Origin of the sequence: Pseudoalteromonas sp. NFXS39 (assembly GCF_040148775.1) — a bacterium.
GTDB classification, from domain to species: domain Bacteria; phylum Pseudomonadota; class Gammaproteobacteria; order Enterobacterales; family Alteromonadaceae; genus Pseudoalteromonas; species Pseudoalteromonas apostichopi.
The window spans coordinates 288358-370138 of the sequence record NZ_JAGDEC010000005.1 but is presented as its reverse complement, the minus strand read 5'-3'; the positions used below and the strand labels follow the sequence as shown (position 1 = coordinate 370138).

Here is an 81781-nt window from a genome sequence, read left to right as displayed (position 1 = left end):
CCACTTAAATGAAAAGTTGATTTACCTAAATCAATACCTATAACTTTAACAACTGACATAATGGTTTCCTCCAATAATAGCCAACTCTGTTAGTTTAGCTAATGGGTGGGGCGTACCATCTAATTAATGAGTTAAACCAAACCGGAAAGGCAGTTCATGGCACAATGCCAACTCTCACTTTTAAATGAAAAATACTCAAAATAGTGTTAGAAAATTTACCGCGCCTATTTGTTACAGCTAACAAAACCAATAAAAAAGAGTAAAGCTTTCACTTTACTCTTTTTCATATATATCAATAATCTTGTTAGCTCGTAGCTCGTAGCTCGTAGCTCGTAGCTCGTAGCTCGTAGCTCGTAGCTCGTAGCTCGTAGCTCGTAGCTCGTAGCTCGTAGCTCGTAACTTACTTCAACCTAATCGATGTTGCTTCAATATCAATCAAACCTTGCTTAAACAAACCGCCTATGGCTTTTTTGTAGTTTGCTTTACTGGTCGAAAACGTCTTTTTAATTGCTTCAGGGTCTGACTTATCACCTAGGTGAAGTACGCCGCCTTCGGCTTTTAATTTATCTAAGATTTTTTCGCCTAAGTCGTTTACTTTACCCATACCTGGTTTTTCAAGTAGTACGTCGATTTTGCCGTCTTCACGTACTTTCTGAATGAAGCCTTTTAAGCGCTGGCCTACAAATAGCTTTTTAAATACCGTGTTGTAGTAAACCACACCAATGTGGGCTTCGTTTACGAGTACTTTGTAGCCTAGGTCTGTTTTACCGGCAACGATTAAGTCAACTTCTTCCATTACAGAGTAAGTTGGTTCATCTTTTGATAAAAACTTATTAAAGTTGCTCGATGCACAAATACGTTGGCTGGCGTTATCTAGGTATAAACGAACAAGATACGAAAAGCCGTCTTTCATTTTTGGCTTTTGTTCGTTGTATGGTGCTAGTACGTCTTTTTCGAGGCCCCAATCCATAAACGCACCGGTGCTATTAATCGCTTTAACACGTAGTAGGGCAAATTCGCCTACCTCAGCCAATGGTTTTTTTGTGGTGCCTGTTGGGTGACCTGCGTGATCTAAGTAAATGAATACTTGCACGCTGTCGCCAGCTTCTAGTTCGTAGTCAATTTCTTTGCTTGGTAAGAATACTTCGCCTAAATCACGGCCATCTAAATAAGCACCTTCGTTAGATATTTCGTTAACGAAAAGGGTTTGTGTGGTTCCTAAAATACTCATTGTTATTCCTGTTCTGGCTTTTTCTTACGGCGCATTGGAGCAAAACCATCTACATCAATTGGTGCTTGAATAGGGGCTTTTGGCTTCTTAGGGGCTGCTTTGCGTTTTGGTTTAGCAGGTTTAGCAGCCACTTTTTTCTCTGCTTTTTTCCAAACTGTGTTTGGTTTTTTCTCACGCAGACCTTTAAATTTACCAACAAGGCCGTCAACGGTGAAAAAGCTTAATTCATCATTTAAAAATGCTTTAATTGCTTTGTAGCTTGGCCAATCTTTCGGGCCCACTAACGAAATAGCTGTACCTTTAAAGCCTGCGCGACCTGTACGACCAATGCGGTGCACATATTCTTCAGCATGTTTTGGTAGGTCAAAGTTAATAACGTGGGTCACGCTTAATAAATCAAGACCACGTGATGCAACATCGGTAGTGATCAATATTTTGAAGTTTTCACGGCTAAAGGCATCCATGATTTCAAGGCGTTTAGCCTGAGTTAAGTCACCTGCGAGTGCTTGTGCTTTAAAGCCTTTATCGTTCAACAACTGACTTAAGCGTTGTGTGTCAGCTCGTGTTGCGGTGAAAATAATACACTGACCAACATTGTCTTGTTTTACAAAGTGCTCAAGTAGAGCTTCTTTGTGATCTAAGTGATCAGCTAAATAAAGTTGCTGAGTAATATCACTATGTTGCTCATTTGAGGCACTTAACAGAATTTGTTTTGGTGAACGTAATAAGTTACGTGACAGGGCATCAACTTGTGCATGGTCAAGGGTTGCTGAGAACAATAACGTTTGGCGCAAGCGGTGATCAGCAAGGTCGTTGATCATTTTAACTTGCTCGGTAAAGCCTAAATCTAAAATACGGTCGGCTTCATCAAAAATTAAAAGCTCTAAGCCTGAAAGCTGTAATGAGCGTTGACTTAAATGGTCAGCTAAACGCCCCGGAGTTGCCACTACAAAATGAGGGTCTTTACGAAGTGCTTTAATTTGGTCATTAAAGTTTTCACCACCGAGTACTTTTACAGCACTAATATTTGTGCCAGCAATTAATAATCTTAATTGGCTGTATACTTGGGTTGCTAATTCGCGGGTAGGCGCAACGATTAAAACGCGAGGGTCGCGTTTACTGAGAGCTTTTTGCTTCATTACGCGCTGTACAGCAGGTAATAAAAACGCCAGCGTTTTGCCCGATCCTGTTTTTGACTGTGCAAAAATATCATGGCCTGCGATAGCTGTAGGTACCGCGTGAGCTTGAATGTCGGTGGGCTGGGTGATGCCTTGATGCGCAAGTTGTTTTTCGAGGCGTGTATCAATCCCAAGTTCAGTAAAGTGCAATGCGTAATCTCCGATGAGCAAAATTTGTAAATCCTGTTCATTATAACGCACTTGCCTTACTAGGAGACAGTAAAAACACAGCTATTTCGCATCAGTTTTTGCAATTATCGCTAATTCGCGTAAAATACGCGCCCTCAATGCGCCGGATTTGCGATTCGGTTAACGCCCCACATGGGCATTTAAAGCAAAAGGTAAAACCATGACTGCTGTTCATAAAGACAATGTAACTAGCGAGCACTTTGTTGTTTGCGCACTATACAAATTTGTAGCCCTTCCTGATTTTGAAGCGATTCGCCAACCATTACTTAAAGTGATGGAAGACAATGAAGTACGCGGTACTTTGTTACTTGCGGCTGAAGGTATCAACGGTACTGTTTCTGCTAAGCGTGAAGGTATCGATAACCTACTTGCATGGTTAGATTCACAACCAAACCTAGATAACATTGTGACAAAAGAGTCATACGATGACGAATGCCCGTTCTACCGTACTAAGGTAAAACTGAAAAAAGAAATCGTAACTATGGGTGTAGAAGGTATCGACCCACGTGAAGTAGTGGGTACATACGTAAAACCAGCAGACTGGAATGCGTTAATTTCAGACCCTGAAGTGATTCTTATCGATACGCGTAACGATTACGAAATCGAGATCGGTACTTTCCAAAATGCGGTTGATCCAAACACCAAAACGTTCCGCGAATTCCCAGCTTGGGCGAAAGAAAACCTAGACCCAGAAAAGCACAAGAAAGTGGCGATGTTCTGTACCGGTGGTATTCGCTGCGAAAAATCAACTGCATACATGAAAGAGCAAGGCTTTGACGAAGTATTCCACCTGGAGGGCGGTATTCTTAAGTACTTAGAAGAAGTACCAAAAGAAGAAACTATGTGGGAAGGTGAGTGTTTTGTATTTGATAACCGTGTTGCGGTAAATCACGATTTACAAAAAGGTTCTTACGACCAATGTCATGCGTGTCGTATGCCTATCACTGAAGAAGAAAAGCAAAAGCCTGAATACATGGAAGGTGTTTCGTGTCATCACTGTCACGACAGCCTTACAGAAGAGCAACGTGCACGTTTTGCTGAGCGTCAAAAGCAAATCGAATTAGCACAAGCTCGCGGTGAAGGCCATATCGGTAACGAAGCACAAGAAGTTCTTCGTAAGCGGAAAGAAGCTAAAAAAGCGCAAAAAGAAGCACAGCGCCAACAGTAATTGTTAGCTTTTTGAATTTATAAAACCTCAGCATTGTCTGGGGTTTTTTTATGCCCGTATATTAGCCACATACAGTTTCTTACACATCTTAAACAGTCTCTAACTTATATCAGGAATAGAATCTTACTTAAGCTTTAAACTGATGGGATGAGAAAACAATGAAGAAATTACTATTAGGTTTACTATTTTTAGGAGGTTGTGCCTCGCAAGGTGTTGATAGAGCAGACCAAAATGTAATGATCAAACGCTTTTACGCAAAAGTCATGTCAGTGCAACCTGTTAAATTGTCATCCAACGTTAAAACAGGGATTGCCGCAGGTTCTACTATAGGCATTGTTGATCAGTTAGATGGTAACCACGAAGATATGATTGCAGGCGCTATTGCTGGGGCGCTTGTTGGCGGCATAGTGACTGCGATATCAGAAGGTAGTAATGATGCCTTTGAATATTCTTTAAGATCAGAGCAAGAAGGGAATTTTACGCTTATTCAAAAGGAACAAGTAAATAGTGCATCTGGATGTGTTGAGGTAACCATTGCCAGTGAAGCACATGTAAAAGAAACAGATTCATTACATTGCCATTTCTAATTAATAAACACGCGAGAGCGCGTCGTCTATTTCACCTTGGCTAATTGTTTATTAAACGAAGTCAGCTTTTTATTGATCACAAAGCTGTTACACTTCGTAACAATTAAAACGATTCTTATTTAGGTGAAATTTTGACAATTGGCAAATTACATACATGGACTTTAATTGCCTGTATTAGTTGTGTTTCTGTCGCTGAGGCGGCTAATGTAGTTGTAGAATCAGTGTCTGTTGAAAAGTCTAAACAACAGATAAAAGCCGTGGGTAATGCTGAAGCTATTCATTCTGTAACACTTTACCCAGCTGTTGGGGATAGAGTTACTGCTGTTTACTTCAAGCCCGGCGATAAGGTTGCCAAAGGTGACTTACTATTAGAGCTTGATTCGCGCAGACAAAAAGCTGCGCTGATGGAAGCTGAAATTACTTTAAAAGATGCTGAGCGCACCATGAAAAGGCTTGAGGAAAGCCATTCCCGTGGTGCGGTACCGCAAAGTGATTTAGATGATGCCAAAACACTTTACGAACTAGCTAAAGTGAAGTTAATGCAAGCAAAAACAGAGCGTGAAGACCGTGAAGTTCGCGCTCCATTTAGCGGTGTTATGGGCTTAACTGACGTTGAAGTGGGCGACAGGATCACAACCCAAACAGCCATCGCTACCATCGATGATATTTCAGCGCTTTATATTAATTTTAATGCCCCAGAGGCAGCTGTGTCTGTGCTTAAACAAAAATCAGCAGTCGAAGTGGTGCCTTGGTTAGGCGATGAAACTTACACGGCTAAAGTGGCAGAGCTTGATTCACGTATCAATGCACAAACCCGCACACTCAGAACAAAAGCTAAGCTTGATAATAATGATCAACATTTTATGCCGGGTATGAGCTTCCGTGTACATATAAATATTCTAGGTGAAGAGCTTGCCGTAGTACCAGAAGCAGCGATGATGTGGGGAGCTGCAGGCCCTTATGTTTGGAAGAGTGTTGATAATAAAGCAACCCGCGTTGATGTAAAAATTGAGCAGCGTTTAGCTGGGCGTTTATTAGTCTCCGGAGGCTTAAAAGAAGGCGACTTACTGGTAACTGAAGGGGTTCAACGCCTTAGACCTAATCAAGAGCTTAATTTCATTAATGAAGTGCAGCTAGCCAAGGAGTAATGATGAAACAGCAACCTATGATGGAAGACTTACCATCAATGGCGATACGTCGCCCTGTTTTAATTGTGGTACTTAACTTACTCATTATTATCGCTGGTATTGCTGCAATAGCGGGAGTTGAAGTACGAGAGCTTCCTGATGTTGATAGACCTCGTATTACTGTATCAGCTTCTTTTCCTGGGGGCTCACCAGAAACTGTAGATACCGAAGTAACCAGTAAGCTCGAAGGGGCGGTTGCTAGGGTCAGTGGTGTTAAGTCAATTCGTGCGCAAAGTGAAGAAAACAATGCCCGTATTGTGGTTGAGTTTCGCCCCGGTGTTAATCTAGATGATGCTGCAAACGAAACACGCGAATCGGTAGCCCGTGTGCAGCGAGAGTTACCCGAAGAAGTTGAACGGGTATCAATTATTAAAGCCGATAATGATGCAGAAGCGGTTGTCTCTTTAACAGTATCAAGCGATAGTTTGTCCCTTGAGGCGTTGACTGAGCGCGTTGATGTTGATTTAGCTCCGCAGTTTTTAACCATTCCTGGGGTTGCCGATGTTCGCTTAAATGGTGACCGTGAACGGGTACTTCGAGTGCGCATAGACCCGCTTAAGCTGAGCAGCTTTAACCTTACGGTGCCAGATATTGCTAATGTACTTCGTCAAGCTCCCTTTGATGTGCCTGCGGGTAGTTTAAAATCAAGCGATCAACAAGTCATTGTTCGTGCTGATGCAACGTCAGTGTCTGCAGAGCAAGTGGCAGACATCATTGTCCGTGATGATACTCGTATTGGTGATGTCGCTGCTGTTTACTTTGGTCCTGCAGATCCGCGCTCATTTGTTAGGCTCAATGGCACACCTGTTATTGGCATGGAAATTATTCGTCAGGCGCAATCTAATACCATTGAAATTTCTGATGAAGTGCTCACTTTAATTGAGCGTATGCGTGAACGTTTTCCTGAAATGGAGTTTACTTTAACCTCTGACGATGCGCAGTTTATTAGAAGCTCAGTTGATGAGGTAATTAACTCACTATTACTGACAGTACTATTAGTAGTGATAACACTTTGGGTGTTTATTGGCTCTTGGCGGGCAACACTTGTTCCTGCATTTGCGATACCTGTTGCGTTAATTGGCTCTTTAGCACTGATTTGGGCCCTTGGTTTCTCAATTAATATACTTACCTTACTTGCATTAGTATTAGCAACAGGCCTAATTGTTGATGATGCAATTGTGGTCAGTGAAAACATACAGCGTCAACGTGGTTTAGGTCTAGGTCGACGTGCTGCTGCCGTGGTTGGTACTCGCGAGGTGTTCTTTGCTGTTGTGGCGACAACCGCTGTATTAGCTGCGGTGTTTGTGCCTATTGCCTTTTTACCTTCAACAGCAGGGCGGTTATTTAGAGAGTTTGGTGGTGTGCTAGCTGGCGCGGTGATCATCTCAAGTTTTGTTGCTTTATCCTTGGTACCTGCACTAACTTCAAAACTGAAATTAAAGCAGGGCGGTTTTCATCCTTTTGCTAAAATTGGCCATGTTTTAGCCGCCGTATATAAGCGCACAATACACGGAGTTCTTCAACATGCATGGCTAACCTTTTTTGCGTGTTTGTTGGTTGCAGCAGGCTCTGGGGCACTGTATTTCAATTTAGATAACGAACTATTACCAACAGAAGATCGCGGCAAAATTCGTATTTTTGCACGAGGTCCTGATGGCGTTGGCTTGAACTTTATGGACAGGCAAGCCGTGCAAATGGAAGATATCTTACTGCCGTATGTAGAAAGTGGTGATATTGAGTCTATTTATACTGTGGTTGGGCAATGGGATCCAAATATTGTATTTATCACTGTGCCATTAAAACATTGGGACGAACGTCACTTTAGCCAGCAAGAAATCATCAATAAGATTCGTGGTCCTTTAGGAAATATTCCAGGTGCGGCTGGTTACCCAGGTGGTTCAAATAGTTTGAATTTACGCGGTCAAGGTGGTGGTATTGAGCTTGCGTTATTAGGGCAAGACTATCTTGAGATATTTAAAGCAGCACAAGACTTTTCTGCTGAGATTGAAAAGGCAGTGCCAGAAGTGGCGCCTGTGCGTATTTCATATCAGCCGTCACAACCACAATTACGGGTCAATATTGATAGACGTCGTGCCGAAGAGCTTGGCGTATCGCTTAGTGATATATCAGTAACGCTACGAGCTGCAATTAATGGTGATGATATTGCTGATTTAAACATTGGTGATCAATCAATCCCAATCATGTTGCAAGCTCAAAACCAAACTATCACTAATCCAAGCGATTTAGCTAATTTGTATGTTGGCGGCCGTAATGGTCAGTTAGTGCCACTTAGTAGCGTTGCGACTATCACAGAAGAAGGTGTGGCTGCAGAGCTAGAGCGCCATGCACAGCGTCGTGCTATTGAGCTAAGTATGGAAATGCCAGAGGGTGTTACAATTGCTGAGCTGGTAACAAAAATCCGTGATATTTCAGAGCAATCTCTACCTGCTGGTATTAGTTTGGCGTTTAAAGGTGAAGCATTAACCTTCGAAGAAACTGCCAATGAAGTACTGATGACCTATGTATTGGCGTTTTTAATTGTACTGTTGGTACTTGCGGCGCAGTTTGAAAGTATTAATAGTGCAATAGTGGTGATGATTACAGTGCCATTTGGTATTACGTCAGCCATTTTAGCCTTGTATCTAACAGGTACCTCACTAAATATATACTCGCAAATAGGATTAGTGATGTTGATTGGCTTGATTGCCAAAAATGCAATATTGCTGGTGGAGTTTGCTGATCAGTTACGTGACCAAGGCCGAACGGTAAGAGTCGCTGTTGAAGAGGCCGCATTAGTTCGCCTTCGCCCAATTGCAATGACACTGGTTTCAACCTTACTGGGTGCATTACCACTGATTCTATCTACTGGCGCTGGAGCAGAGGCTCGTAACGCGATTGGATGGGTGGTGTTTGGCGGTTTAGCACTTGCGGTGTTATTTACCCTTTATTTAACACCGGTTATTTATCTTGGTCTAGCGCGCTTCACAAAACCAAGAGGTGATGAGTCGAAACTTCTTGCTGAAGAGTTAGAAAAGGCTTAATCCTAACAAATTGGCTATTTTTCTTTGAAAAAATAGCCAATTACCCTCACAATTAAATCAAATGTTTAAAACTAGGTACGCGTATGCAAGCCGAACACGTTGATATTGCCCAATTTCTCTCCGATCATGCTCCTTTTGATGATCTACCTGATGAGGCTGTAAATAAACTCGCATCACAAGTCGAAATAGCCTATTTTCGGGCCGGCACAGAAATATTAAATTATGGTGATGATATTGCAGACTTATTTGTTATACGCACTGGTGCCGTTGAAATGTATCGGCGTGATGGTGATTTATATAACCGTTTAACTATCGGTGGAATTTTTGGTTCAATGGGTCTTCTTATGAACCGTAAAGTGCGTTTTCCGGCAAAGGCACTTGAAGATACCTTAGTTTATTGCATCAATGTGAAGTTGTTTAACCAATACTGTGATGAATACGAAGTATTTGCCGACTTTTTTGAAGCCGATGGTAATGTGCGCCTTCATCAGGCAATTGTTGAACAAGCGGATAGCAACGACTTAACAACAGCAAAAGTGAAGTCACTACTGCACCGTGATGCAGTGACTGTCGCAAAAAGTGCCTCTGTGCAATTGGTTGCACAATTGATGACACAAGAGTCGGTATCTTCAGTTTTAGTGACTGATGCGGATAAACCAATTAGTGATGATCCCGATGATGATGACGGTCAGGTGGTAGGAATCATTACTGACCGAGACTTACGTACCAGTGTGATTGCTGAAGGTTTGAGTTACGAGGCGCCAGCAGAGCAAATTATGCAAACAGACTTAGTTCTGCTTGATAGTAATGCGTACGTGTTTGAAGCCGTGCTTGCTATGCTCAGAGATAACATTCACCACCTGCCAGTCGTTGTGAAGAAAAAACCCATTGGTGTTATTTCGTTATCGGATATTTTACGTTACGAATCGCAAAGTAGCTTATTGTTGGTGCGAGGTATATTAGCTCAGCAATCGATTGAAGATTTAGCTTACTATGCAAGACAACTACCTAATGTGTTTGTGCGCATGGTAAATGAAGATGCTAACTCACATATGATAGGCACAGCTATGGCTGTGATAGGACGCACATTTAAACAGCGTTTGCTTGATTTAGCCGAAGAAAAATTTGGCCCGCCACCAGTTCCTTATTGTTTTATCGCTTTAGGCTCAATGGCTCGTGATGAACAATTAATTGTCACCGACCAAGATAATGCCATTATCCTTGATAATAGTTTTAATGAAGAATTACACGACGATTATTTTCAAAAGTTAGCTGATTTTGTCTGTGATGGTTTAGCCGAGTGTGGTTATAAATACTGTGAAGGTGAAATTATGGCGTCTTTTAAAAAGTGGCGTTTAACGCGGGAGCAGTGGAAAGAACAATTTGCCGGTTGGATGGCAGAACCAAAACCACAGGCATTATTACATAGTTCCATCTTTTTTGATTTAGATGGCGTTTACGGTAAAAACAAGTGGGCTGATGAGCTTAAGCGATTCATTGCAACAGAAGGGCGCAAGAATAAACGTTTCTTGGCTAATCTTGCTGCCAATGCACGTAACAGAACACCGCCTTTAGGTTTCTTTAAAGACTTTGTGTTAGAGCACAATGGTCAGCATAAGCGGTCAATGAATTTAAAACGCCGCGGAACTGCGCCTTTATCAGATGTTATTCGTGTACATGCTCTGGCAGTAGGTAGCCGCAAACAAAATTCATTCGAGCGTTTGGAAGATATTATCGAAGCTAAATTACTGCCCGAGGGCAAGGCACAGGATCTACGTGATGCCCTTGAATATATTGCCATGATCAGAATTAGGCACCAAGCATGGCAAATTGAAAAGCTTGATGAAGAACCTGATAACGATCTTGAGCCTCATTTGCTTTCTCCTTTTGAGCAACGAAATCTAAAAGAGGCATTTGCGATTCTAGATAAAGCGCAGAGTTTCCTTAAATTCAGATACTCTGCTAACTCAGGGATTAAGTAATGGCAAAACAAGGGGCAAAACTTGATTGGCCGACTCGGTATCAGCAGTTATTAGCTGCTAGTAAACAGCCGTTAATTCAAGAGTTTTATGAATCTGCCATTTGTGACCTAAAGATACCAATCTGTGACGTTCCCTTAGTGGCGCTTGATTTTGAGACAACAGGTCTAAATTTTCAAAATGACGATATAGTCAGTGTCGGCTTAATCCCATTTAATACTAAGCGTATCTTTTGTAAAGATAGCCAGCATTGGATTGTTCAGCCAAGGCGTAAGCTTGCTGAAGAGTCGATTGTTATTCATGGCATAACCCATTCAGAAGTAAGCGATGCGCCAGATTTCTCAACAATTATGGAACCATTGCTAACAGCATTGAAGGGCAAAGTGATTGTGGTGCATTTTGCACCCATTGAAAGGCATTTTTTATATCAAGCGTTGCAAGCTCGATTAGGTGAAGGCCTTGAGTTTGCCGTTATAGACACGCTAGATCTGGAAACTCGTGCTCTGCGAGCAAAGCAGGGGTTACTAGGTCGATTATTCAACTCTAAGCTTGATTCTGTGCGATTAGCTGATTCTCGTATTCGTTATTCGCTGCCCGCGTATCAAAACCACAATGCGCTGAATGATGCCACTGCTACCGCAGAGCTATTACAAGCGCAAATCGCATATCATTACCGCCAAGATACGCCGCTAAGCGAATTTCTTATATAACAACCGTTGCACCGACTATATATCGGGTAATTTAAATTAATTGACCAAAGCTTATAAATAAAAAACGCCGCAAATGCGGCGTTTTTATTATTTAGAGCTGAGTGGTTAGTTTCTCGGTTCTGTTCTTAAACCAAGGATTAAACTCACACACATAAGTAGCAATACAAATGTGAAAGGTAAGCCAGTTGATACGGCTCCAGCTTGTAATGCTTCGATAGCTTGTGTACCACCAATCCAAACAAGTGCCGCTGCAATAGCACCCTCAATTGATGCCCAGAAAATACGCTGTGGTACAGGGGCATCAACTTTACCACCTGCAGTGATTGAGTCGATTACTAATGAACCTGAGTCTGATGAAGTGATAAAGAACACAAGTACCAGCACAATAGCAATGAACGAAAGCACTTGCGACATTGGCAGAGCTTCAAACATTTGGAACATAGCCAGTGGTACATCAGTTAAACCTTTTTCACCTAGCACACCTACTTTATCAACCACTTGTTCAATAGCAATACCACCATAAATTGACATCCAGAAGATGGTGACAATAGTTGGGACTAGTAGTACAGCAATTAAGAACTCACGAATTGTACGGCCTTCAGATACGCGCGCAATGAACATACCTACAAACGGTGACCATGAAATCCACCAAGCCCAATAGAATACTGTCCAGCCGTGCATCCATGTCTCATCTTCACGACCATGTGGATTACTAAGTGGAATGATATTTTCAACATAACCCATTACTGTGTTAGGAAGGTTGCCAAAAGCTGCGGCAAAGCCAACGATTGCAACAAATACTAGTAACACTAGAGCGATAAGCATGTTTACGTTGCTAAGCAGTTTTACACCACCATCAATACCACGAACAACAGAGATCACAGCCAGTAGAGTTACACCAACAATAACGCCAATTTGTAAACCAATTCCGCTATCAGTGCCAAATACATGGTTAATACCTGCGGCCGCTTGTTGTGCGCCTAATCCAAGTGAGGTAGCAAGGCCAAACAGGGTAGCAAGCACTGCTAGAATATCGATTAAATGCCCAGGCCAGCCCCATGCTTTGTCGCCTAAAATAGGGTAAAAAATAGAGCGAATAGATAAAGGTAGCCCTTTGTTGTAGCAAAAGAATGCCAACGAAAGAGAAACAACAGCGTAAATTGCCCAAGGATGCAGACCCCAATGGAACATAGTTGCGCCCATTGCCAATTTAGCGGCTTCTGGTGTGTTTGCTTCAACGCCTAGTGGTGTTTCGTACCAGCCTGTAAAGTACGCGACTGGTTCTGCCACGCCCCAAAACATTAATCCAATACCCATACCTGCAGCAAATAGCATTGCTAACCAAGAAATACGAGAGTGAGTTGGGCGTGCTTCTTTACCACCAAGGCGGATATTACCGTATGGTGAAACAATTAATGCTAAGCAAAACAATACGAATAAGTTTGCTGACCACATAAAAAAGCCATCAAAATTATTAATAATGTCGTTTTTAATACCATTCAGGGTAGTTTTTGCTGTTTCAGCATCTGAAACTAATGTTGCCACTAAGAATAGGGCAATTAAACCAGCGCTGATGCCAAATACAGGGTTATGCACATCAAAACCCCATTTTTGTACATTGTCCTGACCGACGGTATAGTCGGTATTGTCGATACTGTACTTATCATGATGTTCGCTCATGAATACCTCTTGTTGTAGTTATATCTAGCAGAAAGCTAAACGGCCGGATGGCACAAGTTCAACTAATCCTCTTTTTACGTAGGAAATTAAAAAATAGTTTGTAGACGAACTAAATTTGTACCAAAGTCTAATCTTTAGTGTAGGAGCTCGAAAAAAAATGTAAATGGTTTTGTCCCTAAACAGCCGAATAAATGCAGTTTTTTTCTTTTTTTGTTGGAATTGTGAACAAATTGCTGCAGGTGAGGAATAATTTGATGACAGTATTATTTCAAAGCAAATTATTTTAGTTGAGATGAAAGTGCTGCAAACATAGTGTTTGCAGCACAAATTTACTACTTCTTGTACGCGTCGTTATGAACACCCGCAGCTCGACCCGAAGGATCAGCATTATTTTGGAATGATGCATCCCATGCAAGCGCTTCAGGAGTTGAACAAGCAACTGATTTGCCATGCGGAACACATTTCGCAGCTGCATCACCTGGGAAGTGCTCTTCAAAAATACTACGATAGAAATACGCCTCTTTAGAATCTGGGGTATTAATCGGGTATTTGTATTTTGCATTAGCTAGGTCTTGATCACTAACTTGATCGTTTACATACTCTTTTAAAGTATCAATCCAGTTATAACCAACACCATCAGAGAATTGTTCTTTTTGGCGCCAAAGCACTTCGTCTGGTAAATAGCCGTCAAACGCTTCACGAATGATGTGTTTTTCAATTTTACCGTCTTTACACATTTTCGCTTCTGGGTTGATGCGCATTGCTACATCAACAAACTCTTTATCTAAGAATGGAACACGCGCTTCAACGCCCCATGCTGCCATCGATTTATTAGCACGTAAACAATCAAACATGTTTAGTTTTGATACCTTACGATTAAGCTCTTCATGGAACTCTTGCGCGTTTGGTGCTTTGTGGAAGTAAAGGTAACCCCCAAAAAGCTCATCGGCACCTTCACCAGACAACACCATTTTAATACCCATAGCTTTAATTTGGCGCGCCATTAAATACATTGGTGTTGAGGCACGAATGGTTGTTACATCATACGTTTCGATGTGATAAATCACTTCACGTAGTGCATCAATACCTTCTTGAATTGTAAAGTGAATAGGGTGGTGAATCGTACCAATCATATCAGCTACTTTTTGTGCAGCTGCTAAATCAGGCGAACCTTCAAGACCCACAGAGAATGAATGTAGTTTTGGCCACCAAGCATCAGACTCGTCATTGTCTTCGATACGTTTTGCAGCAAAACGTTGCGTAATAGCCGAGATAACAGATGAATCTAAACCACCTGATAATAGAACGCCATATGGCACGTCACACATTAATTGACGTTTAACAGCAGCCTCTAAACCTTCTTTTACATCGCTTGTTTTTGCTTCGTTGTCTTTTACAGCATCATAGCTTTGCCAATCACGACTGTAGTATTTACGAAGTTGCCCATCTTTGCTCCATAAGAAATGACCCGGAGGGAATTCTTCAATATGTTTACAAATTGGCGAAAGTGCTTTCAGTTCTGAAGCAACATAAAAGTTACCATGTTCATCATGACCTGTATAAAGTGGAATAATACCGATATGGTCACGACCAATTAAGTAGGCATCTTGCTCTTCATCGTATAAGCAAAAGGCAAAAATACCATTTAAATCGTCTAAAAACTCAGGGCCTTTTTGCTTATATAAAGCCAAAATAACTTCACAGTCTGACTGAGTTTGAAAAGTAAAATCAGTTTCTAAGCTTGCGGCTAATTCTTTGTGGTTATAAATTTCACCATTAACAGCAAGAATATTTGTACGCTCTGGGTTGTACAATGGTTGTGCACCACTCGAAACGCCAACAATAGCAAGACGTTCATGCACTAAAATAGCTTTATCAGATGAATATACGCCAGACCAATCAGGTCCGCGGTGCCTTAATAGTTTTGACATCTCAATTGCTTGGCTTCGCAATTGAGTGGGATCAGATTTAATATCTAATACCCCAAATATTGAACACATAGTGACTCCTCATTCCAATTATGTGCGCAGTTAACAGAATTTATATAACTGCGAATGTTTGTTTTAACAGAAATAATTACCTAAGTCACACAGGTTTTTTAATTAATTGAGAATAAAATATGCACCTAGGATTATGTCTTTGCACCACTATGGGGTAAGTGGTTAAAGGCTGAGCAGTTTAAATGCTTGATTTGCACAAATCGGGTGATATAGGGCCTAATATAAAGGCTCTTATTACTAAATGACCTGCACAGCTTTGGTGCAAAAAAATGTGTGGTTTTTTACCTTTTTAAATGTATAGACAAGTCGTAAAGATAGCGCGAGCAAAGGTTAGCTTTGCTCGCTAATTTTAACTTAAATAAATTATGAGTTATTTATTAATATAGTTAAGGGCTATCGCAAGTTGATTTAAGTGTGCAGTTAGCTTTTCTTGTGCTTCATGCGCTTCTTTGAGTGTCACAAACTTAAAGTGTAAGAAATCGCCTGGTTTTAATTGTGCAAAGTGACGAAGATCTGCTTCGATCACTGTACCAAGTAATGGGTAACCCCCCGTTGTTTGCGCATCATTTAAAAGCACTATGGGTTCACCGTTTGGTGGTAACTGGATACACCCAGGAGCAACAGCCATAGATGGTAGTGAAATATCATGGCTGATATCACACTCATCACTTAATAGTCTTGTGCCCATGCGGTTGCTGTTAGGAGACACATGCCATGAATGATTAATAAAGTTTACTATGGTGTTTTTAGGTAGCAACGCGGCGTGTGGTGCAGCATGAATACGTATTTGCGTACTTTTAGGTGGAAGCATGGCGCCTAAACCAATTTTGGTCTTGTACTTAGGTGTAATTTTAAAGGTATCACCAGTTTGCAGTGCGTGACCGGTTAAACCACCAAAACCAGCTGAAATATCAGTTGAGTAAGAATCTAAAATAGGCTCTGGTAAATGCCACTCGCCGCCAATCGCAAGGTAACTTCTAAAACCATGGCGTGCTGCATTGAGCTTTAATACATCACCTTTTTTGATATAAAAACTCCATCCTGGTTCCACGGCATTGCCGTTCACTGTGGCTTTCATATCAGTGCCATGCAGTGCAATGTAATAATCATTATCAAATTGTATTTCAGCAAGACCTAAGGTGATTTCGATTACTGGATTATTATCATCATTGCCGACTAAACGGTTCGTTATTATTTGCGCATAAGGGTCGATACAACCAGATTGACCAATTCCTAAGTGACGAGATCCTGTGCGACCTTGATCTTGTATAGACATTTGCATGCCAGGTTTGATGATAGTGATCATTTTAACACCTCCTGAATAACAAACTCTAAAGTATCGCCGGGCTCAATAGCACATGGTGAAGCAGCATTAATATCAAATAATTTAAAATCTGTATGGCCGATAATCTGCCAGCCACCGGGGGAAGTTTCAGGGTAAATACCCGTTTGCTCACCGCCGATAGCAACAGAACCTTTTGGTACAGAAAGCCGTGGTTCAGCATGACGAGGTGTAAAAAGCTTTGGATTTAAACCATCTAAATAAGCAAAGCCGGGTTTAAAGCCTAAAAACAGAACATGGTATTTGGCATTGCTGTGCATTTGAGCAACTTCGTCGACAGAGAGGTTATGATGCTTAGCAACATGCGCGATATCAGGCCCATATTCACCGCCGTAGCGCGTAGCTAACTTATGATGACGCGAATTAAAGTCACTGGATTTAAGTTCGTGCCATTGCTCAAGTAATCTTGGTAGCCAGCCTGCAAGTTGAGTTGGTTCTTTTAAATATAGGGTTAAATTATTATTGGCAGGAACTACATCAACAAAATCATCACTATTTTTACAGTACTGAGCTAATGCCCATATTTTCTTTTGTGTATTAAGTGTGTCGCTTCCTGTCACGTAGGCATCAAAAAAAATGCTGTGTGTAGTGAGCGCCATAATCTTAGGTGTGCTATTGGTCGTCGTCATTACTCATTAATCTTATTATTATCCCTTAATGCTTCTTAGCATATAGGCTGGATGTTGATGATGTAAATGTGTCTTTGGTGTTAATTAGAAAAACTCATGACAATCAAGTGGCTATAATTACTTATAGCCACTTGAAAAGTGCAATAGCAATTACTGTGCGTTATTTAATAACCAATTAGATAATAAACGTACACCGTAACCAGTTCCGCCTTCAGCTAGTTCATCTTTAGCTTTAGAGTTTAGCGCGTTGCCAGCAATATCAATGTGAACCCAGCGAGTTTCACCAGCAAAGTGTTGTAAGAAACTTGCAGCTGTAGTCGCACCAGGGCCATGTGAGCCGATATTTTTTAGGTCGGCAATGTCTGATTTTAAGGCATCTTTGTAACCTAGTGGTAAACGCCATAGGTTTTCGTTTACTTGTTTACCAGCCACTGTTAACTGCTCAACAAGTGTATCGTCATCAGAGAATACCGCAGCATATTCATTACCCACAGCACGAATTTTAGAGCCTGTTAGGGTTGCAACATCTACCATAATGCTCGGCTTAAACTTGTCGCGGGCATACCACATTGCGTCACTTAGAACTAAGCGGCCTTCAGCATCCGTATTGACAATCTCAACGCTTAAACCTTCAGCAGTTCTAACTACATCACCCGGCGCTACAGAAAACTGTGACACCATATTTGCAGCCATGCCCATCACAGCAACTACGTTAGTGTCGGCTTTAGCAAGTGCCATTGCTTTTACAGTACCTAGTACTGCTGCTGCGCCTGCCATGTCTGACTTCATGCGGGCAATGGATGCACCTGTTTTAATACTATAACCACCCGAATCAAAGGTAATACCTTTACCTATTAATGCGATAGGCGTGTTTTTATTACCTTGATAATGAGCAACAACTAAACGTGAACCTTCTTCACTACCACGACCAACCGCTTCAAGTGCGCCCATGCCAAGCTTTTTGATTTGCTTAGGTTCTAAAACAGTGATTTTAACTCCTAACTTTTTAAGCTCTTTTGCAGCTTTTGCAAAATCAGCAGGAGTCATTTCTGTTGCAACTTCAGACGTTAAATCGCGCGCTAAAAAAACACCTTGCTCAATACTTTGCAGTAATTTGTGAGTTTTGACTGCTTGGTCTAAATTTTCAACATCAACCGTGTAGTTAACAACATGGCTGTCTTGTTCTTTTTTATATTGCTCAAAACGATGGTCACGTAAATTCGCACCATGAGCAAATTCAGCAGCGTATTTAGCATTGATTGCGCTGTCTTTTAACTCAGAAAAATCTAGGCTTACAGTTGCTTGTTTAGCAGACTGTAATTTAGCGTGAACATTACCACCCAGTTTTGCCATTTTTGCTGCATCCAGCTTCGGCTGCTCTCCTAAGCCAACAAGTAAGATGCGTTGGTGTTCGCTACCATTTGGCGCGATTACTTCTAATGTTTTGCCATAGCCAGCTTTAAAGTCACTAAACTCAATAACTTTGTTTAAGTGAGTTTGGGTTTCTGGTTTTAAATAATTAAAGTTAGCAACTTGGCTATCTGTATCTAAAAATAAAACTAAGGTGTTGTCGTTCGGTTTAATTGATTTTGCAAAAGTGAACTCTGCGGCATTCACTTGCGTAGCAAGTGTTAATCCTAATGCAATAGCAGATAAGCTGTGTGCAATTTTCATTTTTTAATATCCCAATGTTAAAAAGCTGTGTTTTACCGTAAATAAGGTTAAGAGTTAAATTGTTAGCGGTGAATCGCTGTTTGCATGCGTTTAAGTTGAAATTATTAATACCTATGCTCGGTCTCTATTAAATACAGGCTTTTACGAGGAAATTAGTATGACAATTAAGTCGATGTTACTGACACTATTCACTTGCAGTGCCATTTTCACCATCAGCCCAATTAAAGCTGAAACAATGCCAGATAATGCAACAGGGCATATCGAAACTATAGTGCTTGGCTCGGGTTGCTTTTGGGGAGCAGAAAAACGTTATGAAGCACTGGATGGCGTGTTAGATGCGGTATCTGGTTATGCTGATGGGCATGGATTTAAAGCAACCTACAAAAATATTACTCGTAGTTCTCGTCGTTTTGATGAAAACAATTACGCAGAAGTAGTTAAAGTGACATACAACAGTAACGAGTTAACAACACAATCACTTTTAAAACACTATTTTGAAAACCATGATCCTACTCAGCTAAATCGCCAAGGTAATGATATTGGTACTCAATATCGCTCAACAATTTTGACTAGTAATAATGAGCAACTCGAGATTGCCAATAAACTTAAAGATGAATATCAAGAGAAACTAACAGCAGCAGGGTTTGGCAAGATTGTAACTGTGATAAAACCGCTTGATGCGTTTTATGCTGCTGAGGATTATCACCAAGATTATTTAAAGAAAAATCCTAATGGTTATTGCCCAGATCACTCAACAGGCGTTGTTTTTACACCAGTAGAAAAACAGCAGGTTGATAACACAGCCTTATTGGCAGGTAAGCAAATTGTAGTGATAGATGCTAAAGGTTATTGCCCATACTGTGAAAAATTTAAAAAAGACGTCGCCAATGAATACATGGGGTCAATCCCTATGACCTTTCGCCATGCTGATGAACTTGATGGCTTATCGATTAAAACGCCAACATGGGCAACACCCACGTTATTATTTATAGAAAATGGTGAAGAGGTTTATGGTCGCCAAGGGTATGTTAGTAAAGGTGAGTTTTACAAAGCGTTAGGCGCATTTAAGCTGGGTGACAGTGAAGCTTTTAGAGTGGCTTTTCATGCGACTACAGACAGCCCTTTTTGTAAACAATACGATATCTTTAAAAATACACCTGATGGAATTTTCATTGATAAGTTAAGTGGTGCGCCGCTTTTTGACACCCGAGACAGATTCAATTCTGGCACCGGTTGGCTTTCATTTACTCATCCTGTAAAAGATAGTGTGACAATGCATGAAGATAATAGTTACGGCATGCAGCGAATTGAGCTTAAGTCAAAAAGCTCCGGCATTCACTTAGGTCATTTGTTCCCTGGTGAAGGGCCAAGAGGTAAAGATAGATACTGCATAAATGCTACAGTGCTTGATTTTGTGCCAAGAGATAAATCTTAAAAGGTAATTGATATAAGAAAACCAGCCGACATGGCTGGTTTTCTTTTAGCCTGATGACTTTTTACCACAATTTTAATTCCTGTTTAGCGAGATTTAAGTTAAACGACACCAGCTCGTTATTATTTAGCTGCACAGCCTCATAGAAATCGGCAATGGCTGCCGTATCATTTTTCGCCATTAGTCTGGCAATACCTCTATTACTTAATGCATAAGACGTCAGTTCATTACGCTTATAGTGTGGAGCATTGACCTTTTTAAGCATCGCGATTGCTTGAGAGCAATCTTGATCAGCTTTATCAAACTGCTTCAGTTTCACACTCGCAACGCAACGATTAAATGGCACGATATAGTTGTTAGCTTCGTTCATTGTCTCTAAAGAATTATTAGCAAAGTTACCTTGCATAATTGCTTTTGAGCTTGCGTTATCGTCAACAACCATGAGTTTAAAGTCGTTGTTGTTGGCAAATACAAAATTTGAACAAACAAATAATATTAACCACAGGCAGGGTTTAAGATTTAATTTAAACATTGTTTTCTCCTTGTTAGTGTAAGCAATATGCTTACTCTATTAAGTTAGAAACACTGTATAAAACTGACAAACGAGATAATCGCACCCGTTAGGTGAAGAAAAGTATTCTATAAAGCAGATATTTAAGACGAAAAAAAGCCCGGTCAGAACACACAAGAACCGGGCTTTCGACAACAATTTGGTTGGGGTAACTTTTACAGCGCTAGGTTTTGTTTTGCGCGGCTTAAGTTATGGTTAACAAGTTCGTTTTTAGAAATTTGCACTGCTTCATAAAAGTCAGAAAGTGCAGCAGTATCGTTTTCAGACATGATGCGTGCAACACCACGGTTACTAAGTGCAAACGATGTTAATTCGCGGCGTTTGTAACCTGGTACTTTACTTGTGCTTAGAAGAGAAATTGCTTGAGTACACAGGCTTTCCGCTTCTGAAAAATTCTTTTCTTTAACGCTTAATGCACAGCGGTTGAAGGCAGTTTCGTATTGGCTAGTTGCATTGTCGTTAGTTTGAGCTTGCTCAATAACCATCAGTTTATAATCAGCTTGATCGGCTACTGCCATCGCTGAGCAAGTTAATAAAGAGCTAAGTGCAATAGTGGTTACAAGTGTTTTTAACATGATAGTTTTCCTCTGAATAAGTTGGTGTTTCTTGCCAACGAGTGAACTTTAAAATATTCCTATAAGCTAAACAAACGATTAAATTAAAACTGATAGATGAAGAAATTTAATCTATAGAGTAATTACTCAGTATTTGAGGTGTGGCGGGGTAGTAGAGGGGGGAATTTGAATATTAAAAAACCAATTAAGCTATTAAACTTACACACTAATGTCATTGCTTTATTTCAGAGAGTGCCCCTAGCAAGTAGATTTGTAGGTATACGGCAGATATCTAGAAGAATGGCTATTACTTTAGAGCTATTTTCAAAACTAAAATATCTGCCGTATCATGTTGTTCTTTTAATAAAATGGTATTCCCGTTTAGTGCTGTTATTTGGCTACAAAACACTACGCAAAACTGTTGAAAATCATTACTTAGATTTTGAACACCTTGTTTATAATCATAAAAATTCATAGTAGGTGTCTGATTTTGTGTGTATTGATAGAAAAAACCATTTTCTTGTGGATAGACACTTAAAATAAAATGCTTATTATTTAAAAGGTTAGTGTGTCCATTGCTGATAACTCGGCCATTGTGAAAGCTCAGTAATTCGTCTTTATCATTTAAAAAGACTTCTTTATAGGTCAATTGTGTGTTCAATGACACTATCTGATTAGTAGTTAAATTAAACCTAACTATCTCGTCATTGTGAGTGTTCTTATCAACAAACAAAATGGCATCTGACTTTTTATACCACGCTATTGGTTCACCAATGATTTCATTTAACCATCTGACTGAGAATTGGTTCTGTTCAAACTCAATAATAAACGGTTTGTTATTTATACTGCTTGCTATGCGGGTACCCGAGATGTCCCAGATAGGCTTTGATAAAGCAAATTCTTGCTTAGTGTTCTCAAACAGTAATGTTTCTTTTTCATTCTCTATATTTTTTAAAAAAAGTTGAGGTAGTCCATGTTTCATTGACATGTAGGCAATGTGTTTTTCATCCGGTGAAAGTGCAGCTCCTTTATCAATAGTGTTAGAGTTTATAATTTTGGTAGGAGTAGGCAGTAAATCTAAACTACTAATTAAGATATCTTGATCAGACTTAGCTTCAATAAAATAAAGCTTGTCTTTAACTATTTGGGGATAAACCAAAAAGTTATAGCTTTTAAAATTCAGAGTAGTTAGTTCTCCGCTTAATTTAAGTTGCTTTAACTCACTGCCATTGCTTAGCAGCAAAGAATCACCATCTTCAAACCAATCCATAAAATGCCAGTTATGATCGATTTTACCGACTGATGTAAGTTCGCTACTCGCTAAGTTTAAAAGCTTTACTTCAGATATTGCATTTTCATTAAACCCAACTAATGCTAATTGTTTTTGATCTGGTGATAAAGCGAGTTTATAAGGTTTAAAGTCATCACTTGGCTGGAGTAGTTTTTCATAATTGCCAGTTATCAAGTTATGGCGATACAAGCTTACATTTCGGCTGTGCTCGGAGCTATTTCGATTAGCCAAATAATAAAGGTTTTGCTGGTCATCTATAAAAAACAAACTGTTCCAAGTAATATCGCTACGCGAGAAAAGCTTTTCTTCATTTACTACTTTAGCCTGATCATTCAGTAGTAAGCGGTTAAATGAGATACCTTCTTCCCCTTTAAATGAATAAACCAGTGCATTTGTGTTTTTATTCCATGCAAGATAGGTAAATGCTTTTAAGGTTGTATTTAGTTGCCAATGTGAATTTAATTTTAGGTCTTTGATTAAAAGCTTTCGCTTGTTTGGTTTATTGGTAGCTTGAATATAAGCGACAAACCGCCCATCAGGGCTAACTTGCATGAAGCGTTCTTTTTCATTACTTGCCGTAACTGGCTCAAGGTTCTCTAGAGAAATGTCATTACTTGAGCTAAAGAAACTAAAAAACAATATAAAGATAAATAGAACAGGGACAAGTAACAGTGTTTGCTTTAAATATTTTTTGTGTAGTAGTTCTTTAGATGAGGTGATTGCTTTCTTATCAGGAAAATGTATTTGAGCGTCAAGGCTGTAGCCTCGTTTTGGGTGTGTTTTGATAATGCTTTTGTTGTCATCAGACAATGCTTGCCTTAAAAGTGCGATATTTCTTCGAACTGAGTTTGGACTGTAAATTGCCTGTGGCCAGACAATTTCAAAAAGCATTTCGGCCGATAGAACTTGTCGCGGTCTTTGAGCAAAAACCAGCAGAAGAGCCATCACTTTAGGTTCTATAACTTGGACTTTACCTTCACTTACTACCTCGCCAGTTTCAACATCAATCAGAAAGTCATTAATACAAAATTGATTTGGCAATTCACTTACACTCAAAGCTAATCTTATCCTGTTGTTATTATTGGTTATTTTAAGCTTAATGCTTTCTTAATGTTTTCTTAATTGGTGCTTCATCGCTTTTTACGATTCATAACAGTAAAAAATTATCAAAAGGCCCAGTGCCATCTTAATCAATAAATAGTAAAAGGAATATAAAGTGAAGCAATATTTAATTACGCTTATAATTTTTATCTCTTGCATTAGTCAACAAGCACAGGCAACAAAAGAAATAGACTATAACAATTTGGCTAATCAATTCATCACTGTTTTGAACAGCAAAGATTTAAATAAGGTTGAAGGATTTGTAGTAAAGAACTTTTCGCCAGACTCTCTTGCGCGTTGGGATGGTACAGGCAAAGATCGATATGTTGGGTATTCTATCAACACCGCACTTTTCCATGGCGAGTTGAATGTTATTTCAACAGAGCTTGAAACCTCAAATAATCGTATACGACATATCAGTAAAGTGTATTCAAAAAATACCGAAATGCAGCACGAGGTGGTTATTCTTTTTAATAATGAGCCATTACAAGCAATTACGGGTTGGTATATCGAGGCTGACCCTCAAAACCCAGACTCTAAAGGTTCATTTACTGAGTCTCAATTAGTTAAAGAGGTTAAAGAATATACTGAGAGGCTTGCTAAGAATGGTGCTTTCTCTGGCACAATACTACTTGCCAAACATAATAATGTTTTATTTAACGCTGCATATGGCCTCGCTTCACATCGCTATGATGTAAAAAATAACTTAGATACTAAGTTTCAGATTGGCTCAATGAATAAGATGTTTACGAGTGTTGCTATATTGCAATTGGTTGAAGCTGGCAAACTATCTCTTGATGATTCGTTAACTAAATTTATTGATAAAAGCCTTTTAGGCAAGGGCGACTTTGAAAAAATTAAGATCCGACATTTATTAAGTCATACATCGGGTATTGGCAATATGTCTGGGTATGGCGAAATAGAAAATAAAGTGCGTTCACTCAAAGATATTCAACATTTATACACGTCTATTAACACAACATTTGAACCTGGAACACAATGGCGATATAGCAATACAGGTGTGACATTACTTGGTCAGATTATTGAGAATGTTACTGGCGAAAGTTATTTTGATTTCATTAACAAAAATATTTATCAAAAAGCCAACATGCAACAAAGCGGAAGTTTTGATCTAGACGTACCGGTCAAGAACACTGCTCGGAATTATTGGTTCTCAGTAGAAACGGGTCAAGTAACTGAAAACTTAATGTTTCAATCAGTGAAAGGGGGGCCAGCAGGTGGTGGATACTCAACGGTAGGCGATTTACATAAGTTCGCCTTGGCTATGCAAAATGGAGGGTTACTCAGTCTTGAGCTTTCTAAAGTTGCCCTTACAGCAAAGCCTGAACTTAATGCGCCAAACTGGGGCTATGGGTTTTCAGTCAGAAACTCAGAAGGAAATACGATTGTTGGGCATAATGGTTCGCATTTAGGTATGACTGCCAGGCTAAATATGTATATGGACAAGGGGTATATTTTAGTTGTGTTAGGCAATTATCAATCTTCTGCATGGCCTGTTGTGGCAAAAGTAGATCAACTAATAAAGCGTTTGTAAAAATTCATTAAAATTAGGGGCGTATTAAAGCCCCTAATAAACAACATGCAAATCTATTATTGTTAAATTTAATAACAATGTAATGGTTTTACGTTGTGGCAGTGTTTGTGTCAGTAGGCTATTCCTTGTTTAAAATGCGCTCTAATTTTATATGTAGCAATCGGTTAGTAACTTTGTTAAAACTAAACTTCTTAAATAACTGGTGTTAACATCATAAAGGGATACTGGTGCAAGCATATAAAATCAGCACGGATAAAACTGACCTCGATATTGATGTAATTTACAGGTTTATTTCAAAAAGCTACTGGGCGTCAGGAATACCAAAGCCTCAACGTATCTGACTTAAACCTTACAAATATTACTAAATATATTATGAAAAAATTATCTAAAGCTCTTTTACTGCCAACATTCATATCTGGAGTGCTTTCATTTAAGACGTTTGCTAACGCCCAGTCAGCTGACGTCGAAGTAATTAATCTCGCGGATGATTTTTATACTTTATATCAGTCAACCCAGACTTTGACACAAGAAAGAAGAGCAGAGCAGTTCTCTCAACATTTCGCTTCTCAATTTGCACCTTTTTATAGTGATAAAAGCTTTTTGAAAGCTATTGCGGGTTTTAGTGCAATAGAAGAGGTTTATCACTCAAAAAATAAGCGTTTATCTAAAGATTTAAATAGCAGTATGGAATCATTCATTGCTACTTTCCCCAATTTCAAATCTGAAACACCCATTTACATACTTCACTCGCTTGGAAGGTTCAATGGTGCAACTCGTGATTTGAATGGTAAGTCTTACTTAATGTTTGGTGTCGATCTTATGGCCAAATATCATAATTGGAAAAATGATACGCCATTTTTTCATCACGAACTATTTCATGTTTATCATGAAAAATTATTTCAATGTGAGGATGAGCTATGGTGCTCTATTTGGACTGAGGGATTAGCAACTTACGTTTCACATAAATTAACTCCGTCAGCCAGTGATGATGAATTGATGCTAAACATACCTGACAATCTGATTGAAAAGATTCAATCAAGAGAGCTGTATTCTCTCGTTGACCTTAAGAAAAAGTTTTATTCAATAAAGCCTGAAACATATTCTTCATTTTTCAATTTCACACAGGACGAGACAAACCTACCATACAGGAGAGGTTACTATCTAGGTTATATTTTAGCTAAAGAAATTGGCAAAAATTACAGCTTAGAACAATTGGCAAAATTGGATAAAAAGACCGTAGAGAGCCTATTACTTAAAGAGCTTGATTCATTAATAGAATCGCAAAACAAAAAACTAATAACACATAAACGACAAAACCCAGCCGAAGCTGGGTTTTGAGACAACACAATTCTGTGAGAACTTATAACGCTAAGTTCTTTTTCGCACGAGTTAAGTTGTGCTCAACTAACTCGTTACCTGAAATTTGTACTGCTTCGTAAAAGTCAGACAGTGCTGCAGTGTCGTTTTCAGACATGATGCGGGCAACACCACGATTGCTTAACGTAAACGACGTTAATTCGCGACGTTTATGACTAGGTACTTTACTAGTACTTAGTAAGCTGATTGCTTTAGAGCATAATGTTTCAGCTTCAGAGAACTTTTTATCTTTCACACTCAAAGCGCAATCATTAAATGCCTGTTCGTATTGACGGTTTTCTGCAACATTAGCAGTAATAGACTGGTCAATTACCATCAATTTGTAGTCACTTTGATCAGCCACTGCCATAGCTGAACAAGTTAATAAAGAGCTAAGTGCAACGCGTTTCATAAGTGTACTAAACATAATCTTTTCCTCTATTTAAATCGGTATCAATCGCCGACAAATGAACTTTAATTGAACAGCGCAAATTCAACAAACGATAAAAAATGACCTAATAGATGAGGAAATTTAACCTATAGACTTTAGTCTAATGCAGTGAATTAATCTTTGAGCCGTAAGCCTTCTGAATCTGACCCGGATAAAGTAGACACGGGGTTTTAATACCTAAAGAGTACAGAAAACAAACAAATTGTTGTTAATTAAAAATAAAATCGGTACTTTATGGTGGTATGTATAGTCATTGAGTTTATTCATAAAAATAAGCGTATAACCATGAAACTGATATTCGCGTTGTTACTTATAGGGCCTGTTATTGCCAATGCTGCTGAAGATAAAGTCGCTGTTTATCTTAATTTTGAGCAGGCTTATTTGAGCAACGATGTATCTTTGTTTGCGCCATTATTAAGTAAAAACTATACGATTAAACAAACATTGCATGTTCCAGGAATAGGGTCAGATACTGTGCCTGTTACTAAAGCTCAGTTACTTGAAGGCATGAAGCAAAACCCAAAGCCTAGTTCATTGCCGCGCTCAAAAGCTGAATCAGTCAAAATAGAAACAATTTCAAAAAGACAATTTTGTGCACGTTCACAAACTTTAGATCAAGTCGTTGTTGAAGGTAAAAACTACGAAGAGAAAGAGCAGCGCAAAGCGTGTTTTAAACATGAAAATAACCGCTATGAAGCCATAACACATACCATTGATGTTTATTACCGAAAGCTTTAACAGAGATAGTTTGAGATTCAGAAATTTCTGTGTATCAAATAAACGTACTAACTGATATTAATTACGGACAAACCCTATAAATGAGATAAGGAAATAAATATGAAAAAACAGTTAGGTTTAGTAGCTGGAGTATTTTTAGCATCAACAAGTTGTTTCGCAGCTGATAGTTTTCAAGTTGAAACATCTGTTTATAAAGCGAATGAGCTACTAGCATCGCCAGTAATGCGGGTGGAAGAAAAGCAACCTGCGACCATCTATATAGGTGAGGGGTTTAACTATGAAGTTAAAGTTACACCACAAAAAGAGAATACGGCGGCTGTAGAAACATCAATCACGCTCGCTGGCAGCTATTTTACACCTTCTTTTATTGTGGAATATGGTAAAAAAGCGTCATTTGAAATTGGTGAAAACAAAGTGAGTATTTTGGTGACAAAGTCTAAAAGCTAAATTTTAAAAATTGACCCTCAATTAACTTGAGGGTCATTACGCTCTATCACTCACTTAAGGTGTTTAAAAGTATCTATCATCCATTTAATAAATAGCTCTAGTTGTGCATTGGTTTCTGCCGGCTCGTGTTGTACTAAGTAGTACTTATCTTTGGTTTTTAGTGGCATATCGGTGAAATTAAATAACCACTGCTCATCAAACCAAGTTTGACTAATTGGCAAGGGGATAAGAGCAATACCCATGCCCTGTTGAGCCGCACGTGCCACACCAAACATACTATCAACCTGAATAATTTGTTTTGGTGCAAAGTCATCAATACCAGCATGCTCTGCCCATTGATGCCAAGCCCACGGCCGTGCTTTATGTAGAATAAGAGGTACTTCGTTTAAGGCCTGAAACGGGTTTTCTTGCCATGCTTGCCAGTTTTCTTTATTGCAAGCTGGTGTGTACGATAGCGAAAATAGCTCATGTACAACGCCTTCATGCGGTTTAGACGAAGACAATACAATCGACAAGTCGCTTTGCTTAGTCAGTTCTTTACGCGTTTTTAAGGTATTAAGCTGTAAGTTTGTATTTGGATGATCGCTAGTCCATTCGCTTAGTTTTGGCATTAAAAGCTCACTGGCGAAAAACTCAGGTAGCGTAATACTAATAGTCACATTTTCTTGTAACTGACTAAACTCATTGATGGTTTTTTCTAGCGCTTTAATAAGCGGCGATACAGAGTCATAAAAATTCTTACCAGCCGCAGTTAAGCGGATAGAGCGGGTTTGACGTTCGAACAGTTCAATACCCAATTGTTCTTCTAATTGTTTGATCTGATGGCTTACGGCAGAAGGCGTAAGGTAAAGCTGGTTTGCTGCATCTTTAAAGCTAAGAGTGCGAGCAGCAAAACAAAATGAGCGTAAGCCACGTATAGGTGTTTGCATAGTTAATTTCAGTAAGTCTCAATAGCGCTTGTTAGTTAATTAACTGCTAAGCAATTATTATCCCAAAATGTAAAAAAATAGAGATTAAAGAATGAATATAGCTAACTCTTGCTATATTGTATAAAAAACAGCCGCGAATCGCTCGTTTAATCTATGTTTAGGCTAATGTTTAGCAAAAAAGTGATCTTAGCAGTTTTACCTTTTTGGTAATAGTCTAAGTAATAGATACTAGCGATTCACTAAGGTAGGGCATTTTATACTATTTATGTGACAAAATGGTGCGGCCAAAGGTGAACTTTAGATAAAAAAAATCCCTCTTGCGAGGGTTCACTCTTTCTTAGTTATCTTATGAAGTATTGATAAGTGTAAATTGTGTGACGCTATCATAGTTGTTTGTGTACAAAATGGAAGGGGGTTGTTTTGTTTAATTACTAGACAATTAGAAAGTATCATAGTATTGATTATTTATTTAACATTTGTAAGGAAGCAGTTTTATGTTGCTTAAGTATTGTTTTTTAGTCGTAATACTTTTTAGTTCTCTACCTGTAATTAGTAATGAGCTTTATCCCTCGATGATAGATACTCCTAAATTAAGGGAAGTAGATGAAAAAATAGCACTAGAGTTAATTTCAAATAAAGAGTTTATGCGTTTTATAAGTCAAAACTATAAATCTGAGAATGTTACTTTAGATTTTGACTTAGTAAAGCATGATATCTCAAAGATGTTTTACCAGTGCAATACTTCAATATTTTCACATTATCCAGAAATAGAAAAAACAGTAAATTACTTATTGCAAGAGAGTATCTATGGTTTTCCTAGAGTTGTTGAAATTGGTCACATATATAATTTAGTTAAAGCTGCTAGGGAGTATCCCACTATGTATGGAGACATTGACAGCTTCTTTATTGATATGACATCACCTACGGATGAAGAATTCAATCTTTATAAACGCGATTTCAAAAGCATGCCTAAATTAAGCAGTAAAATAAACGAAGAACGCATATCCTTTTTTACTTATATAGGGACTAAATTTAAAACTAGCTCTTTTTTTGCATTAGTTCAGGAAAGTTTGTCAGCAAATGAACTTTCAGAATTCATTTATTATTTTTCTATTAACCTTTGCGGTTATGCAGATCAGTTATTAGCTGTGCATGGGTATAGCCATGTAGATGGGGTTAAAGTTAACACTTGGTACTCAGCTAGGGCTATTGCTAGTAAAGTGAGTGTAGAAGCTAGAAAAAATATATTAAGAAAATATAAGAATTAATTCATTTATTTTTCTCACTTCTTGCTAGGTAAATATATATGAATTGCGACTCAAGGAGGAAATGTGAATAAATCAAGAGGTCTAAGCCTTGTACATATAGTGTTTTTGATAGTTATAGTTGGAATTGTCGCAAGTGTTTTATTACCGAAAAGTGATGACGCACTTGAAAAACATGTTAATAGAAATCAAAATCTCTCAAAGGCTCATAAGATATCACTATGTAAAGAGTATATTTCCAAAGTATTTCATAAACCTATGGATATTATGAATGCAAGATATATGAAAGAGGATTCTTTAATGTCATTTGTAGAAATTTCATACGTGAGGAAGATTGATAACACATTGTGGAAGTATGTATGTTCTATATCAGATGATAGTATTCTATGGGCTGCAATACTTGAAGATGGCAGTCTTGGGAGGTGGAGATATGAAGAAGAAGCTAAAATTAGTGATGGCAAGGTAGAGTTGTAATAGCTAAAAAAATATAAGTTTGTTTGCTTACAACGCTTAATCAAAGGGTTACAGCCCCCAAATATCGGGGGGATTTACTCAAAATATCGAGCATTGTTAATTGTTCAGTGTGATATTCTCAGCGTTGATATAGCGGTATAGGGTGGCGATACCAATACCTGCGCCTTTAGCTGCTTTTTCTTTAGGCATACCAGCTTGAACATAATTCAGGGCTTCTTTACAGGCTTTCACCGTCTTAGGAGACTGCTGTTTCCCTTTATATTTTCCAGCTTGTCTTGCTTCTTCAATACCCGCCTTTTGACGCTCCAGCATAAGCTCACGTTCCATTTGGGACACACTAGCCATGATTGTTAATACCATCTTACCTGTAGCGCTTGTTGAGTCGATTTGAAGCTCTTTTATGATTACAGCTACACCTTTGGCTTCTAAATCTTCAAAAAGTGTTATCACGTCTTTTGTATTGCGTCCTATTCTAGATAACTCACGAACAATTATTCTGTCACCATCTTTAACAGTATTGATTAGCTCTTGAAACACTGGGCGGTCTATCATGTTTTTACCGCTTTGTTTTTCCTCATAGACTATTGCGTCAGGATATGATTGCAAAAGCTCTTTAGCTTGTGATTGTGAATTTTGCTCTTTAGTACTAACTCTTGAATAAATGTAATCTGTCATTTGATAAACCCTATCGTATGAGTGGTATATGATAAAACCTATCGTATAGGTTGGTTTTTGTCTATATGGTAGGGTAAATAAATTCACTCGGTAGCTCATAGTCAATTGATAGTATTGCCAGCGCACCACACCACACAATAAACCCTATTACTAACAACAGCTTAGCAACTTATTGTATAAATAACGAACGGATATATAAATTGTGCATTTATAGAAAGTTGTTATATATCAATAACTTAACAGGTGATAAGCCTGGTCTTGTGGAGGGTGATATTTTTTTTGTGGTGGGGTGGTGTGTTGTTTGTGCAGTTTGTTAAGCAAGATAGGGCTATTTCCTTTTAGCTAATACCTTTTCTCTCACTAACTTTTTTCTATGCTTTATCTGTTGAGTGGTTAATTTCAGGTGGTGATTCTTAGAGTTCATCAAGGTTACTCGTTTTATATTCATCTCAAAGATTTCAATGTTGTGAGGTCTTTCACTTTTGACTGTTGACGCATAACCCATAAGAAGTTCTTCATTAGAGAATCTACCTGTGATGCTTATCCCAATTGTATCGCAATCGATAAATTCACCTGATTGTTTATCTGTATAAGCGAGTGGATTGCTAAGTAACCAAGATCGTATTTCTTTCTGAGTTACCTTTTCATCATCTAAAGCTACGAATATGTTTAATACAGGGTGCTGTGCTTTGTTAGAAGTAATTCTTGTTAATAAAACCGAATTAGGAAGCCTGTTTGATAGATACTTCTTTAAACGTTTAATTAACTTTGAATATAAATGTGAATATTCAGAATCATATTCATTAAAATAAATTCTAATTTCCTTTGAGAAGTTGTAGCTTAAAAGGTTATCTACAAAGTTTCTTTTAGATCTATCTTCACTTGTTTCAGACATTCACACTCTCCCTAATATTTCATAAATCGCGCTATCACCTAGAGCTAAACCCTATGACTATTCAATTAATTTATTTATAAATTGCTATAAGGCTATTGAATTGTTGGGCTTTTTGCAAGTTGTTCTTTTTGGTTGTTTTCTTATTAGTGCGGTGTTTTGTTCTTATTAGTGCGGTTATTTGTTTGGTTCTGGATAAGCTAAAGTGACCAGTTGAACAATTTTTAACTTGTCAATTTTAGCTCGCCTCAAAGCTAAACAAAATGAATATGCAGGTGGTGTGCTGCTTTCAAAGCTATACCCAAGAGAGATCAATAAATCTCTCATACTGTAATCTGTTTCAGTCATTGTGTAATATCCTCTTAGACAAAAAATAAGCCCTCAGAATCGACCTGTGAGGGCTTTTGCGGTGTGTTTGTTATGGTTGTTTATGTAAAGTGCTTAAAATCGCTTGTGGTGCGTTACAGGGCGTTCAATCAATCAATGAGAGTAATTGTTCACGAAGTTTTGTTTGTTGTTCTTGTTCTTTAGCTGCTTTGGCTTCTGCTTGCTGTTCGTTGTAATCGTTTAAAAGATTCTGGATATATTCATTTTTTACCGCTTCAAGCTCTTGCTTATAGCGAGATTTTACTTCATTGCTAATACGCTCTAAATCCTGTTTTTGGTGCTGGGGGGATTTTATGAAGAATACTTTGAAGCCGTTTGTGGCACTGCTTCTTGATAAATCAATTTCATATTCATTCCATTTTGACTGATGAATTTCTTGAAGAAAATCATAGAAAGTGGACTTGAATACAACAATCTGGCAGTTGTTTTCAGTATCTCCAATTGTTGGGTAACGCTTCTCATAGAGAATCTTGGCTGATGCCTGACGTTTGTCTAATTCTTGTTGGTTTGGCTGCCAAGCTTGCTTGTGCTGGTCTAATAACTTTTGTAATCCTGTAGGTAACTTCTTACTCATCGTTAGTACCTCCAACAATGGCTGAAACAACCTTATTCAAAGGCATACCGCCATTTAGTAATGATAAGGCTTTCAAGTATTTGGAGCGTTGTTCACCGTCAACATTCAACCCTAGATTTCTAAGGATATCTTTCAATGTGTCATGCTGTTTGATTACTTCTGAGCAGATTAACTCGCCTGTTGTTAGGGAAAATACTTCTTTTTTAGTTGTTGTTATTTCGAAAGTTTGCATGTGTAACCTCTTGTTGTGTTATGGAAAAAAGCACACAACTACCCGCTGACTTAACAGAAGAATGTCGAGGATAAACGGGTTGTGTGTGACTGTGGTTTGATTAGAAGGAGGACTGATTACAGCAATATTACTGAACTAATGTTTATACTTGTATTATACACTGATCTTAATGCAAATGCAAATGACTGTTATTTGCATCGGATGATATTCCTATTCTTAATGATAGTAAGCTCAATAAGATATACGGTTAATTAATCGCAGACTATTTGTAAGATCAAGAGCTGTATAACCAGATGTAACAGTATTACGTCCATGCCCAAAAAGGCGATACTTATACTCTTCACTCACTTCGCCCAAGGCTGATATTACGTTGTGTCTAAAACTATACAAATTGATTAAACTACCATCAGGATCGCGTAGAGGTATATCAAATTCTTGCCTAAAGAAATTAAAGTGTTTTGTTAATTGATGACTATCGAAATCGAATAAATTTCTATCTATTTTAGTATCTACAAACTCCAGAAAGCCATTTTGTATTAAAGTAGTGTGGACTGGTATTTTGCGTTTGGCATTTTTTGTTTTCCCTTTTTGCACTTGAATATAAACAATACTAGTATCTGGGTCTGTTATGATTTGTGAACTGTGAAGTGAAGTAACTTCTTCATTTCTCATTCCATGAAATGCCATTATTAAGATAGCCCAAGAATAAGGATGACTTAAATTATTAAAACAGTAATCAACGATGTTTTTAGCTTTGTCAGCTGGAAGTTTTGTGCGGGTATTACTTCTATCTCTTGGTATAATGAGCTTTATGTTATCTACATCAAATGGGTTTACATCAATGTACTTCTTACGCTTTGCGACAGTAAATATATCTTGAAGTAGTTTTCTAGCTATTTTTAGCTGACCTTCACTATAGAGTTCTTTCGTGTGTATGGGTGGTAACTCTTCTTCGTCAGTTTCATAAATATAAGCCCAGCGCTTAGCTCGTTGTTCTTGTTTGACTTCTTCATTTGATTTATTGTTTGTATCTACACTAAAGTTATATTTTTCAGCAAGTTTAGCCTCAAGCTTTGGCATTCTACAAATTTTACTCCAATGTTCTTCAATATCTGAAGTTGTGATTTTATTGAGTGCTATGCCTTTGAATGCAGAGATAAAATCTTGAAAAGGAGCATTTCTGTCTTCAATATACTTCATAGAACGTTGTTTGTTGTCTCGAAAAAAGGTTAATACATCATCTTTTATTTCCTCAAACATAATGGACGGACTATTAGTAGACTCATCTTCTTTAGTTAGTAATGCATTATTTATTGTTGGCGGCGATTGTTTTGGAAGTAGCTTTTCAAACTTTTGGTATAATTCTTTTACTTCTAAATTAACTCGTATAGAGTTATCTTGCTTGAAAGCTTTACTTATTTGTTTTGCATGATTTGAGACTGTTTCATCTAAATAGCTGTATTTTTCAGCGTGAATTGTTGGGAAAGCAAAATCATCAAAGAATTCATGATCTTGATCTATTTCACAAGTATCTTCCTCGGTGTTATATGTGAGTAATGCGCTATAAAGCTTATCCGTTTTAGAGATGAGCTCTATTTGATTGCATAGCCAATCTTTGTAAGAAACAACGGTTGGTTCAGTCAGCTTGATATTTGTATCGGGCGGAATGTAATGAGTTTGATCGTTCCTAATGTCAGACCTAGCGATATTTGTTTCATTAAACCATTTATGGAAATAACTATTGGCAGTGGGTGATAAAGGCTGCGTTATCGCTTTAGCTATTCTTACAACTTCATTCACTTTGTTAGAAATGAGCATCTCAATAAAATTATTAATATCGCTTTTACTCACTTGTTTTCCTAAATATCTAGATTTCCTTATAAAAATTATTATATCAGAAATGTAGGCGCGGGCTAGAGATGGTGAATCTGTCTTGAGAGATTTTCTAATGATCTTATCTTCTAGTCGATAGTTGAAGTGATAAGTCTCATTGCGTTTGATACTGTGACGAATTGTAGCCATGAAATGTGTCCAAATGTGTGACACTTCTAGATAAAATCAATCAAACATTTGATAAATAGATAAAAAAAATCCCTCTTGCGAGGGATTTTGGGTAACTCAGCGCCATTGGCACTGGGAATGAGGTCGGTACATGGGATGTGAGTAGCTTAAAAAGCCATCTCTGGAACATCACCTTCAACAAGCAATTTGCCTGCCGTTTTGCTAATGATTTCGTCTACCGACACGCCTGGAGCGCGTTCGATTAGATGAAATGCGCCGTCTTTAACTTCTAGTACGGCTAAATCAGTTACGATTTTCTTTACACAGTTAACCCCAGTTAACGGTAAAGTGCAACTTTCTAATAACTTAGAGTCGCCATGCTTGCTTGCATGAGTCATCGTAACAATAATATTCTTCGCGCCAGCAACGAGGTCCATCGCGCCACCCATGCCTTTAATTAGCTTCTTTGGGATCATCCACGATGCGATGTTACCGTTCTGGTCAACTTCAAATGCACCTAATACTGTTAAGTCTACATGACCACCCCGTATCATGGCAAAACTATCTGCACTATTAAATATTGCTGCACCTGTGGCTGCTGTCACGGTTTCTTTACCCGCATTGATCATATCTGCATCAACTTGGTCTTTAGTTGGGTACGCACCCATGCCTAGTAAGCCATTTTCAGACTGTAGCATGACTTCGATGCCATCTGGGACATAGTTAGCAACTAGAGTAGGGATACCAATACCTAGGTTTACGTAGTAACCATCTTGTAGCTCTTGTGCAACACGCATTGCAACTTGTTCACGTGATAATGCCATTTTATTGCTCCTTAATCGCGAGTTGTTACACGTTCGATGCGTTTTTCAAAGTCGCCTTTGATCACGCGATTAACATAAATACCTGGGGTATGAATTTGGCTTGGCTCAAGTTCACCTGGTTCTACAATCTCTTCTACTTCAGCAACAGTAATTTTACCTGCTGTCGCAGCCATCGGGTTGAAGTTCATTGCTGTATGGCGAAATACAAGATTACCGTAGCGGTCTGCTTTCCAAGCTTTAACAATGGCAAACTCACCAGTAATTGATTCTTCTAAGATATACGGGCGGCCATCAAGCTCTTTGACTTCTTTACCTTCGGCAACAGGGGTACCGTAACCCGTTGCAGTATAAAATGCTGGAATACCAGCACCACCAGCACGCATTTTTTCAGCGAGCGTCCCTTGCGGTGTCAAAACTACATCAATTTCGCCATTTAAAAGTTGTTGTTCAAAAAGCGCATTCTCGCCAACATAAGAAGCGATGATTTTTTTAATTTGTTTATCGTGAAGTAAAATGCCTAAACCAAAATCATCTACACCACAGTTGTTCGAAACAACAGTTAGGTTTTTAGTCTGTTTACGCTTAATTTCACTGATAAGTCCTTCAGGAATACCACATAAGCCAAAGCCACCAGCGATAATGGTATCGCCATCTTTTAAACCTTCCATTGCAGCTTCATAACTTGAAACCACCTTATCGAAACCGGCCATGAGCCTACTCCTTAATTATTCTGAGTGTTCTTTAGAGCAAGTGATACCTTGCTGACAGGTTGTTTATTTAATGCACTACAAATAGCCCAACCAGCTTTCGCCAGTCTTTCTAAATCAATTCCATGCTCTATGCCAAGCCCTTGTAGTAAGTAAACTACATCTTCAGTGGCAACATTTCCTGACGCGCCTTTGGCATAAGGGCAACCACCTAGGCCTGCAACAGCACTGTCAACCGTTGCTATACCGCGGTTTAGCGCGGTGTAAATATTTGTGAGCGCTTGTCCATAGGTGTCGTGAAAATGTACAGCGAGTTTCGACTTATCAATATGTTGCAAGAGTAAATCTAATAACTCATCTACTTTTTTCGCCGTACCAACACCAATGGTGTCACCTAGGCTAATTTCGTAACAACCAAGCTCGAGTAATCGCTCTGATACTTTTAATACATCATTGTAGTCGACATCACCTTGATATGGGCAACCCATAACGCAGCTAACGTAACCTCTAACACGAATGTTATTCGCTTTGGCAAAATCCATGACATCTTTAAAGCGATCAATACTTTCATCAATAGAGCAGTTGATGTTCTTTTGACAAAACGCTTCGCTTGCAGCTGTAAAGATAGCAAATTCTTGTATGCCGACTTGTTTAGCTGCTTCTGCACCACGTAAATTCGGGGTGAGGGCACTTAAATTAACGTCTGGTAAATTTAAAGCGCTTATTACATCGCTAGAATCAGCCATTTGTGGCACCCATTTAGGTGACACAAATGCGCCTGCTTCAATATCTTTAAGACCAGCTTCAGCTAGGGCGTTGATCAGTGCTACTTTATCTTGAGTACTAACGGCTGCTTCATTTTGTAAACCGTCTCTGGCGCCAACTTCTACAATGCGAACAAAATCAGGAAAATGTGCCATTACGCCTCCGGCTCTTCAACAATCGCTAGCATATCACCGTGACTCACCAGTTCACCTTCAGCAAAGCAATAGCTCGTTAATACGCCATCATGCGGGGCATTAAGGGTGTATTCCATTTTCATAGCTTCAATAATGACGACCGCATCACCTTTAGAAACAGTACTACCTACCTCAACTAAATGCTTAACAACAGTACCGTTGAGTGGCGCGGCAAGTGGTAGTGCATCACTTTCGTGCTCACTAATATAGTGTTTATCAATCAGCTCAAGCATCTTTTGTTGTGCTTTGTACATCACTGTGATGTGAGAGTCTGTTTGATTAATATGAGCAACAACTTTTTCGCCATTAACGACTAGGTTTGCAAGGCCATTTTCAACGTTGCCCGAAGTTGTATAGTCAACCCCGTCAAGGCTTATTCTAAAACCATCTGAGGTTTTAACCGCATGAACGTCTAGATCAACAAACGGAATCCTGATTTTAGCGTCACTGTTTAGCATAAAGCCTGTTAATTGTTGCCATGGGCTGCTGCTTTCACCTTTTAGTTGATGTGCATACGCATAGGCTGCCACCACGGTTGCAATAACTGACTGTTGCTCGTTTTTAGCAACAAGGCGCTCACCTTGGTCTTCAATAAAGTGCGTATCGGGTGCACCTGCTTGAAAAGTAGGGTGGTTAGTAAGGTTATGTAAGAAATTAACGTTACAACTAAAACCTGCTAGGTGAAATTGCTCAAGTGCTTTCGATAAACGCCCCAGTGCTGCCTCGCGGTTATCGTCATGAACAATTAATTTAGCGATCATAGGGTCGTAGAACGGGCTAATTTCATCACCTGCTGCAATGCCTGTATCTATTCGTACAAATTCAGATTCGTTCGGTGTAAATAGGGCGTCAATGTGACCAGAACACGGAATAAAGTCATTGCTAGGATCTTCCGCATAAATACGCGCTTCAAAACTGTGGCCTTGTAGCTGAATATCAGCTTGGTTAAGAGGTAATGCTTGACCTGCCGCAATGTTGATTTGCCAATTCACCAAATCAACACCAGTTACCATTTCTGTTACTGGGTGCTCTACCTGTAAACGGGTGTTCATTTCCATGAAGAAGAATTCATCACCGCATAATAAAAACTCAACCGTACCTGCACCGCGATAGTTAATCGCTTGGGCACAACGAACCGCTGCTTCACCCATTTCTTTGCGAAGTGCATCAGATAAACCAGGTGCTGGGGCCTCTTCAATTACTTTTTGGTGACGTCGTTGTAAAGAACAGTCACGATCGCCTAAGTACACACAGTTACCATGACTATCAGCAAAAACTTGTACTTCAACGTGGCGAGGTTTAGTGACATAGCGCTCTAGAAGTACTAAGTCGTTACCAAACCCGGCTTTAGCTTCACGTTTTGCGCCTTCAAGTGCACTGATAAAGTCTTTTGCGTGTTCAACAACTCGCATGCCTTTACCACCGCCACCAAAGGCCGCTTTGATTAGTACTGGATAACCAATTTTTTCAGCTTCTGCTTGTAAGAAATCAGTATCTTGATTGTCACCATAATAACCAGGCACTAAAGGCACATTTGCTTGGTGCATAATTTCTTTAGCACGGGTTTTTGAACCCATGGCTTCAATGCTTGATGCTGGCGGGCCAATAAAAGCGATATCATTTTTTTCGCATGCTAGTGCAAAGTCACAGTTCTCAGATAAAAAACCATAACCGGGGTGAATACAATCAACATCTGCATGTTTAGCAACGTCGATGATTTTGTCTGCTACTAGGTATGAATCTTTACTTGGTGCAGGGCCAATGTGATACGCCTCATCAGCTAGCTTTACATGCTGAGCATGTTTATCCGCATCTGAGTACACAGCGACCGTCGTTAAGCCCATTTGTTTAGCTGTACGCATAACACGGCAGGCAATTTCACCACGGTTGGCAACGAGAATTTTTTTCAATGATTTTGTTGTCATAATGGTTCCTATTTCTGCCAGTTAGGGGCACGTTTTTCAAAAAAAGCAGTGAGACCTTCTTGGCCTTCTTCAGATACACGAATGCGTGCAATGCGCTCAGCGGTTAATTCAATAAGTGCATCATCAATTTCTTTACCTGCGACATCATTAATAAGCTGCTTAGCTGCTTTGACAGCGACAGGGCCATTGTTAACCAGACTTTGTAAGTGTTTGTCGAGGGCTGTTTGTAAATCGCCAGTGACCTGGTGAATTAAACCAAGTTGCTTAGCCGTGTGAGCGTCAAATATCTCTGCCGTTAAAAAATAACGACGTGCAGCGCGCTCACCAATGGCTTTAATAACATAAGGGCTGATAACTGCAGGAACGAGACCTAGCTTTACTTCACTTAGGCAAAATTGTGCATCGTCTTGACATATAGCTATATCACAACAGGCAATTAAGCCTAATGCACCGCCAAAGGCTGCACCTTGCACTGCACAAACCGTTGGGTGAGGGCTTGTAGCAAGTACTTTCATAAGCTTAGCGAGCTGCATTGAATCCGCTAAGTTTTCAGCAAAGTCATTGCCAGCCATAGATTTCATCCAGTTTAAATCAGCGCCAGCAGAGAAATGCTTACCTTCGGTTTTAAGAACCAGTGCGCGCACATCACAGCTATTTGCATGTTCAATTAAACGGATCAGCTCACTGATGACTTCTTCGTTAAATGCATTGTGTTTTTCAGGGCGACTTAGTACCAGCACAGCCACATTTGATTTTGTTATTTCGAGTGTTACTGACATAAGGCCTCCATTACATTCTAAATACGCCGAACTGTGAATCGCGCTCTGGTGCATTTTTAGCTGCGCTTAAGGCAAGCCCTAATACATTGCGAGTATCAGCAGGATCGATAATGCCATCATCCCAAAGGCGGGCACTGGCGTAATATGGATGACCTTGTTTTTCGTATTGCTCGATAATTGGCTTTTTAAACTCGCTGACTTGCTCATCAGTCATGCTTTCGCCTTTACGGGCTAAACCGTCTTGTTTAATTTGTGCAAGAACACCAGCAGCTTGTTCACCACCCATCACAGAAATACGGGCATTTGGCCACATCCACATCATGGTTGGTTCAAACGCGCGGCCACACATACCGTAGTTACCTGCACCATACGAGCCACCAATTAACACGGTGAATTTTGGCACATCAGCACATGAAACAGCGGTTACCATTTTTGCACCATGTTTGGCGATGCCTTCGGCTTCGTATTTTTTACCAACCATAAAGCCAGTAATGTTTTGTAAAAACACCAAAGGGATTTTGCGTTGTGCACATAACTGTATAAAATGCGCGCCTTTTTGCGCTGATTCACTGAATAAAATGCCGTTGTTGGCAACAATACCCACAGGGTGACCAAATATTTTTGCAAAGCCGGTTACTAAGGTTTCGCCAAAATAGCGTTTAAATTCATCAAATGATGAATCATCAACAACACGGGCAATCACTTCGCGGACATCAAATGGTTTTTTAAGGTCGGTACCAACAATGCCGTAAATTTCGTTAATGTCGTAACGCGGTGGTTTAACATCATCAAGTAAGGGTGCAGTAGGGCGCTGATAGTTAATTCGTTCGATACATTGGCGCGCGATAGAAAGTGCATGAGTATCGTTTTCAGCATAGTGGTCGGCAACACCTGATGTTTTACAGTGAACATCAGCACCACCCAGCTCTTCAGCACTCACTTCTTCACCTGTAGCCGCTTTAACCAGTGGCGGACCTGCTAAGAAAATTGTACCTTGTTCTTTTACGATAATACTTTCATCAGCCATAGCCGGTACATATGCTCCACCTGCGGTACATAAACCCATTACGACCGCTATTTGTGGAATGCCTTTACCAGACATACGTGCCTGATTGTAGAAAATACGGCCAAAGTGTAATTTATCTGGAAATACATCATCTTGTTCAGGCAGGTTTGCACCGCCTGAATCAACTAAATAAATACACGGTAAATGACAACGTTCTGCGATATCTTGTGCACGTAGATGTTTTTTCACCGTTAGTGGAAAGTATGTACCGCCTTTTACCGTTGCATCATTGGCGATGATCATACATTCAACGCCTTTCACACGACCAATACCGGCAACAACACCCGCACATGGAATAGCTTGTTCGTACACACCAAAGGCAGCAAATTGAGAAATCTCTAAAAATGGCGAGCCCTCATCAAGTAGCGTTTCAATTCGGTCACGAACAAACAACTTACCACGACCTTGGTGTCGCTCAATCAGGGCAGGGCCACCGCCTAAACGGATATCAGCGACTTTTTCACGTAAATCACCTACGAGAGCGGCCATGTTGTCGTGATTTTGCAAAAATTGCGGATCGTGTGGATTTACACTCGATTTTAAAATCGTCATAACAAGGTCCTATCGGCTTTCAGTGAATAATTCGCGGCCAATTAGCATGCGGCGGATTTCAGATGTACCTGCGCCAATTTCATATAGTTTTGCATCACGTAATAAACGACCTGTCGCATATTCGTTGATATAACCATTACCACCTAAGATTTGGATAGCATCAAGCGCCATTTTAGTCGCAAGCTCTGCCGCATATAAAATCGCACCAGCAGCATCTTTACGTGTTGTTTCACCGCGGTCACAGGTACGCGCTACCGTGTAAACGTATGAACGAGCTGCATTCATTTGTGTGTACATGTCAGCGATTTTGCCTTGAATAAGCTGGAATTGACCAATTGGGCTATCAAATTGCTTACGCTCATGAATATAAGGAACAACAATGTCCATACATGCTTGCATAATGCCAAGCGGGCCAGCTGCTAGTACAACACGCTCATAATCAAGACCACTCATAAGTACTTTTACGCCTTCGTTTAAGTTACCTAGAATGTTTTCTGCTGGTACTTCACAGTTTTCGAACACTAATTCACAGGTGTTAGAGCCGCGCATACCAAGCTTGTCTAGCTTTTGCGCTGTTGAGAATCCAGGCGTGTTACGCTCTACGATGAAAGCTGTAATCCCTTTAGGGCCGGCATTTAAGTCTGTTTTTGCATAGATAACAAAGGTATCGGCATCTGGACCATTAGTGATCCACATCTTGTTACCGTTAAGCACAAATACATCGCCTTTTTTCTCAGCTTTTAATTTCATTGAAACTACGTCAGAACCAGCATTTGGCTCACTCATCGCAAGGGCACCAATGTGCTCACCACTGATTAGCTTAGGCAGGTATTTTTCTTTTTGTGCCTGTGACCCATTACGGTTAATTTGGTTAACACATAAGTTTGAATGAGCACCATAACTTAAACCAATCGATGCACTTGCACGGCTAATTTCTTCCATTGCAATGACATGTTCAAGGTAACCAAGGCCTGCACCGCCAAATTCTTCCGGCACTGTCATACCCAATAAACCCATTTCGCCAAGCTGTGGCCAAAGTTGATTAGGGAAGGCATTGTCTAAATCTGTTTGTTCCGCAAGTGGGGCAATTTCTTGGCTAGCAAAGCTATTAACGTGATCGCGGATCATGTCTGCTGTTTCGCCAAGTCCGAAGTTCATTTCTTTGTATAGTGAAATAGTGCTCATAATGTGTGTTCCTGTGAGAGTCTGTTGACGAGATTGTTGTCAGGTTATTCGTCTAAATTATTAAGGGTTTCACGACAGCGACGTTCTGCTGTAACCAATTCCATCAGTACGACTTTAATGTCGTCCATTTGTTGGCTTAGGTCCGCTTTTTTCTCTGCGATAAGGTCAAGCATAGTCACAAGCTGTTTTGCACTTGATTTATCTGCATCGTAAAGTTCAAACAAACGGCCCGTTTCAGCCAAGGTAAAACCTAAGCGTTTACCGCGTAGAATAAGTTTTAGCCTTACTTTGTCGCGTTTTGAATAAATACGGGTTTGACCATTGCGATCAGGTGAGATCAGCCCTTGGTCTTCATAAAAGCGGATAGAGCGGGTTGTAATATCAAATTCTTTTGCTAGTTCGCTGATACTAAACGTTTGCTCATTGCTAGCAGGTTCAACTGCTGCGCTTTCGAAGTTTGTTTGATTGTCTTGTTTCATGATTTATTTACCTCATTCGAATAACACCAATATAAGTGAAGTTTACGTAAAGGTAAAGGGTGATTTGGGAGTTATACTTTAGACTTATAAAGATAACTGGTTGGATTTGTTGAAAAGCCTAATTTATCAAGCCTTGTAAGCAGATGTTCGATTTTTAATACAACAAAATACAGATAAGTTTACAGTTTTAGCGACCGCAAAAAAGTTGATTTTAGATTTACGTTGGCGTAAACGTAAATATTATGTATGCTGAATTAAATCGAATTTAAACTATAACAAATTAACTGTTTGGTTACACATGATTTGAACACATGATGATAACCACTTACATGGAGCCAATTATGACTACTGAAGCCGTTGTTATTGTTGCCGCAAAACGTACCCCTATGGGTGGTTTTATGGGCGCACTAAGTGGTGCACACGCAACTGATTTAGGTGCTACAGCTATTAAAAGTAGCTTAGAGCAAGCCGGTTTATCAGCCGATAAGATTGATGAAGTAATTATGGGTTGTGTATTACCAGCTGGTCTTGGTCAAGCACCTGCGCGCCAAGCGATGTTAAAAGCGGGCCTTAATCAAGGTACTGGTGCAACAACAATTAATAAAGTGTGTGGCTCTGGCTTAAAGGCTGCGATGTTTGCCCATGACTTAATTAAATCAGGCTCTATCAACTCAGCGGTTGCTGGTGGCATGGAGAGCATGAGTAACGCGCCTTATATGTTACCGAATGCACGTTCAGGTATGCGTATGGGTCATGGTGAAGTAAAAGATCACATGATGTGTGATGGCCTTGAAGATGCTTACGACAACAAAGCAATGGGTTGTTTTGCTCAAGACACTGCCGATCAGTATTCAATTGGTCGTGAACAAATGGATAATTTTGCGCTTAACTCACTGACTAAAGCAAATAGCGCGATTGAAACCGGCGCATTTGCGAACGAGATTGCAGCGCATACTATCTCTACGCGTAAAGGTGATGTGACTGTTGCGATTGATGAGCAACCAGGTAATGCACGTCCTGATAAAATCCCTGGTTTACGTCCTGCATTCAAAAAAGACGGCACTATCACAGCTGCAAACTCTTCATCAATTTCTGATGGTGCAGCAGCGCTTGTGTTAATGCGTGAATCAGATGCTAAAGCACAAGGTTTAACACCACTTTGTCGTATCGTTGCTCACAGCACACATTCACAAGCACCTAGCGAATTTACGCTAGCACCGGTTGGCGCTATGCAATCGCTTTTAGAAAAAGCAGGTTGGTCTGTTAATGATGTTGATTTATGGGAAATCAATGAAGCCTTTGCGATGGTGACTATGCTTGCAATTAACGAGTTAAAACTTGATGAAAGCAAAGTAAATGTCAATGGCGGTGCCTGTGCACTCGGTCACCCAATTGGTGCCAGTGGCGCGCGTATCTTAGTAACGTTAATTCATGCATTAAAGAATCGTGGTCTTAGCAAAGGTGTTGCCTCACTGTGTATCGGTGGTGGTGAAGCTGTTGCTATGGCAGTCGAAGCAATTTAATTACGTTTTCGAACTTAATCTCTCACAGCCGCAACGTATTTTAAAAACTATCATGTTGCGGCCTCTTTATACCCACTGGGGAGGAGTGCCTCATGCACCAAGTACCTTTATTTATCAACGGCGAATTTACCCAATCAAGTTCAACGCAGCTGATTGATGTTATCAATCCTGCAAATCAAGAAGTGTTAGCTCAAGTTCCGTGTGCAACGGATGCAGAAATGGATGCAGCCATTGCCTCTGCAAAAGAAACATTTAAAACATGGAAAGAAGTGCCAATTTCTGAGCGTGCGCGCATTATGATGAAATACGCTGCACTGTTAAAAGAAAACCATGACGAGCTTGCGACGATTATTTGTCATGAGTTAGGTAAAACATTTGAAGACGCCAAAGGCGATGTTTGGCGTGGTATTGAAGTTGTTGAGCAAGCAGCCAATGCACCATCATTAATGATGGGCGAAACTATGGAAAACGTAGCCCGTAAAATCGATACTTACTCTTACATGCAGCCCTTAGGTGTATGTGCGGGCATCACGCCATTTAACTTCCCTGCGATGATCCCATTATGGATGTTCCCACTGGCTATTGTGTGCGGTAATACCTTTATTCTTAAACCATCAGAGCAAGATCCATTAACACCAATGCGTTTAGCTGAATTATTTGTTGAAGCGGGTGCACCAAAAGGGGTGTTACAAGTTGTTCATGGTACAAAACCACAAGTTGACCGTTTATTAGAAGACCCAGCAGTACGTGCTATTTCATTTGTTGGTTCGTGTGGTGTAGGTGAATACATCTATTCAAAAGGCACAGCAAACCTTAAACGCGTGCAAGCTTGTGTAGGTGCAAAAAACCACATGGTTATTATGCCTGATGCAAGTAAATCGCATGTTGTAAACAACCTTGTAGGTGCGTCTGTAGGTGCTGCGGGTCAGCGCTGTATGGGTATTTCGGTTGCTGTATTTGTTGGTCAAGCAAAAGACTGGGTTGATGAAATTAAAGCAGGCTTTGAAAACGTACGCCCTGGTGTATGGGATGATGCTAACGCGGCTTACGGCCCACAAACATCAAAAGCAGCTAAAGATCGTATTTTATCACTTATCGCAAGTGGTAAAGCACAAGGTGCAACGTGCTTAATTGATGGCTCTGACTTTACTGTTGAAGGTTACGAGCAAGGTAACTGGGTTGGTCCAACGCTATTTACTGATGTAACAACCGAGATGGATTTATACAAAGAAGAGATCTTTGGTCCTGTATTGGCTTGTATGTTTGTAGATACTCTTGAGGAGGCGATTGAGCTTATCAATAACTCGCCTTACGGTAACGGTACTTCGTTATTCACATCAAGCGGCGCTGCTGCACGTAAATTCCAACATGAAATCGAAGTAGGTCAAGTTGGTATCAATGTGCCAATTCCTGTGCCACTACCGTTTTTCTCTTTCACAGGTTGGAAAGGCTCATTCTACGGTGATCAACACACCTATGGTAAGCAAGGTATTCGTTTTTACACAGAAACGAAAACAATTACTTCACGTTGGTTCGAGGATGATATCGCCTCAGGTCCTAACATGAGTATCAACCTTAAATAAGCCGTAATTAATTTACTGCTGAGCGAGCACACGCTCGCTCAAAGAACACACATTTAAACGACAATAAGAGTTATACCAACTCACTTAATTAAGTGAGATTTTTGAGGCAAATAAATCTAGTTGATAACAAGGCAAAAATTTCGTTATTTAGTTGTTCTAAATGAGAAATTTTTAACGCAGGTAGCGACAGATTTAATCCCTCAAAATACTTAAGTATTATTGTGGGTTGGTATTCACACAAGAATAAGACAACAAAATAGAGGTCTACTATGGACTTTAATTTAACCGAAGATCAGCAAGCGTTTGCTGAAACAGCCCGTCAGTTTGCAGAGTCTGAACTTGCGCCACATGCAGCCAAGTGGGACCAAGAACACATTTTCCCTAAAGACACGATAAAAGCAGCCGGTGAGCTTGGCTTTTGTGGTTTATATACCCCAGAAGAAGCGGGTGGCTTAGGTTTATCTCGCCTAGATTCAAGCATTATTTTTGAACAGCTTGCCATGGGTTGTACAGCAACGACCGCTATGTTGACCATTCATAATATGGCGACGTGGATGATTGCAAGCTTTGGTACTGATGAAGTTAAAGCTCAGTACTGTGAGCAATTAGTGATGGGTGAGTTACTTGCTTCTTATTGTTTAACAGAGCCTGGCTCTGGCTCTGATGCGGCATCGCTAAAAACCAAAGCAGTAAAAGAGGGCGATGAGTATGTGATCTCAGGCTCTAAGATGTTTATCTCGGGTGCTGGTGAAACTGACTTACTCGTTGTTATGGCTCGCACTGGTGGCGAAGGCGCAGCAGGTATTTCGGCTTTTGTTGTTCCTGCTGACGCAGCGGGTATTGAATACGGTAAAGCTGAAGAAAAAATGGGCTGGAATGCCCAGCCAACACGCTTAATTAGTTTTGAAGGTGTAAGAGTTCCTGCGTCTAACTTATTAGGCCAAGAAGGCGAAGGCTTTAAGTTTGCAATGCAAGGCTTAGACGGGGGGCGTATTAATATTGCTACCTGTTCGTTAGGTACAGCGCAAGCAGCACTTAACACCGCACGCGAATACTTAAAAGAACGTGAGCAATTTGGTAAGCCATTAGCTGCTTTCCAAGCATTACAGTTCAAAATTGCCGATATGAACACAGAACTTGTTGCGGCTCGTCAAATGGTTCGCTTAGCGGCATTTAAACTAGATACCGGTGATAGCGAAAAAACCACTTATTGTGCAATGGCAAAACGTTTTGCAACAGATGTTGGTTTTAAAGTCTGTGATGATGCACTGCAAATTCACGGTGGTTACGGTTACATCAAAGAATACCCATTAGAGCGTCATTTTAGAGACGTACGTGTGCATCAAATACTTGAAGGCACAAACGAAATCATGCGTGTGATTATCGCACGTCGTATCTTAGCCGAGTCAGCTGGCGACATTCTATAAGGAGCATACTATGTCTAATCCATCGATTGATTTAAATATTGAAGGTAACGTAGCGGTTTTAACCATGAACAACCCGCCAGCGAATACCTGGACACAAGATACATTAACAGCACTTAAAGAGACTGTGACTGAGCTAAATGACAACAAAAATGTGTATGCATTAGTGATCACAGGTCAAGGTGAAAAGTTCTTTAGCGCTGGTGCCGATTTAAACGTGTTTGCCAGTGGTGACAAAGGTGTAGCTGCAACTATGTCAAAAGTGTTTGGTGATGCATTTGAAGCACTAACCAATTTCCGTGGCGTATCAATCGCGGCAATTAATGGCTATGCCATGGGCGGCGGCCTTGAAGTTGCACTTGCTTGTGACATTCGTATTGCCGAAGAACAAGCACAAATGGCATTACCAGAAGCAAAAGTTGGCTTACTGCCATGTGCTGGTGGTACGCAAAATCTTGCATGGCTTGTAGGTGAAGGCTGGGCAAAACGCATGATCTTATGTGGCGAGCGCCTAAAAGCAGACAAAGCACGCGAGATAGGCCTTGTTGAAGAAGTGGTTGGCGCTGGTGGAAGTTTAGCAGCGGCAATGAAACTTGCTAACCAAGTTGGTGAGCAAAGCCCGGTTGCTGTGACGGCATGTAAAGAACTTATTCAAAAAGGTCGCACGCAACCAATGGCTCATGCATTGCCACTAGAGCGTGAGTTATTTGTACAATTATTTGATACGCAAGACCAAAAAGAAGGTGTGAATGCGTTCTTAGAAAAGCGTAAAGCTAATTGGGTAAATGGCTAATGACTAATGTAACACTACTAAATCATCAAGATGCGCCTGTGGTGTTTGAAACTGCTGAGGCCGCAAGTGGCCTCATTGCAATTGCTACACTCAATGCGCCAAAATCGTTAAACGCCTTAAATTACGACATGATCCAACTGCTTGAGCCTCAGCTTAGAAAATGGGCTGAAGATGACACTGTTGCCATGGTTATTTTAAAAGGTGCTGGCGAAAAAGCATTTTGTGCCGGTGGCGATGTAGTAAGCCTGCATAAAGCAATGAGCACGGGTGAGCCAGCTAATTACATCGAAGATTTTTTTACCCTTGAGTATAAATTAGACTATCTGATTCATTGCTATGAAAAACCAATTTTACTTTGGGGTAATGGCATTGTTATGGGTGGCGGCTTAGGTTTAATGGCAGGGGCAAGTCACCGCGTGGTAACAGAAACCTCTCGTATTGCAATGCCTGAGCTTACCATTGGTTTATACCCTGATGTTGGTGGCAGTTATTTCTTACATAAAATGCCTGAGCAAGTTGGTCTATTTTTAGGATTAACTGCAGCGTCTATCAATGCTGAAGATGCATTGTTTGTAAATCTTGCTGATCACTATGCAACTGCCGATAAATATGATGCTATGTTAACGGCCATCACTGATGAAAAGTGGGGCAAAACGGCTTCATTAAACCACGAAAAGCTGACTAAAATTTTAATCTCAATCGATAATATTTCAGGCCGTGTACCTAAAGGAAACGTAAAGGATAATCTTGAGGTTATTCAAAAGTTGGCTGAATTTGACTCATTGCAGGGCAAAATCGACTACATCCAAGGTTTAGAAAACGAAGACAAATGGCTCACACGTGCGCAAAAGTCATTAGCGCATGGTTGTCCGCTTAGTTGTGCGCTGGTTGAACGTCAATTAGCAAACTCAAAAGAGATGACATTAGCACAGTGCTTCAAAATGGAACTACGCATGTCGGTACGCTGTGGCGAAGTAGGCGAGTTCCAAGAAGGGGTCCGTGCGCTATTAATCGACAAAGACGGTGCACCTAACTGGCAGTTTAAATCGCTTAGCGATATCGACGAAGCAGTTGTAGATAGCTTCTTTACACCACGCTGGGATGAGCAAACTCATCCACTCAATTCGTTAACTTCATCTTAAGTCCAAGGGGTAAACAAATGGCTAAATTAACAATAGGATTTATTGGTTTAGGCAACATGGGTGGCCCGATGGCGGCAAACCTTGTTAATGCGGGTCACACAGTTCGTGTGTTTGACTTAAATAAAACAGCAGTAAGTGAACTTGCCGATAAAGGTGCAGTTGCTGCAAATGATGCGGCTGAGTGTGCCATTGGTGCAGATATATTTATCAGTATGCTTCCGGCAAGCAAGCATGTTAAGTCGCTTTACTTAGGTGAAACGGGTCTTATCAACTTACTTGATAGCAAAACCTTAGTCATTGACTGCTCAACCATTGACGCAGAGTCAGCGCGTCAGGTGGGCAGCGAACTTGCTCAAAAAGGCATTGATTTTGTTGATGCGCCGGTATCAGGTGGTGTTGCTGGTGCAACAGCAGGCACTTTAACCTTTATCGTTGGTGGTGAGCAAAGCCACTTTGAAAAAGCTAAGCTTGCTTTAGTTGATATGGGTAAAAACATCTTCCATGCTGGTGATATTGGCGCTGGCCAAGTGGCAAAAATCTGTAACAACATGCTACTGAGCATTTTAATGGCAGGTACCAGTGAAGCCCTGCAAATGGGTATTAACAATGGGCTCGACCCAAAAGTGTTAAGTGACATCATGACCGCAAGCTCTGGCCGTAACTGGACACTTGAACTTTACAACCCATGCCCAGGTGTAATGGAAACGGCACCAGCAAGTAATGATTACAAACCGGGCTTTATGGTTGATTTAATGGCGAAAGATTTAGGCCTTGCTATGGAAGCGGCTCAACAAAGTAATTCATCTACCCCAATGGGGTCAATGGCGAAGAATTTATACACTATGCTTCAGCATCAAGGTGCAGGTAGTGATGATTTTAGCGCTATTTTTAAATTATTCTCGAAGTAGGAGTTTGTTGTGGAAATTAAAAACAACAACATCGTAATTACAGGTGGTGCGCAAGGTTTAGGCTTTGCGATGGCCGAAAAATTTGCATCACTTGGTGCTAACATTGCACTTATCGATATGCAACAAGACGTACTTGATACTGCAGTATCTGCACTTTCTAAACATGGCACAAAAGTGATGGCTTATGCTGCCAATGTGACCGATGAAGACGCTGTTGTAGCAACGTTTAATACTATTAACAAAGACTTTGGCCATATCGGCGTGTTAATTAATAATGCAGGTATCTTACGCGATGGTATGTTTATTAAAGCGAAAGAAGGCAAAGTGGTTGATAAAATGTCGTTGGCTCAGTTTCAATCAGTGATTGATGTGAATCTTACCGGTGTATTTTTAGCAGGCCGTGAAGCCGCGAGCCACATGATTGAGTCAGGCAAAGGTGGCGTTATCGTTAATATGTCTAGCGTTGCACGCGCTGGTAACATTGGCCAAACAAACTATGCTGCATCTAAAGCCGGTGTTGTTGCGATGACAACAGGTTGGGCGAAAGAGTTAGGTCGCTTTAATATTCGTGTTGGTGCAATCGCACCGGGTGTTATCCGCACTGCGATGACAGATGCGATGAAACCAGAAGCAAAACAACGCATGATGGCGGTAACGCCTGTCGGTCGTTTTGGTGAAGCTGAAGAAATAGCCCAAACAGCACAATACATTGTAGAGAATGATTTCTTTACGGGTCGTGTTGTTGAAATTGATGGCGGTATTCGCCTTTAATTTTAAATGGTAACCCTTTACCCATTGAAAGTACCAAAACGGTAAGCCTAGCTTGCCGTTTTTTTATTTTTAAAGTATCTTAACTTCATAATTATAAGGAGATTTTTTATGAACACTCATGGCATTACAGTATCAATGAGCAAGGGAATTAAAGCTAACTTCAAACTGGGTGAACATTTAATTGAATACTGGGGTTCTGCTTACTCAGGTAAAGAAGTTCTGAAAGTAGACGGTGAATTAATAGCAGAATCACGTAACTTTAAAACAAAATCTGTTCATGAGTTTAATATTGATGGTAAATCCTGTCAGTTGTATGTAAGCGTTAAACCCTTCTTCAAGTTCTCAGCTGTTATATCATTAGAGTGTGAAGGTGAATTAGTGCAGCGCTTCAGACTAACATACGGTAATACACGAAAAGTCGCTTGGTATTTTAGGTGCCTCGATCCCTTGGCGTTTTTCGTTTTGGGGTGGGTATTTATGGCAGAAGTAATATCAGTTACCGAGCTAATTTTACTTGCTGGTGCCATCTTAATTTTTTCAGAATTAGTCTTTAAAAATCATGGCTGGATCATCGAAGAGCAAAAGCCTTGTAATTAACTGTCTAGCAATCAATAATTAAGCGGTTAAATGCCGCTTAACTTTGAGAGATGCAGTGAATCCCAAACAAATCCGCAATTTTTATATCAATGAAGAACAGTCTGTTTACTTGCTGTCTCACCATGATGCTAAAAAGCACCGCCAATGGCTTAACATTTGTATTAAACAACTGACCTTGCTTGGTTACAGTGACGTTGAATTGATTGGTTCTGGAGCGTTTGGATTTGTTTTTGCGGGTGTTGATGATGAAGGCTTACCATGGGTATTTAAGTTTTCACGTATAACCCTTGCACAAAGTGTACGTGATCGCCTAGAAGACGAAGCCTACATGCTTTCGCAAGTTAATAACCCGCTCGTGCCAAAATTTTATGCTTTTGAGCGCATTAAAAAGCAAGGTATTTTAATGATGGAGCGCGCTCTAGGTGAAGACTTAGAAAAAATATCCATCAAACAGGGGCGTTTTAGTGCAGCAAAAGTCATGGCGCTGGCTCTTAGGCTACGCAATGTGCTTGTAGATTTGCGTGAACACAAAAATGGTCTAAGTCCACAGCCAATTGTGCATGGCGATATTAAACCCTCTAATATTGTTTATGATGAACAAACCAATAAATTGGCGTTGGTAGACTGGGGCAGCTCTGTTTATGCACAAATAGACGCTGAAGGGAATCCGGTTGCCAGCAATTTTATGGATCTTATGTCTGCTGATATAAGCACCACGAATGCGCGTATGGGTGATGTGTATTTTATTGGTGACGAGCAAATGTCAGGTGGACAATCATCGCCACGATTTGATGAACAAGGTGTTGCCTCAACCCTTTATGCATTAGCCTCAGCTCAATCTTGCCGATTTGGTGCAGCGGTTATTCCGGCTACAAGCTTAAATTTACCTATGGAGCTTGCCCGAGTCATTGATGGTATGCTTTCAAAAAATAAGGCCACTCGCGATGGGGCGGGTGATTATTTTATGCGTAATATGCCTACAATGGCTAAAGCTTACCTACCTGAGCTACCTCGTAAAGTCATTCGCCCTTATATTCCTTATTGGTTTAGTGAGTTTGATGAGCACCCAGATACGGTGGTTTACAGCTCACGTAAGCAATTTTTAAGGCAAGCCGACCATAATCAACAATTACTTGATGTAAATGACGCTCAGCTCGATAGATACTACAAAGAGTTTTTATTTGATACCGGCGACACCGAAAAAGCTTTTCTGGCATCAATAAGCCGTTTAGCTAAATACCCGGTAGTAGGGGGCTTGAGCTTTCATTGGAAAGAAAACTCCCTGTTTGTTGAGTCTTCACTTATTCTGCATGATGAAACACTTGGCACTGCGTTTACCGATGCCATAAACAACACTGTGATGTTGGCGCAGGGAATTGAACAAAAAGGTCTCTTTAAATGTTGCCTGTTTGATGCACGTAAAACCATTCAGCTGGAACGGGATGGCACCGGTGCATTTAAGTTTGAGCATTTACCTGAGCTTGATTATGAAGTAATGGATTTACAAGCCTCAGACGTAACCAGACCGCATTCTTACTTTGAAGATGGTAAAGACCCTGATGAGCAGTTACAGCTCCCGAAAAAGGTCATTAAGTGCGTATTTGAGCTAAACCAAATACACCATACTGGCTGTATAATTTTTGAAGCCTTACCTGATAGGATGAAAATACATCATTACTATCGTTTGTTTGATGCCAGTAAAGAGCCTGAATTTAAACGCTTATTAAGCAAGCTTATGCAATATGCTGTCAATATCACTGATGTCGGTGTGGCAGGCTTTATGAAGCTACCTTACAAAAATACCCGTGAATTTGATTTGTGCACTAAACAGCCTGATGAGTTTTATCCGCGAGATCCAAAAAGAGTGTTAGACATCTGAGCCTTCTGCCTTTGGCTTATACATCGGCTAGTGAGAAAGACAAAATTGGCAACCACCTTTTCGTTCAAAATGGGTAACTGGGCACATATCAGAATGGGATTGTAAGTAGTACTATCATTTACCATTTCCTTTTATAGGTGTTCGAGGGCTAGATTTGTGCTTTATAGAAGAAGTGGTAGACGTCAGAGGGAATCAATCTATAAAAGAGCATGATCATTCTCAGAGGTTAACTGAGCTTTAAGATAAGATAGGTTTATCTTACGAAAAAGGCAAAACAACTATAAGGGTTTGGGGATATCTTCCTAAGTGCCATGAGCTTTTTGATACAACCTAATAATTACATGTTTGAATTTATTTAAATAAAAATTACTAACAGTAATCTCAATAATAAGGAACATAACTGATGAATCAATTAACAGAGAAAAGGATTACTTGTCCTTATTGTGGTGAGCAAATAGAAATCTTGCTAGATCCAGCAGACTTGGATCAGCAGTACATCGAAGATTGTCAGGTTTGTTGTAAGCCAATAAACTTTTTAGTTTTTGAAAGCATAGATCAAGAGCTTTCAGTTACAGTATCAAGTGATGATGAAAGTAGTGGTTTTTCTAATTTTTAGAAATTAGATTGTAAGAATTCTAAGTTATGAAATATAAAACCTGCTAAATAGCAGGTTTATGAGTGAGTGACTTTTACTTATGCTCTTCAATTATCTCAGTGATCCCTTCAGCTGAGAGTATCTCTATCCAATAGCCATCTGGGTCTTTAATAAAGGCTAAGCCTTTCATTGAGCCATCGTCAGGTTTTTTAACAAACTCAACATCGTATTTTGCAAAGCGCTCGCATGCTGCGTACACGTCTGGCACGCTAATACCGATATGACCAAAGCCTTTTGGTTCATCATTACCACTGTGGTAACCAGCAAAACTGTCGTCGTTTTCTGTGCCCCAATTATGTGTAAGCTCGATAAGAGCAGGGCGGCGAAATACCCACTGTGCTTTTTCTTTATCGCTGCCTGTTGGCATGTCTTGCTCATAACCTAAAAAGTACAGCGTAAACTCCATTTTAGGGAAGTCATATTTACCCAGTAACTTCATACCTAAAACGTTTTGGTAGAAATCTAAAGATGGCTTTGGATCTTTAATTCGCAACATTGTTTGTTGCATTACGTAATCTTGCGTTGCGTTTGCGATTTGTTCAGGTGACTCGTTGTAGTTAGACATACACATCCTTTTTAATTCAAATTACTGATGATGCAATCAGTCTAACATAATCAGGTTACCCTTAAATTAATAACAAATATTATTGACGTGTTTAGGTAGCACTTCAATTCTTAACTTACTAACTCACTCATATAAAAAAACCGCCCAACAGGCGGCTCATTTCAACTTATAGCATAAAACTTACAGCTTTTGTCGATCAATTACCCCAAGGGTTACTCGCATTTGAACGCTGCTTACGTGCTCGTGCTTGCTGCTTGGCTTCTTTTTTAGCATGAATGCGTTTGGCGTCGGTAAAACTTAACTCACAAGGATCACCTGGTTTTTGATCAGCAGGGATCACACGATCGCGAGGTGGCAATTCATAGTTTACATCATCAGGGCGTGGTAAGTTTTTAAGACGATACAAATAAAAGTTTTCTACTTTTTCTTGTGCCCATTGGGTTTTACGTAAAAACTTAACCGCAGATTTAACATCAGGATTATTTTTAAAGCAGTTTAGACGCATATAGGCGTGGAGTAATTCCCAGCCATATTGTTCGACAAGCTCTGTTACGACTTGCTCGATACCAACACCTTGCAGTGGGTTGTTGCTGAAAATTTCTTTATTACTCATTAGACTGTCCGGTATTACAAAACTAGGGTAAGTATAATTGCCTTTACCCTAGTTTTATAGCTAACTTGCTAAGAATGTTTGTTTTCGAGCTTATTCTTTGCAATTAACCACAACGCGGCCGCGAATTTCACCTTTTAGTAACGCTTCTGCATTTGCTATCGCTTGTGAAAGAGGAATTTCTTGCGATATGGTATCTAGGTATTGTGTTTCAACAAGCTCGCTTAAACGCTGCCATGCTTCAATGCGGTCTTCTTTAGGACGCATTACACTATCTATACCCATAAGGCTTATACCGCGAAGGATAAACGGCGCGACTGTTGCTGGGAAGTCCATGCCTTGTGCTAAACCACACGCTGTTACAACACCACCATATTTTATTGATGCACAAACATTTGCAAGGGTGTGGCTACCTACTGAATCAATTGCACCAGCGAATTGTTCTTTAGCTAGTGGTTTGCCCGGTGACGAAAATTCATCACGCGATAAAACACGTTTTGCACCTAATTTTTCAAGGTGCTGTGCTTCATTCATGCGGCCTGTTGTAGCTACAACATCAAAGCCAAGCTTGTTTAATAAATAGATAGCAAAACTACCCACGCCACCATTACCACCAGTTACTAGGACTTCGCCACTTTGCGGCGTGATACCTTGTTTTTCTAAAGCAATAATACTTAGCATAGCTGTATAACCAGCCGTTCCTATTTGCATTGCTTGCTTTGGTGTTAAGTTAGCGGGTAGGGGGATCAGCCAATCACTACTCATTGATGCTTTTTCGCTAAGACCGCCTAGGTATTTTTCACCAACCCCAAAGCCATTTAATAATACTTTATCCCCTACTTTAAATTCATCACTGTTAGATTCGCTAACAGTGCCAGCAAGGTCGATGCCTGGGATCATTGGAAATGTTCTTACTACTGGGCCTTTACCAGTGATAGCTAAAGCGTCTTTGTAATTTAAGGTACTGTAGTCAACATCAATATTTACATCGTGCTGGTGGATATTTTCTACGGGAAAGTCTGTGTACTCGGCATGATAGCCTTGATCATCTTTGTTTATAACTACCGATTTTACTGATGTTGTCATGTTGACTCCTTTTAGACCGATCGTCTTTTAATGGTTAAAATAAAACCGTTTAAAACGGCTTTATAAAATTAAGCGTAAAAATTGTGCTGTATAAAGGGTAAGCGGTTCACTTGATTTATCAAGTTTAGAGCGCATTACTGCACCCTCCCAGCCAATCCAAAAAAATTCAGCAAGCATCTTACAATCTGATGCTTGGGGTATTTGTTTTAGCTTTTTAGCGTCAAGTAAGCACTGTTCAATTAATGCTTGCCAGCTATTGTAAGCCTTTTTGATGCGTTCAATCATGAAATCATCAAGGTAACTGAGTTCTTGGTTTAAATTGCCAATTAAGCACCCACGTGTAAATTCAAATTTTGCCATCCCTTGTTTAGCATCATTTGCAAACAGCACAATTCTCTCAAGAGGTGTTGTAGCTTCGTTTGTTAAATGGCGTTTTAACTTTGCTTGAAAATAATTGTCATAAGCATCGATGAGTGCTAAGCCAAAATCATTTTTACTTTTGAAATAATGATAAAAAGACCCTTTTGGCACTTGAGCCGATTTTAAAATTAAATCAATGCCTGTTGCGCTAAAGCCTTTTTCGGTCAATACAGCTAAGCCCGTATTAATTAATAGGGCACGAGTATCTGCATTTGAACGCGCTATTTTGGGTGGCCTGCCGCGACGGCTTGGCACTTTGCTATGTTTTTCCATGACGACTATATTAGACCGATCGGTTTTTAATATGCAAGAATTAATTTGACTAAATTGTAATCATCATAAATTTGTCATGATTACAATTTAAATGGGAACTTTGCTAAAAAAGTGTTGGTCATAATTCAGGAGGCTAAAAAGAGCTGTATCGTGTTTAGCTGAATTTAAGTGTATTTATAGGTCGTTTTAGATGAAGAGGTACGACCACTTAGTCATTTTAAATGTTAATTCATTTGAGCATCAGCATGTTAGTTATTGTCAAACTATTTAATTGTTTTTTGCCATTTGAATTTAACAGTTTTATTAACTATTCATTAAATGTAGATGTCAATTTCGCTACATATCTATAAATATAAAAGGTGAGGATATTACCTATGAAGAGACAGAAAAGAGATCGTTTAGAAAGAGCTCATTCTCAAGGTTATAAAGCAGGCTTGGCAGGCCGTTCAAAAGAACAATGCCCTTATCAACAAATCGACCCTAAATCTGAATGGTTGGGTGGCTGGCGAGAGGCCATTGAAAACCGTAATATGTTCAAAACTTAATATAGGCACCTTATTCACGCAAAAAAGCCCCATCAAGGGGCTTTTTTGTACCTGCTATTTTGTATCTTAAATTAAAGATTAAAACGCAGATGTATCTTGGAAAAGACCTACTTTTAGATCTTTTGCTTCATAAATAACGCGGCCATCGACTTCAACAGTACCATCAGCCATACCCATGAATAATTTACGTTTAATTACACGTTTCATGTCTAATCGATAGGTTACTTTTGTAGCAGTTGGTAGGATTTGACCTGTGAACTTAACTTCACCTACACCAAGTGCACGACCAAGACCAGGACCACCTGACCAACCAAGGAAGAAACCAACTAATTGCCACATTGCATCTAGGCCTAGACAACCTGGCATTACCGGGTCACCTTTAAAGTGACAGTCGAAGAACCAAAGATCAGGGTTGATATCTAGTTCTGCAACGATCTGACCTTTACCGTGCTCACCACCGTCAGCAGTGATAGAGATAATGCGGTCCATCATTAGCATGTTGTCACTTGGTAGACGACAGTTGCCTTCACCGAACATTTCACCTTGACCACAAAGGACCAATTCTTCTTTTGTATAGCTGTTTTTAGGTTCCATAACTCTTATTCATCGCTTAGAAATTGCCCCGTACTTTAGCGTACACTTGTACGCTAAACAACTCGGAGCAGTTAATTTTTTGCTATTTTTCGCTTGTTTTATGACCATTTAATTAAAGTGTCGCTGATAAAGGTAGATAAAACCGCGCATTGTGAAGTAAAAATCATTATAATTGCTGTGATTCTTTAACCAGTCTAAAGGAAATTTATGATCCTTTTTGTAAACTCACTAACAGTGATTGATTTTTCTTACTTGTGTAATAAACGCGGCGCAGTTGGCGAGAGCTGGATTGTGGATTTAACTCTGCACGGTCAATTAAATGATGAGTCGATGGTCCTTGATTTTGGTTTAGTCAAAAAACAGATTAAGGGCATTATTGATAACTGTATCGACCATAAACTTGCTGTGCCTAACAGTCTAAACGGTTCAATTATAAAGCATGCTGATCACAGCGTGTTAGATTGTCACTTTGGTGATAATTACCACTTAGCTATGAGTGCTCCAAATCAAGCATTTTGTTTAATTGATGCTGATATTGTAGATGAAAAATCGGTAACTGAGTTTTTAATTAAAACTATTATGCCTGAGTTACCTAGCAACATTGAAAAGATTGAAATTAATTTATACCCAGAGCACAGCCAAAGCTTTTACTATCACTATAGTCACGGTCTTAAAAAGCACGATGGTAATTGTCAGCGTATTATTCATGGTCATCGCTCACAAATTGGTATTAGCCTTGATGGTATGGCTATGCCTCGCTTACAAAAAGAGTGGGCAGATAAATGGGAAGACATTTATTTAGCAACAGCTGAAGATGAAATTAATAAATCAGACCTTAAGCATGTAACAGCACAAGATAACGATGTATGTTTTGCCTATACATCACAGCAAGGCTATTTTGAAATGGCGATTGATAAGTCACGCTGCGACATTTTACCTTGCGATACTACGGTTGAGTGCATTGCAGACTACTTAAGTTCACAAGTTAAAAACCAATACCCTGAATCAGAAGTAAAAATTACAGCTTATGAAGGGGTTGGCAAGGGGTCTATAAGTTATGCGTAAAGGATTACTAATAGCAGCATTTGCAGGATTGTTTTCTTTAACTGTAAGTGCTGTTGAATTAAAAGGACATTTAACTCAAGGCGGTTTAGTGACTGGCCAGATTGAAGGTGCTAAAAGTGTTAGCTTAAATGGTGAGCATCTTAAGCTTTCAACAAATGGTGAGTTTGTGTTCGGTTTTGGTCGTGATGCTAAGGCAAATCATACCCTTTCTTGGGTTGATAGGGCAGGTGTAAGTCACGAACAAGAAATTGTGATCACAAAACGTGATTACAAAATTGATAAAATCACCGGTGTTGCAAAAAAATATGTTTCGCCCCCTAAAGAAGTGTCTGAACGTATTAGCCGTGAAGCTGTTGCTGTTCGTAAAGCTAGACAAGTTAATTCTGATTTACGTTATTTTTTAGATCCCGTTTATAAGCCTGCAGTTGGGCGAATTTCTGGTGTTTATGGTAGCCAGCGTTACTTTAATGGTGAACCACGTCGACCACACTTTGGATTAGACATTGCCAATAAAACGGGTAGTCCAGTGTATGCCCCAGTCAGCGGCACAGTGGTTTTTGCTGATGCTGACTTATATTACTCTGGTGGTACTTTAATTCTTGACCATGGCCATGGCGTTACCTCTACTTACATCCATTTAAGCAAATTAGATGTAAAAGTAGGGGATGAAATTAAGCGTGGCGATAAAATTGCTGAGATCGGCGCGACTGGTCGAGTAACCGGCCCTCATTTAGACTGGCGTTTTAATTGGAAGAATGAACGCCTTGACCCTGCGCTAATGATGCAAGATACATTAGCTAATAAAAAGTAGAGACTATGACACAACAAATCGATCGTGACGCTATTATTGCAAAGCGTATTGCTGACTCAACAACATCAGTAACAAAAACTGTTTTTCCTGGCCGTACCAACCACCACAATACTTTATTTGGTGGTGACGCGTTGGCGTGGATGGATGAAGTAGCGTTTATTGCTGCTACACGTTTTTGTCGTAAGCCACTTGTAACGATTTCGTCTGACCGTGTAGATTTTAAAGAAGCCATTCCGGCTGGTACATTCGCAGAGCTTATATCTAAAGTTGTACATGTAGGTAATACCAGCCTTAAAGTAGACGTTGAAATCTTTTTAGAAAGAATGCACAAAGATGACAAGCACTTAGCTATTTCAGGTAGCTTTACGTTTGTTGCTGTTGATGATAACCACAGACCAACTCCGGTAGTTTGCGATAAAATGATTAACGGTTTCGAATAAGACTTACTGCAAGTTTAAAGTGAATTAAGTACCTTCGGGTGCTTAATTTTTTACCGTAAAAGAACACATCATGCTATTTGTGTTATATGAATCTATCAGCAAGGAACAAAATATGCAGCTATAAGTAATCAAAGGGGGGAGTGCGATGCGTTTAATATTACTGGTTATTTATATATTAATTATATTGTTGGCTTTTAATCAACTCGAAGGTTACCTGTTTGATTTAGCAGGCGCTTTGCGTGGCGTGCTGATTATATGTAGCTTATTACCTGCAATACTTTTATTGTTATGGAATAAAAAGCTTTCTTTTTGTTTAGTTTTTTTAAGTATTGGCTTAGTTCTATTTCACTTTAAACCTTACTCATCATCTGAAGCTGTTAAAAATTCCGATATCAAAATCGCACAAGTAAATTTGCAATATAGCAATCCTAACTTAGCACAGATCATCGACAGTCAATTTTTAGGTACGCAAAATGATATCTTGGTACTGTTTGAGTTTAATGATACGCAGCGACATGTGCTTGATGAACTAAACACGCTATATCATTTGTTTGGTTATGCTGAAGTTGAAGGGGCACCATTTGGCATTCTTGTTATCTCCAAGCTACCTATTGTGCAAAGGCAAATTAAACGCTTTGATAATCCTAAACTTGGCTATGTTAAACTTAGTTTCTTGTACAATAACATTATGTTAAATAGTGTTTTTTTTCATCCTCCATCACCTAGAACTCATACTTTATGGAGTCAGAGAAATAGAGTATTAAGTGAAGTTAGTAATGAAATTAAAAACTTGAAAGGGAGTTGGTTAGTTGCCGGTGATTTTAATACAGTACCTTGGTCACGGTACTTTATAAAGACTAAAAGCAGTTGCTTTAATCGCGCAGGTTTTTATACAAGTTGGTCTTTCAATAATCAGCTAAGTGATTTAAAAGTTGTGGGTTTACCAATAGATCATTGTTTAGTGAGTGAAGATGTTTCTTTATCTAATGTTGGTGTTAACTCAGTAAACGGCAGCGACCACAAACTGCTGCACTATGAACTCACATTTTCTACGCATTGATTAAATTTAAGGTGACTATTTTCAATTAATATATCAACTAGCATAGTTAGCCCAAAGTTATCCCAAGGTTTTGCGGTAATCATATTAGCTATATTATTGTTAAGTGCACTTTTAGAAGCTTCTAGCTCTGCATAGCCAGTAATCAAAAGGCGAGAGCAGTTCGGCTGTAGCAATTTAATATCCTCTAAAACAGCAAAACCACTGATTGCAGGCATAAGCAAATCACAAATGACTAAACTAATTGGGTTCTTTTTCGCATACTCAATTGCCGATAGAGGGTCGCTGAAACAAATTACATGGTTGTTAGTACCTAATAACCGTTTTAGCGAACGTAAAATTGCTTCATCATCATCGATGATTACAATGTTTTTTTTCATGAATGCGCTCCAAATAAGTGCTTCAAGTCATACAGCATATGTTTAAAGTTTCGTTTATGAGGGAATAGCCAAAAGGCTCTGTTTGAATACATAAGTGCTTTTGAATACTGACCAAGTTCACGGTAGAACTCGCCATAGCATTCACTTAATCGTGCTTTAATTTTTTTTCGTTCATTGTTTGATACAACAGATTGGTTACGATTAATAATTTCGACCATAGACGCTAGTCTATTTTCTCTATTTGATGTTATAGAGTTTGCACGCATTAGATAGTGCATTGCACATAGCGTTGAATAACCAACATAACCTTTTTTAGCTATTTTTAACCAGCAATCTAAATCGGTAGCGCTACTTAACTTATTATCAAAACCACCCACCTCAACAATGGCAGAGCGCTTAACCATGACCGACGAAGTGCCAACAATGTTGGTGGTGATCATTTGGCTTATTGGATTATCAAGAAATTGGAAGTCTGTGTTTTCTTCATTGCATTTAAACTCAGGCCAGTAATCAAAACAGCCAATTATATCTTCGTTGTTTTCATTAAAATGCATGTAGTCAGTAAAACTTAACACGCAATCTGGGTGTTTTTTATGAAATGATAACTGAGCTGCAAGTTTATCTGCTGACCAATAATCATCGGCATCTAAAAAAGCTAAGTACTCTGACTTTGCTTGCGTAATTGCCAGGTTACGAGCAGCGACAACCCCTTTTCTTTGTTGGCTAAAGATGCGTACTTCACTTTTGTCAGCAGCTAGTTGCTCAAGGTATTCTTTGCTGCCATCTGTAGAGCCATCATCAACAATAATGATTTCAAAATTTACATTTTTTTGCTGGTAAATGCTGTTAATACAGGTATCTAGATACTGCAAACAGTTGTAGTTGGGAATGATAATACTGACTTGGCTGTTCATAATATGCTCCAAAAGCATTAATTTACGTATTGAAGGATACGCAATTTAAAAGCCAGCTTTAAATCTGTATTTTCTGTTAAATTACTCAGCCTTTTCTCTTTGTGCGTTGCATTTTGCAAATATTCGGTAATTTTTTATCTCAATTCGGGAATATTTCGGTTTTTTTGCTGGGTATGGAACTTGCCATAGCTCTTATAACAGTTTTTATAGGAGCGTTTTTATGAAGCACATTGCTATTTTGGTCCCAAGCTTTCCGATTGCATCTGAAACATTTGTTGTTACGGAAATTAAAGCTCTTCTAAATGCAGGGCATAAGGTGACAGTTCTTACATTTGAAAAAACCAGTGTGTTGATTAACTTAACCAGTGCCATTGAAGTTAAAAAAATCACTAAGCCTGCGTTTAAATCAATCTTACCTTCTATGTTTCACATTTATAAGTTAGCGAGGGCAACGTATACAGCAATTCAATTTAAATCAATTTCAACACAATCATTGCTTGCTTATGGTTATCAAATTGCACGCTATATAAAAGCTGCAAACATAGATCATTTACATTGCCATTTTATGCATGGCCCACTTGCATACGGCATCGTTGCGGCAAAACTATCAGGCATTACCGTGTCTTCTATTGGCCACGGCCATGATGTTTATGTAAACAACGCAGACTTAAAACCCAAATTAGCACTTTGTGATTTTTCGATAGCGGTTTGTGAAGAAATGGCTATGCAATTTAAGCGCTTTTCGAAGAGCAATGTTAAATTGTTGCATTGCGGTATCGATACCAGCCAATTTAAATTTGAACCATCTTCACTAAATGAATCTGTTCGGTTGATTTTCATTGGCCGCCTTGTCGAAAAGAAAGGTCTTCAATTTCTTTTACCCGCAATTAAGCATATTCCAAAAGAGTTTGGTATTACCCTCGATATAGTAGGGGACGGTCCAATGCTGAACGATTTAATGTACATGGCTGAAGAGTTAGGTATTCGTAAATATATACGTTTTCTAGGTGAAAAACCTCATGACTGGGTTAGTTCAAACCTGATTTATTATTCTGCGCTTATCGCTCCTTTTTGCGTCGCAGAAAATGGCGACCGTGATACAGGGCCGTTAGTTTTAAAAGAAGCTATGGCGTGTGGTCTTCCTGTACTGACTACCACGTTAATGGGAGCAAACGAAATTGTTACCCCAAGTGTTGGTATGAAATGTATGCCAGGTAGTATCTCTGGGCTCAGCAAAATGCTTTATAAATTTCACCAGCTGTCACCTTATAAACGTTATTTACTTGGTCAAAATGCCAAGCAGCATGTGAATGAGCATTATAACGCAGTTAAACAAGCGCAGCAGCTTTCCAAATGGGTTGAATCTTTATAGGGAGGTTTTATGAGTAACTTAAAACAAATCGGTTACTTTGCTTTAGCTATTTTTGCAGTAAAAGGGTTTGGCTTTTTGCTTTTACCAATTACAACTCGCTTTTTAGAAAAGAGCGAGTTTGGTGAGCTGAACTTTTTGGTGACCATGTCGGCGCTATGCTCTTTAGTGGTTTCGCTTGGTTTACCTGAGCTACTGCTAAAACAACAGTATCCATCTTTTCGTGAAAAAATGGCGTTATTTAGAGACTCTCTGGTATTAACAATCTGTTTTAGTGCGCTTTTTTTAGGCTGTAGCTTTATATTTAGCGAGCAAATTATTGCAACCTTACCTGCGCAAATAAAGGTGATTGATTTTAGGTTACTTATTTTAAATTTAACTTTTGCCTCGGTACTTGCTATCCCGTATACCTACTACCGGTTATTTGGTTACGCGCAAAAGTATTGTTTTTATAGTATTGCGCATGCTGTGATACAAACTTGTTTAACAATCACTTTGTTAGTTCTTGGTTTTAATGTAACCGGTGTAATGGTTTCAGGTGTTGTCTGCACGTTCATTATTATGTGTTTAACCTTAAGTGATATGCGAAGTGCACTTAAAGTGAGCTATTCTCGCTTTAGCTGGAGAATAAAAAAATCACAGACTGTATTCTTAACTTCAATTATCGCATCAGGTTTGTTTGTTTATGCCGGTAATGGTGCCGAGAACTGGTTCATTGTTGCACAGTTCAACGAGAGTGTTTTAGCAAGTTATTACGTCGCAGCACAATTCGCCATTATAACTTCATTTACATTTGAGCCAATCCGACTTTGGTGGTTTGCTAAGCGCTTCAGCTTAATTAAGCAAGATAAAATACAATACCAAAATTATGCAATCATCTCGTTAAATGCAGGCTTAGCTATGTGTGTTTTAATGAGTTTATTTGCACCCATCGCTCTAAACTCTGTACTTCCTGCTGAATACCATGGCAAAGATAGCTGGCTGATTTTATTAATTATTGTTGTAGCTATTCGTCATCACAGCGATATTTTTAATATAGGTTGCTACATGCACAAGAATGGTGTGTTTGTATCCTTAATTAACTTTATCACAGCACTTTTAGGTCTAAGTCTGCTGTACTTTTTAGTGCCAAAACTTGGTGTTGAAGGTGCTATTTTGGCGCTAATCATTATGCAAAGTTTTAAATTAGTTTGCCTTTACTCAGTTAGTCAGCATTTCGAGCCTCTAAAGCTAGACTTTGCAGCATTAGTACCAAGCTGGTTAGCATTGGGCTCTATAACACTGATTACTTTACAGTTTAGCGAACTAAGTTTGGCTAAATGGATTGTATGTTTTATCTATATTGTTGGTTTGACTTATCAATATAGAGCATTAATTAAGCAAGTAATAAAAAGCTTAATGAAGGAGCATCACTATGCTCAATTACTATAAACAAAATCAGTTATTCATTAATGGCATTTTAGTAACCTTACTTGTTGTTGTTACCTATGCCATATTGGGCCCAATAGCAGTTTTTGCATTGCTGCTATTACCTTTTGCCGCTTTCACTGCAGTAAAGGTAAGTGTGGCTTTTATAATTTTGTTTATTTTATTTAGCTATTTTAGATTACACGAAGCTTTTCCTTTTTTAATGCCTTTTAAAATTCCTAAGTTACTCGCGCTTGCGTCGCTTTTAGGAATAGCCTGGCATCTGTTTATCTCACAAAAGTTAAAGCCACATTGGCATACTAACCATCTGATATTTTTTGCTTGGTTTATTTGGCTGACTGTATGCGTTTTTAGTGCCTCGAATCGCGGTTTAGCGATGGAGTACTGGTCAGGTGTACTAACAAAAGTACTCATTATGGTCTTTGCAATCTCGTGGTGGATGAGCACATTAAAGCATTTTAATGTGGTTAGAATTGGCATCATGATCTCAGGTGCCGCCATTGCCTTAGTTGCCCTGAGTAACAAAATGAATGGTATTGGCCTAGTCGAAGGAACTCGCGTCACTATTTCGCGAGAACTTCGCTCACAGCTTGGCGATCCTAACGATTTATCACTTGTAATGATGTTTCCTGTGTCTTTTTTAGCAGCTGAAGTGTTTGATTCTAATGCCCATAAATTTAGACGCATCATTGCGTTTATATGCTTAGTTGTTGCAATTAGCGGTGTTATTGCCACGCAAAGCCGAGGTGGCTTACTTGGCATTGCTGCTGTACTTAGTTTCTTTATTTATCAAAAAGTTAAAAATCCGGTAGTTGTAGGCTGTATTGGAGCTGTGGGCATGTTAGCCATGGTTGCCTTTGCAGGTATTGCAGATAGACAAAGTGGCGGCTCCCATGAAGGTGGTGTTGATGAATCAGCTATGGGCCGTATTTACGCATGGCAAGCTGCAATCAATATGGCAATACATAATCCATTAACTGGGGTTGGGGTTAATAACTTTGTCGTTAATTACTATTTCTACAGCCCACATTGGGATGGCAAGAATCATGCAGTACACAGTACGTGGTTTCAGGTATTAGGTGAAACAGGCATCGTAGGAATATGCATTTTTGTATTAGTGATTGCCTGTATTTATCGCACCTTGAACCGTGTGTTCTTAATGAATAAACAGATTAATGACAAACAAATAGATGTAAATGCGAAAGCTCTAAAGGGCGGCCTAATTGGCTTTATGGTGTCAGGCACCTTTTTAACTCAGGCATTTACATGGCCTATTTATATCATTCTTGCTTTAACTATTGCATTAGAAAAGCTTGTAATTGATAGACAAAGGGAGAGCTCATATGAGTGAAAATATTAAACAATGGCTTAAATCAAGTGACAGCCCATTTGCAAAATCACTTTTTCAATTTGCGAAATCGATTCGCAATCCGCAAATGTGGGTTATCCCAGGTATTCATTCATTTATATATAAATTACATTTATTGGTTAAAACAGTAGTGAGTGAGCTAGGGCGCATTTTTTATTACACACCACTATTTAAAAGCCAAATCAAGGGCTCAAAAGCAAATTTATACCTATATTCTGGTATGCCGCAAATTTTAGGAAAACTTGAAATTAGCTGTAATGACAACACACGAATTAGTGGCATCAGTACTTTTTGTGGGCGTAGTCATGGTAATAACACACCCAAACTTATAATTGGCAGTAATGTAGATATTGGTTGGCAGAATGCGTTTTCTGTTGGTCGAAAAATCGTTTTAGAAGATGATGTTCGCCTTGCAGGTCGGGTATTTTTAGCTGGTTTTCCTGGTCACCCTCTAAACTCTGAAAGACGTGCTCTTGGTGAGCCTGATGATGAATGCCAAGTTGGCGATATCATTATCAAACAAGGCGCTTGGATAGGCACCGGCGCAACTGTGCTTGCAGGTGTAACAATAGGCGAGGGTGCTATAGTTGCTGCAAGCGCTGTAGTTACTAAAGATGTGCCAGCAAATACTATTGTTGCTGGCAATCCAGCTAAAACTGTTAAACAGCTGGAGGATTCGCTATGAAGTTTATTGTATTCGGCGAAGACTGGCAAAGTCACCCAAGTAGTACACAGCACCTATTTAAACAACTAGCAAAACAACATCAGGTTATTTGGATTAACTCGATTGGTATGCGAAAACCAACATTTCGCTTGATTGATGTGAAACGAGTTTTTAATAAATTAAAAAGCCTTTTTTTATCAAAGCCCTCAAGACCGAAAACGACGACAACCAAAACTGGCCAGAACATTAATTTAACAGCACACACATTAGCGGTTTTACCTTGGCACGATAGCGTAATAGTAAGGCTATTTAATAAATGGATTTTTAATCGAAAAGGTTTCATAGATGATGAGCCAATAGTTTATTGGCTTAGTGTGCCTACTGCAATTAGTCTAATCTCACCGCGAGCGCAGGATAAAGTCATTTATTATTGTGGTGATGACTTCTCTGCACTTGCGGGGGTTGATCATAAAATGGTCGCGCCTTTTGAAAGTGACCTTATCGAAAAAGCTGACACCATCTATGTTGTGAGTGAGTTTCTTGCCAACAAAATGCCGAAATCTAAAGTTAAAATGCTTTCTCATGGTGTCGATTTAGAGCTTTTTACCACGCAAACCACAAAAGCCGTTGAACTTGAGCAAATAAGCAAACCAATTATTGGTTTCTATGGCTCCTTAAATGCGTGGCTTGATAAAGCCTTATTATTAAAACTAGCCAAAGAGAGACCTATGTATCAATTAGTATTGATAGGCCACATAGTAGAAAACTTCTCTGAGCTACTAAAGTTAGACAATGTAACCCATATACAAGCTGTAGAGCATGATCGCTTAGCTTCATTTTCACAGCATTGGCAGGTGTCAATTTTACCGTTTGTTGATAATGAACAGATCAGGGCCTGTGATCCACTTAAATTAAAAGAATACATAGCCACAGGCACACCGATTGTCACGACACGCTTTGCTGCGGTTAATCCGTACCAAGAGACCATATTAATAGCAGACAACCACCAGGGCTTTATTGAGCGTGTCGACTATGCTGTAAGCCTAAGTAAATCAAACAACTTGAATTGGCGAGCAAACCAATCTCGGCAGGCAAGTGATCATAGCTGGCAAGCAAAAGCCAAGCTAGTCTGTAAACAACTTAGGTTTTGCTAAATAAACCTTTCAACCCAAAGCCGCATCTTGTATCGATACAAGATGCGGCTTTTTTCATTTTGGCTCACTAACTGCAATTAACTAACTATCTATAGAAATTTCGGTTGTTTTTATCAATTTGCAAATTAAAACCGAGCAATTTCGCAAAATGCAAAGCAAAAGGTAAAGTATGTTAGTTAAAGAGCAGATCAAACGGTTAATTTATTTAGGGCTTTATGCGCTTTACACGCGTATTAAGCTCTTTATTATTCCGTTTTGCATTGTGCCAATCGTCGTCATTGCGCTTGGCTTATCTGCGCAAAAACAATATACCAATCACGCCACCATCTTAATTGAAGAGTCTGCACTACTTAATCCTTACTTAGATGATCTGTCTTTCTCGTTTCAGCTTTCTGATCGTATGGCAGCGCTGCGTACCTTAGTTATCAGTCGTAAGGTACTTATTGCAGTAGCAAAAGAAACCCAATTAATAGCTGAAGATGCTACGCCAAAACAAGTTGAAGAAATCCATCAAAAACTATCTAAAGCGTTATCACTTTCGTTAATTGGCGATGAGCTGGTCCGCATTAACTTTATTTGGCATGACCAATCACAAATGAAGCCAGTACTTGAAAAGGTGGTAGAAAAATTTATTGAACGTTTATTAGCACCAACAAAGGCGTCACTTGATACTTCTGAGCAGTTTTTCTTTAAACAGCTCGATAGTTTACGCGAAGAACTTGAGTTATCTGAAGAAGCCCTGGCTGATTTTAAAACCAAAAACAGTAATACCTTACCCGATGTATTACATAGCAATCGCCAAACCTTCGACAGCTTACTAAGCGAAAAACAACAAAAGCTGATTGCTCTTTCAGGCGCTAAAGCAAAACTGAATGCCTTAGTGAGTAAAGTAGGGCAGGCCAATCCAATTTTAGGCAATTTAGAAGAAAAGATAATTCGTACTGAATCTGAATTAAGTCTTTTGAGAACACGCTATACCGATAAACATAGCAAGATTATCGAGAAAAAACGCACACTGGCAAACTTAAAAAGTCGCCAACAGGCGCTGTTAGCATCTAGTGAAGAGCTAGACACAACGAATCTTGATCAGTTATGGCAAATGGTTAATACGCTTCCGTCTGGTGATGGTAAAGAGAGCAGTGTTTTAGTATCACAACTTCTTGCGCTTGAAGAGGCCCGTAATAATTTACTTCAGCAAGAGCAAGAATTTGCAATGCTCGAAGAGCAAGTGCAGCTTGTCAGTGAACGTCTGTTAGTAACCAGTGATGTAGAAAAACAATTACGTAAACTAGAGCGTGATTACGATGTTAAACAATCACTTTATAAAGACATGCTGAGCCGTTACGAAATGGCCAAAGTTACGGGCAAATTAGTTAAATACGAAGGACCTGACAAAGTTAAAACAATTGAGCGAGCTTATAGCCCAACACAACCTATCAATACATCAATGCTGATGACCGTTATCGTTGGCATTGTGCTTGGAATTTTCACAGGTAGTGCAAGCGTATTTGTTGCTGCACTTTGTGACAGTCACTTAAAAGATATTAAAACCATCGAAAAACTTACCAGCGCAGAGGTGGTAACAGTACTTCCTATCGTCAATGCCGAAACTAACTTCGGTAATATTGAAGGAGATAAATCATGAATGTCATGCACTTAGTTCAACACCTGCAAGTAGGTGGCCTAGAAAAAATGGCAATTACTTTACTCAAAAACAGCCAATTTAGTAGCTCAAGTATTATTGTTTCTCTTGAGGGAGATAGACAATCTGCGTTTGAGCAATGGCCAGAGCTTGAACAATTTAGCCATCGCGTGATTTGTTTAAACAAAAAACCAGGCGTGAGTATTTCTGTTATAGCAAAGATAAAGGCATTAATAAAAGATCATGATATCGATATTATTCACAGTCATCATGTTGGTCCTGTTATTTATGCAGGCCTTCCTTGTGCGTTGACCGGTGATACGGTTCGTCATATATCAACAATTCATGATGCCTGGTATTTAAATAACGTTAAACAATGTACTTTCACTAAGTTACTTAACTCGTTAACAAATATTTATTGGGTCGCAGATGCACGTATTGTTGCCGATGAATTTAGAGCTAAAACAGCAATCATTCCTGAGCGCACCATTTTAAATGGTATAGATTGCGATAATTTTGTCGCAATTAATCAATCAACCGCCAGAAATCAGCTCAATTTACCCCACAAAGTTAAGCTAGTTGGCTGTGCTGCAAGGTTAATTGAAGGTAAAGGACACAAAGATCTTATTCATGCATTGCATTACTTACCTGAAGATTACCATATGGTGTTTGCTGGAGATGGCGATCAAAAAGTCATTTTAATGAATTTGGTACGTAATTTAGGGCTTAACGAACGTGTGCGCTTTTTAGGCAATGTTCACGATATGCGAGCCTTTTATTCGAGTATCGACGTGATGTGTTTGTATTCACAGCGTGAAGGTTTGCCATTATCGATTATTGAAGCCATGGCATGTGGTATTCCAGTTGTAGCGTCTGATGTAGGTGGAATTCATGAGGTTGTCACCGATAACGAAGGTGAGCTTGTGTCTTTGAACGAGTTTAACAAGCTTGCACCGGCTATTTTGAGAGCATGTAAACTGCCACATGGTCTTTGCATTCGTCATCATGCTATTGCAGTCGCTGATGCAAGAACCATGAGTAGTAAATACGACAATTTATATTCTGCATTAGCAGTGTAGGAGCCAACCATGACTATTTTTACTACATTATTCATCATTTTGATGTGTATTGCTGCATATCATCATATTGGCTACCCATTATTACTAAAGTGTGTTGCAGGCAAAAAGCAAAAAACAAGCAAGCAAACCGTTTTTGATGACAACTACACACCGAATATTGCTGTTTTGATGTGTGCTTACAATGAACAACAGCATATTGCTGAAAAGCTTTATAACCTAGCATCACTAGTATATGACACTCATCATTATTCTATTCATGTTTATTTTGATGGTTGCACCGATAAAAGCTATCAACAAGCTCTTAAAGCACAGCAGGTATTACATAAGCAAGGCGTGCAGTGTTATTTTCACCATCGTGATGAAAACCAAGGTAAAGTACAAGGGTTAAATACCTTGATGGGGATGGCGAAATATCACAATGATATTTTAATGTTCACTGATGTTAGTGCTTTATTGAGCATTGATGCATTAAACAAAGTAGCTAAGCAATTTAGTGATCCGCAAGTGGCAATTTCGACAGGTGTTTACACCTTAGATGAAAATGCACCAGATGCGCAAAAAGCCTACTGGCAGTACCAAAACCAAGTGAAAAAATCAGAGTCAAACCTTGGCGCTGTGATTGGCGTACCAGGGGCAATGTTTGCCATGCGAGCTGAGTATGCAAATGAATTAGAGAAAAACACCATTAACGACGACTTCGTGCTATCAATGAAAGCTTTAAGCAAAGGTGGTAAAGCCGTTGTTGATGAAGAAGTAGTCATTTACGAGCGAGAATGCGATGAGCAAAGTGAGGATTATAAACGCCGAGTAAGATTAGGTGCCGGTAATTGGCAACAAATAAAAGCGCTTTTTTTATTACTTAACCCGCGTTTAGGGTGGACTTGTATGAACTTTTTCTCGCACAAAGTATTACGTGGGGTTATGCCAATTATTTTAGCCTGTATTTATGCTTGTGTATTTATAGAGGCTATCGTCACGCAATCTGTATGGTCACAATTGATTGCTACAGGCATTTTGTCACTTCACGCAGTACAAGCTGTTAAAACACTATTCGCGTTTAAAAAACGCATTCCTATCGTCGATAAAGTTAATTACATCTTAAATAGCTACTTTTTAGCACTTTGGGGGATCATTCGTTATGAACAAGGTTACTTCGACACCCCTTGGCAACGTGTAAAATCTGCGAGTAAAGCACAAACCAAGTCTGTTATTAGAGTCATCAAACGAAGCCTAGATATTGCAGGTGCCTTATTTGCGTTAAGTCTAGTTTGGCCTGTTTGTTTAATTGCAGCGCTGGCTATAAAGCTTACATCTAAAGGTCCTATCATCTTTAAGCAACTTAGAGTGGGTGAAAGCTCAGATGACTTCGTTGAGTTATTTTATGTTTATAAGTTTCGCTCTATGGTTGTTGATGCTGAGTCGCGTTCTGGTGCTGTGTGGGCCAGTAAAGATGATCCAAGAATAACGGCAGTAGGGCGCTTTATGCGTAAAACACGAATTGACGAACTTCCGCAATTAATTAATGTGCTCAAAGGCGAGATGTCATTAATTGGCCCAAGACCAGAGCGTCCTGTTTTTTATGGTAAATTAGAAAAAGACATCCCTTATTTTTGCCAGCGTACTTACGGGGTTAAACCAGGTATTTCTGGTCTTGCTCAAGTGATGAACGGTTATGACGAAACCATAGACGATGCACGCAGTAAAATTGGCTGGGATTACGCCTATTCACTGAGTATGTCATCACCGCGTGCTTGGGCGAAGCTTGAGTTTTCAATTGTGGTTAAAACATTACAAGTTGTCTTTACAGGCAAAGGGCAGTGATACCAATCCACGTCTTTTTTATCAAATAAATTAAGCAAATCACGTTGCATAATGCAAATTAACAGCAAAAAGTTAATTGCATTATGCATCCCCCCATCATTTAGCCTTTAAATTTCAACACCTTATAAACTGGCATTTTAGTTGTACTAGTTACTATGACTAACCAATTTAACTAAGGTGAAGATCATGGCTAACAACACATCATTTTCTAACGATACCAAACTAATTTCACTACCTAGTGACTTTTCTGGTCTAGCCGTCGATGGCTTTAAAGATCAGTTTGAAGAAGTTGCACATGGCAAACAGCAAAGTGTGGTACTCGATTTTAGCTCTACTACATTTATTGATTCATCTGGCATTGGTGCCATGGTGTTCTTATATAAACGGATTGAGAAAAAAGGGCAAAAATTATCACTGCTTAATGTGTCTGGGCAACCACACAAACTAATGAGTCTATTAAGAGTTGATAAGACGATTCCATTTATCGAACAAGCTGATATCGCGTGAGGTGATTTATGAAGCACATACTATTTACAATCATTTTGCTAACGCTTGGTGGATGTGCTTCTTGGCCTGATGAGGGGCAAGGAGGCTGGGCAGAAAAATATCAAAATTATCCGCTTACTGATGAACAACACGAGATGATCTATGACACACAAGAAACCGTGGTGCTAAGCGAATTTCAACATCATGTTTTAAAGTTAGATTTATTAAAAGCACAAGGGATACAGCAATGTATGCCAGCACAACTGCTAAAAGCACAAATATACGAAAACCGTATAAGACGCCTAATAGCAGCGCAAATGTGGTCTGATGCTGAGCATGATTTACTTATTCACTATCACGGTTTAAATCAGCTTGCTAAGCACTTTGAAACTGTTAATGCGATGAGCCAATGTGCAGGCGTTACTGATACTGAAAAAAACATGACAGCATCACTTAAAGACCAGATCACTGAGCTTTTAAATAGTGATAACCAGTTCTCGCTTAATGATTTTCAGGTTACTCCTAAATACATCACACGTTTAGCACAAGCGGCTGACTTAATTAAACAAGTTGATGAAGTTAACTTACTGCTTGTTGGTCATGCTGACATTAGTGGTCAGCAACAAAACAACTATGAGTTAGCACTAAAACGTGCCGAAACTGTAAAACACTGGCTAGGTATTTATGGTGTAAACCCTGCGACAATAACAACCTTAACGCAAGGTAGTTTAACACCGTACAGCGACGAACCTGACTCACGTTCTAAACGTCATTCAGATAGACGAGTAGAGGCAATTATTATTGACATGAGTGACGATAAAGCCACTAAACAAAAACATGCATTATCCCGCTGGACTAAAATCTTAAATGGTCCTAAGGAGAAATAACATGAAACAGTTAATCTTACTTTGCTTACTTATATTCGCGTTACCTACTTTCGCAGAAGAGATTGAAGTCGGTAATAAACTTTACTTATACCTACCAGGCGAAGCTGAATTTAGCGAACCGTTTGAAGTTGATAAAGAAGGGGCTATTACCTTACCAGAGCTAGGTCGTTTTAAAGTAGCAGGCTTACAGCTAGATGATGTGCAAAACCAACTACGCATAGCATTAAGTGAAATGTATGTGGCGATGGATGACTTTTATGTCGAAATTCATTCACGAGATATTTTTATCAATGTTATGGGCTATGTGAACGACCCATCACAAGTAAGTATTCCTAAAGATGGCAACATTCAAATGGTCATCGCCCGTGCTGGCGGCTTAAAACCAGGCGCTCAATTAGACCGTTTACAAATTCGCCGTGGCACCGAGATGATTGAGTTTAACTATAAAGCCTACTTAGATTCAGGCAACATTGATTTATTACCTGCATTACAAAGTGCTGACACAGTCTTTGTTCCAGTGTCTCCGCTGTTAGGTAACGTACAAATTGACTTTGATGCACAAACCTTAAGTGCGTCAGGTGATGCAAGTGATAACAGTGCAATTACCTTACTTGGCGAGGTGCACAATCCTGGTAGCTTTTCATTTAAAGAAAACATGAGTGTACTCGATGCGCTAATGCGTGCTGAGGGTGTAACCCGCTATGCAGATGTAACCAAAATTCGCGTTATCGTAGATAAAACCCCAGTCGTGTTCGATTTAAAAGCGTATTTAGATAAACCTAATAACGACACTATGCCAGAGCTAAAAGCGGGTTCTACTATTTATGTGCCAATCATGGTTGATGATGTAAATACCACTTCAAGAACAGTTTATATCATGGGCGAAGTACAAAAGCCGGGCGCTTATGAGGCAGGCGAAAGCACCAGCTTTTTGGATATTCTGGCTAATGCAGGTGGCCCAACCCGTTTTGCAGAAACTCGCCAGATTAAAATCTTAACTCCAGCAGGCGAAAGCATCTTATTTGACCTACAAGGTTACAGCGAAGGTTTAGTAACAGTAAAAGTGCCAAGCCTAAACCCAGGAGATGTCATTTTTGTCCCAGAGAAAACAGATCAAAACGAAAAAAGCTGGTTAAAAGTACCACCAAAACGTGCAATCAAAATTATTGGTGCCATTTTATCTCCCGGTCGTTATGAGTGGAGCCCTGAAATGGATTTTACTGATTTACTTGCCCATGCTGGCGGTCCAACTAAAGGTGCCAATATTAATGATATTAAAATTGTTAGAAACGGTGAGGTGACTAAACGTTTCGATTTAGAGCAATACACCATAAATGATTCGGGTAAGTATGCACTACCAAGTTTAATGGCTGGCGATACCATTATTGTTGAAGAGTTACCAGTGGATCCTGCAGACAATAAATCTCAATGGATCCGTCAAGAATCAAGCAAGTCTATTTACATTATGGGGCAGGTGGGTTCACCAGGTCGCTATGCATTTAATACCAATATGCACTTTATCGACATTTTAGCCGCAGCTGATGGCCCTACAGATAACGCTGACTTACGTAATATTCGTATTACTCATCGTAACGGCAATGCTGCAAGAGTCAGCAAATTAAACCTTGCACTGTATTTTGAAACCGGTGACGAAACATTATTTCCGCATGTTTTACCGGGCGATACTATCTATATTCCAGAAAAAGATAAAGACTGGTTACGCACGCCAAAAGAACAAGTAGTACGTATCATGGGGGCGGTAGAAAAACCTGGTCGTTACAGCTTTGATGACACCATGACTGTACTTGACGTGCTTGCTGAGGCGGGCGGTCCATCAAGCTCTGCACTTATAGACAAAATCGTGGTGGTTAATCACTCATGCTGTAAAGAACAGTCTCGTGTATTTGATTTAGAAGAGTTTGTTAAAAACCCTAACTCAGCGTATATCCCTGTGTTACGTGCTGGCGATACCTTATATGTGCCAGACAAAGGTCAGGATTTAATGAGCCAGTTTAAATCAAACTTCTTAGACTTTATTACTGTTGTTGCTTTAGTGGTGGGCTTATGAAACTAATACCAGCACAATATCAGGAACTTGAAGCCGTGTGTAATGAAATAGATAACAGCAAAGCGCGTTGTATTTGCTTTATATCTTTAACCGGCAACGAGGGCTCTACATCACTTTGTGCCAGTGTCGCAAAACGCTTAAGTTTGCAAGCCGCCAAAGTGCTGATTATCGACTTAAATCCGTTAAATCCATTTAAGTTCGAAAAGCCAGAAACACCGGAGTCTTGGTGCTTCAGTGATATTTCATGTCAGTTGAATATTATCAATACTGAGCAAGTAGATTTGCTCACCATGCAGCACCTTAAAGAGCTCGAATCGGTCAAAAATAAAAGTGTACTAAATGATGCTATTGAGCGCATAAAGCAAGAGTACGACTATATTTTTTTAGATATGAGCCCTGCTCTTAAATGCAATCGTGGCAATGTACCACTGCATGCTCTGAGTTTGTGTACTGATCTCACATTTTTAACGGTATCTCTTGGTTATAACGACGAAGAAGCTTTATGTCACGGTGTGGCTAATCTAGAACACGCAGGAGTTAATAATGTAAAAATTGTTGTTGCTCAGCATCAGTTTGCTCCATTGGGTAGCCGCATCGTGAAAACGCTCAAAGCGTTTCAACCAAAATGGCCTAAACTCACAGAGTACTTGTTAAACAAAGTTATTAAACAACGCTGGTTGTTTTTACCATATTGAGAGTTTAAATGGACTGCTTATATCAAAAATCTTTTAACTTAGATTGGCCTACGGTCAGTGAGATTCGCCACATTTTAAAACATGTTTTGACGGCGATAAGTGTTAAAAATCAAGATATAGATGCAGCAGGGTTAGTAGCAACAGAATACCTGACAAATCTACTACGACATAGCCAAGAAACGTCAATGCATGTGCAGTTTGCTATGCATAAACTGCCCGATAAACAGTTGCTAATAGAATTTAAAGACAGCATGCCAAGCTATGATTTATTTAATCAACAAGCATCAGGGTGGCAATTAGACAGTGGTGAATTAGTTGAAGGGGGTATGGGGGTTGCGCTCATCAAGCATTACTTTCCAAACGCTTGTTATAAAACTGTTGGCCAACAGAATACATTCTCTTTTTGTTTAACCAATATCGATAAACGACCCTCGCTTATATATATAGACGATGATAAAGCACAACTTGCTTTACTGAATGCTTATTTATCTGAGCATTTTCAGGTTATTTGCTGTGAAGACAGTGAATCGGGTTGGCAAGAAATTCTCACCTCTGGGGCAACAATTTTATTGCTTGATCATAAACTTAAAAATGGCACAAGTGAGCCTTTACTTAAAAAGCTTAATCAATCTAACCTAAAAACTAATTTATCTGTGGTTATGCTGACAGGTGATGACAGTGAAGAACTTATAAAACGTATAAACCTGTTAGGTGTTGATGATTATTTAGTAAAACCCGTTAGCAAAACTCGGTTATTACAAAGTATCGAGCGCATTGTGCATCGTTTTTCTGCATTAAAGTATTTAATTAACGAAGAGCGTATGCAAACAAGGCAAAAAATAGGGGAGTTTAATGCCTATAATTTTGGCTCAATTATCAGCCAAAATGGAGGAGATTTTTGTATGTACCCCCACCAGCAGCAAGCGCCCGTGATCATTGGCGATATGATGGGGCACGGTATAACAGCACTAAAAGAAAGTTTTGCCATAAAGGGCTTTTTAAGTGGCTGTTTAGCGACAGAAATCCCAATACAAAACGTTTTAACAACCTTAAACCAAGCCCTGTATGAACAGCGGTTATGTAAAAATAGTCTAGTCACTTTACTAATAAGTTTTATTGAAAATAACACACTTCACTGGTTTAACGCAGGCCACCCAGCCCCCTGTGTGATAACCAAAAATGGCAAATTGATCCAGCTAAGCGGCACTGATCCCTTACTAGGCCTTAGTGATGATCATGTTTATCAACATTATAGTTATGACTTAAATGATGTTGAACACATTTTATTATTCACCGATGGTTGGCTTGATAATCAGCAATTAAGCGATGTAGACCAAATTATTACTAAATTAACTGACGAAAATGTGCAAAGTGAAGAGTTTGCTTATGCACTTTGGCAGGCAAGCCAGGTTGAGTTAACTGCTGAAATAGACGATGCCTCGTTAATTGTGATCAATAAACACTAAAGTTTGAGTTTACAAACCGGTCAAATACGCACTAAGCTACTAATAAGGAACTGTTAAATAATCACTTTATCTCAGCATAAAACGATAATAAAGGAAGTCAGTAATGCCACCCAAAATACTCATTGTTGAAGATACAGAATCGCTAGCGCTGATGTACCAATCATATTTGATCCCAACCGGGGTCGAAACACGCATTGCCTACAATGGTGAACAAGCCGTAGTTGCTCTGCAGGAGTTTGAGCCTGATTTAGTGATTTTAGATGTTATGCTGCCAGATATGAACGGGCTAGATATTTTATCCTCTTTAGACCCAGACTCAGCTCCACAAGTGATTGTTTTAACAGGGCATGCCACTAAAGAAATGGCAATCAAAGCCATTAAACTCGGTGCCAGTGACTTTCTAGAAAAACCAATCGAAGCCGATCGTTTTCGCATTACAGTAAACAACGCATTAAAACTTAAAGATTTAAAACAAACAGTCAAAAGCTATCAAACAACCTACGAGAACGGTAAATATTATGATTTGATTGGTAGCTCATCAGAAATGCAATCTGTTTATCAAATCATAAAATCTGCTTCAGCGAGTAAAGCTACTGTTTTTATCACAGGTGAAAGCGGAACCGGTAAAGAACTATGTGCCCGTGCGGTGCATTTAGCCTCACCTCGTGCTAATAAACCTTTTGTAGCGCTTAACTGTGCAGCTATCCCTAAGGATTTAATTGAGAGTGAAATATTCGGTCACTTAAAGGGAGCATTTACCGGTGCGATAGCCAACCGGGAAGGGGCCGCAGGACAAGCCGATGGCGGTACTTTGTTTTTAGATGAACTATGTGAAATGGACATAAATTTACAAAGTAAGCTACTGCGCTTTATTCAAACCGGTTGTTATCAGCAAGTAGGTAGCGAAAAAGAAGTTAAAGTTGATGTCCGCTTTGTGTGTGCCACCAACCGAGACCCATTACTTGAAGTGCAAGAAGGTCGTTTTCGTGAAGACTTATATTATCGCTTACATGTTATCCCTATTGCATTACCGCCGCTGAATCAGCGTGGCAAAGATGTGATCGAAATTGCCGATGCATTATTTAAAAAAATAAGTAAAGAAGAAGGCCGTGCATACAAAGGCATGTCAGAAGGGGTTAAAAACTTGTTTTTAAGCTATGCCTGGCCTGGTAACGTTCGCCAATTAGAAAATACTATTCGTAACATTCTCGTTTTGCATGATGAAGACTATATAGAAGCGAGTATGATCCCAGCCTTACCAAATGCACAAGGCCAAACACATACAGCCACAGCTGCTATTTCCACTGTTAATTCAGAAAGCATGGCAACAAAGAGCCTTGTAACACCGACAACAGAATCTGCTCCTGTAATGAGCGAAGTAGTAACAGCATTTTCTCAAGCTGATATTGAACCGCTTTGGTTAGTAGAAAAACGTTATATTGAGCAAGCCATTGATGCTTGTGATAACAATATTCCTAAAGCTGCAGCTCTTTTGGATGTGAGTCCATCAACCATTTATCGTAAAATTAAAAGCTGGGAAGAGATGCAAGTAAGCTAGAGCTATAGACTCTATCTAGCTGCTTAAATTGCTGCTCTCCAGAAAAACGTTGTTGAACAAGTTT

At 39.5% G+C, this 81781-nt stretch carries 76 protein-coding genes (1 of these 76 cut by a window edge); 42 read left to right on the top strand and 34 right to left on the bottom strand.

Annotated features, from left to right (window positions below):
• Positions 1 to 400 precede the first annotated feature (400 nt).
• Positions 401 to 1231, bottom strand: a complete 831-nt coding sequence (locus tag J3455_RS12050) for a CvfB family protein (RefSeq protein ID WP_130051436.1) — start codon at positions 1229 to 1231, stop codon at positions 401 to 403.
• A 2-nt stretch (positions 1232 to 1233) separates the two neighbouring features.
• Positions 1234 to 2559 (bottom strand): DEAD/DEAH box helicase, encoded by a 1326-nt coding sequence (locus J3455_RS12045; RefSeq protein WP_130052288.1) that lies wholly within the window; start codon positions 2557 to 2559, stop codon positions 1234 to 1236.
• A 199-nt stretch (positions 2560 to 2758) separates the two neighbouring features.
• Between J3455_RS12045 and trhO the strand changes: the two genes are divergently transcribed.
• The 6 genes from trhO (at position 2759) to J3455_RS12015 (ending at position 11270) form a co-directional block, all read left to right on the top strand.
• The gene (trhO, locus tag J3455_RS12040) at positions 2759 to 3766 is read left to right on the top strand and encodes an oxygen-dependent tRNA uridine(34) hydroxylase TrhO (protein WP_055197229.1); all 1008 of its coding nucleotides are present in this window, start codon (positions 2759 to 2761) and stop codon (positions 3764 to 3766) included.
• Positions 3767 to 3924: 158 nt separating this feature from the next.
• The gene (locus J3455_RS12035) at positions 3925 to 4353 is read left to right on the top strand and encodes a hypothetical protein (RefSeq protein WP_286258485.1); all 429 of its coding nucleotides are present in this window, start codon (positions 3925 to 3927) and stop codon (positions 4351 to 4353) included.
• 131 nt (positions 4354 to 4484) lie between these two features.
• Complete coding sequence (locus J3455_RS12030) at positions 4485 to 5501, top strand: efflux RND transporter periplasmic adaptor subunit (protein ID WP_502935099.1); 1017 nt, start codon at positions 4485 to 4487, stop codon at positions 5499 to 5501.
• 2 nt (positions 5502 to 5503) lie between these two features.
• Positions 5504 to 8581, top strand: a complete 3078-nt coding sequence (locus J3455_RS12025) for an efflux RND transporter permease subunit (RefSeq protein ID WP_349561821.1) — start codon at positions 5504 to 5506, stop codon at positions 8579 to 8581.
• 83 nt (positions 8582 to 8664) lie between these two features.
• Positions 8665 to 10563, top strand: a complete 1899-nt coding sequence (locus tag J3455_RS12020) for a DUF294 nucleotidyltransferase-like domain-containing protein (protein ID WP_349561820.1) — start codon at positions 8665 to 8667, stop codon at positions 10561 to 10563.
• On the top strand, positions 10563 to 11270 hold the full coding sequence (locus J3455_RS12015; protein WP_178927006.1) for a 3'-5' exonuclease: 708 nt from the start codon (positions 10563 to 10565) through the stop codon (positions 11268 to 11270). Before J3455_RS12020 ends, J3455_RS12015 begins: the two co-directional genes overlap by 1 nt.
• A 105-nt stretch (positions 11271 to 11375) precedes the next feature.
• Here J3455_RS12015 and J3455_RS12010 read toward each other — a convergent pair whose 3' ends face one another.
• The 5 genes from J3455_RS12010 to J3455_RS11990 form a co-directional block, all read right to left on the bottom strand.
• The gene (locus tag J3455_RS12010) at positions 11376 to 12950 is read right to left on the bottom strand and encodes a BCCT family transporter (protein ID WP_167657616.1); all 1575 of its coding nucleotides are present in this window, start codon (positions 12948 to 12950) and stop codon (positions 11376 to 11378) included.
• Between the two features lie 332 nt (positions 12951 to 13282).
• Positions 13283 to 14950: an asparagine synthase B gene (gene asnB, locus J3455_RS12005; protein WP_167657617.1), complete on the bottom strand. Its 1668-nt coding sequence runs from the start codon at positions 14948 to 14950 to the stop codon at positions 13283 to 13285.
• Positions 14951 to 15320: 370 nt separating this feature from the next.
• Positions 15321 to 16256, bottom strand: coding sequence for a 5-oxoprolinase subunit C family protein (locus J3455_RS12000; protein ID WP_349561819.1), 936 nt, complete (start codon positions 16254 to 16256; stop codon positions 15321 to 15323).
• Positions 16253 to 16921, bottom strand: a complete 669-nt coding sequence (gene pxpB, locus J3455_RS11995; RefSeq protein ID WP_130051444.1) for a 5-oxoprolinase subunit PxpB — start codon at positions 16919 to 16921, stop codon at positions 16253 to 16255. Before pxpB ends, J3455_RS12000 begins: the two co-directional genes overlap by 4 nt.
• Before the next feature lie 150 nt (positions 16922 to 17071).
• Entirely contained in the window at positions 17072 to 18595 is a 1524-nt protein-coding gene (locus J3455_RS11990) for a leucyl aminopeptidase (RefSeq protein WP_178927003.1), read from the bottom strand.
• 157 nt (positions 18596 to 18752) lie between these two features.
• On the opposite strand from J3455_RS11990, the gene msrA reads away from it, so the two are divergent.
• Positions 18753 to 20030: a peptide-methionine (S)-S-oxide reductase MsrA gene (gene msrA / locus J3455_RS11985; RefSeq protein WP_349561818.1), complete on the top strand. Its 1278-nt coding sequence runs from the start codon at positions 18753 to 18755 to the stop codon at positions 20028 to 20030.
• Positions 20031 to 20091: 61 nt separating this feature from the next.
• On the opposite strand, the gene J3455_RS11980 is transcribed toward msrA, so the two are convergent.
• The 3 genes from J3455_RS11980 to J3455_RS11970 all read right to left on the bottom strand — a co-directional run bounded on the left by J3455_RS11980 (position 20092) and on the right by J3455_RS11970 (position 23499).
• Positions 20092 to 20559, bottom strand: a complete 468-nt coding sequence (locus J3455_RS11980) for a tetratricopeptide repeat protein (RefSeq protein ID WP_167657622.1) — start codon at positions 20557 to 20559, stop codon at positions 20092 to 20094.
• Between the two features lie 194 nt (positions 20560 to 20753).
• The gene (locus tag J3455_RS11975) at positions 20754 to 21173 is read right to left on the bottom strand and encodes a tetratricopeptide repeat protein (protein ID WP_063705413.1); all 420 of its coding nucleotides are present in this window, start codon (positions 21171 to 21173) and stop codon (positions 20754 to 20756) included.
• 286 nt (positions 21174 to 21459) lie between these two features.
• Positions 21460 to 23499 carry a winged helix-turn-helix domain-containing protein gene (locus tag J3455_RS11970; RefSeq protein ID WP_349561817.1) on the bottom strand — a complete coding sequence of 680 codons (2040 nt, stop codon included), beginning with the start codon at positions 23497 to 23499 and terminating at the stop codon, positions 21460 to 21462.
• 160 nt (positions 23500 to 23659) lie between these two features.
• Here J3455_RS11970 and J3455_RS11965 point away from each other — a divergent pair, with 160 nt between their 5' ends.
• A complete protein-coding gene (locus tag J3455_RS11965) occupies positions 23660 to 25099 on the top strand; it encodes a serine hydrolase domain-containing protein (RefSeq protein WP_349561816.1) in 1440 nt (479 codons plus the stop codon).
• Between the two features lie 372 nt (positions 25100 to 25471).
• Positions 25472 to 26437 carry a DUF5700 domain-containing putative Zn-dependent protease gene (locus J3455_RS11955; RefSeq protein WP_349561814.1) on the top strand — a complete coding sequence of 322 codons (966 nt, stop codon included), beginning with the start codon at positions 25472 to 25474 and terminating at the stop codon, positions 26435 to 26437.
• A gap of 22 nt (positions 26438 to 26459) precedes the next feature.
• Here J3455_RS11955 and J3455_RS11950 read toward each other — a convergent pair whose 3' ends face one another.
• Positions 26460 to 26882, bottom strand: a complete 423-nt coding sequence (locus J3455_RS11950; protein ID WP_297330226.1) for a hypothetical protein — start codon at positions 26880 to 26882, stop codon at positions 26460 to 26462.
• Positions 26883 to 27191: 309 nt separating this feature from the next.
• On the opposite strand from J3455_RS11950, the gene J3455_RS11945 reads away from it, so the two are divergent.
• Positions 27192 to 27644 (top strand): hypothetical protein, encoded by a 453-nt coding sequence (locus J3455_RS11945; RefSeq protein ID WP_349561813.1) that lies wholly within the window; start codon positions 27192 to 27194, stop codon positions 27642 to 27644.
• 99 nt (positions 27645 to 27743) lie between these two features.
• Positions 27744 to 28091 carry a hypothetical protein gene (locus J3455_RS11940; RefSeq protein ID WP_349561812.1) on the top strand — a complete coding sequence of 116 codons (348 nt, stop codon included), beginning with the start codon at positions 27744 to 27746 and terminating at the stop codon, positions 28089 to 28091.
• A 50-nt stretch (positions 28092 to 28141) separates the two neighbouring features.
• Here J3455_RS11940 and J3455_RS11935 read toward each other — a convergent pair whose 3' ends face one another.
• Entirely contained in the window at positions 28142 to 29020 is an 879-nt protein-coding gene (locus J3455_RS11935) for a LysR family transcriptional regulator (RefSeq protein ID WP_239977689.1), read from the bottom strand.
• A 494-nt stretch (positions 29021 to 29514) separates the two neighbouring features.
• Here J3455_RS11935 and J3455_RS11930 point away from each other — a divergent pair, with 494 nt between their 5' ends.
• On the top strand, positions 29515 to 30288 hold the full coding sequence (locus J3455_RS11930; protein ID WP_349561811.1) for a hypothetical protein: 774 nt from the start codon (positions 29515 to 29517) through the stop codon (positions 30286 to 30288).
• A 63-nt stretch (positions 30289 to 30351) separates the two neighbouring features.
• Positions 30352 to 30759, top strand: a complete 408-nt coding sequence (locus tag J3455_RS11925) for a type II secretion system protein (RefSeq protein ID WP_349561810.1) — start codon at positions 30352 to 30354, stop codon at positions 30757 to 30759.
• A 96-nt stretch (positions 30760 to 30855) separates the two neighbouring features.
• On the opposite strand, the gene J3455_RS11920 is transcribed toward J3455_RS11925, so the two are convergent.
• The 14 genes from J3455_RS11920 to J3455_RS11855 all read right to left on the bottom strand — a co-directional run bounded on the left by J3455_RS11920 (position 30856) and on the right by J3455_RS11855 (position 43996).
• Positions 30856 to 31434 (bottom strand): recombinase family protein, encoded by a 579-nt coding sequence (locus tag J3455_RS11920; protein ID WP_349561809.1) that lies wholly within the window; start codon positions 31432 to 31434, stop codon positions 30856 to 30858.
• A 328-nt stretch (positions 31435 to 31762) separates the two neighbouring features.
• Complete coding sequence (locus J3455_RS11915; protein ID WP_349561808.1) at positions 31763 to 32329, bottom strand: hypothetical protein; 567 nt, start codon at positions 32327 to 32329, stop codon at positions 31763 to 31765.
• A gap of 174 nt (positions 32330 to 32503) precedes the next feature.
• Entirely contained in the window at positions 32504 to 32674 is a 171-nt protein-coding gene (locus J3455_RS11910) for a hypothetical protein (protein WP_349561807.1), read from the bottom strand.
• A gap of 124 nt (positions 32675 to 32798) precedes the next feature.
• A complete protein-coding gene (locus tag J3455_RS11905) occupies positions 32799 to 33287 on the bottom strand; it encodes a hypothetical protein (RefSeq protein WP_349561805.1) in 489 nt (162 codons plus the stop codon).
• The gene (locus J3455_RS11900) at positions 33280 to 33519 is read right to left on the bottom strand and encodes a hypothetical protein (RefSeq protein WP_349561804.1); all 240 of its coding nucleotides are present in this window, start codon (positions 33517 to 33519) and stop codon (positions 33280 to 33282) included. Before J3455_RS11900 ends, J3455_RS11905 begins: the two co-directional genes overlap by 8 nt.
• A gap of 231 nt (positions 33520 to 33750) precedes the next feature.
• Entirely contained in the window at positions 33751 to 35541 is a 1791-nt protein-coding gene (locus tag J3455_RS11895; protein WP_349561802.1) for a site-specific integrase, read from the bottom strand.
• A gap of 146 nt (positions 35542 to 35687) precedes the next feature.
• Positions 35688 to 36344: a 3-oxoacid CoA-transferase subunit B gene (locus J3455_RS11890; RefSeq protein ID WP_054561524.1), complete on the bottom strand. Its 657-nt coding sequence runs from the start codon at positions 36342 to 36344 to the stop codon at positions 35688 to 35690.
• An 11-nt stretch (positions 36345 to 36355) separates the two neighbouring features.
• The gene (locus tag J3455_RS11885; RefSeq protein ID WP_349561801.1) at positions 36356 to 37054 is read right to left on the bottom strand and encodes a CoA transferase subunit A; all 699 of its coding nucleotides are present in this window, start codon (positions 37052 to 37054) and stop codon (positions 36356 to 36358) included.
• An 11-nt stretch (positions 37055 to 37065) separates the two neighbouring features.
• Positions 37066 to 37971: a hydroxymethylglutaryl-CoA lyase gene (locus J3455_RS11880; protein ID WP_349561799.1), complete on the bottom strand. Its 906-nt coding sequence runs from the start codon at positions 37969 to 37971 to the stop codon at positions 37066 to 37068.
• Positions 37971 to 39935, bottom strand: a complete 1965-nt coding sequence (locus J3455_RS11875; RefSeq protein ID WP_349561798.1) for an acetyl/propionyl/methylcrotonyl-CoA carboxylase subunit alpha — start codon at positions 39933 to 39935, stop codon at positions 37971 to 37973. Before J3455_RS11875 ends, J3455_RS11880 begins: the two co-directional genes overlap by 1 nt.
• An 8-nt stretch (positions 39936 to 39943) precedes the next feature.
• Complete coding sequence (locus J3455_RS11870; protein WP_167657632.1) at positions 39944 to 40714, bottom strand: enoyl-CoA hydratase/isomerase family protein; 771 nt, start codon at positions 40712 to 40714, stop codon at positions 39944 to 39946.
• Between the two features lie 10 nt (positions 40715 to 40724).
• Positions 40725 to 42332, bottom strand: coding sequence for a carboxyl transferase domain-containing protein (locus J3455_RS11865; RefSeq protein WP_349561797.1), 1608 nt, complete (start codon positions 42330 to 42332; stop codon positions 40725 to 40727).
• 9 nt (positions 42333 to 42341) lie between these two features.
• A complete protein-coding gene (locus J3455_RS11860) occupies positions 42342 to 43517 on the bottom strand; it encodes an isovaleryl-CoA dehydrogenase (protein ID WP_349561796.1) in 1176 nt (391 codons plus the stop codon).
• 44 nt (positions 43518 to 43561) lie between these two features.
• Positions 43562 to 43996 carry a MerR family transcriptional regulator gene (locus J3455_RS11855; RefSeq protein ID WP_054553803.1) on the bottom strand — a complete coding sequence of 145 codons (435 nt, stop codon included), beginning with the start codon at positions 43994 to 43996 and terminating at the stop codon, positions 43562 to 43564.
• Between the two features lie 341 nt (positions 43997 to 44337).
• Here J3455_RS11855 and J3455_RS11850 point away from each other — a divergent pair, with 341 nt between their 5' ends.
• From J3455_RS11850 to J3455_RS11805, 10 genes are all read left to right on the top strand, one after another.
• Positions 44338 to 45519: a thiolase family protein gene (locus J3455_RS11850; RefSeq protein WP_217876669.1), complete on the top strand. Its 1182-nt coding sequence runs from the start codon at positions 44338 to 44340 to the stop codon at positions 45517 to 45519.
• 92 nt (positions 45520 to 45611) lie between these two features.
• Positions 45612 to 47102 (top strand): CoA-acylating methylmalonate-semialdehyde dehydrogenase, encoded by a 1491-nt coding sequence (locus tag J3455_RS11845; RefSeq protein WP_239977686.1) that lies wholly within the window; start codon positions 45612 to 45614, stop codon positions 47100 to 47102.
• Between the two features lie 269 nt (positions 47103 to 47371).
• Positions 47372 to 48529: an acyl-CoA dehydrogenase family protein gene (locus J3455_RS11840; protein ID WP_349561794.1), complete on the top strand. Its 1158-nt coding sequence runs from the start codon at positions 47372 to 47374 to the stop codon at positions 48527 to 48529.
• Positions 48530 to 48539: 10 nt separating this feature from the next.
• Entirely contained in the window at positions 48540 to 49319 is a 780-nt protein-coding gene (locus J3455_RS11835) for an enoyl-CoA hydratase (protein WP_349561792.1), read from the top strand.
• Positions 49319 to 50461 carry an enoyl-CoA hydratase/isomerase family protein gene (locus J3455_RS11830; RefSeq protein ID WP_349561790.1) on the top strand — a complete coding sequence of 381 codons (1143 nt, stop codon included), beginning with the start codon at positions 49319 to 49321 and terminating at the stop codon, positions 50459 to 50461. The genes J3455_RS11835 and J3455_RS11830 overlap by 1 nt, the downstream gene beginning before the upstream one ends.
• Before the next feature lie 17 nt (positions 50462 to 50478).
• Positions 50479 to 51369 carry a 3-hydroxyisobutyrate dehydrogenase gene (gene mmsB / locus J3455_RS11825; RefSeq protein ID WP_062569062.1) on the top strand — a complete coding sequence of 297 codons (891 nt, stop codon included), beginning with the start codon at positions 50479 to 50481 and terminating at the stop codon, positions 51367 to 51369.
• 9 nt (positions 51370 to 51378) lie between these two features.
• Positions 51379 to 52140, top strand: coding sequence for an SDR family oxidoreductase (locus J3455_RS11820; RefSeq protein WP_130051468.1), 762 nt, complete (start codon positions 51379 to 51381; stop codon positions 52138 to 52140).
• A gap of 108 nt (positions 52141 to 52248) precedes the next feature.
• Positions 52249 to 52737 (top strand): hypothetical protein, encoded by a 489-nt coding sequence (locus tag J3455_RS11815; RefSeq protein ID WP_349561788.1) that lies wholly within the window; start codon positions 52249 to 52251, stop codon positions 52735 to 52737.
• 55 nt (positions 52738 to 52792) lie between these two features.
• Positions 52793 to 54616 (top strand): protein kinase domain-containing protein, encoded by a 1824-nt coding sequence (locus J3455_RS11810; RefSeq protein WP_349561787.1) that lies wholly within the window; start codon positions 52793 to 52795, stop codon positions 54614 to 54616.
• Positions 54617 to 55019: 403 nt separating this feature from the next.
• Positions 55020 to 55232 (top strand): CPXCG motif-containing cysteine-rich protein, encoded by a 213-nt coding sequence (locus J3455_RS11805; protein WP_130051471.1) that lies wholly within the window; start codon positions 55020 to 55022, stop codon positions 55230 to 55232.
• Positions 55233 to 55305: 73 nt separating this feature from the next.
• Here J3455_RS11805 and gloA read toward each other — a convergent pair whose 3' ends face one another.
• The 4 genes from gloA to acuR form a co-directional block, all read right to left on the bottom strand.
• Entirely contained in the window at positions 55306 to 55836 is a 531-nt protein-coding gene (gene gloA / locus J3455_RS11800; RefSeq protein WP_130051472.1) for a lactoylglutathione lyase, read from the bottom strand.
• A 196-nt stretch (positions 55837 to 56032) separates the two neighbouring features.
• On the bottom strand, positions 56033 to 56449 hold the full coding sequence (locus J3455_RS11795; protein WP_130051473.1) for a VF530 family protein: 417 nt from the start codon (positions 56447 to 56449) through the stop codon (positions 56033 to 56035).
• Positions 56450 to 56539: 90 nt separating this feature from the next.
• Positions 56540 to 57532 (bottom strand): acrylyl-CoA reductase (NADPH), encoded by a 993-nt coding sequence (gene acuI, locus J3455_RS11790; protein ID WP_130051474.1) that lies wholly within the window; start codon positions 57530 to 57532, stop codon positions 56540 to 56542.
• Between the two features lie 60 nt (positions 57533 to 57592).
• Positions 57593 to 58225: an acrylate utilization transcriptional regulator AcuR gene (acuR, locus tag J3455_RS11785; RefSeq protein WP_130051475.1), complete on the bottom strand. Its 633-nt coding sequence runs from the start codon at positions 58223 to 58225 to the stop codon at positions 57593 to 57595.
• A gap of 374 nt (positions 58226 to 58599) precedes the next feature.
• On the opposite strand from acuR, the gene rmf reads away from it, so the two are divergent.
• Positions 58600 to 58770, top strand: a complete 171-nt coding sequence (gene rmf, locus J3455_RS11780; RefSeq protein ID WP_036968408.1) for a ribosome modulation factor — start codon at positions 58600 to 58602, stop codon at positions 58768 to 58770.
• A 78-nt stretch (positions 58771 to 58848) separates the two neighbouring features.
• Here the strand turns inward: rmf and fabA are convergent, their stop codons facing one another.
• The gene (gene fabA, locus J3455_RS11775; protein WP_130051476.1) at positions 58849 to 59364 is read right to left on the bottom strand and encodes a bifunctional 3-hydroxydecanoyl-ACP dehydratase/trans-2-decenoyl-ACP isomerase; all 516 of its coding nucleotides are present in this window, start codon (positions 59362 to 59364) and stop codon (positions 58849 to 58851) included.
• A 207-nt stretch (positions 59365 to 59571) separates the two neighbouring features.
• On the opposite strand from fabA, the gene J3455_RS11770 reads away from it, so the two are divergent.
• The 4 genes from J3455_RS11770 (at position 59572) to J3455_RS11755 (ending at position 62740) form a co-directional block, all read left to right on the top strand.
• Positions 59572 to 60429 (top strand): 6-carboxytetrahydropterin synthase, encoded by an 858-nt coding sequence (locus tag J3455_RS11770; RefSeq protein ID WP_130051477.1) that lies wholly within the window; start codon positions 59572 to 59574, stop codon positions 60427 to 60429.
• Positions 60422 to 61240: a M23 family metallopeptidase gene (locus tag J3455_RS11765; protein WP_349561785.1), complete on the top strand. Its 819-nt coding sequence runs from the start codon at positions 60422 to 60424 to the stop codon at positions 61238 to 61240. The genes J3455_RS11770 and J3455_RS11765 overlap by 8 nt, the downstream gene beginning before the upstream one ends.
• A 5-nt stretch (positions 61241 to 61245) precedes the next feature.
• Positions 61246 to 61680, top strand: coding sequence for an acyl-CoA thioesterase (locus tag J3455_RS11760; protein WP_063705312.1), 435 nt, complete (start codon positions 61246 to 61248; stop codon positions 61678 to 61680).
• A gap of 145 nt (positions 61681 to 61825) precedes the next feature.
• On the top strand, positions 61826 to 62740 hold the full coding sequence (locus J3455_RS11755) for an endonuclease/exonuclease/phosphatase family protein (RefSeq protein ID WP_349561782.1): 915 nt from the start codon (positions 61826 to 61828) through the stop codon (positions 62738 to 62740).
• Here the strand turns inward: J3455_RS11755 and J3455_RS11750 are convergent.
• Both J3455_RS11750 and J3455_RS11745 read right to left on the bottom strand, forming a co-directional pair.
• Positions 62713 to 63117, bottom strand: a complete 405-nt coding sequence (locus J3455_RS11750; RefSeq protein ID WP_349561781.1) for a response regulator — start codon at positions 63115 to 63117, stop codon at positions 62713 to 62715. The genes J3455_RS11755 and J3455_RS11750 overlap by 28 nt on opposite strands.
• Positions 63114 to 64031 carry a glycosyltransferase family 2 protein gene (locus J3455_RS11745; protein WP_349561780.1) on the bottom strand — a complete coding sequence of 306 codons (918 nt, stop codon included), beginning with the start codon at positions 64029 to 64031 and terminating at the stop codon, positions 63114 to 63116. The genes J3455_RS11750 and J3455_RS11745 overlap by 4 nt, the downstream gene beginning before the upstream one ends.
• Before the next feature lie 220 nt (positions 64032 to 64251).
• On the opposite strand from J3455_RS11745, the gene J3455_RS11740 reads away from it, so the two are divergent.
• The 14 genes from J3455_RS11740 to J3455_RS11675 all read left to right on the top strand — a co-directional run bounded on the left by J3455_RS11740 (position 64252) and on the right by J3455_RS11675 (position 81717).
• Positions 64252 to 65403: a glycosyltransferase gene (locus tag J3455_RS11740; RefSeq protein ID WP_349561779.1), complete on the top strand. Its 1152-nt coding sequence runs from the start codon at positions 64252 to 64254 to the stop codon at positions 65401 to 65403.
• A 9-nt stretch (positions 65404 to 65412) separates the two neighbouring features.
• Positions 65413 to 66831 carry a lipopolysaccharide biosynthesis protein gene (locus tag J3455_RS11735; protein WP_349561778.1) on the top strand — a complete coding sequence of 473 codons (1419 nt, stop codon included), beginning with the start codon at positions 65413 to 65415 and terminating at the stop codon, positions 66829 to 66831.
• The gene (locus J3455_RS11730; protein WP_349561777.1) at positions 66815 to 68179 is read left to right on the top strand and encodes an O-antigen ligase family protein; all 1365 of its coding nucleotides are present in this window, start codon (positions 66815 to 66817) and stop codon (positions 68177 to 68179) included. The genes J3455_RS11735 and J3455_RS11730 overlap by 17 nt, the downstream gene beginning before the upstream one ends.
• Positions 68172 to 68882: an acyltransferase gene (locus tag J3455_RS11725; RefSeq protein WP_178926979.1), complete on the top strand. Its 711-nt coding sequence runs from the start codon at positions 68172 to 68174 to the stop codon at positions 68880 to 68882. The genes J3455_RS11730 and J3455_RS11725 overlap by 8 nt, the downstream gene beginning before the upstream one ends.
• Positions 68879 to 70015 carry a glycosyltransferase gene (locus tag J3455_RS11720; protein ID WP_178926978.1) on the top strand — a complete coding sequence of 379 codons (1137 nt, stop codon included), beginning with the start codon at positions 68879 to 68881 and terminating at the stop codon, positions 70013 to 70015. The genes J3455_RS11725 and J3455_RS11720 overlap by 4 nt, the downstream gene beginning before the upstream one ends.
• 169 nt (positions 70016 to 70184) lie before the next feature.
• Entirely contained in the window at positions 70185 to 71660 is a 1476-nt protein-coding gene (locus tag J3455_RS11715) for a GumC family protein (protein WP_054561493.1), read from the top strand.
• A complete protein-coding gene (locus J3455_RS11710; protein WP_349561776.1) occupies positions 71657 to 72736 on the top strand; it encodes a glycosyltransferase in 1080 nt (359 codons plus the stop codon). Before J3455_RS11715 ends, J3455_RS11710 begins: the two co-directional genes overlap by 4 nt.
• 9 nt (positions 72737 to 72745) lie before the next feature.
• Positions 72746 to 74557, top strand: a complete 1812-nt coding sequence (locus J3455_RS11705; protein ID WP_178926976.1) for a sugar transferase — start codon at positions 72746 to 72748, stop codon at positions 74555 to 74557.
• A gap of 186 nt (positions 74558 to 74743) precedes the next feature.
• The gene (locus tag J3455_RS11700; protein ID WP_054561490.1) at positions 74744 to 75064 is read left to right on the top strand and encodes an STAS domain-containing protein; all 321 of its coding nucleotides are present in this window, start codon (positions 74744 to 74746) and stop codon (positions 75062 to 75064) included.
• An 8-nt stretch (positions 75065 to 75072) separates the two neighbouring features.
• A complete protein-coding gene (locus tag J3455_RS11695) occupies positions 75073 to 75930 on the top strand; it encodes an OmpA family protein (protein WP_178926975.1) in 858 nt (285 codons plus the stop codon).
• Position 75931: 1 nt separating this feature from the next.
• Entirely contained in the window at positions 75932 to 77998 is a 2067-nt protein-coding gene (locus J3455_RS11690) for an SLBB domain-containing protein (protein ID WP_349561775.1), read from the top strand.
• Positions 77995 to 78693, top strand: a complete 699-nt coding sequence (locus J3455_RS11685) for a cellulose synthase operon protein YhjQ/BcsQ (RefSeq protein ID WP_178926973.1) — start codon at positions 77995 to 77997, stop codon at positions 78691 to 78693. Before J3455_RS11690 ends, J3455_RS11685 begins: the two co-directional genes overlap by 4 nt.
• An 8-nt stretch (positions 78694 to 78701) precedes the next feature.
• A complete protein-coding gene (locus J3455_RS11680; protein ID WP_349561773.1) occupies positions 78702 to 80159 on the top strand; it encodes a SpoIIE family protein phosphatase in 1458 nt (485 codons plus the stop codon).
• 103 nt (positions 80160 to 80262) lie between these two features.
• Entirely contained in the window at positions 80263 to 81717 is a 1455-nt protein-coding gene (locus J3455_RS11675) for a sigma-54-dependent transcriptional regulator (protein ID WP_178926971.1), read from the top strand.
• On the opposite strand, the gene J3455_RS11670 is transcribed toward J3455_RS11675, so the two are convergent.
• Positions 81686 to 81781 carry the final stretch of a glycosyltransferase family 4 protein gene (locus J3455_RS11670; RefSeq protein WP_256854391.1) on the bottom strand. The gene runs 939 nt beyond the window's last position, so the window shows 96 of its 1035 coding nt (coding positions 940-1035); its start codon lies beyond the right edge, outside the window; it ends in the stop codon at positions 81686 to 81688. The two genes, J3455_RS11675 and J3455_RS11670, sit on opposite strands and share 32 nt — an antisense overlap.

Excerpts from the sequence above, each read along its gene's own strand:
- J3455_RS12050 (WP_130051436.1), bottom strand. The coding sequence starts at position 1,231 with ATGAGTATTTTAGGAACCACACAAACCCTTTTCGTTAACGAAATATCT.
- trhO (WP_055197229.1), top strand. The coding sequence starts at position 2,759 with ATGACTGCTGTTCATAAAGACAATGTAACTAGCGAGCACTTTGTTGTT.
- J3455_RS12035 (WP_286258485.1), top strand. The coding sequence starts at position 3,925 with ATGAAGAAATTACTATTAGGTTTACTATTTTTAGGAGGTTGTGCCTCG.
- J3455_RS12025 (WP_349561821.1), top strand. The coding sequence starts at position 5,504 with ATGAAACAGCAACCTATGATGGAAGACTTACCATCAATGGCGATACGT.
- J3455_RS12020 (WP_349561820.1), top strand. The coding sequence starts at position 8,665 with ATGCAAGCCGAACACGTTGATATTGCCCAATTTCTCTCCGATCATGCT.
- J3455_RS12015 (WP_178927006.1), top strand. The coding sequence starts at position 10,563 with ATGGCAAAACAAGGGGCAAAACTTGATTGGCCGACTCGGTATCAGCAG.
- J3455_RS12010 (WP_167657616.1), bottom strand. The coding sequence starts at position 12,950 with ATGAGCGAACATCATGATAAGTACAGTATCGACAATACCGACTATACC.
- asnB (WP_167657617.1), bottom strand. The coding sequence starts at position 14,950 with ATGTGTTCAATATTTGGGGTATTAGATATTAAATCTGATCCCACTCAA.
- J3455_RS12000 (WP_349561819.1), bottom strand. The coding sequence starts at position 16,256 with ATGATCACTATCATCAAACCTGGCATGCAAATGTCTATACAAGATCAA.
- pxpB (WP_130051444.1), bottom strand. The coding sequence starts at position 16,921 with ATGACGACGACCAATAGCACACCTAAGATTATGGCGCTCACTACACAC.
- J3455_RS11990 (WP_178927003.1), bottom strand. The coding sequence starts at position 18,595 with ATGAAAATTGCACACAGCTTATCTGCTATTGCATTAGGATTAACACTT.
- msrA (WP_349561818.1), top strand. The coding sequence starts at position 18,753 with ATGACAATTAAGTCGATGTTACTGACACTATTCACTTGCAGTGCCATT.
- J3455_RS11980 (WP_167657622.1), bottom strand. The coding sequence starts at position 20,559 with ATGTTTAAATTAAATCTTAAACCCTGCCTGTGGTTAATATTATTTGTT.
- J3455_RS11975 (WP_063705413.1), bottom strand. The coding sequence starts at position 21,173 with ATGTTAAAAACACTTGTAACCACTATTGCACTTAGCTCTTTATTAACT.
- J3455_RS11955 (WP_349561814.1), top strand. The coding sequence starts at position 25,472 with ATGAAAAAATTATCTAAAGCTCTTTTACTGCCAACATTCATATCTGGA.
- J3455_RS11950 (WP_297330226.1), bottom strand. The coding sequence starts at position 26,882 with ATGTTTAGTACACTTATGAAACGCGTTGCACTTAGCTCTTTATTAACT.
- J3455_RS11945 (WP_349561813.1), top strand. The coding sequence starts at position 27,192 with ATGAAACTGATATTCGCGTTGTTACTTATAGGGCCTGTTATTGCCAAT.
- J3455_RS11940 (WP_349561812.1), top strand. The coding sequence starts at position 27,744 with ATGAAAAAACAGTTAGGTTTAGTAGCTGGAGTATTTTTAGCATCAACA.
- J3455_RS11935 (WP_239977689.1), bottom strand. The coding sequence starts at position 29,020 with ATGCAAACACCTATACGTGGCTTACGCTCATTTTGTTTTGCTGCTCGC.
- J3455_RS11930 (WP_349561811.1), top strand. The coding sequence starts at position 29,515 with ATGTTGCTTAAGTATTGTTTTTTAGTCGTAATACTTTTTAGTTCTCTA.
- J3455_RS11920 (WP_349561809.1), bottom strand. The coding sequence starts at position 31,434 with ATGACAGATTACATTTATTCAAGAGTTAGTACTAAAGAGCAAAATTCA.
- J3455_RS11915 (WP_349561808.1), bottom strand. The coding sequence starts at position 32,329 with ATGTCTGAAACAAGTGAAGATAGATCTAAAAGAAACTTTGTAGATAAC.
- J3455_RS11910 (WP_349561807.1), bottom strand. The coding sequence starts at position 32,674 with ATGACTGAAACAGATTACAGTATGAGAGATTTATTGATCTCTCTTGGG.
- J3455_RS11905 (WP_349561805.1), bottom strand. The coding sequence starts at position 33,287 with ATGAGTAAGAAGTTACCTACAGGATTACAAAAGTTATTAGACCAGCAC.
- J3455_RS11900 (WP_349561804.1), bottom strand. The coding sequence starts at position 33,519 with ATGCAAACTTTCGAAATAACAACAACTAAAAAAGAAGTATTTTCCCTA.
- J3455_RS11895 (WP_349561802.1), bottom strand. The coding sequence starts at position 35,541 with ATGGCTACAATTCGTCACAGTATCAAACGCAATGAGACTTATCACTTC.
- J3455_RS11890 (WP_054561524.1), bottom strand. The coding sequence starts at position 36,344 with ATGGCATTATCACGTGAACAAGTTGCAATGCGTGTTGCACAAGAGCTA.
- J3455_RS11885 (WP_349561801.1), bottom strand. The coding sequence starts at position 37,054 with ATGGCCGGTTTCGATAAGGTGGTTTCAAGTTATGAAGCTGCAATGGAA.
- J3455_RS11880 (WP_349561799.1), bottom strand. The coding sequence starts at position 37,971 with ATGGCACATTTTCCTGATTTTGTTCGCATTGTAGAAGTTGGCGCCAGA.
- J3455_RS11875 (WP_349561798.1), bottom strand. The coding sequence starts at position 39,935 with ATGACAACAAAATCATTGAAAAAAATTCTCGTTGCCAACCGTGGTGAA.
- J3455_RS11870 (WP_167657632.1), bottom strand. The coding sequence starts at position 40,714 with ATGTCAGTAACACTCGAAATAACAAAATCAAATGTGGCTGTGCTGGTA.
- J3455_RS11865 (WP_349561797.1), bottom strand. The coding sequence starts at position 42,332 with ATGACGATTTTAAAATCGAGTGTAAATCCACACGATCCGCAATTTTTG.
- J3455_RS11860 (WP_349561796.1), bottom strand. The coding sequence starts at position 43,517 with ATGAGCACTATTTCACTATACAAAGAAATGAACTTCGGACTTGGCGAA.
- J3455_RS11855 (WP_054553803.1), bottom strand. The coding sequence starts at position 43,996 with ATGAAACAAGACAATCAAACAAACTTCGAAAGCGCAGCAGTTGAACCT.
- J3455_RS11850 (WP_217876669.1), top strand. The coding sequence starts at position 44,338 with ATGACTACTGAAGCCGTTGTTATTGTTGCCGCAAAACGTACCCCTATG.
- J3455_RS11845 (WP_239977686.1), top strand. The coding sequence starts at position 45,612 with ATGCACCAAGTACCTTTATTTATCAACGGCGAATTTACCCAATCAAGT.
- J3455_RS11840 (WP_349561794.1), top strand. The coding sequence starts at position 47,372 with ATGGACTTTAATTTAACCGAAGATCAGCAAGCGTTTGCTGAAACAGCC.
- J3455_RS11835 (WP_349561792.1), top strand. The coding sequence starts at position 48,540 with ATGTCTAATCCATCGATTGATTTAAATATTGAAGGTAACGTAGCGGTT.
- J3455_RS11830 (WP_349561790.1), top strand. The coding sequence starts at position 49,319 with ATGACTAATGTAACACTACTAAATCATCAAGATGCGCCTGTGGTGTTT.
- mmsB (WP_062569062.1), top strand. The coding sequence starts at position 50,479 with ATGGCTAAATTAACAATAGGATTTATTGGTTTAGGCAACATGGGTGGC.
- J3455_RS11815 (WP_349561788.1), top strand. The coding sequence starts at position 52,249 with ATGAACACTCATGGCATTACAGTATCAATGAGCAAGGGAATTAAAGCT.
- J3455_RS11805 (WP_130051471.1), top strand. The coding sequence starts at position 55,020 with ATGAATCAATTAACAGAGAAAAGGATTACTTGTCCTTATTGTGGTGAG.
- gloA (WP_130051472.1), bottom strand. The coding sequence starts at position 55,836 with ATGTCTAACTACAACGAGTCACCTGAACAAATCGCAAACGCAACGCAA.
- J3455_RS11795 (WP_130051473.1), bottom strand. The coding sequence starts at position 56,449 with ATGAGTAATAAAGAAATTTTCAGCAACAACCCACTGCAAGGTGTTGGT.
- acuI (WP_130051474.1), bottom strand. The coding sequence starts at position 57,532 with ATGACAACATCAGTAAAATCGGTAGTTATAAACAAAGATGATCAAGGC.
- acuR (WP_130051475.1), bottom strand. The coding sequence starts at position 58,225 with ATGGAAAAACATAGCAAAGTGCCAAGCCGTCGCGGCAGGCCACCCAAA.
- rmf (WP_036968408.1), top strand. The coding sequence starts at position 58,600 with ATGAAGAGACAGAAAAGAGATCGTTTAGAAAGAGCTCATTCTCAAGGT.
- fabA (WP_130051476.1), bottom strand. The coding sequence starts at position 59,364 with ATGGAACCTAAAAACAGCTATACAAAAGAAGAATTGGTCCTTTGTGGT.
- J3455_RS11770 (WP_130051477.1), top strand. The coding sequence starts at position 59,572 with ATGATCCTTTTTGTAAACTCACTAACAGTGATTGATTTTTCTTACTTG.
- J3455_RS11765 (WP_349561785.1), top strand. The coding sequence starts at position 60,422 with ATGCGTAAAGGATTACTAATAGCAGCATTTGCAGGATTGTTTTCTTTA.
- J3455_RS11760 (WP_063705312.1), top strand. The coding sequence starts at position 61,246 with ATGACACAACAAATCGATCGTGACGCTATTATTGCAAAGCGTATTGCT.
- J3455_RS11755 (WP_349561782.1), top strand. The coding sequence starts at position 61,826 with ATGCGTTTAATATTACTGGTTATTTATATATTAATTATATTGTTGGCT.
- J3455_RS11750 (WP_349561781.1), bottom strand. The coding sequence starts at position 63,117 with ATGAAAAAAAACATTGTAATCATCGATGATGATGAAGCAATTTTACGT.
- J3455_RS11745 (WP_349561780.1), bottom strand. The coding sequence starts at position 64,031 with ATGAACAGCCAAGTCAGTATTATCATTCCCAACTACAACTGTTTGCAG.
- J3455_RS11740 (WP_349561779.1), top strand. The coding sequence starts at position 64,252 with ATGAAGCACATTGCTATTTTGGTCCCAAGCTTTCCGATTGCATCTGAA.
- J3455_RS11735 (WP_349561778.1), top strand. The coding sequence starts at position 65,413 with ATGAGTAACTTAAAACAAATCGGTTACTTTGCTTTAGCTATTTTTGCA.
- J3455_RS11730 (WP_349561777.1), top strand. The coding sequence starts at position 66,815 with ATGCTCAATTACTATAAACAAAATCAGTTATTCATTAATGGCATTTTA.
- J3455_RS11725 (WP_178926979.1), top strand. The coding sequence starts at position 68,172 with ATGAGTGAAAATATTAAACAATGGCTTAAATCAAGTGACAGCCCATTT.
- J3455_RS11720 (WP_178926978.1), top strand. The coding sequence starts at position 68,879 with ATGAAGTTTATTGTATTCGGCGAAGACTGGCAAAGTCACCCAAGTAGT.
- J3455_RS11715 (WP_054561493.1), top strand. The coding sequence starts at position 70,185 with ATGTTAGTTAAAGAGCAGATCAAACGGTTAATTTATTTAGGGCTTTAT.
- J3455_RS11710 (WP_349561776.1), top strand. The coding sequence starts at position 71,657 with ATGAATGTCATGCACTTAGTTCAACACCTGCAAGTAGGTGGCCTAGAA.
- J3455_RS11705 (WP_178926976.1), top strand. The coding sequence starts at position 72,746 with ATGACTATTTTTACTACATTATTCATCATTTTGATGTGTATTGCTGCA.
- J3455_RS11700 (WP_054561490.1), top strand. The coding sequence starts at position 74,744 with ATGGCTAACAACACATCATTTTCTAACGATACCAAACTAATTTCACTA.
- J3455_RS11695 (WP_178926975.1), top strand. The coding sequence starts at position 75,073 with ATGAAGCACATACTATTTACAATCATTTTGCTAACGCTTGGTGGATGT.
- J3455_RS11690 (WP_349561775.1), top strand. The coding sequence starts at position 75,932 with ATGAAACAGTTAATCTTACTTTGCTTACTTATATTCGCGTTACCTACT.
- J3455_RS11685 (WP_178926973.1), top strand. The coding sequence starts at position 77,995 with ATGAAACTAATACCAGCACAATATCAGGAACTTGAAGCCGTGTGTAAT.
- J3455_RS11680 (WP_349561773.1), top strand. The coding sequence starts at position 78,702 with ATGGACTGCTTATATCAAAAATCTTTTAACTTAGATTGGCCTACGGTC.
- J3455_RS11675 (WP_178926971.1), top strand. The coding sequence starts at position 80,263 with ATGCCACCCAAAATACTCATTGTTGAAGATACAGAATCGCTAGCGCTG.